Raw genomic sequence first — 115343 nt, forward strand, 5'->3', positions numbered from 1 at the left:
CAGCCAGGGTCTGGATGGTCTCCCGCTGGGGTCCTTGATGAGGATGTCCAGCTCGGTGTGGTCGACCTGCCACAGGGCATTGGGACGCTCTGCGCGGTGGCGGAAGACGAGCTCGTGGCGGTCCCGGTAGGACGCTGGCCCCTCGAGAGCGAGCGTCACCATCGCTGGATCCAATGCCTGCACGACCGACCGTACCGTCGCGTAGCTCGGCGTACTCACGCCTCTTCGTGCAGCCTCGGCTACGGCCAGGCGGTGCAGTGTCGCGATGCTCGGGCGGGGCTTGGTCAGAGCCAGGTGCTCCACGAAAGCCACTAGCTTAGGCGCAGTCCGCCGCACGCCGGCATCGGCGCGCTGCGCCCGCTCAAGAGCCGAGATACCACCTGTCCGGTAGAGGCTGTGCCAGCGCGAGAGCGTTCGCTCTCCCACTCCGGTCTCCCGTGCGAGACTCGCCAGCGAGATGCCGTCTTCGACGTGGAGCCGCAGAATCTTCCACTTCTGCGACCCGTCCATGTCACGCCTGCGCGATGCTCTCGCGAGCAGCCGCGTCCCGCTGGTGGCGGTAGAGCGTCGCCCGTGACCACCCCACCAGGCGCGCCGCCTCCTCAGCGGTGCGTCCCTTGGCTCTCTCTTCGGCAGCGATCGCCAGCTTGCGATCCACGACCTCCGGGTTCACGGGCGGCCGGCCGAACTTCGTACCCTGGGACCGGGCTGCTGCGATTCCAGCGTTGACGCGCTCGGTGATCAGTTCCCGTTCGTACTCCGCCAGCGTTGCCAGCATCCCGAGCATGAGCCGGCCCGACGAAGTGTCTGGGTCGATCCCGTCGGAGACCGACTGGATCTTCACGCCGCGGTCCCGCAGCAGGTTCACGGTGTTGAGTACGTCGATGAGCGACCGGCCGAGCCGGTCGATCCGCCAGACCACCACCGTGTCCTCAGGTTCCGCGTAGGCCAGGAGCTTCTTCATGCCCGGACGCTCCGCCGCGCTCTTCGCCCCGGACGTCACGTCCGAGAACACGTCCCGCTTCTGCACCCCCGCCGCATGGAGAGCGTCGAGCTGCAGCGCCGGGTCCTGCCCCGCCGTCGACACCCGCGTGTACCCCAGAAGCCTCATCGCCACATGATGCCTCACAAAGTACCCGACCCGGAAGATCTGAGACGGAACGCAGTGCGACGACTTCACGAGACACTCCTTGCCGCTAACGGCCCAGCTCGAGACGGCTCTTCCGCCGCTCGGCCGCGTGTCTCGTAAAGCTGTAGCTTGTCGAGACCCAAGTTGGCGCCCTACCAGCAGCTCCTTCACCCCAACACGGCGTGGCTGCAAGCTGACTACCGCGTTCGACGTCCAGCCGCGAGTGCAGTGCTACTTTTCATCAGTATGAGCCAGATTCAGAGTCCGATTCGAGTGCTTGGCATTCCGGCCCATAGTTCTCTAGTGGTCAAGTGGCTGGATTGGTTCACGCCACCCTTGCAACCGTTCCCTACGGAGAGCCTTTCCGCGAGTTTGACCGAAGACCTACCGGAGCGGACCGTAGAGCCGTCCCCGGAACATCGAGACACCTTCTTCCTGTATAGCGGCTCTTGGCGATGGCTCTATGAGCACGAGTTCAAAAGCCTGCCGCGACGGGCTCAGCTCACGTTGATGAGTGCACGTAGCCGAGCGACGAGCCCGAAACCGCCAGTGCCTTGGCCCTCGGCTGCCGATGGCGAGAGCCTTCCCCAGCTAGTCACCTGGATCGAGAAAGGCTGCTACCCAAGTCGTCACGAAGAGGTCGGCGATTCGACATGGGAGCTCTGCGCGCGCTACTTACCGCAAGTCCGAAGGATGGCTGGCACGTTCATAGAACGGGGTTCTGGCCCGAACTGCTTTGGCACGGTCATGGCCGCTGCCGGTGTCGTAGGAGCGGAAGAACGGTGGGTGCAAACCGACGAATTCTCCTCCTGGCTCTGTAGCCACACGGGATCCGTGCGCGGACGCTCCAGAGACGAGGACCCCGGGACCGTCCTGCTTTGGACAGAGCGCGGGGTCGTGGCGCATGCCGCCATCACCATTGGTGGCGGGTGGGCCCTTAGTAAGCCCTCGCAGTCTTGGTCGAGCCCCCGGCTGGTCTGGAGCGTACGGGACACGATTCTCCGGTGGCGTCTTCCCAGGACGAAGCTCTCGCGCCACGTCCTGCAGTAGTGACGGGTCCGATGGGCGATCCCGAGGCTTCATAGGCCGGGTAAGCGAGGATGAGCGCTGCAGGCGGGGCGGAAATCGATAGGCTCAGCATGAATCGGTCCTCGATGCGTCAACCGGTCGGGATCGCCACCGTTTTCGGCATAGCGCGGATCGCGGACCGAGCAGCGGGTTACTCGTAGTCCCGCCCCCGGGGCTGCCCTGGCGCGAGGACAGCGACTCGGCACGGCGGCCGCCAATGAGCGAGCATAGAAAGCCGCCATCTACCGATCACATCCACAGACTTCACCGTCGAACGAGGTCCATCCCCAACTCATCAAACACATTCGTAGGAGGGTCTAGATGTCATCGAACACCACGGGTCAGGTGGTCGGCTACGTGCGTGTGAGCGCCGCCGACCAGAACGAGGCCCGGCAGCTCGAAGCGGTCGGCGAGGTCGACCGGCTGTTCTCCGAGAAGGTCTCGGGCAAGAACACCACCGACCGCGAGCAGCTCCAGGAGATGCTCGCGTACGTGCGTGAGGGCGACAAGGTGCGGGTGAAGTCGCCGGACCGGCTCGCCCGCTCGACGACCGATCTGCTCTCGATCGTCCGGGGCCTCGCCGCGAAGGGCGTCGCCGTCGAGTTCGTCGACAACCCGGCGCTGAACACGGACACGCCTCAGGGCGAGTTCATGCTGACGATCCTCGCGGCCGTCGCCGAGCTGGAGCGGGCCACTATCCGCGAGCGGCAGGCCGAGGGCATCGCGATCGCCAAGCGCAAGGGCGTGTACGCGCGGGGGCCGAAGTTGTCGGCTGAGCAGACCGCCTCCGCTCGTGAGCGGATCCGGGGCGGGGTCGCGAAGTCGGTCGTCGCCCGCGACCTGGGTGTGAGCCGGTCGACGCTCTACGCGGCGCTGGGCGGCACGGGTCGATACGCGGAGAGGGGGTGATGCCGATGCATAAGTGCGAGTGGTGCAGCTCCAGGGCCACGTGGGAGCTGATCACCCAGTGGTTCAGCTCGTTCGTGTGCGACGAGCACGAGGAGCAGATGAGCCACAACCTGATCGCCCAGGGGATCTCGATCCGGTCGTATGACCGGGTCGGCAGCTAGTAGACGAAGAGAGGAACGATTATGAGCAACGATCAGAAGAAGCCCGACCAGGAGCTGGTCAAGTCCATGCGCCAGGAGCTGGCGAAGGGCGGGGACAAGGCAGTGGAGCGCCGCTACGGTCCCGAGGCGAAGGGCAGCGCCGAGTACGCCGAGGCGCAGCGTCAGCGTAGGCAGGCGCAGGCGCGCGCCCGGTCGCAGCACCAGCGGGCGGCGGAGCAGCAGCGCGGTCCGGCTCAGGGCCAGCAGGCAAAGGCTCAGGCCGAGAAGGACGCCCGCGGCAAGCAGCAGCGGCAGTCCGAGCGCGAGCGGGTGATCGAGGCCCGTAAGCAGCAGGAGCGCGACTCGTCCCTGAGTCGCTGATCCCGCGCAAGAGAAGACCCCCGGAAGCCTCGGCTCCGGGGGTCTTCGTATGCGGTCAAGCCGCCTTGGGGCGAGCCTTGAACCTGAGCTGGGAGATGTCGACGAGGTTCACCAGCAAACCAGCGTCGGAGAAGGTGCCCGCGGCCGCGCCGGGGCGCTTGCCGCGCAGGAGCCGTCCCTCGTCCATTGACTTCGGCAGCAGGTCGGTGGCGTGCAGGGTGTCGGCCTTCTCGGACTGTTGGGACTGTCGCCCGAGGTGGTCGGTCGTGGTCTTGTGGCGTTCGCTCTGCCCGTACCACCACGCTGCTCGTTCGAGCATGTCCTTCTCGGGTGCGCCGACGAGACAGAGGACTGCGGGGAACACTTCGCGCAACTCGTCCATGCCTTCCTTGCCGTAGCGCTTGGCGAACTGCGAAGTGGCCTGCACTGCGCAGAGCAGGTGAATGCCCATCGCGCGGGACTCGGTGACGACGGTCGGCAGCTTCGGCCACGGCATCGTGTTGCACAGCTCGTCGACGACCATGAGCAGTCTCGGCAACCTGGTCTTCTCGGTCTGGTTGGCGCGCCACCGCTTCGAGATGAAGTCGACCGCCGAGACGGCGGCACCGGCCGCGACGCCGGTCGCCGGGGCGACCATGAACAGCGTGGCCTTCGGGTGGGCCAGCATCTCCGGGGTGAAGGCCCGCCGCGTACCGTCGCCGGCCACGGTGGAGCGCAGCCACGGGGCGACGGCGGACTTCATCGTCACCATGATCGAGTCGCGCATCTTCGTATCGAGCAGAGCCGCACTCTTCAGCTCGGATTCGAGCATCGGCGACAGCTCCTCCAGGATGCCGATGGCGTTGATCCAGCTCGGCTGCTCGGTGTCGTCCTCGTCGTCGGGGCTCAGGCGGCCGACGGCGGCCCGGGTCCAGGTGATGCCGCGCTGACCGGTCGCGCGCAGCAACGCCGCCAGCGGAGCGAGGGAGACGTTCTCCCAGAACGGATCACCGCTGCCGCCGCCCTTGTTGCCGCCACCGGCTCCGGCGGCACCGGACTGCATGAGGATGCTCGCGAGGTCCATCGCGTCATCGTCGGTACGGATGAGCGCGGTCGGGTCGACGACGACCTTCTCGACACCGGGCGGCAGGGCGTCGTCGGGCACCTCACCCGAGAGGTCCAGGACGTAAGTGTGTCGACCACCGGCCCACTCGTGCCGCTGCTCCAAGCAGAGGTCGATGAGGTCGGGCTTCGAGGAGACGGCGACGACCGGTCCCTGCCACATGAGGATGCCCGGGCCGAGGACACGCCTGGACTTGCCGACGCCGGAGGGCCCGCTCACAAGCAGGTGTGGCGCGGTCTCGGCGGGCTTGGCGTCGATGAAGCCTCCGAACGGGGTCGGGGGCGGGGTGTACGTGGTGCTGCTGAAGAGAGCCACGGCTACTCTTTCTGGTGCGGTTCATCCTTGTTGTGCCACCGGTTGGCTGTAGCGGTCTTGCCGCCCTTGGATCTGCTCTCGCGGAAGCTCGCGGTCTCCTGCTCGATGACGGCTTCCAGCTCCTCGTTGCCGAGCTTGCCCAGGCCGTAGACCAGCAGTGCTCTGCCAAGCACGCCGTGCGGGATGTTCGCCTCCGCAGCCGCGACTCGCAGCCGCTGAACTTGGTCGTCGGTCAGGGAGATGGCGAGCCTCGTCGCTGTCATGTCGTGGACCTCCTGGTAGCTCAATAGCACTAGATCGGGTGCTATGCCCAAGCGTACTTCCACGACCCTTCCCTCCTTTCCTAGCTCTGTAGCACATGCTATCATGCTAGGCAGAGCTTCGATCGAAGGAGGACCTCATGGGTAAGTACGTTCTTGGCCTGATCGCTGTCCTGGTGCTGCTTGGCGGCACCTTCTTCCTCGGCTACACGGCAGGTATCAGCTCCGACGGTGGACGCGTCTGTCAGATGGACCCTCAGACCGGTCAGGCCACGGACAAGAGCGTGTGCATCGTCGACGGCGTGCGCTACGTCCCCGAGGACAGCCACACCGATGAGTGAGCACCGCTGGGAGCGGGAACGGGCGGCCTGGGTTCTCGCCCGCGCCGGGCACCGCCCGGGTGCTCGTCGTCGTGGCGAGAAGCTCGCCGTCGTTGCCCGGCGCAACGACCGCTACGAGGCAGGTGCCGGTGACGCCGGATTCGCCGAGGTCACGACCAGACCACTCCTGTACCGGGCGATCTTCCGCGAGGAGGGCGCAGCGAACACGGCGGGCTGGGCGTTGCTGGCCCTCATCGGCGTCATGGTCGTCGCGGTGCTCGCGGGACCAGCGCTGATCATCAGCCGGGCTGCGTACGGCACCTGGTGGCTGATGGTCCGCAAGTGGGGCCGCATGATGCCCAGTCCGTACCTGCTCATCGCTGCCGTGCTCGGCGCAGTGGCGTGGCTCGTGTTGTCGACGACGGGATTGGAGGGCGGTGCCCTCCTCGCGGCGCGATACGTCGCGTTCCAGGTGGTCGGAGGCGTCGCATGGGCGGCATGGCTGGTCCGCGCGAACGGCTGGGCGGCCGTGGCACGCAAGCAGAAGCAGTCGAAGCAGCGCATCGCTCCGATCGTCGTCGAGACCGAGGCACCGGCCGTGCCCGTCGAGGTCGACAACCCATCGCACCAGGAGCGCGACGACGAGCCGGTGGGCATTGCGCCGATCGTCATCGAAGTGGAGACCGAGGTCGGGCACGAGCCCGAGCACAAGGAAGGAGCCTGATCATGGCGAAGGGCAAGAGCAAGGGCGGCCAGGTCGTCGTCAACATCGAGCAGAACAACCGCATCTACCAGATCGTCGCGACGCTGCTGCTGTGTGGCGCGATCGGCATGGTGGCGTACGCGCTGGCCAAGAACGGCTGGCTTGAGATCGCCGCGACCATGCTCACGATGTTCCTCGTGCAGCTGACCACGCTGCTGTTCAAGAACGGCATCATCGGGCTCCCCGAGAAGCAGGACGACTCGGCGTTCAAGGGCACGAAGGGTCTGCTGCGCACGATGGCCGCGGACTTCCGCGAGTGGCAGGCACGGTCACCGATCTGGCGGCTTGCGGCCCTGGCGACTGGCTACACGCTCGCGTTCATGCTCGCCCGCTCGGGCATCAGCTGGGCGCTGACGGTCTTCACCAACGTGTGGATCGCAGGCGCAGCGGCGGCGTTCCTCGCCTCCCTGATCATCTTCCCCTCGCTGATCGGAAACGCGACGAAGTTCCTCGCGAGCAGGGCGACCGAGGGCAAGAAGCGCGAGCAGAGCATCGAAGACGAGGAGAAGGAGGTCATCACGAAGACCTTCGACCTGGACCAGGAGTAACCCCGGTCAGTTGCCGCGAAGGCGACCTACCGACGGAAGACCGGCACCGCCGGGTGGAGAGAGGAGACCAGCATGGCGAAGCAGACGAAGACGCAGCGGATCGAGGCGAAGATCGCAAGCGGCCTGTCGCACATCGAGGCGGAGATCGAGGTCGAGCAGGAGGACGCCGCTGCTCGTATCGCTCGGCTGCGGCAGCGGCAGGAGAAGGAGGACGCGAAGGTCCGCGAGATCGTCGTCGACCTCCTGGAGGAGGAGCACTCGGAGGTCTTCGAGCGCCTCCAGGCCAAGGCACGGGAGCAGCTGGCCGATGAGGCGCAGCGCCGTCGGGAGCGCGCGAAGCGGGCGACCCGTTCGTCCGAATCCACGGCAGCCGTTGACGACTATGCCGAGCGCTCGACGTTCTCCGCCGAGGCATGAGGTCGGTGGTCAGGAGGGGCGAGGGGAGGGCGCAGCCCTCCCCCGCAAGCGCCTTTGAGGAAGACGAGCGCCAGCGATGTCTGACGAAAAGGTTGCTTGCACCTCATGTGTCTGGGTGACCAGGCAGGGCAGGCATTTGAAGCACGACGACGAAGGAGGAGGGATTCACATGGCAAGCAACAACCCAGACACGCGGCCGCCGAGTAAGGGTGAGCGACTCACCGTGCGGTTCGACGAAGGAGAACTCGCACGCGTGAGGCGGCGAGCCCTTGCGATGGGGGTTGCTCCGTCGGCACTGGTGCGCGCCTCCGTCCTTGACGTCGTCGAGGGCGGGGTCGTGCCGACGGCGATCGCGGCAGCAATCGCGGACCCCGAAGGGGTCACTGCGGACTCTCCTGCTCTGCGAGAGCTGCGCGTCGAAGTGAACCGCATCGGCGTGAACTTCAACCAGCTGGTGCGCAAGGCGCACAGCGACGGCGCTACCATGCTCGGCAGCCCGACGGCGCTGGCAGTGCTCGCTCAGCTGACGGACGTGCTGCGCCGCGTCGAGGACGAGCTGGGCGGGACGAGGCGGGCGGCATGAGCGTCACCAACTCCAAGCGCATCGCCAAGACCCGGCCCAAGGTCGAGTACGAGCTGTACGGGGCGAAGGGCACCGAAAAGCACCGGCGCAACAAGACCGAGGGCACCGACCGAGTGGCTGCACTGCGTGTCGACGCCGAGAGCCCCGAGGAGTTCGTCGAGCGCGCCGAGGCACTCGCGACGGCGCATGGCCGCCGGATCGAGGCACGCTCCTTGATCCAGAGCTTCGAGAGCAGCGAGTTCGACCCGAACGACCCCGAGGCCGTGCAGACGGTCAACGACCTGGGCTACGAGTTCGCGAAGAAGCTGCACCCCAACAGTGACGTGCTGGTGATCACGCACGTCGACGGTGCGGGTGGTCACCCGCACAACCACATCACGGTCATCAACCACGACAACGTCACGGGCCGTGCGCTCCAGGGCAACAACATGCACTGGCACGTGGCGAAGCAGAACGACGAGCTGATGCGCGACTACGGGCTCCGCGTGGCCGAGCGCGGTGCACGCAACGTGGACCAGCGCTCGCTGTGGGAGCACCGCCGCGAGGGCGAGGCCGTCTCGGAGTTCGACCGCCAGCTCGGCGACCAGATCGAGGAGTCGCTGGCTGACCGTCGGTCAGTCGACCTCCCCAGCTACCGGCGGGTGCTCGCGGAGAAGGGCATCGAGCTGGACGAGAAGGTTCACACGATCAAGGCCAGCGCCGATGGCTCGACCCAGGACCACGAGTCGGTCGGGTGGACCTACAGGGCCCTCGACGACACCGGCGAGAAGCCGAGGAAGCGGCGCAGGAAGGCCTCGTCGCTGTCAGAGGAGTTCACCCACGAGGGTGCACAGGAGATCTTCAAGTACAACCACGAAAGGACGGTGCGTCATGAGCGCCTGGGACAGGATCGAACAGCAGGAGTTGGAGGAAGCACGACGCAGTCAAGACCAGTCGTCGACAGCAGGGAGGACGATCGAGTCGCCGACCAGCATCCCATCAAACACGAGCCAGGACTCGACGGCGATGTCTCCAAGCGCGGGGGCACGCGCGACCGACGAGCAGCTTCCTCTGAGCAGGCAAGAAGTGATGAGCATGATCAACATGGCTCGCATCAGCGCTCAGCCCGCGCAGCAGCCCGACGCAGGCTCATTGACGCCATTCGAGAAGGAGATGCTCGCTCTGTTGGAGGAGAACGCGACGCAGAACGAGGCCTTTCGCTCTGAGGTGCGCTCGGAGCTGAAGGCCCTCTCGGAAACTGTCCACGCCAACGGACGGGTGAGGCTTGACCCGGACAAGCTTGCCGTGAGTATCGCGCGGGCACTCGCGCCCCGATTGGTGGACAAGCTCGGCGCACAGATCGCCGCCAGTGAGAAGCGCATGACCGAAACGCTGTCATCGCTTGAGCGTCGGGTGGTCACCGTTGGCGACAACATGGTAGCCAAGGTGGAAGAGGTGTTCCAGAAGGCCACTTCGTGGTTTGAGAAGCTCGAGAAGATCGCCGCTCGGCTCAAGGGTGCACTGACCTGGGCGGGTATCGGGATGGTCTCCGTAACGTTGTTGCCGTATGTGTTTGCTGTGATGGTCGGGGGGATGCTCCTGGGCCTCGTCGGGCAGATGTTCGGCATCCCCGAGATCTTCGGCTGGGCCTGGGCGTCGTTCGCAGCGGCTGAGGCGTGGTGGTTGAAGCTGATCATCGCCGTCGCCACGGTCGGTAGCGCTCTCGGCGTGTGCTGGGTCGTCTACTGGTTCGGAAACAAGGCCGCAAGGGGTCTGTCGCGGATGGTGACCTGAGTCTTCGGAGGAAAAGAACAACCCCGCAGCCGGATGGCTGCGGGGTTGTTGCTCTCGTGGGGCGCCGGATCAGTCCTTGATCCATTTCCCAGAGCTGTCACGCGTCCAGTCGCCGGTGTCCGTCGAGGCGACCGAGACACTGCCGTCGGTCATGACGGCGAGATTCGCCTTCACGAAGTCCTTGTAGACCTCGTACGAGTCCCCCAGGGAGTTGCGGGTCCCGGGGTAGCTGAAGCCGAGCGTGATGTCAGCGTCGTCGTCCTGCGGTGAGGACGCGCAGTCGGCGACCTGGACAATCTGCGAACCGTCGTCGGCGGCGTAGATCCCTTCCTCGGGGTTCGTCTCATCGAGTTCGTCGAGCGTGGCGATCTCGCCCCGGTACAGCGTGGCGTGGGCGATCTTCTGCCCGTCGGTGAGGTCGCTCAGGTTCTCCACCTTGTTGTAGGAGTTCAGGAGCCCTTTCTTCGCGTCGTCGGAGACGAACTCGACGCTGATGTCCACGGCGCAGTACTCGGCGGTTTGCAACTTGTGGGACGAGACGGTGAAGCTCTCGACCACGACGCTGCTGGCTTCCTTGCCTGCCGCCTGCTTGAGGTCGTCAGGAAGGACCACGGTGAGCTGCTCACCCTTGCCCACGGGCTCCATGCCGTTGAGCGGGAAGTCGTAGACCGTGGCCGACTGCGCCTGCGAGGGCTTGCCCTCGTTCGAGCCGGAACCGTTAGCGCCCTCTCCCGTGGGCGAGGACGAGCAGCCGGCCAGCATCAGCGCCGTGACGGCCGCTGCTGTGGTGAGGGCGGTGGGCAGGGTCTTGCGGCGTGGCATACGGGCTCTCTTTCTCGTCTCTGGTCTGGTGTTCCCCTCGAACGGGCACAGGTCTACCGGGTATCAGAATACCCTGGTATAGGGCAGGAATCAGGCTGACTGTTGAAAGAGTGCCTAAGGATGAACGCCCCGATGCGGAGCGAGTCGACCTCCCAGTCCTCGCCCGCCCCCTCCAGGAGTACGTGGGACGCAACCTGCGCGCCTACCGCAATCACAAGGGCATGACGCAAGAGACGGCAGCCGAGCTGCTCGGCTTCGACGTCCGCTATCTCAGGCGCATCGAGACCGGTCAGATGAACCTCCAGCTCCAGACGATCGACCACATCGCCCGGACGCTGGAGGTCGACCCGCTGGAGTTCCTCACCGGCGGCCCCTGGGACGAGGACCCCGTCACGGGTCAGAGCTGATCCCCAGCTCCTCGTCGCTGTCGTAGTACCTGAGCAGGTCGCGCTGTTCGCGGATCAACTCGACCGTCGCCCGGTGCAGCGCCAGCAGGTCGTGCAGGCGCGCCTCCTCGTCAGAAAGCTCAGAGCAGCCGCGCCACCAGCTGAACGCCAGGGCATGGCTGCTCGCGTTGGACTCTGCACTCATGCTTCTCCCCTCCGTCGGGCTCGGATAGCGCGCATATCGACCACGACCGCGATCGACAACGGTCCGTGCTCCGGGCAGTAGTAGACCCGGCTCACGCTCATGTCCTCGGCCATGACGAGCACGCGGTTGGCGATGCTCGGCATGTCGCACTGCACGCACACGCGCAGGTCCCACTGGTCATCAGTCATCGGTGCATCTCCTTTCAGTCACAGGTTGCGGAAGACGAACACGCCGCCTCCCGGCGCGTCCTCGACGGTGTAGTCGAACGCGAGGTCACGGGTCCACGCCGACCAGTCGAAGTACCGAGCCACATCGTCCGGAACGCCCGACAACAGGCCCGTGCCGTCGGCCAGCTCCTCCGCGTACTCACGGAACGACTCCCACTCGCCGCAGTAGCGGTCTTCGAAATCAGGGATGCTCGGCAGGTCACCAGTGCCCTCAGCCACGTAGTCACCGCTCCTCACCCACGCGCACAACGCCTCACGCTGGTGCTCCGGGACTGATGCCAGCGAGCCGCCCCACTCAGCAGCCTCGTGCGGGCTCATCTCGCCGCGTACGGGCAGGTTCTCGTGGTCGAAGCACCACAGCTCCTCGCAACCGCCGCGGGCACCGCCCGCGCCCCGGTGCACGTCAGTCAGGGTGACCTCGTCCGCATCGACGGCGTCGAACCACTCACCGACGAGGCGTCCGGCGTTGTAGCAGTGCAGGCAGCCGACCCAGACTCGCGGCGTACTGTCCAAGGTGTTCGTAGCCATGGATCTCCTCCTCAGGTCGAGGAGAGCGGCGAACGCGACAGGCAGCCAGGCTCTGATGAAATGACGCGCTTACGCCGCGTCAACCGCTCTCACACCGGCCCCCGGGCGCCGCTCTGCGGCGCGCCCGACTCCTGGAGGCCCTCAGATGTCCGTGGTGCTCGGTATCCTGAGATGGAGCTGAACAATCGCAGATAGAGGCGCGTTTCTCGCGCGAAGGAGTACGAACTATGGCGAGACGGGCCGCGAAGGCGAAGCCAGCGAAAACGCTCGAACAGACACTGTGGGATGCCGCTGACAAGCTCAGGGGCAACCAGGAGCCCAGCGAGTACAAGCACGTCGTGCTGGGCCTGGTGTTCCTCAAGTACGTCTCCGACCGGTTCGAGGAGCGTCGCGAGCAGCTCAAGGAAGAGCTGGCCGCTGAGGGCATCAAGCCCGAGCGGATCGAGTCGTTCCTGGAGGATCGGGACGAGTACGCGAGCCAGAACGTCTTCTGGGTGCCGTCTCTCGCACGGTGGGGCTACGTGCAGTCGGTGGCCAAGCAGCCTGAGATCGGCCAGCAGATCGACCAGGCGATGGACTTCATCGAGAAGGAGAACCCCTCCCTGCGTGGTGTCCTCCCACGCAACTACGGCCGGGACGGGCTCGACAAACGCCGCCTCGGTGAGCTGGTCGATCTCATCGGATCGATCGGCTTCACCGAGACCGACGATCACGGCGCAGACGACGTGCTCGGTCGCGTGTACGAGTACTTCCTTGGCCGGTTCGCAGGTAAAGAGACCGGCAAGGACGCCGGGGCCTTCTACACGCCTCGCTCCGTAGTCAAGACACTCGTCGAGATGTTGGAGCCCTACAAGGGCCGCGTCTACGACCCCGCCGCGGGCTCGGGCGGCATGTTCGTGCAGTCAGCTGAGTTCGTGAAGGCCCACGGCGGCAAGCACACCGACATCTCTGTATATGGGCAGGAGTTCACCGACACGACGTGGAAGCTCGCGAAGATGAACCTCGCACTGCGAGGCATCGAGGCTGACATGGGCTCGCACTCGGCAGACTCGTTCACCGAGGATCTCCACCAGGATCTCCGCGCCGACTTCGTCATCGCGAACCCGCCGTTCAACGTCTCCGACTGGTGGGACGCAAAGCTCAGCGACGACCCCCGCTGGAAGTACGGCACACCGCCGCCGGGGAACGCGAACTTCGCGTGGGTGCAGCATTTCATCCACCACCTCGCGCCCAACGGCACAGCGGGCTTCGTGCTCGCCAACGGGTCACTGTCTTCCAAGAGCAGTGGCGAGGGTGAGATCCGTCAGCAGCTCGTCGAGGCTGGCCTGGTCGACTGCATCGTCGCGATGCCGGACAAGCTGTTCTTCAACACTGGTATCCCGGTCGCCCTCTGGTTCGTATCGAAGGGGCGTGCGGGTAATGGACACCGCGAGCGGCGTGACGAGGTGCTGTTCATTGACGCGCGCAAGCTCGGCCGGATGGAATCTCGCAAGCTCCGGGTGCTCGACGATGACGACGTTGAGAAGATCGCGGGCACATACCATGCGTGGCGCAACCACGGCGACGAGTACGAGGACGTAGCTGGTTTCGCGAAGGCCGCGCAGATCGATGAGATCGAGAAGCATGACTTCGTTCTTACACCGGGCCGATACGTGGGCGCCGCGGAGGCAGAGGTCGACGACGAGCCAATCGACGAGAAGATCGAACGCCTCACGAACGAGCTGTTCGCGGAGTTCGAGCAAGGGCGCGAGCTTGAGGCTGAAGTTCGGCGGCGGTTGGGAGGTCTGATTTGAACTCGCGCCGAATGCCGCTCGGTCAAGCGCTCGAAGCTCTGATTGATCACCGCGGGAAGACACCGAAAAAACTAGGTGGCGACTGGTCTGCAGACGGCCACCGAGTTGTGTCCGCCCTCAACATCAAGAACAATACAGTCGACGGGAACGAACACCACTTCATATCAGAAGAGCTGTACGAGAAGTGGATGAAGGTCAAACTTAGAGCCGGGGACGTCCTGCTGACTTCAGAAGCGCCAACCGGTGAAGCCGCGTATTTAGCAGAAGATTATAACTGGGCGTTAGGACAGCGTGTCTTTGGACTTCGAGGCAAAAAAGGCCTGCTTGACGGACGATTCCTCTTCTACGCCTTACGCGGCGGGGCCCTCCGACATGATCTGATGTCGCGCACAACCGGCACGACCGTGCAGGGAATCCGGCAAAGCGAACTAGTCAAAGTCGAAATCGATCTACCCGAACTAGACGAGCAACGCGCGATTGCCGCGACGCTCGGCGCGCTCGACGACAAGATCGAGTCGAATCGGCGACTTGCTGAACGAGCGTCGGCGCTGATCGATGCATCTGCCTCGCAGCTCCTGGCGCGCACATCAACGGAGGTTCTTCCTCTCGCCGACCTTGTGGAGTTCAATCGACTGAGCGTGAACCCGCACTCGACCGATGCCTTGCGCTACATCGACATCGCGTCAGTATCACCGGGGCAGATCGACTCGGTTCAGGAGCTGACCTGGAATGAAGCGCCGAGTCGGGCACGACGTGGTGTGAGCGATGGTGACGTAATTTACTCGACCGTGCGCCCTGGCAACCGCGCCTTTGCTCTGATTGTTGACCCGACTCCCGGCAGCGTCGCCTCGACCGGTTTTGCCGTCATGAGCCCGAGCGTTCGACTCGGCTCATCGATGTTAACGAGCGTGGTGGGCGCGCTCGAGTTCGCTGAGTACCTCGAATCGGTCGCCCACGGTAGTGCGTATCCCGCCGTCGGTATTCAGGCCATGGGCAACTATTCGGTTGTTGTGCCGAAGGAAGCCGTTGTCGCTGAGCAGTTCGAGGCAGACACGATGCCACTGCGGCGCCGTGTCGCTCAGGCTCGGGCTGAGTCGGAACGTCTTGCTGCGCTGCGCGACACCCTCCTACCCGAACTCCTCTCGGGTCGCATGCGCGTCCCTGTTGAAGAAGCCGCGGCATGACCGGGCTCAACGTTGAGTGGGCTCTTGGGGAGCTGGACAAGTTCATTTCGCAGACCGTGCTCACCAACAACAGCGGCAGCCGGAACGGCGTCACTTACATCACCCACGCGTCGAGCACTGCGGTATCGGACGCGGAAGTCACCAAGCAGGCGCAGGTAATCGAGAAGATCCTCGATCGGGTTGTCTCCAACTGGCGCACCGAGATCGAGCTGCGTAGGAGCAATCGTTGGACGCGGCATCGCGAGGCGGCTATTCGTGCCAAGGCGGAGCTGGAGCGCCAGGAGGAGATCCGCAAGAATCTTGGCGATGAAGCCCCGGAGCTGTCGGCTGCGGAGCTGCATCCGTGGGTCTGGGGCGGCGCTTCGTCGTTGTGGCACTCGGGGCACTTCCGTGAGGCCGTCGAAGGCGCGATTCGCAAGTTGAACGCCGAGACTCAGAACAAGCTCGGCCGTCGTGATGTGAGTGAGACGGATCTCTTCAACCAGGCGTTCAGTGAGCAGCCTGCTGTTGCGCAAAGCCCGCGTCTGCACCGTACGCTGGATGACGGCAGCAAGACCTTCAAGTCGGTGCAGCGTGGGGCTCGCATGTTTGCCGAGGGTGTGTTCGCTGGTATCCGTAATCCGCTTGCTCATGAGGTGGGCCAGGAGATGCCAGAGCAAGAAGCGCTGGAATACCTGGCGGCGCTAAGTGTGCTGGCGCGCTGGGTGGATGAGTCGACGTTGGAGGTTGCATCGTGAGCGCGTTCAACGAGAACGTCGTCGAACTGGCCGCTCTGGATTACTTCGCCGAGCTGGGCTACCGACGTGTGCACGGCCCTGAGGTCGCTCCGGGAGAGTCTGGCGCTGAGCGGGAGTCGTACGAGGACGTCATGTTGTGGGGTCGGCTGCGTGACGCGCTTCGGCGGATTAATCCTGGTGCGGACGCCGCGCTTGTCGCAGAGGCTGTGAAGACGGTTCGGCGTGCCGAGTCACAGAGCCCTATCGACGAAAACGCTCGCCTGCATAAGCTCATCACGGAGGGCGTACCGGTCGAGCATCGCGGCGACGATGGTCTGCTGCGCACAACGCGCTTGTGGCTCGTGGACTTCGACGAGCCGGAGAACAACGACTGGGTGGCTGTCAACCAGTTCACGATCGTCGAGAACGGCAAGAACCGCCGCCCTGACGTGCTCGTCATGGTCAACGGTCTCCCGTTGGCTCTGCTGGAGCTGAAGAACCCCGCTGCGGAGCACGCGACACTGAAGTCAGCGTGGAACCAGGTGCAGACCTACCGGCATGACATTCCCTCGGTGTTCGTGCCCAACGCTGTCACGGTGATCTCTGACGGCACATCTGCTGCGATGAGCAGCTACTCGGGCGCGTTCGAACACTACGCGCCGTGGAAGACGATCGAGGGGCGCGAGGTTGTCAGCAGCCTTCCGGCGCTTGAAGTGCTCATTAAGGGGGTCTTCGAGCCGAAGCGGTTCCTGGACCTGCTGAAGAACTTCGTCGTGTTCAGTGACGAGACAGTCACCGACAAGTCGACAGGACAGCCGACGCGGGCGCTCGTGAAGCGTGTGGCGAAGTACCACCAGTATTGGGCGGTCAACGCTGCCGTCGAGTCCACGGTGCAAGCGTCAAGCCCTGATGGAGACCGTCGCGGCGGCGTAGTGTGGCATACCCAGGGCTCCGGCAAGAGCTTCGAGATGGTGTTCTACGCCGCGAAGATCATGCGTGACCCGCGCATGGCGAACCCGACGCTGGTGTTCATCACCGATCGCAACGACTTGGACGATCAGCTGTTCGGCGAGACGTTCGCCCCCGCCCGCATTCTTCCTGAAACGCCAGTTCAGGCGGCAACGCGCTCGGATCTGCGAGCGAAGCTGAAGCGCGCTTCCGGGGGGATCGTGTTCACCACCTTGCAGAAGTTCGCGCCGGGCGAGGACGGGGATACCAACCCCGTGCTCACTGACCGTCGGAATGTCATCGTGATCGCCGACGAGGCGCACAGGAGTCAGTACGGATTCAGCGAGACGCTCGACAGGCAGGGCCGCCTCAAGTCCGGTCTCGCTAAGCATATGCGCGATGCGCTCCCTGGCGCGACGTACCTCGGATTCACCGGCACCCCGATCGAGTCGAACGACAAATCCACAAGGGCTGTGTTCGGCGATTACGTTGACGTGTACGACCTCACAAGGGCGGTGGAGGATGGCGCGACTGTCCGGATCTTCTACGAGTCCAGGTTGGCAAAGATCGAGCTGTCGGAAGCTGACTTGGGAGCCCTCGACGACCTCGCCGACGAGATCACCGAGTCCGTCGAGGAAGACACGGCAACAGCTGCGAAGTCACGTTGGTCGCGGCTGGAGGCGGTCGTCGGAGCGGAGGCACGACTTGACCTCGTCGCCCGCGACATCGTGGAGCACTGGGAGAAGCGGCGAGAGTCGCTGTTCGGCAAGGGCATGATCGTGACCATGAGCCGCCGCATCGCGGTGCGGCTCTACGAGAAGATCGTGGCCCTGCGGCCGGATTGGCACTCAGATGATCCTGCCGAGGGCAAGATCAAGGTCGTCATGACCGGGTCCGCGTCTGATCCTGCTGAGTTCCAGCCACACATCCACTCGAAGGACGTGCGCAAGGACCTCAAGCTGCGGGCGAAGAACGCGGACGACCCGCTGGAACTGGTCATCGTCCGTGACATGTGGCTGACCGGTTTCGATGCCCCGTCGATGCACACGATGTACGTCGACAAGACCATGCAGGGCGCGGGGCTCATGCAGGCCATCGCTCGGGTCAACAGGACGTTCCGCGACAAGCCTGGCGGGCTTATCGTCGACTACATCGGAGTGTTCGCGAACCTCCAGAACGCGTTGAGCGAGTACTCGCCGTCCGACCGCGATCAGGCTGGCGTGCCCATCGACGAGATGGTCCAGGTGATGCTGGAGAAGCACGACATCGTGCGCGGACTCCTACACGGAGTCCAATTCGACTCTTCCCCGGAGCTGACAGCCTCCCAGCGGTTGAACGAGTACGCGAAGGTCCTCGACTTCGTCATGGCGGACCCAGACCGGACTTCGCGATTCAATGACCAGGTGCTGGCTCTGGCGAAGGCGTTTGCGCTGGCGGGCGCGCGCGACGAGGCAGCCGCGATCCGGAACGATGTCCGACTGTTCACGGACGTCCGAGCAGCGATTCTGAAGATCCAGAACCCCGGCTCCGGCCGAGGCGGTTCGGGCGCGGTCGAGATCGACACCGCGCTCGGTCAACTTCTCAATGAGGCGGTCACTGCTGATCAGGTCGTGGACGTGTACAAGCTCGCCGGGATCGAGACGCCTGAGATCTCGATCCTCAGCGATGAGTTCCTCGATTCTCTTGCGGAGAAGGACAAGCCAAACCTCCAGATGGGGCTGCTTCGGCGTCTCCTGAACGACCAGATCCGCACTGTGCACCGCACGAACGTCGTCCAGGGGCGCAAGTACTCGGAGATGCTCGACGAGGCCGTGAACCGCTATACGAACCGGTCGTTGACGACCGCTGAGATCATCGCCGAGCTGGTCAAGCTCGCGAAGCAGATGCGCGACGCTCAGAAGCGGCATGAGGAGCTCGGGCTGCGCGAAGACGAGGTCGCGTTCTACGACGCCGTCGTTCAGAACGACGCTGCGGTCTTGGAGCTCGGCGACGAGACGCTCAAGCAGATCGCGCAGGAGCTGGTGAAGTCGGTCCGTCAGTCGGCAACCATCGACTGGAACCTCAAGGAGTCCGTGCTGGCCGCGATGCGATCAAAGGTGCGACGCATCCTCGCCAAGTACGACTACCCGCCTGATGCGGAGGCTAAGGCAATCGAGCTGGTGCTGGAGCAAGCGGAATTGTTCGCTGGAGGAGTGTCAGGGTAGGAGGTGTGCTGATGTCGATCAAAGTGATGCTGGGCTATTCAGCGCGCAACGGTGGTGCTGGGGGCGTGTTTTGCGTTCTTCCCTCACTCACGTCATCGAGGAGGAATCTATGGGCCGTCGCGTCCTAACCGTGTCGGAGCTGACGTTCCACCAGAAGCGGAAGCACAACGCGGCCAGCTTCGCGCCCGCCAACCTCGGTGGTGAAGATCTTCTGGACCTCTTCGCGACCTGGACGAAGGGCTTGAGTACGTCCGACACGCACGATGAGAGGCGACAGACCTGGGTCAGCGTTGCGGAGGTGACGCGTTACGCGCCTCGGGTGGTTCTGCTCGATCTGCGGGTTGGTGCGTATGGAGAGCCTGGGGAAGTTGTGGACACCGATACCGGCGACCCTGTCGGAGAGATCGAGAACCACCAGGCACCCACGGGGCAGAACCGGGCGATGCTGTTCGTTCCTGCCGAAGGAGAGAGAGCTTATTTCCTCTCCGAAGAGTCGTCGCGCGGCTCCGCGGGAGGCCGGATACTCCGCCTGTTCAAGTCCCACTTCAGCCAGTACACCGATCAGATCACCATGGTCACTGCCCCGGTCACCGAGGGCGAGGCGTGGCGAGAGGCAGCCAAGCTCACAGAGGTCGAGGTGCGCGTTACTGGCAAAAGCGCGGACGTCGCCGACGGCCTGACCGTCAAGGTTGGGCGGGTGTCGCACGTCGCGCGGCCGGAGAGGCGTGGCGTCTTTCCCGGCAAGCTCCTCGGGGAACTGCACCGCACCAGCGTGGCAGCTGAAGTAGTTGCCGTCGACGAGTTGCCCGAGGATCACGACGTCTTCGTGACGATGGTGCGCGACGGGCGGACGAAGAAGTTCCAGCTGGGCTCGGAAGGAGCCCCACCGATTCGCGAGGTGCTCAATGACTCCAACGACGAGGCTCTCGACGTCGACAAGCTTGTGGAGACGTGCACGGAGAAGGTACGCGACCTGCTAGCACGGACCGGCGGCGAGTGGGACGCGGCATGGAGCAGACCGACGCAGCAAGGAGCGTGACGTGATGGGCAAAGCGTCTCTGTGGAGCGTGCCCGCCGATCACTTCCGCACGCTCTACGACAACCGCACAGGTCGCCCGGACTGGTGGGCGATCGCCTGGCAGGCGATCCTGCCTCTGGGCGCTGGCGTGGCCGTCTGGAAGCTCGGGGCCAAGATGGCCGAGGTCGGTGCTGCCGTGTCGGGCATCTCGATCGTGTCCGGACTACTCTTCGCTATGGCCGTCTTCCTGTTCCAGCTGCGCATCACTCTGGGCTCGGACAAAAGGCTCGGTGAGGACGATTACGTGCTCGTGGACGAGTGCATGGCGAACACCCTGTGGGCCATTCTCTGGGGTCTCGCCCTGGCGCTCTTCCTCATCGTCGGTGGGGCCGGGAAGTGGATTGGGGACGATCAAATAGGGCCGGTCCTGACGGGTATAGCCGTCGCCGCGACGGTGCACTTCCTCCTCGTCATCGGTATGTGCCTCAAGCGGCTGCGCCGAGCATACGAGCGCATCGCGATGCGTCGAAACTGACGCACCGCGCTCCGCCATGCGTGGCCGTCTCCTGCGCTGGCAGGCGCACACCGTTTCTAGAGTTCTCCGCGCGTAATCCGCACTCTGTACGCCCTCGACATGAAGGGCCCAACGAGGACCTCTCCGACGATCTCGATGACGCCTGCCTGGTCGATGGAGCCGTTCATCGTGAAGTGCGGATAGTGCACGGTCACGCTCTCGTTGATGGTCTTCCAAGTCATGGCGGTACCTCCAGGTTGTTCTGAGCTTTCAGCTCGACTCCCGGGTCGCCACAGGCGGCCACCGACCAGCAACTACCTCAAGTCCTCGAACGGGTCGATGACGGTGTGCACACCGTGGGTGGGACAGCTGAAGGCGATGCGCATGCCTGCATCGGTCGGCATGGGTTCCGGCTCGCAGTCACCACCGCAGTCGGCGCACGTACGGTACGCCTCGTTCTCGTGCCCGAACGTTTCATCCACTCCTGCACTCTCCTCTCACACCTCGCGCCTGTGGAGTGTCTCGGCCCGGGCGGTTGCGCACGAACCAGTTCTCATCTCACACGATCGGCTCTTAATCCGAGGCTACGCAAGCACCGGGGCGCTGCCTAGGATGACGCACCTCTCTTTGTAGTAGTCTCACCAGACACCGCTGTGAGGTGCGTCAGTCCGGTGGTCCGCATGTCCTCGGTCAGCGACGGTGGGATCTGCGACGTATCTCCCACCGTCATCCCGGGCACCAGCCCCGCCGCGGCCGCTCCGTGGGAGAGACTCAGCCGGGCCAGGTCGGCACGAGCTCTCTCCAGCAGGCCCGGCTCCTGTTCCGTCTCGTTCTGGACTGTCTCCACCACGGGCGCCGACGACGCTCGTGCCGTCAGCTTGGCGGCGCTCGCGGTATCCGTGAGTGTCACCGTGGCGGTCACCTTGTCTCCGTCATCGAGTTCTCGCCAAGCAGGGTGGGTGGCGAAGACGGTGACCTCGGTGGTCTCCAGATCGTTGCCGACCCGTTCCGTGCGTAATGAGACGGCCGTCCCCTCTCCCTCCTCACCCCGACCTGCGAACGACTGGCTCGAGTACGCCATGGGCTTGTCGTTCACCGTGGCGCTCACCCGTACGGTCGACCCGGGCGGATGATCGCTCAGTGCGGCGCGTGCGGGTTGGGTCGTGTTCCACGCTGTCAACACGGCAGCGGCGGCGCAGAGGGCCACGACGGCGAGCGCCTCCGTGACCTCGGTCAGACGCCCGGGTGGGTGGCGGGGGTACGGATGGCCGCCGCGGCGTCGTCGACGGTGCCGAAGACGGCGCACTAGGAACAACATCGCACCGGTGACGCCCACACACACCAGACCGGTCCACGTGGCCGGTGTAACCCCGCCGGTCAGGAACACCATGGAGCACAACCAGGCCGTGACGGCCGACGGGACCAGGCGGAGGTCCCACCGACGATTCATACCGTAACCAGTGGCAACAGGGCGTCGAGCATGGCTGGGCCGATTCCACTCACATCATCGAGTTGCTCGGGGGCGGTGAAGGGGCCCTGTTCGGTTCTGAAATCGATAATGCGTTGGGCGAGGACCGGTCCGACCCGAGGTAGTTCTTCGAGGTCGGCAGCGGTCGCGGTGTTGAGGTTGATCATCCCGCCCGACGCCGCCCCACTCTTCCCAGCGCCGCCATCAGGTACTTTTCCGGCACCCTCACTCCCCGATGTCTTTGCAGGGTCGTCCCCCGCCGGTGGCCCGGGCGCGGAACCTGCCGGTTGTCCGGGGGCTTGCACGTCCGCCGCAGTTTGCTTGTTGGGGATCAGTACCTGTTGTCCGTCGGTAACGGGCTGAGCCAGATTGATGCGCTCGGTGATGGCGGCATCTGTGAGCCCTCCGGCGGCTTCCACGGCGTCGATCACGCGAGCACCCGGGGACAACTGCACCACCGCGGGTTTTTTCACCTCACCGACCACGTGCACGGTCAGCGCGGATGAGGGCGCCCCGGCTGGAGTCGCAGAATGCGGGGCGCCGGGACTGGGGGCCGGGCCTGGTGGGCTGGCTGGTGATCCAGCGCCCGATGCCTGCCCCGAATCCTCTGGGGACCCAGAAGCGTCCGCTTCCGCCACCACGGAGGCTTCCGGGTCCGAGCCGCCCGGCAGCAAGGACAGCGCGGAGACCCCGCACACCACGAGCAGCACAGCGATCAGCACCACGACGGCGGGGCGAGCAAAGAACGCCCGCACGGCCACCGGCTCTCGGTGTTGAGGCCCGCCCACTTCGACGGCAGGATCGCGAGCGGACTCGAAGCCCTCTGCATCCAACGCCGCATCCACCGGTCCGTCCGCGCGCTCCGCCACCCCCTCAAGGAGAGCGGATAACCGCTCCGTGGCCTGTTGATCCCGCAGCCGTGCTCGTCCCCGATAATTGACCCCGCTCATGTCCACCAGCCAACCGGCCGGGACGGGACGAACCAATGCTCAAGCCACGGTCAGGGGATCACCGTGGCGGAAAAAGAGTCAGGACTCCGCCGGTGCAGCCCGGTTGCCGTGCGCGATGGGTCGACTCGTCGGGCCCTCCACGATCGCGGCCTTGGTCCCCAACCCCACGTGTGCGCTCAACACCGCGGGCAACTCGCTCAGGATCAGCTGGGCATCCGGGCGGTACCGGTCCACCAGGGTTTCCCCGATCTCCCGAGCGCCATGGGGATCGGACACGTGGTGAATACACAGCACGGGAGTCGACGCCTCGGAGTGGGCCAGCGCATCCCCCACGAGCGTCATAAAGCGGCCGCGCGCCTTGATCGCAGACACCGGCCGCTCCACGGTCACGATCTTGCCCTCGTGCAGGGACAGCAGCGGCTTGATCTGCAGCATGGTCCCCAGCATCGCCGAGGTCGGGTTGATCCGCCCACCCCGGCGCAGCGTCTCCAGCGAGTTCACCTGGATCAGCACTTGAGCGTCGGAGGCCGCCGCGGAGGCGGCCGCAGCGACGTCGTCGATCCCCTGCCCCGCCAAGGCCGCCTGGACCGCCGCGCGCACGCCCAGGCCCTGCCCGAGTGCGGCGCTGTGGGTGTCCACGAGACGAACGGGGATGCCGATGTCCTGGCGCGCAATGCGTGCCGCACCCAGCGTCCCGGACAGCTCCGCCGACAGATGCACCGAGACGATCGCTTCGAAACCCGCGGCCTGGAACGCCTCGTAGATCTTGCGCAGTTGCCCTGGGGCCGGCCTGGAGGTCGTCACCGACCGACCTTCCGCGAGCGCGATGACCAGGGACGAGAGCATGTCCGCCTCGTCCTCGGTGTAGAGCTGACCGCCGATCAACACGGGCAACTCGACGCTCGCGAAGACCCCGGAGGCCTCGAACTCTGCCTGCCAGGCGGAAGGAAGCGCGGCCGCGTTGTCCGTCACCACCGCGACCTTGGCCCCGGGAACGGGACAGCGCCCGTCCCCCGGCGGAGTTCCGGGTGACGGGCGCTGTTCGCTGGCGGAGTTCATCACACCACGATATTCACGAGCTTGGGCGCGCGCACAATGACCTTCCGGACCGTGGCGTCACCGATGTGGCGCTGGACGGTCCCCGAGGCCAGTGCTGCGGCCTCGAGGTCGGCCTCGGAAATGTCCGCGGCGACTTCCAGGCGATCGCGGACCTTGCCCTTGATCTGGACCACCGCGGTGACCGTGTCGTCCACGAGCAGAGCCTCGTCCACCTCGGGCCACGGTGCGAGCACCACGGAATCCTCGTGACCGAGCGCGTGCCACATGTCCTCGGCGGTGTAGGGCGCCACCAGGGAGAGCAGGATGGCCACGGCCTCCACGGCCTCGCGCACGGCGGGATCATTGGCACCGGGGCCACTGTCGATGGCCTTGCGCACGGCGTTGACCAGCTCCATGGTGCGGGCGATGACCACGTTGAACTTGCCGGAATCCAGCAGCTGCGTGGCGTCGGCAATGGTCCGGTGGGTCACGCTGCGCAACGCCTTGTCACCGGCGGAGAAGTCCGCATCCGGGCCGGCGGTGCTGTCCTGGGCCAGACGCCACGCGCGGGCCAGGAACTTCTGCGAACCCTGCGGGGACACGTCCGCCCAGTCCACGTCGTCCTCGGGCGGGGAGGCGAACACCATGGTCAGGCGCACGGCATCCACACCGAAGGCGTCCAGCTGTTCGCCCAGGTCCACACCGTTGCCCAGCGACTTGGACATTGCCTTGCCACCGTTGAGCACCTGGCCCTGGTTGAGCAGCGCCTTGAACGGCTCCTGGAAACCAATCAGGCCAAAGTCGTAGAGGGCCTTGGTGAAGAACCGGCTGTACAGCAGGTGCAGGATCGCGTGCTCCACACCGCCCACGTACTGATCCACGGGCAGCCAACGGTCCACCTCGTCACGATCGAACGGGGCGTTCTCGTCATTGGGCGAGGCGAAACGCAGGTAGTACCAGGACGAATCCACGAACGTGTCCATGGTGTCGGTATCGCGCTTAGCGGGCCCGCCGCACTCGGGGCAGGTCACATTCACCCAGTCCGACGCCGCCGCGAGCGGGGACTGTCCCTTGGGCGAGAGTTCCTCGCCGCGCAGGTTTTCGGGCAGTTTCACGGGCAGCTGGTCCTCGGGGACCGGCACCTCGCCGCACGCCTCGCAGTGAATGATGGGGATGGGTGCGCCCCAGAAGCGCTGACGGGACAGCAGCCAGTCACGCAGCCGGTAGTTGATGAAGCGCTCGCCGGTACCGGCCTCGCGCACGATGTCGATGGCCTGGGTGATGGCCTCAGCCTTGGGCAGACCGTCCAGCGGACCGGAGTTGACCAACTGGCCGTCACCGGTGGTGGCCACGCCGGAGACGGCGGGGTCTTCTTCACCGGTGTCCACGACCACGCGCACGGGCAGATCGAATTCGCGGGCGAAGTCCAGGTCACGCTGATCGTGGGCGGGCACGGCCATGATCACGCCGGTGCCGTAGTCGGCCAGCACGTAGTCCGCGGCCCACACCGGCAGCTTCTCGCCATTGAGGGGGTTGACCGCGTAGCGGCCCAGGAACACGCCGGTCTTGGTGCGGTCGGTGGCCTGACGGTCGATGTCCGAGAGCGCTTTGATGTTCTCCTGGTATTCCTCCAGGGACGCCCGGTGCTCGTCGTCGACGATCTCACCGGCAATTGCGGCATCCGCGGCGACCACGCAGAACGTGGCGCCGTAGAGGGTGTCCGGTCGGGTGGTGAACACAGTGACGGTGCGACCGGAGGCGTCGGAGGCATCCGCACCCTCGGCCGGGGCGCCCTCGATCACGAAGTTCACGTGCGCGCCCTCGGAACGGCCGATCCAGTTGCGCTGCATGGCCAGCACGCGCTCGGGCCAGTGGCCCCCCAACTCCTTCATGTCGTCCAGGAGCCGGTCCGCGTAATCGGTGATCTTGAAGTACCACTGGTTCAGGGATTTCTTGGTCACCGGCGTATGGCAACGCTCGCACAGTCCGTTGACGACCTGTTCGTTGGCCAGCACGGTCTGGTCCGTGGGGCACCAGTTGACCGGCGAGTCCTTTCGGTAGGCCAGGTTGTGCTTGTAGAACTGCAGGAACAGCCACTGGGTCCAGCGGTAGTACTCGGGATCCGAGGTGTGGATCTCCCGCGTCCAGTCCGCACTGATCGCGTAGCGCTGGAAGGACTTCTTCTGCGTGTCGATGTTGCGGTAGGTCCACTCCGCCGGGTGGGTGTTCCGCTTGATCGCGGCGTTCTCCGCAGGCAGACCGAAGGAGTCCCAGCCAATGGGGTGCATCACGTCATAGCCGCGGTGCTTCCAGTAACGGGCCACCACGTCGCCCATGGCGAAGGCTTCCGCGTGACCCATGTGCAGGTCACCGGAGGGGTAGGGGAACATGTCCAGCACGTAGCGCCGGGGCTTGGAACCGTCGTCGAGGGGCTTGTACACCTGCTGTTCGTCCCAGAACTGGGGCCAGGCGGCCTCAATTCGCTGGACGTCGTACTCGGTTCCCGTCTCCGGGGTGTTCTGCGCGCTCACGTGCCTCGCCTTCACATCACATTGTTGAGTCATTCACGCGCCGCCCTGACCGGCGGCAACCGCTGGCATGGTGATTCCACGCGGAATGACATGGGGATCTCTCGCCAGTTTAGACCAGCACCGCAACTGCGGCGTGCTCCCGGGCCGGACGGTTACCATGGACCCGCTGCTCGCCCATGACTTGGAGGTCACCGTGGATAATCCGTACGCCGAACGTCGCAGCGTTCAACTGGACGGATACAAGGTCAGGTACTGGTTCTACGACGCCGACAAACAGCACAAACCGCTCATCGTCATGTTTCACGGTTTCCGCGGGGACCACCACGGTCTGCAACTGATCGCCACCGAGCTGCGTGATAAGTACCACGTGGTCGTGCCCGATCTGCCGGGTTTCGGTCGCTCGGAACCCTTCCCGGCGCGTGAACACAACATCCCGAACTACGTGGACTTCGCACGGGACTTCATCACGGCTCTGACCGATGGTGCGGTGTCCCCGGACAGCGGCAGCGGCATCGTTGTGGTCGGCCATTCCTTCGGCTCCATCATTGCCTCGCACTTCGCTGTCGATTACCCGTCCATGGTGCAGCGGCTCGTGCTCATCAACCCGATTTCAGAGCCGGCCCTGGACGGCCAGCACAAGGGGCTGACCAAACTCACCGAGTTCTACTACAGTGTGGGCAAGAAGCTGCCCCGCGCGTTGGGCTCCAAGCTGCTGTCCTCCGGGTCCGTGGTGAAGCTCATGACGGATGTGATGGTCAAGTCCCAGGACCCCGAGGTCAAGAAGTACGCACTGCGCCAGCACGAGTCCTACTTCTCGACCTTCGCCAACCGCGATGTCCTCCACGAGGCGTACCAGGCGTCCGTTTCCGGCACCGTGGCCGAGGTCGCCATGCAGCTGACCATGCCCACCCTGCTGATCGTGGGTGCCGAGGACGATCTGGGTTCCGTGCAGTCCCAGGAGACCATGGCCTCCTGGATCCGCAGCCACCGCCTGGAAATCATTCCGGAGACCGGCCACCTGATCCACTACGAGGCCCCGGTCCTCGCGGCCGAGTACATTAATGATTTCCTTTCCTCTCCCGCTCCGGAGCCCCTGGACGTTCACGACCAGCTACCGCTCGCGGACACCACCGAGTCCACGCCCGACCAACTCACCGGCATGACCCCGATCATTCGCCAGGACCAGCTCGCCCGCGAACAAGCCGCACAGCAGGCCTTCCGCGAGCGCCGCGACCGTGACGACCGCAGTGCCGGTGATGAGCACCCGTGAAGTTCCTTTTCGACGCCCGCTACATCCGCACCGACCACCACGACGGCATCAGCCGCTACAGCGCCGAGCTCCTCACTGCGCTGGCCGAACTGACCCGTGACGATCCCCGAGTCCGCTTGGCCGCGCTGATCAGCGACCCCGCCCAGCTGGAGCATGTCCCTGAACTCCCCCACCTCACCGGGCCGTCGGTGACCTCACCCGCCGAAGTTCTCACCTCGCTTGAGCTCAATCGTTACCGCCCGGACGTGGTCTTCTCCCCCATGCAGACCATGGGTTCGCTGGGCCGCCGGTACAAGTTGATCCTGACCCTTCACGACCTGATCTACTACGAACATCCCCAGCCGCCCTCGGATCTGCCGCTGCCCATTCAATGGGGGTGGCGGGCCTATCACAAGGCGTGGTGGCCGCAGCGGGTCGCGCTCAACCGAGCCGACGCCGTGGTCACGGTTTCCGAGACTTCTCGCGAGCAGATCCTGGCCCACCGCCTGACCAAACGGGACGTGCGCGTGGTGCCCAATGCGGCGTCGTCGGCGGCGGTGTCCGACGGCGAGGCGCTCGCCAGGCTCGCAACGCGCGGCACGGACCTGCTCTACATGGGTTCGTTCCTGCCGTACAAGAACGTGGAGACCCTGCTGCGCGCGGCCGGGCAGCTGCCCGACCACACGCTGCACGTGCTGTCCCGGATTTCGCCGGCGCGGGAAAAAGCACTGCGTGCGCTCGTGGGCCCCGCCGACAACGTGGTCTTCCACCGCGGTGTGACCGACGCCGAGTACCAAGACCTGCTGTCCTCGTGCGCCGCCCTGCTGACGGCCTCGCGCGCCGAAGGCTACGGCTTACCGCTCATCGAAGCGTTCGCAGCCGGGGCTCCCGTAGTCTGTTCGGACACACCGATTTTTCGGGAGGTGGCCGGCCGCGCCGCAGGGTACGCACCCGCCGACGACGCCGCCGCGTTCGCCACCCGGGTGCGCGAGCTCGCCGATCCGCAGCTCGCACAAGAACGGGTCCTGGGGGGACTGGAACGGGTACGCGCCCATACGTGGGCGGATTCCGCGCGACGGCTCCTGGAGCTCGCGATCGAACTGCATCAGCGCGGTTGAACCGGGCGTCAGTTCCGGGGAAGGAGCACCATGAGTTACTTGGATTCCTACACGCCACAGTCGGGCACGTCCGAGGTGCGCGTCACGCACTACGACCTGGATCTCGACTACGACATCCTGCCCAACACACTGCGAGCGCGAGCCGTGTTGGACGCCCGGGTCCTGGAGGACTGTTCGGCGCTGTCCCTGGACCTTGAGGGGCTGACAGTGGAGCGGGTGCTGGTCAACGGTCAGCCCAGTTCGTTCAAACAGGCGAAGACCAAACTGGTGGTGGACGCTCGCGAGCGATTTTCCGTGGACGAGGCGCTCACGCTCGAGATCCACTACGGGGGAACGCCGTCTCCGGCCTCTGGCGCGTGGGGCGACATCGGGTGGGAGGAGCTTTCCGACGGCGTTCTGGTCGCCGGGCAGCCGGTCGGTGCCGACACGTGGTTCCCGTGCAACGACCATCCGAGTCAGAAGGCGACGTTCCGGGTCACGGTGCTGGTGGACTCCGACTACACGGCGATTTCGAACGGCGAGCTGGTCTCGGTGGATTCTCGCGGTCCGCGCACGGCGTGGACCTGGGAATCCCGCGAACCGGTGGCGACCTACTTGGCCACCGTGCAAATGGGTCAGTACCGGCGCGGGTCCGTGGAACCCGGGTCCTATCCCCCGGCGCGCGTTCCGCTGACGCTGGCCTGCGGTAAACACCTGTGGTCACAGGCTCAGCACGTGTTGGCGAAACAGCACGCGATGATGTCCGTGTTCGAACAACGGTTCGGGGCGTACCCGTTCGGCTACTACGGCGTGGTCGTGACCGACGATGAACTGGAAATTCCGCTCGAATCGCAACCGCTGTCGATTTTCGGCCCCAATCATATGACCGAGTCGTGGGAGTCCGAACGGCTCATTGCCCACGAAATGGCCCACCAGTGGTTCGGCAATTCGCTGACCCCAGCCTCCTGGTCCGACATTTGGCTCAACGAGGGCTTCGCCCACTACGCGGAGTGGGTGTGGTCCGAGGCCTCCGGTCGCCGCTCGGCCCACGAAGAAGCGCTGTCTGCCCATGCGGAGCTGTCCGGGTCGAAGCAGAAAGTGGTGATCGGGGACCCCGGGCCGAAAAAAATGTTCGACGACCGCGTCTACGTGCGCGGCGCACTCACACTGAACGCGCTGCGGATGGCCGTGGGCGATCAGACCTTCTTCACGATCCTGCAGCGGTGGACCGGCCAGAACCGGTGCTCGAACGTCACCACGACCGATTTCTTGGCGCTGGCCTCCGAGGTCAGTGGACGCCCCGTGGAGCCCCTGCTGCATGACTGGCTGTTCGAGAAGAAGCTGCCGGCGCTGCCTGAGACGAGTTAACGCTTCCCTGAGCGGTAGTTTGTCTCAGCGAGGCCCAATCGGGGTGAATGTTCCAGCGTGTGCCTCGATGACGGTGGCTGCGTCAAGAAGTGTGTCCTCGTCGAATCGCCTGCCCAAAAGTTGTACCCCGGTTGGCAACCCATCGACCACACCCGTGGGCACGGACATCGCGGGAAAACCCAAAACGGGAATCGCCATCATGGAGGCCTGAGCGCCCATCAGCCGGCGCATGCTCTCGACGCTGGCGATGTCCGCGTCCTGCTCGAAGGCTTGCTCCGATGAGACCGGCAGGAGAATTAGCGGGTGGGACTCGAGGATCCCGCCGAGTTGACGAATCAGTGTGCCCCGGCGCGCGTAACCAGCAATGAACTGGTCAAGACTGGGTTTGTTCCCCCACCATTCCTGGGCGACTGCATAGTAATGCTCGGCGGCCTTTTTCATGCCGTCATCACCGACCTCATTGACCAGAGGCATCGCCAACCGGAACTCCTCCATACAGAGCAAGTACCACAATCGGTAGGCCTCAGCCAGAACGGGCAACTCGATCTCTTCGACGACATACCCCGCGCTGCGGAGATAGTCTGCGGCCGACTCCAACGATGTATTGACCGCAGAAGAAGGAGTACCAATGCCGAAGTCTCGGACGAGCCCGACACGCGGACGATGCCCGCGGAGTTTGGCAACTCGTGCACCGGGAACGAATGCCGGATCTCGATGACTGAAATCTTCGAGGGCCTTCATCGCGAGACGAACATCTTCAACACTGCGCGCAAGTGGACCTTGAACGGCCATGATTTGCACGGACAATGATGAATCAACTTCACCCGACTGGTATGTCTGCGCCACGCGACCAACGGTGGGCCTCAGACCAACCACACCGCAGGCGTATGCGGGATACCGTACCGACCCTCCGATATCGTTACCCCCTGCGATCGGCACCATTCCCGAAGCGACGGCAGAGGCCGCCCCGCCACTTGAGCCGCCCGGAGTCCGCGAGGAGTCCCACGGATTGAGCGTCCTGCCGTACAGATCATTGTTGGTGAACCAGCGGTAGGCGAAGGCCGGAGAGTTACTACGGCCCAAAAGCACGGCACCAGCTCGCCGCAAACTCGCGACGTGAGGACTGTCTTGTTTCGCTACGGAGTCCTTCAACGCCGGAATACCGTCCGTAGTCGCATAGCCCGCTACGTCCGAATTCACTTTGGTGGCAACCGGAACACCATGGAGGGGTCCCAGCTCTGCACCGGACGAACGCTGACGATCAGCGGCGTCGGCCAGAGACAGCGCCTCCTCTGGTCGCACCTCAACCAACGCGTTGAGCTGTGGGTTGACGTCTTCGATGCGGCCCAGACAGCTCTCGATCACTTCTCTACTGGAGATGAGCCCTGCGGCGATTGCTCGAGCCAACTCGCTCGCATTCCACTGCCATAGCTGCTCACCCGGATCCGTAGGTACCGTCGGTGAATCGTTGGAAGTCGGGTTGTCTGTCGTCATCGTCAGTCTCCTTCGTATGGTGAACCACATTCTGTCTCATAACAGTTGCCGGTGAGATCATGACGTCATGAGCAATCACCAGAACCCCACGCATTCCATCGAACTAACTCGTGAAGCCACCAACCGCTACGTCGCCCGCAATGCGGCCGGTGTCGAAGTCACTTTCGGCCGTGGCGAGGACCTGATGTCCCCGGTGGAACTGCTCCTGGCCGCCATCGCGGGGTGCTCGTCCATCGACGTGGATACCGTTACCTCGCGCAGTTCCGAGCCCGCGGAATTCAAGGTCGAGGCCAGCGGTAACAAAATCGCGGAGGACAGCGGCGGGAGCCGCTTGGAGGACCTGAACCTCTCCTTCAACCTGTCGTTCCCAGATGACGAGGGCGGGCGCAAGGCCGCCGGTCTGGTCGACCGACTGGTGAAGCTCTCGCACGACAAGTACTGCACCGTCTCACGCACGGTAGAACACGGAACCCCCGTGGCGTTCGAGACCGACGTCAACCTGGGTGGCGGCCCAACTACAACAGGTCAGTGATATCGCAGCGCACATTAACCACCGCGTGCTCCCGCAGCGCGGAGGCACGGGCCTTCTCGGCCCGCAATGCCGCAGTGATGCGCGGAGCGATCCCGAAACCGAAGAACAATAGCGCCCGGTACTGCGGCTCATCCTCGGTCGCGAGGCCGGCCAGGGTCCCCGGATCGCCCTCGTCGGACCAGCCACCCACCTGATCTTTCATGGGCGCGGGGCCTACCACGTTGACCTGCGACGGCAGGTCGAGGTCGCGCAGGGTTGCGGTCAGCGCGTCCCGCGGGCCGGTGAGGGCTGCGGTCCGTACTGCTGGTGGTAGGCCCAGCTCGTGACGTTCCTGCAGTTGACGATAGGCGTGGCCCGACGGGTCCCAGCGAACCAGGGCACCCACCGCCTGATCATGGTCAGCGGTCACGACCACGGTCCCACCCTTCGATGAAGACCGCACGAGTGCCGCCGCATTGAACCAGCGCCGCAGGGTCTGTTCCTCGGCGCGCAGCCACGGCCGCGCCAGCATCTCGTTGCCGTCCAACAGCAGGGCCGCCGCGTAGCCACCCTCGGCGACCGGTTCCGCGCCGGGGGTCGCCACGACCAGCGCGGGCTCGGAGCCCACATTTGCTCGGACATGTTCGGCACTCGAAGAAATGACGGGAACCTGCGGGAACGCGCGCCCCAGCTCCTCGGCTGTGCGCAGCGCCCCGACCTTGCTCAGCCGCAGGCGTTGAAAACCGCATTCCTGACACTGCCAGCCGTGGGCGTTGCGACCACACCACGTACACACGGGAGCCTCGCGCCCCGAACGCAGCGACAGCGATCCCCCGCAGCCGCGGCAGCGGGCGGGTGTCCGGCAGCGCTCGCAGGCCACGAATGGCGCATAGCCGCGACGAGCAACTTGAACTAACACCGGTCCACGAGTCAGTGCCTGCTGAGCCACCCGGAACGCCTCGTGCGGCAGCCTCGCTCGCGCGGCCATGGGATCGCGCGACAGATTGAACGAGTCCGATGTCGCCTCGACCCTCGGTGAGTGCGTGCGCAGGGTCGCACGCTCGGAACGCAGGTGGGCCGCCCAGCCCGTGGTGATGAGACGCTGCGCTTCCGGACTCACGCTGTAACCCGTGAACAACGCCGCCGTGTCTTCCTGCTGGGCGCGCAACAACAACACGTCTCGCGTGTGCTGATACGGCGCGCGTTGTTCCACATAGCTTGTGTCGCCGTCGTCGTGACAACACACCAGGCGCAGGTCCTCAACGGGTGCGTAGGCGGCGGAACGCGTGCCGATCGCCAAGCGTTTGTAGCCCAGGCACAGCTCCATGTAGCCCCGGTATCGCGGCGTTGGGCCGTCGTCGGCGTGCAGTCGCACGACACGGTCAGATCCCACTAGCGATTCGAGAGCCGCTGCCAGGCGCTCGAGCGACTTGTAGTCGGGCACCACGGCCAACGCTCCGTGCCCGGCCTCATAGGTGGCCGCCATGGCGGATGCCGTCAACAGGGCCCAGTCGTGGTCCTCCGGGGACGGCAACACCTCGATCACAGCACGGGCCGGAGCTCCCTCCGTGGCCGCGGTGAGCCACTCGGGGCCGCCGTCGTAGTGACGCCAGAGTTCACGAGGCACGGTGACCGGCGCGTCGGCCTGCTCCCCCGCCGACGTCGCTGGGTCGGGTTTCTCCGCGTCGGTCGCCTCGGTAGTTTCGGCCGCATTGTCGACGTCGCCCGAAGGCTTCACGTCTTCGGCATCCGACGGCCCGAGCTCGCCGGCTTGGGGATCGCCGTGCGCCACGTTGGCGGCGTCGGCGTCGTGTGTGGTCGTATCGCCCGTTGCCGGTATCGCCTCGGATTCTTCGGCCGCAGCCGCCTTCCGGCGCGCCAGCATTTCCTTGTCGATACGGGCCACTCGCGGTGGTACGGCTACCCGCAGGACGTCCGACACGGTTCCGGCAGAACGGGCGGCCACGGCCTGAGCCAGCTCCACGATCCCCGGCTTGAGCACGGGCAACGGAGAAAGGACCTTGCGGATGCTCAAGAGACGACCGGTCACGTCGGACTCGGCAACGCGGTCCACGATCCATCCGGTCATCAGGCGGCCGGAGAAAGGAACGGAGACCTTGGCACCCACCACGGCGTCCGGGTCGAGACCGGCGCTCACGCGGTAGTCGAAGAGCCGATCAAGGTGGGGAACATAGGCGTCCAACAACACCTTGGCAATGGGGTTTTCGGGTGCCGGGCCTTCAGCCCCCACCGGAAGGTCAGATTTCTTGGGTGCGGGTGAAGGTTCGGGCAACCCGTCCAGGGAGAGTTGCTCCGGGGCGGCGTCCGGGTCGGGAACTGCCCCCGGCCCGGAACGCTCGCTCACAGTCCCGCGGCGGAACGCAACGCTTCGACGCGGTCGGTGCGCTCCCAGGTGAAATCGGGGTCAGTGCGGCCGAAGTGACCGTGCGCCGCGGTCTTGGCGTAAATGGGGCGCTTGAGGTTCAGGTCCTCGATGATGGCCAACGGTCGCAGGTCGAAGACCTCCAGGATGGCCTTCTCGATGCGCTGGGGGTCCACGGTCTCGGTGCCGAAGGTCTCCACGTACAGACCCACCGGGTGCGCCTGACCAATCGCGTACGCGACCTGCACCTCGGCTCGGCGCGCCAGACCCGCTGCCACCACGTTCTTGGCGACCCAGCGCATGGCATACGCGGCGGAACGATCCACCTTGGACGGGTCCTTACCGGAGAACGCACCGCCGCCGTGGCGGGCCATACCGCCGTAGGTGTCCACGATGATCTTGCGGCCGGTCAGACCTGCGTCACCCACGGGGCCACCGCGGACAAAATTGCCCGCGGGGTTCACGATGATCTTGGTGTTGGACAGGTCCAGGCCGGAATCGGCGAGCACCGGGTCGATCACGGACTGAGAGATGTCGGTGGCCAGCTGATTCAGGTCATATCCCTCGGCGTGTTGCGAGGACACGACCACGGTTTCCACGGACACGGGAGTGTGCCCGTCGTAGCCCAGGGTCACCTGGGTCTTACCGTCCGGGCGGAGGTTCGGCAGCACGGCCGTCTTGCGCACGCGGGTGAGCTGCTCGGACAACCGGTGGGCAACGGAGATCGGTGCGGGCATGAGCACATCGGTCTCGTCCGACGCGTAGCCGAACATCAGGCCCTGGTCCCCTGCGCCCTGAATGTCACGCGGATCCTTGGCCACACCGGAACGGCTCTCCAGGGAGTTGTACACGCCGTCGTGGATTTCACTGGACTGCTCGCCAACGCTGATCGACACGCCGCAGAACTCGCCGTCGAAGCCGTGCACGGACGAGTTGTAGCCGATGTCCAGGAGGCACTTGCGCACGATGTGCGGGATCTCCACGTACGCCTTGGTTTTGACTTCACCGGCCACGTGAACCAGTCCGGTGGTCACCATGGTCTCCACGGCCACCGAGGACTCGGGATCCTCGGTGAGCAGGGCGTCCAGGATGGAATCCGAGATCTGGTCACAGATTTTGTCCGGGTGTCCCTCCGTCACTGATTCGGAGGTGAAAATTCTCAGGTGGGGGCTAGATTCGGTCACCGTCCAAGACTACCCGTCCACTCAGACTCCCAGTTCGAGGCCCACACGATCCACGATGAATTGCGCCACCTCGGCCTTGGAGCCGGCGGCGTGAGCGTCCTCGGTGCCGTGCGCAGACAGCACCGTGACCTCGGTCGCGTCCTGGCCGAACACCTTGGACGTACCCACTTCGTTCACGACCAGCAGGTCACAGCCCTTGCGCTGCAGTTTGGCCCGGCCGAAGTCCAGTACGGAGTGCTCGCCGTCACCGGTTTCCGCCGCGAATCCCACGATCAGCTGCTCGCGGCCCGTGTTCTTGCGATCGTCCACGAGGGCGCGCAGGATGTCCGGATTGCGGGTGAGCTCGATGACGGGGTCCGTGCCGTCCTCGGACTTCTTCATCTTGTGCTCCCCAACCGACACGGGTCGATAATCCGCCACGGCAGCCGCCATGATCACCACGTCCGCGTTCTCAGCGGCAGCTCGGGTCGCGTCGTGAAGCTCCAGCGCGGAGGACACGTTCGAGATTTCGACGCCGCTCGGCAGCTCGGTCTCCACATGTCCCGCGATCAGGTGCACGGTGGCGCCCGCGTCCCGGGCGGCCTGGGCCAGGGCGATCCCCTGCTTACCCGAGGAGCGATTGCCCAAGAACCGCACGGGGTCCAGCGCCTCGCGGGTTCCTCCCGCCGTGATCAGGACTCGACGCCCGGCCAGCGGGCCCGACGACGCCGCTTCGGTGCCGTGCGCGAGAACGGCCAGAGCGGCGTCGTAAATTCGCTGGGGCTCGGGAAGCCTGCCCGGCCCGCTGTCCTTACCCGTCAACCGGCCCGAATCCGGATCGATGACCGTGTGCCCGTGTTCGCGCAGCAGCGCCACGTTGCGTTGGGTTGCGGGGTTGAGCCACATCTCCGTGTGCATGGCCGGGGCCAGCACGACGGGCGCCCGGGAGGCCAGGACCGTAGTCGTCAAAAGGTCGTCCGCCAGGCCGTGGGCGATCTTGGCCATCAGGTCCGCGGTGGCCGGTGCGATGACCACCAGGTCCGCTTGCTGCCCCTGGGAGACGTGATTGACGGTGTCCACGCGATCGAACACGGACGTGGAGACCGACTCCCCCGTGAGCGCCTCCCACGTGGGTGCCCCCACGAATTCAAGCGCGGCCGCGGTGGGCATGGGCACCACGTGATGGCCGGCCTCGGTGAACAAGCGCGTCAGCAGTGCAGCCTTATATGCGGCGATACCCCCGCCCACGCCCAGGACCACGCGCAACGGCGCGGTCGATTGGGAGTGAACGGGGGTACCCGAAGCGTGCGGAACCGTCACTTGTCGGTGGGTTCCTCGGTCTCAACGACCTCCTCGACCTCAACGACTTCTTCCGGGGCCACCTCGGCGCTGTCGGAGAACATGGGCGCGGAGGCCTCGTCGGTGCCCTGAGCGAAGAAGTCGCCGCCGAAGACGTCAGCGGACGCTGCTTCCTCGGTCACGAGCTGGCCGTTGGCGGAGAAGCCCGCGTGATCGACCTCGGTGGTCTCGATCAGGTCCTCGTCGATCTCGCGGAACGCGATGGACAGCGGCTTCTCGTTGAGCTGGGTGTCCACGAGCGGACCCACGTACTCGAACAGGCCCTCGTGCAACTGCGAGTAGTACGCGTTGATCTGACGGGCACGCCGAGCACCGAAGATGACCAGCCCGTACTTGGAATCGGTCTTGCCGAGCAACCGGTCGATGGGCGGGTTGACGATGCCTTCGTAATTCGTGCTCACGAGTGAATGACTCCTGTCATGGACTTCTTGGTAATGGGTAGGCTCCTGGCCGTGTGGGCTGGGTGCGTGGTGATCAGCGGTCAGTCCCGCGTCTGGGCGGGCAACCCCATGAGCTCTACAAGTTCAGCGGCGGCGCGTTCCACGCGGTCATTGATCACCGTGTGATCGAATTCTGGTTGCGCCGCAAGCTCTACTTTAGCTGTTTCCAGCCGTCGCTGCTGCTGCTCCGGTGTTTCGGTCCCACGACCGACCAATCGCGCCAGCATTTCTTCCCAGCTGGGCGGGGCCAAGAACACGAACTGAGCGGACGGCAGGGTGCGCTTGATTTCACGCGCGCCCTGCAGGTCGATCTCCAACAACACGCTTCTGCCCTGGGCCAACGCTTGGTCCACCTTTTGCCGAGGTGTGCCGTAGCGGTGCGAATTGTGCACCACGGCCCACTCCAACAAATCGTTGTTGGCCACCATGGAATCGAACTCTTCGTCCGAGACGAAGAAGTAGTGCACACCGTCCACCTCACCGGGACGAGCCGCACGCGTGGTGGCCGAAACCGACAACCACACTTGCGGGTAGTGATCGCGGATGTAGGTGGACACGGTGCCCTTGCCGACCGCCGTGGGTCCAGCCAGCACGGTGACGGTGGGTTTGACGGGCACGTGGACCTCCGGAAAAAGAAGTGGCGGAACAGGTGAAAACCTGTTCCGCCACTGTACCAACGGGTCAATCAATGGGATCAAACAGCTGCGTTCACAACAATGTGCCGCTGCTCACCGAATGCTCCGCCGGTGTGGATCTCGACTCACCGGTCAAGGTAGTCGATCAATGCACGTCGCTGGTGCTGCCCCAAACCACGCACCCGACGGGTTCGTGCGATACCGATCTGGTCCATGATGGCCGCCGATCGGACCTTTCCGATTCCGGGGGTGGCTTCGAGCAGATCCGTGACCTTCAGTCGGCTCACGGCTTCATCGCTGTCGCCGCGTTGCAGAACCTCGGCCACGGTCATGGTGCCCTCACGCAGTGCTTTCTTCACCTCCGCCCGCACTGTTCGCGCTGCAGTCGCCTTCTCACGTGCCCGCGCTCTCTCTTCATCTGTCAATGGACGTAATGCCATATGGATCTCTCTCCTCTGGTTGCTCTGCGTGCGCTCCCACGCGCCTGCAGTAGCGGATCTGGGGGTAGCCGCTATCGGAAAAGTACCCGACATCAATAAAGCCGTAAACACCACGAATAGCCCCTGATCAGGGTTTTCTGTGGTGTTTCAGCCTCTTTCAGAGAAACGATTCATCCATAAAGGGCAGCGCTAAGTTCATCACCGGCTCGCTGCATTGCTGAACGCAATGCGGAAACGTCCGGACCATGGCGTAAGACACCCCGGGATGAATTAGCAAGAACATTCCCGCTGACCTGGCCAAACACCTCGGCCACCGCGTGTGCATCGGCCCCCTGGGCCCCATAACCCGGGGAAAGGATCGGGCCGTTGAAGCCCTGGAGGTTTATCTGCAGTTGTGAGAGGGCATCCGAGACGGTGGCACCAATAACCACTCCGCAACATCCCAGAGTATTATTTTTACCATTTATAACGATTTGGTCACGATTTACCAGTGATGTCCGTTCGGCACGGTTCTCTGTGACGCCCGACACGCTATTTACCGAGGTAGCAGCGGTATTCCGAAGATTTTCGTGCTGTACAGCTTTCAGGATTGTCTTCGCCACCGATTCAGCACCTCCCACGTGCTGAACGCTCGCGCCCTCGGGATTTGATGTCAACGCAAGGACAAAGGTTCCGCGGCCCGTTTCGCGGGCGAGATCCAGGGCCGGCCGCAAAGATTCGAACCCGAGGTACGGACTCAGCGTCACGGAGTCCGCCGCGAGCGGCGAATCATCGGAAAGCCACGCCGTCGCATAGGCGGCCATGGTCGACCCGATGTCACCGCGCTTGGCATCGGCAATGCTCAGGACCCCGGCCTCGCGGGATTCCTTCAGCACACGTTCGAGCACCGCCATGCCGGCCGATCCGAACGCCTCGTACAGCGCCACCTGAGGTTTCAGGGTGGCCGCGTGGCCCTCGGCCGCCTCGACCACGGTCAAGGAGAATTTCTCCAGGCCCGCGACCGAGTACGGCAGTCCCCAAGCGTCCAGCAACGCCGGGTGGGGGTCGATGCCCACGCACAGCGGACCGTGCCTGAGCATGGCCTCGCGCAGTCGTGTCCCGAAAGGCGCACGGGCCGCGGTCGATGCCTCGGGCGACCCGAGCGCGGGTGACGACGCCGCGGCGTCGTCACCCGCTCGATGTGTTCCCTGCTCAGCCACGCGCTTCCCCGGCGAGGACGGCGTCGCGCAGGTTCTTCTCGTGCACCTGCAGGCTGTTGACCGACCACGAGTACTGCCGCTGCGCCGTGATGGCCTGCAGCGCGGCACCGAGCTCGGACACCGTGGTCATGATCGGCACACCGATGGACGTGGCCGCCGCGCGGATCTGGTAGCCGTCGCTGCGTGCCTTCTGCCCGCCGGAAGGCGTGTTGAAGATCAGGTCGATCTTGCCGTCGGTGATCCAGTCCGCCACGGAATCCTCCCCCTCGGGGGCGTCCGTGATCTTGGAGACCACGGTGGATTCGATGCCGTTGCGGCGCAGCACATCGGCGGTGCCGCCCGTGGAGACGATCTCGAAACCGAGGTTCGAGAACATCTTCACGTAGATGACCGCGGAGCGCTTGTCTTTGTTGGCCACCGAGACGAACAGGCGCCCGGAGGTCGGCAACGGCCCGCCCACGGCGGCCTGGGCCTTGGCGAACGCGGTGTCGAAGTACTTGTCGATGCCCATGACCTCACCGGTCGAGCGCATCTCCGGACCCAGCAGCGAATCCACCACGGAACCCTCGGCGGTACGGAAGCGGGCGAAGGGCAGCACGGCCTCCTTCACGGCGACCGGGGTGTTCACCGGGAGGTCCGCGCCGTCGTACTTGGACGGCAGCACGTGCTCGTCCCGCAGCTGGGCGATGGAACGGCCCGTGCCCATGAGTGCGGCGGCCTTGGCCAACTGCACGCCCGTTGCCTTGGAGACGAACGGCACGGTGCGCGAGGCGCGCGGGTTGGCCTCGATCACGTAGAGGATGTTCGATGCCAGGGCGAACTGGATGTTGATCAGTCCGTTGACCCCCACACCGCGGGCGATATCGGCGGTGGCCTCTCGGACACGCTGCACGACCTCGGGACCGAGCGTGACCGGCGGGAGCACGCACGCGGAGTCACCGGAGTGAATACCGGCCTCCTCGATGTGCTCCATCACGCCGCCCACGTACACTTCCTTGCCGTCGAAGAGCGCGTCCACGTCGATCTCGATGGCATCTTCCAGGAACTTGTCGATCAGCGCGGGGCGGTTGGCGCTCACCTCGGTCGCGTTCTCGAGATAACGGCGCAGTGAGTCCTCGTCGTAGACGATTTCCATGCCGCGGCCGCCGAGCACGTACGAGGGACGCACGAGCACCGGGTATCCGATGTCGTTGGCGATCGCACTCGCCTCCTCGAAGGTGGAGGCGGTGCCGTTCTTGGGCTGGCGCAGACCGGCTTGGTGGAGCACGCGGGCGAATTCGCCGCGGTCCTCCGCCAGATCGATGGCCTCGGGGGTGGTCCCCAGAATGGGCACACCCGCGGCCTTCAGATCGGCGGCCAACTTGAGCGGGGTCTGGCCGCCCAACTGCACGAACACACCCATGAGGCCACCGCTGCGGCGTTCGGCCTCCACGATCTCCATGACGTCCTCGAACGTGAGCGGTTCGAAGTACAGGCGAGTGGAGATGTCGTAGTCGGTGGAAACCGTCTCCGGGTTGCAGTTGACCATGACGGTCTCGTACCCGGCCTCACGCAGCACCATGGAGGCGTGCACACACGAGTAGTCGAACTCGATGCCCTGACCGATGCGGTTGGGTCCCGAACCGAGGATCATGATCGACGGCTTCTCGTGCGGGGCGATCTCGTTATCTTCGTCGTAGCTCGAGTAGTGGTACGGCGTGAACGCCTCGAACTCGGCCGCACACGTGTCCACGGTCTTGAACACCGGACGGATGTCCAGGGCGTGGCGGATACCGCGCACCACGGCCTCGTCCAGGTGCACGAGTTCACCGATCTGCGCGTCGGAGAAGCCGTGGCGCTTGGCCTCGCGCAGCGTCTCGGGGCGCAGATCGCGGTCCTCTCGGATCAGCTCGGCGGTTTCGTTGAGTAGCTGGAGCTGGTCCAAGAACCACGGGTCGATCGCTGTCGCGTCGAAAACCTGCTCCACCGTGGCACCGGCCAACAGTGCCTGCTGCACGTTGCGTAAGCGCTCCATGGTGGTCTCCTTGGTGCGTTCCACCAGCCGGGCCACGGTGTTGGGGCCGGCCTCCACCGCGGGCTTGGTGAAGTCGAAGGACGATCCCTTCTGCTCGAGGGAGCGCAATGCCTTCTGCAGCGCCTCGGTGAAGTTACGACCGATGGCCATGGCCTCGCCCACCGACTTCATGGTGGTGGTCAGTGTCGGATCCGCGGCCGGGAACTTCTCGAACGCGAAGCGCGGAACCTTGACGACCACGTAGTCCAGCGTCGGCTCGAAGCTCGCCGGGGTCTTCTGCGTGATGTCGTTGGGGATCTCGTCCAGTGTGTAGCCCAGCGAGAGCTTGGTCGCGATCTTGGCGATCGGGAAGCCCGTGGCCTTGGAGGCCAGTGCGGAGGAACGGGAGACACGCGGGTTCATTTCGATGACCACGATGCGACCGGTGTCCGGCTCCACGGCGAACTGGATGTTACAGCCGCCGGTGTCCACGCCCACCTCGCGGATCACGGCGATCGCGATGTCGCGCATCCGCTGGTATTCCACGTCGGTCAGGGTCAACGCGGGGGCCACGGTGATCGAGTCACCGGTGTGCACGCCCACGGGGTCCACGTTCTCGATCGAGCACACGACCACCACGTTGTCGTTGGCGTCGCGCATCATCTCCAGCTCGTATTCCTTCCATCCGAGGATGGATTCTTCGAGCAGCACCTCGGAGGTGGGCGAGTACTGGATGCCGGCGCCGGCGATACGGTGCAGGTCGGCCTCGTTGTAGGCCATGCCGGAGCCCAGTCCACCCATGGTGAAGGACGGGCGGACCACCATGGGGTAGCCGAGGGTTTCGGCGGCGGCCAGGGCCTCGTCCATGGAGTGGACGATCACCGAGCGGGCGGATTCCGCGCCGCAGCGCTCCACCACGCCCTTGAACGCCTCGCGGTCCTCGCCCAGGTTGATGGCCTCGACGTCCGCGCCGATCAGTTCGACGTCGTACTTGTCCAGCACACCGTTCGCATCCAGTGCCAGCGCGGTATTGAGCGCGGTCTGGCCACCCAGGGTGGGCAGAACGGCGTCGGGACGTTCCTTCTCGATGATCTTCTCGACCACCTCGGGGGTGATCGGTTCCACGTAGGTGGCGTCAGCGAACTCGGGGTCCGTCATGATGGTCGCGGGGTTCGAGTTCACGAGGATCACGCGAATGCCCTCGTCCTTGAGCACGCGCAACGCCTGGGTACCGGAATAGTCGAACTCCGCGGCCTGGCCGATCACGATGGGGCCGGAGCCGATCACCAAAACACTGTTCAAATCTTGCCTGCGGGGCATTAGCGCTGTCCTGCTTCCTGAGTCGCGGTGCCCTGAGCGGCCCGGTCCATCACGTCGATAAAGCGGTCGAAAAGGTAGGCGGCGTCGTGCGGACCCGCGGCGGCCTCGGGGTGGTACTGCACCGAGAAGGCCGGCAGATCCAGGCAACGGATGCCCTCCACCACGTTGTCGTTGAGCCCCACGTGGGATACCTCGGTACGGCCGAAGCGGGATTCGGGTGCGGTCACCGTCTCCCCCACCGGCGCGTCCACGGCGAACCCGTGGTTCTGAGAGGTGATTTCCACCTTGCCCGTGGTCAGGTCCATGACGGGCTGGTTGATGCCGCGGTGGCCGAAGGGCAGCTTGTACGTGCCGAAGCCCAGGGCGCGGCCCAACAGCTGATTGCCGAAACAGATTCCGAAGAACGGGATCTTGGCGTCCAGGACCGCGCGCAGCAGCGCCACCTGGTGATCCGCGGTCGCCGGGTCGCCCGGACCGTTGGAGAAGAACACACCGTCCACGTTGCGGTTCGTGATGTCCTCGAACGTGGTGGTCGCGGGCAGCACGTGCACGCGCACACCGCGCTCCGCGAAACGCTGCGGGGTCATGCCCTTGATGCCCAGGTCTACGGCGGCCAGGTCGTGCTTGACCGGGCCATCCCAGCCGTGATCGGCCGGTTCCACCACGTAGGCCTCGTCGATGCTGACCGACTCGGCCAAGCTCTGACCCTCCATGGTGGGCTGGTCCTTGACGAGCTGGACCAGCTCGGACACGGGCCGAGCGGCGTCGTCGCCGGCGAAAATGCCGGCACGCATTGCGCCCTTGTCGCGCAGGTGACGCGTGAGAGCGCGGGTGTCCACACCCTGCAGACCCACGATGTCCTGGGCGGCGAGCTCGTCGTCCAGGCTGCGCTCGGAGCGCCAGTTGGATGCGCGGCGCGCCGGGTCGCGCACCACGAAACCGTTGACCCAGATCTTGCGGGACTCGGCGTCCTGCTCGTTGACGCCGGTGTTGCCGATGTGCGGCGCGGTCTGGATGACGATCTGGCCCGCGTAGGAGGGGTCCGTCAGCGTTTCCTGGTAGCCGGTCATTCCGGTGGCGAACACGGCCTCACCAAAGGTGTTGCCGGGAGCGCCCCAGGAACGGCCGCGGAACACGCGGCCGTCCTCGAGCACCAGGACGGACGGTTGAAGGGGGTGTGAGTTCACGAAGAACTCCTTTCCTTTTCATGAAAAACTACATGCGCTGGGCGCAACGGAAGCTGATTCAGTGGGCGTTCACGAGGGCCGACGCCGCGTTCTCGAGTTCGCGGGATTCCTCGCCGTTGCGTGCGCGGAAGCCGGTGTCGACCACGGTCTCGCCGAGTTCCCACGTGAACACGACCAGGCCGTCACGTTCAACGAACTTGCCGACCATTCCGGAGGCGGTGGCCACCGAGCGCAGTTGCTCGCGGGGGATGTAGACGTCCTGAGCGCCCTGACGGTTGATCAGCACGCCGTCCTCGGCGACGATCGCCTCAGCGTTGGAGCGCACTCCGAGGCCGTGAATCGCGATCCGCTCGAGCGGCTGGGCCGTGTAGGTGGTCACCACGTACATGCCGTCCGCTCGGGTCACGAGCCGATCCAGCAGGTCAACGGGTGCCTGCGGCAACTGGGGCACGTCCGACTGGCGTCGAATGCGGCCACGCCACCCCCACCACACCAGGGCGAAGAGCACCACCACGATCAGGATCGCGAGGAGCGTGGGGAGAAGCTTGTCAGACATGGACGGGGTTGCCTTTCGTGATACGGGTCGGAGCGGGTCTCAGGAGGACAGCGGCGAGTTGAGCTCTCCGTCCAGGACCACGGGGTGGCCCCGGTAGAAGGTTGCGCTCACGCTGCCCGGAAGCGGCATGCCCTTGTAGGGGCTGTTGCGACCCTTGGACACGTGCGTTTCCGGATTGACCGGGGTCTCCCCCGCCGGATTCCACAGCGTGATGTTGGCGGGAGCGCCGGCCTCGAGTGCGCCACCCTGATCCCGCAGACGCAAGATCTCGGACGGGCGGCGCGAGGTGATCCTGGCCACCGTCGACCAGTCGATCATTCCGGTGTCCACCAGGGTCTTCTGCACAACGGACAGTGCGGTCTCCAGACCGGTCATGCCCATCGCGGCGCAGCTCCACTCGGATTCTTTGTCCTCAATGGTGTGCGGAGCGTGGTCGGTGCCGATCACGTCGATCGTGCCGTCCACCACTGCCTCGCGCAGCGCGATGACGTCCTCATCGGTGCGCAGCGGGGGGTTGACCTTGTAGACCGGGTCGAAGGTGCGCACCAGTTCTTCGGTGAGCAGCAGGTGGTGCGGGGTGACCTCCGCGGTCACGTTGATGCCGCGTTCCTTGGCCCAGCGCACGATCTCCACCGAGCCCTTGGTCGAGAGGTGGCAGATGTGCAACCGGGAGTTCACGTGCTGGGCCAGCAGGACGTCGCGGGCGATGATGGCTTCCTCCGCCACGGCAGGCCAACCGGTCAGCCCGAGCTCCGCCGAGACGACACCCTCGTTCATCTGCGCGCCCTCGGTCAGGCGCGGTTCCTGGGCGTGCTGGGCGACCAGTCCGTCGAAGGACTTCACGTATTCCAGGGCGCGGCGCATGAGTACGGGGTCGTGGACGCACTTGCCGTCATCCGAGAACATTCGCACCTGAGCGCGGGATTCGGCCATGGCACGAATCTCGGACAGCTGTTGGCCCTCCAACCCAACGGTTACGGCGCCCACGGGGTGCACGTCCGCCCAACCGGCGTCCTGACCGAGCTGCCAGACCTGCTCCACCACACCGGCGGTGTCCGCCACGGGCTTGGAGTTTGCCATCGCGAAGACCGCCGTGTAACCGCCCTTGGCCGCGGCGCGGGTTCCGGTGTCGACCGTTTCGGCATCCTCGTGGCCGGGCTGGCGCAAGTGGGTGTGCATGTCCACCAGGCCGGGCAAGGCAATGAGTCCGGCGCCGTCCACCACGGTGACATCGTCCGGGGTCTCCAGGGAGCCGGGCTCGCCCACGGCCTGGATCACGCCGTCCACGATCAGAAGGTCAACGGGGTCCGAGCCCTCGGGGCTCACAGTGCTGATGAGAAAGGAACTCACGATGTCACCTTCAGTTGTCGGAGAGGGACGGTGTGCTCTCGTCTCCCGAGAGCAACAGGAACAACACGGCCATGCGCACGGACACACCGTTGGCCACCTGGGCCAGCACGGTGGACCGGGGTGAATCGGCCGCTTCGGACGAGATTTCCAGGCCGCGGTTCATGGGTCCGGGGTGCATGATCACGGTGGGCGCATCCATGGCGTCCAGTGCGGCGACACGTTCCGGGGTCAATCCCCACGCACGCGTGTACTCCTGCTCGCTCGGGAAGAACGCGGCGTTCATGCGTTCGCTCTGCAACCGGAGCATCATCACCGCGTCAGGACGTTGCGCGAGTACCTCGTCCAGGTCGTAGGAGACCTCGCACGGCCAGTGGTCCATGCCCACGGGCAACAGCGTGGGGGGTGCCACGAAGGTCACGCGCGCTCCCAGGGTGTTGAGCAGCCACACGTTGGAGCGGGCCACGCGGGAGTGCAGCACGTCCCCCACGATCACCACGTGCATGCCTTCCAGGTCCATGCCCGTGCTCGGCCGGCCCTCACGCTGCGCGCGCACCCGCCGGAGGGTCATCGCGTCCAGTAGTGCCTGGGTGGGGTGCTCGTGCTTGCCGTCACCGGCGTTGACCACGGCGGCGTCGATCCAGCCCGACGACGCGAGCTGCTGTGGCGCGCCAGAGGCACCGTGGCGAATGACCACGGCGTCCGCGCTCATGGCCATCAGGGTCTGGGCGGTGTCCTTGAGGGACTCGCCCTTGGAGACCGAGGACCCCTTGGCGGAGAAGTTGATCACGTCCGCCGAGAGCCGCTTGGCGGCCGTCTCGAAGGAAATGCGGGTGCGGGTCGAGTCCTCGAAGAACAGGTTGACCACGGTGCGGCCACGCAACGCCGGAAGCTTCTTCACGGAACGTGAGGACACGGAGGCCATTTGATCGGCGGTGTCCAGAATGCTGAGGGCGTCGGCGTAGCTCAGGTCGGCGGTGGTCAGCAGGTGCTTCACGAGGTGACCCCTTTCTCCGCGCGCGCCACGTCAGGATCGGAGGCGACGAGGGCGTCGATGACCACGCAGTCCTCGTGGTTCTCCGCGCGTTCTTCGAGATCCGATTCGCGCAGCAGTACCCGGACCTTCTCCTGCGAAGACGTCGGCAAGTTCTTGCCCACGTGATCGGCGCGGATGGGTAGTTCGCGGTGACCGCGGTCGACCAGAACGGCCAGGCGAACGACCTTGGGGCGACCCACATCCACCAGGGCGTCCAGGGCCGCGCGGATAGTGCGGCCCGAGAACAGGACGTCGTCCACGAGCACCACGGTGCGGCCGTCGATGCCACTGTCCGGGATGATGGTGGGTTGCGGGGTCCGCGCGGGATTCTTGCGCAGATCATCGCGGTACATGGTGATGTCCAACTGTCCGGTGGACGAACGGGCATCGAACGACTCGTCGGTCTGTTCGAGCTTGGCGGCCAAACGCTGGGCCAGTGGATAACCGCGGCGGGCGATGCCCAAAATCACGAGACCTGCGGTGCCCTTGTTGGACTCCAGGATCTCGTGGGCTATCCGGGTCAAGGCCCGGTCTATGTCGGCAGTCGAGAGAATCACGCGCGACGTGGTCGCGGGCAATGATTCGCCGTGTTCGGGCACGCTCACGTGCCGCCTCCTTCCCCGCCTCACTGGACGGACTTAAAGGTTGCGATCTTGATGTGACGCTATCACAGGAGAAAGGCCCCGGATCGCTCTGTACGAGCGGTCCGGGGCCCACGCCGTCAATCCAGCAGAGACGGCTTAACTTTCTGCAACCGACCCAGAAGTCCGTTGACGAACCGGGGTGAATCATCGGTCGACAATTCCCGGGCCACCGCCACGGCTTCGGACACCGCCACGGCATCCGGGATCTCGTCGTTGTAGAGCAATTCCCACGCGCCCACGCGCAGGACATTGCGGTCCACAGCGGGCATGCGGTCCAGGGTCCAACCCTGCGAATAAGTTTCCAGGAACTCGTCGATGTCCTCGGCGCGATCATAGAAACCCTCGAGGATGTCCACCGTGTAGGGGTTGATTTTGGAGGTGCTGTTGTCACGACGGCGGTTCAGCGCGTCCTGGATGGACTCGTCACGCTGTTCGGCCTCGAACAGAATTTCTACCGCGCGGACGCGGGCTTTACTGCGTGCGCTGCTCACTCGTTGACGCGTCCCAGGTAGTCGCCGTTGCGGGTGTCGACCTTGACCTTGGTGCCCTGTTCCAGGAACAGCGGAACCTGGATCTGGTAGCCGGTCTCCACGGTGGCGGGCTTGGTGCCACCGGTGGAGCGGTCGCCCTGCAGACCGGGCTCGGTGTAGGTGATCTCCAAGACGACCGACGGCGGCATCTCGATGTACAGCGGAGCGCCCTCGTACATCGCCACGGTCACGTTCTGGTTCTCGAGCATGAAGTTGGCGGCATCCCCCACGACAGCGGTGGGAACCGTGATCTGGTCGTAGGTGGAGTTGTCCATGAACACGTAGTCTTCGCCATCCTGGTACAGGTACTGGTATTCGCTACGGTCCACCGTGGCGGTCTCGATCTTGGCACCGGCGTTGAAGGTCTTGTCGACCACCTTGCCGCTGGTCACGTTGCGCAGCTTGGTGCGCACGAACGCGCCACCCTTGCCCGGCTTGACGTGCTGGAACTCGATGGTCTGCCACAGGTTCCCGTCGAGCTTGAGGATGGTGCCGTTCTTGATGTCGTTGCTGGTTGCCACGGATTCACTTTCTCGTCGGAAACATCACTGCAAAGATTTTGGGGGCGTTAAGCCGAACCAGTGTACCGCGCCCGGTGCGGTACACCGTTCGTGCGCGCTATTCGGCGATCTCCTGGTAGCACGCGAAGAGGATCGCGGGGTCCGGAACCTCCATGATGCGCGGTGAACCGGCCTTGTCGAGGACTACGAAGCGCAACAGGTTGCCGCGGGTCTTCTTGTCCCGCTTCATGACCTCGAGCAGACGCGGCCATTGGTCCGCGCGGTACGTCACGGGCAGCCCCAACGACTCGAGGATGCTGCGGTGGCGGTCCACGACGTCGTCGGCGAGCGTACCGGCCGCACGCGCCAGTTCCGCGGCGAACACCAGGCCCACGGAGACCGCGGCGCCGTGTCGCCACTGGTAGCGCTCGTTGTGCTCGATCGCGTGACCGAGTGTGTGGCCGTAGTTGAGGAACTCGCGCCGCCCGGATTCCTTGAGGTCGGAGGAGACCACCTCGGCCTTGACCCGGATCGCGCGCTCGATCAGTTCACGCACCACGGGCGACTGCGAATCGCGCACCTCTTGCGGGTGTTCCTCGATCAAATCCAGGATCACGGGATCGGCGATGAAACCGCACTTGACGACCTCGGCCATGCCGGTCAGGTACTCGTTCTCCGGAAGGGTCTTGAGCGAGTCGAGATCGCACACGACCGCGGCCGGCGGGTGGAAGGATCCCACGAGGTTCTTACCCTCCGCGGTGTTGATCCCGGTCTTACCGCCCACGGCGGCGTCGACCATGCCCAGCAGGGTGGTCGGCAGGTGGATCACGCGCACGCCGCGCAACCACGTGGCGGCCACGAAGCCACCCAGGTCACTCACGGCACCGCCGCCCACGGTCACCACGGCGTCCGTGCGGGTGAAGTCCGAGGTGCCCATGATCTGCCAGCAGAACGCGGCGACCTCAACACGCTTGCCCTCTTCGGCGTCCGGGATCTCGGCCACGAAGCTCTGGATGCCGGCGTTCTTGAGGTCCTCCTGGACCAGGTCACCGGTCGCGCGCAGGGCGCGGGGGTGGATGATCAGGACCTTCTTGACGCGTTCCCCGAGCAGCTCGGGGACCTTGCCGAGCAGCCCGTTGCCCACGAGCACGTCGTACCGGTTGTCGGGGGTGTCTCCCTGGACGGGAATGGTGGTCACCGAATCAGTCATGCTGTGGCGTCCCTTCGTAGTTCTTTCAAAGCTCTGTGCAGTTGCTGGACCAGCGAACCGATGCGCCGGTGGCCGGTGCCGTCCAAGCGGATCGTGGCGAGCCGTTCATACGTGTCACGCCGTTCGTCCAAAATCTCCCGCCAGCGCCGTTCCGGGTCCGGCTGCAGCATGGGGCGGGTCTTGTTCCCAGTGATCCGCGGGCGAACCGTGGCCTCATCGACTTCAAGGTAGATCACCGTGTGACCGGCCAGCAGATCTTGTACGGCCGGGGTCATGGGTGCTCCCCCGCCGAGTGAAATCACCGCGTTGCGGTAACGGTGGTCTGCCAGTAGGTCTGCGACCACTTCGGCTTCGATCGCGCGGAAGTGCTGCTGCCCGTGAGCGGTGAACAGCGCCGGGATCGGACCGTGGTGCGCCTCGATCACGTGATCGGCATCCACGAAATCCAGACCGTAGCGCTTGGCGAAGTGATGACCCAGGTGTGACTTTCCCGCCGCCATGGGCCCGATGAGCACCAACGGCGTGGGCAGTGAACTCACGAAAGGTCCCCGCGCACCTCATCGAGGGCCGCTAGCTCCGAGGGGTCGGCCAGCTCCGGCGAGGTCCGGAGGTTCTCGGGAATAGCCGCCAGGTAGGCGTCCTTGTTGCGGACGGTCTCCGCAATCGAGTCGCCGCCGAACTTCTCGAGTGCTGCTTGGGCCAGCACAAGTGCGACCATGGCTTCTGCAACGACACCGGCCGCCGGTACGGCACATACGTCCGAGCGCTGGTGGTGGGCGCGGGCGGCCTCGCCCGAGGAAATGTCCACGGTGTGCAGGGCACGGGGAACGGTGGCGATCGGCTTCATGGCTGCTCTCACACGCAGCAGGTCACCGATGGACATGCCGCCCTCGATACCACCGGCGCGGTTGGTCACACGGTGCACGGTGCTGTCCGAACCGGGCAGGGTTTCGTCGTGGGCGCGAGTGCCGGGACGTGCCGCGGTGCGGAAACCGTCACCCACTTCCACGCCCTTGATGGCCTGGATGCCCATGAGTACTCCGGCCAGGCGTGCATCGAGACGGCGATCCCAGTGCACGTAGGAGCCCAGTCCCGGGGGCAGGCCCTCGGCGAGCACCTCGACCACGCCGCCCAGGGTCTCCCCCGCCTTGTGGGCGTCGTCGATGGTCGCGACCATGGCGTCCGAGGTGGCCTTGTCGAAGCAACGCAACGGATCGGCGTCGAGCGCTTCCACGTCACTGGCGGTGGGCAGGGCGGCGTCCTCGGGAACCGAAACCTCCGCGATCGCGGTCGTGTGGGATACCAGACGCACGTCCAGGGCCGCCAGAATCTGGGAGGCGACCACACCCAGGGCCACGCGCGTAGCGGTCTCGCGGGCCGACGCGCGCTCCAAGACCGGACGTGCCTCGACGAAACCGTACTTCTGCATACCGGTGAGGTCCGCGTGACCGGGGCGAGGGCGAGTCAGCGGAGCATTACGGGCACGACCCTCGAGCTTGGCCGCGTCCACGGGATCGGAACTCATGACGTCCTGCCATTTGGGCCATTCGGTGTTGGCGATCTCGATTGCCACGGGACCACCCTGGGTCAGGCCGTGCCGCACACCTCCCAGAATGCGGACCTTGTCCTGTTCGAACTTCATGCGTGCACCGCGACCGTAACCAAGACGGCGGCGTGCCAGTGCCCGTTGAATCATCTCGGTGGTGAGTTCCACCCCGGCGGGAACACCTTCAATGATTCCCACGAGGGCCTCGCCGTGAGATTCTCCGGCCGTGAGCCAACGCAACATGTTCTACTCCAGTACTCGATCGTGGGAGCCGGTCAGGCTCCCGGAAACGGACGGTGATCCGGTCAACGGTTCAGACGTGCTTCGCGAACCCGCTGCGGGATCGCGCGCTCGGGGCGATTAACGGCCCGACACATGGCGGCCGTGAGCTCGGCTTCGCGGGGAACGGGTCGATCCGCGCGACCCAGGGTGAACCAGCGCACTTGATCGACCGCTTGAAAGATCAGCATATCTATTCCGGGCGCAATCGCTCCGTCCGCGTCCTGCCATGACCGAGCTATGGCCGAGGGCCAGGGGTCATACGCCGCGTCGAGGAGTACGCCACTCACCGACGCGTTCAGGGTTGCGAACTCCGCCGCCAGTTCATCGGCCCCGCGGGGAGGCAGCGTGCAGATCACGGCATCGTAGTCAGCCAACGACGCCGCTGCCTCGCCCCACGCGCGCGCGGTGACGGTCGCGCCGAGTCTCGCCGCGGCGTCGGTGACCTTCCCGGCACGATCCAGGGAGCGCACGAACACGTCGATTGACGGGGCGCCCAGCCCGTGCAGGGCGGCGACCGCAGCCGTGGCCGTGCCACCACCACCGAGAATTGCGCAGCGAGGCTCCGAAGGGATCTCGCGCGCGGCGATTACGGCGGCCATGATGCCTGTGACGTCCGTGTTGTCCGCGATGGTTGAACCGTCCGCACGGAACACCAGCGTGTTTGCCACTCCGAGGGCCTCGACCAATGCCGTACGCTCATCGGCCTGGGCGGCAGCCAAGGACTTGAGCGGCATGGTCACGGAGAAACCTCGCCAGAAACCTTCGGCCACGCGCTCACGCCAGAACCCGTTCCAGTCCTCGGCGGGTACGTCCCACCGTGTGTAGTCCCACTCGGCGCCCATCACGCGATAGGCGGCCGAGTGCAGAACGGGTGACAGGGAGTGCGCCACGGGGTGACCCAGCACCGCTGCGGCGTTTCGCTCCATGTCTGCTCCCCCGTGAATCAGCTACACCGGCCTTCGTTGTCCGCGCACCATTGCTGGTACTCGTCAACGTTGCGGTTGTGTTCTTCGAAGTTCTCGGCGAACTTGGTCTCGCCGGTGTCGAGGTTCACGGTCACCCAGTAGTAGTAATCGTTCTCGTCCGGGTTGGCGGCGGCCTTGATCGACTCGTCGCCGGGTGAACCGATCGGCCCCACGGGCAGACCCGGGTGGGCGAACGTGTTGTAGGGGTTGGACTTGTCGCGCTTCTCCTCATCGGAGACGTGGTAGGAGCGCTTACCCAGGCCGTAGGTCACGGACGCATCCGACTGGATCAAGCCGTTGGTCTCATCGTCCGGACGGTCGATGCGGTTGTAGATGGCGCCGGCGACCTCGGGATAAATGTCCGGTACACCCTCGAACTCCACGAGCGATGCCACGGTGATCACGCGGAACCACTGATCCTCGGGGACCTCGTTGTTGTTCAACGTGCCCTTGGTGCGGTCCACCATTTCCTGGATGATCTGCTCCGCACTGGCGTCCAACGGGAAGCGGTACTCACCGGGGTGCAGCCAGCCTTCGAGGGTGGGGAATTCTTCCGGAACACCAAAGCGATCGGTGTCTTCCCTGAACGCTTCGAACTCGGACGTGTCGATGCCCGTGGACTCGCTCAGGGTTTGGAAGGTGTCGTCGATGCGCTGAGTCTGCGGCACGGCGGCGTAGTGCGTGGCCTCGTCGCGCTCCATCATCACGTCGATGGCCGCGTCCGAGCTCATCTGGGTCTTGAGTTGGTAATCACCGGGCTGGATGAAGTCTTCGGGATAGCGTTCCTGGAACGTCTCGATGAAGTATCCAGCATTCGCCACGATGTCCTCGGACTCCAGGGAATTGGCGATCTGACCGGTTGATTGACCGTCGCCCACGGTGAAGTTGACGTCCTGGTCGCCTTCGCCGTTGTAATCCTTGCGTTCGAACAGGCCGAAAGCGGAACCGAGTACGGCCACCACGATCAACAGGGCCGCGATGAACAGCGCAATGGCCGTGGCCAGGGACGCGTGCGAACGGCGCTTCTGGCGGGCCGCCATCTCCGGGGAGACATCATGGTGCTCGAAGGCACCGGAGAGACCAGGGCGGCGGCTTTTATCGTCGGCTTCCAGAGTGCTCAGAAGGCCGCCGGACGTGGCAGAGTCTTTTGCGCCACCCTGTTCAGGGCCGCGGTTGGCCTTGTTATCTCGTGGCTGATCGCTCACGAATGATCTCCGTCCGCCGTTGTCCGTGGTCTTCGGATACTTTCGGCGCGCTGCCGAAGAATATCGTCCATTATCCGCGATCTAACTGTCGATGGGGAAACCGGGTTCGGTTCCCGTTGCCTTGCCCTGATCGATGGCCGCCTGCAAGAACGTCACAGCTGCCATCTGATCAACCTTGTCCATGTGGTGCTTCCGAGATACCCCCGCGTCCAGAAGCGATTGGTGCGCCGCAACCGTGGACAAGCGTTCATCCACGAGCCGCACGATTGTTTCGCACTCACGTGAGCTTAACCGATTCTGCAGGGCTGCCGCGTACTCTCGGGCCATGTCAGTGGATCGATTCTCCTGACCGTTCAAGCTACGCGGCAATCCAACGTACACCGCGGCCACTCCGAATTCCTCGCACATGCTTGTGATGATTTTCACATCGAAGCGTTTCTTGCGATTCTTGTCCCGGGTGACCGTCTGATGCGGCGTGGCCAACACGCAGTCAGGATCGGTCAGGGCTATTCCCACCCTGACCGATCCCACGTCCACGCCCATGCGGACGCCTCTCACGAAGGTGTTGCTCACGCGCCCACTACGGAGCGGATCTGCTCGCGCACGGCCTCGAGTGCGTCGTCGATCTTGGAAGCGTCGGAACCGCCGCCCTGGGCGACATCCGGCTTGCCACCGCCACCGCCGCCGAGCACCCCGGCGGCGGTGCGAACGAGCTGGCCCGCGGCCAGACCGGCGTCGCGAGCGGCGTCGTTGGCGGCCACCACGATCAGCGGGCGGTCGTTGGCGACACCCGTGACGGCGGCGACGGCGGGCTCGGAACCCAGGCGCGTGCGCAGATCGAGTGCCAGGGAACGCAGGGCGTCCGCGGACGCGACCTCACCGGCGTTGTGCAGGACCGCGTTGACCGTGCCCAGCCGCTGCGCGTCGTTGACGAGCTGACCGGCCTGAGCCTGCAACTGCTGCTGACGCAGCACTGTCAGCTGACGCTCGGTCTCCTTGAGTTTGTCCAAGGTTGCCGAAATCTTCTCGGGCAGCTCGGCGGTCGACTGGACCTTGAGCATGCCGGTGAGCTGATTGACCAGGGTGCGCTCGGCGGCCAGGTGGTTGAACGAGTTCAGACCCACCAGCGCCTCCACGCGGCGGTTACCCGAGCCCACGGACTGTTCCGAGACCAAGGACAACGAACCCAGCTGGGCCGTGGAGCCCACGTGGGTACCACCGCACAGCTCACGCGACCACGGACCGTTCATCTCGACCACGCGCACGTTCTCGCCGTACTTCTCGCCGAACAGGGACATGGCACCCAGCTTCTTGGCCTCGGCCAAGGGCATCTCCTGCGTCACGACCTCGAAGTCGTCACGGATGGCCGTGTTGGAGATCTGCTCGATCTCCTGCATCTGGGACGCGCTCAGGGCCGCACCGTGGGAGAAGTCAAAGCGCAGGTAACCCTCCTTGTTGAAGGAACCGCGCTGCACGGCGTCCGGGCCGAGCACCTCGTGCAGGGCAGCGTGCACCACGTGGGTACCCGAGTGGGCGGCCTCGCCGTCGTGGCGGCGGCGCGAGTTCACGCGTGCGGTGACCGCAGCACCCTGGGTGACTTCACCCGAGGTGACCTTGACACGGTGCACGGACAGACCCTTGACGGGCTGCTGGACGTCAAGGACCTCCAGGGAGAAGTCAGGGCCCTCGATGACTCCCACGTCAGCGGCCTGGCCACCGGCCTCGGCGTAGAACGGAGTTTCTTCCAGGACGATCTCCACCTGCTCACCGGCGCTGGCTGCGGGGACGGTCACGCCCTCGGACAGCACGGCGCGCACCGAGGTCTGAGTGACCAGCTCGGTGTAACCGGTGAACACGGAACCGTGGTCGTCGAGCAGGCGGCGCAGCTCGGACAGGTCCGCCATCGCGCCCTTCTTGGCGCGGGCATCCGCCTGAGCACGCTCGCGCTGCTCGGTCATCAGTCCGCGGAAGGCCTTCTCATCCACGGAGACGCCGGCCTCAGCGGCCATTTCCAGGGTCAGGTCGATCGGGAAGCCGAAGGTGTCGTGCAGGGCGAACGCATCCGCACCGCTGACCACGCGCTTCTCGGACTTGGCCTGGGTCACGGCGTGCTCGAGGCGTGCGGTGCCGGACTCGATGGTCTTCAGGAACGCCTTCTCCTCTGCGTACGCAATGCGGGAGATCCGCTCGAAATCATTGGACACAACCGGGTACACGCCCTTCATGGCGTCACGCGAGGCCGGTAGCAGCACGGGCAGGCACGGTTCGGTGACACCCAGCAGACGCATGGAACGCACGGCACGGCGCAGCAGACGGCGCAGGATGTAGCCGCGTCCCTCATTGGCAGGGGTCACGCCGTCCGCGATGAGCATGAGCGAAGATCGGATGTGGTCGGCGACCACACGCATGCGCACGTCGTCCTCGTAGCCCTCCTGCTCCGCGTTCTCGGTACCGCGGTAGGTACGACCGGACAGCTCGGCGGCGGCGTCGAGCACGGGACGGACCTGATCGGTCTCGTAGAAGTTCTCCACGCCCTGCAGCAACATGGCCAGACGTTCCACGCCCAAACCGGTGTCGATGTTCTTCTTGGGCAGGTCACCGAGGATTTCGTAGTTCTTTCCCTGTCCCTCGCCGCGCTGGTACTGCATGAACACGAGGTTCCAGATCTCGATGTAACGGTCGTCATCGACCGCCGGGCCGCCCTCCTTGCCGTAGCGGGCGCCGCGGTCGTAGAAGATCTCGGAGTCGGGGCCGGCGGGGCCGGGTTGACCGGTGTCCCAGTAGTTCTCGTCACGGCCCATGCGCTGGATCCGCTCCTCGGGGATACCCACGGTGTCGCGCCACAGGTCGTAGGACTCCTGGTCGCCCTCGTACACGGTGACCCACAGGCGGTCGGGATCCAACCCGAAGCCACCCTTGTCGAGCGGGGTGGTCAGCAACTCCCAGGCCATGGGGATGGCCTTCTCCTTGAAGTAGTCGCCGAAGGAGAAGTTGCCGGCCATCTGGAAGAACGTGCCGTGGCGCGCGGTCTTACCGACCTCTTCGATGTCCAGGGTGCGGATGCACTTCTGGATCGAGGTGGCACGCGGGAACGGCGCGGTTTCCTGCCCCAGGAAGTACGGGATGAACGGCACCATGCCGGCAATGGTGAACATCGCACCCGGCTGGTTGGACACCAGAGAGGCGGACGGCACGACTTTGTGACCCTGGCTTTCGAAATAGCTCAGCCAGCGTTGGGTGATCTCGTGTGAGAGCATTACCGGTTATTTCCTTCTGACGATTGACCGCGATTGATAATCTCGGTGGATTCTACGTTGTCTTGGGGTCCCACCACGGTGTGCGGGCCGCCCGCCCCGGGGTGATTGGCGGTGTGATCGACCGGGGTGCGCACGCCGAATTGCTCGCGCAATTCCGTTTCGCGTTCGTTCATCCCGGACTTCACGCGCGCCGCGAAATCCTGCAGGTAGCCGCTCACGGCCTGCATCCGCTGTACGGCCGAGCCGGAGCGCAGCTGCACTTCGGTACTACGACGCCGCTCCAGTTGCCCCGCGATCGCCTCTCGCGTCTTCGGGTTGTTGGCCACGCGGGTGGCTACGCTCCCCGCGATGGCTCCGGCGGCGATGAGCGCCAGTTTGGACCACATTCCCATGGTGTGTCCCTTCGGGTCCGACTCGATAATTACGTGGCTCGGGCACGTTCACGGCCCGAAGAAACTCAGATCTGGTCGCGCACCGTGCCGGGCCCCTCCGAGGTGGGGCGTTCCGAGGCGGGGTGTTCCGTAGCGGGTGCCGCGGTGGGCGCCGTCGCGCGGGTCGAGCCCGCCGCGCCGTCGGCGGTGCTGTGGTTCGCGGAAGGCGAGGCCCCCGGCTGCGGCGAGCTGGGACCCTGTTGCGGTGTGAAGGCGCGACGCAGACCGTGCGAGAACGAGGCAACCTTGATGAGCGGCTGACCCACCGTGGACGCCACGAGCGAGGACAGCGCCGACACATTGGCGGAGGCATCCGAGACGTTGGAGGTGATGCCGTCCACCTTTTCCAACTGGGTGTTGGTGGTGGACACCGTGCGGGTGACCTCGTCGATCAAGGGTGTGGTGCCATCGTTGAGCGAACGGATGGTCAGGCGCAGTTCGTCGAACACGCGCCCGAGCTTGATGATCGGAAGTGCCAACAATCCCACGAGCACCGCAAACACGCCCGCGGAAATGAGTCCCGCGATATCTCCACCGTCCATAGGGCGATCCGTACCTCTCGTCTGTTGAGCTGATGATGTGCCGTGCCACGAACCGGTGCCACGGCCGACCGAAGGGAAACTTTACCCAACCTTGCTGGAGGCTGCCGGTTCATCCGCCCCCGAAAACACACACAGCCCGCGGCCGGAAGCCACGGGCTGTGTGCACCACTCACCCGAAACCGGGAGAGCGTGGGAAAAGCATTACGCCATACGGGCGTAGTACTCGACCACGAGCTGCTCTTCACAGGTCACGGGGACCTCGGAGCGCTCGGGCTTACGAGTCAGCGTTGCCTGCAGACGGTCGATCGCAACGTCCAGGTAACCCGGGGTGTCGGGCAGGACGTCCTGGTGTGCGCCGGTGGCGGCCACCTGGAACGGAACCATCTTCTCGGAACGCGGAACCACGTGGATCATCTGACCCGGGCGCACGCGGAACGACGGGCGATCCACGCGCTGGCCGTCCACCATGATGTGGCGGTGGACGACGGCCTGGCGGGCCTGAGCCATGGTGCGAGCGAAACCAGCGCGCAGCACCAAAGCGTCCAAGCGAGTCTCGAGCAGAGCGATGAGGTTTTCACCGGTCTGGCCGTCCTGACGCTTGGCCTCCACGTAGGCACGGTGCATCTGCTTCTCGCGGATGTCGTACTGAGCGCGCAGACGCTGCTTCTCGGTCAGACGAACCTTGTAGTCCGAGTCGGACTTGCGGCGGGCACGACCGTGCTCACCGGGAGCGTACGGGCGACGCTCGAAGTACTTCTCGGCCTTCGGGGTCAGTGCGATACCGAGGGCGCGGGACTTTCGCACCTGACGGCGCGCACGCAATGCGTTGTTAGCCATGTTGCCTTTCATGCGGTCGACGGTGCACGCACGGTGGTGCGTGAACCGATCTGTGTGGTTCTGGCCTCCTGCGCGCGGGAATCGGTCCCGGCGGGAGAGGTGCGGATCAGCCGCAATCCGTCATACCTACAGTTGGCTCAGATGATCTCGGCCGTGAGGGTGACACGGTGATGAGGTCATGATTGAGCGCAGCTTGCCAGCCAGCGATCAACTATAGCCGATTCAGTCGACGTCCTGGTCCACCCAGTCCAACGACTTGGTCACAGCCTTGCCCCAGTTGCGGAACAGCTTGTCGTTGTCCTCGGTCTTGCCGTTGGGCTTCCACCGCTTGTCCTCGGCCCAGTTCTCGGTGATCTCGTCCAGATCGGTCCAGAAACCGACCGCCAGACCCGCCGCGTATGCCGCACCCAGGGCGGTGGTTTCGGTGATCTTGGGCCGGATGACCGGCACGTCCAGCTGATCGGCCTGGAACTGCATGAGTAGTTCGTTGGCCGTCATGCCGCCGTCCACGCGCAGTTCCACGAGGTCCTGGCCGGAGTCCTTGTTCATGGCCTCGACCACTTCGCGCGACTGGTAGGCGGTGGCCTCCAGCACGGCGCGGGCAATGTGTTCCTTGCGCACGTAGCGGGTCAGCCCCACCAGGGCACCGCGGGCGTCCGGGCGCCAGTGGGGTGCGAAGAGTCCGGAAAACGCCGGTACGAAGTACGCTCCGCCGTTGTCCTCCACGTCCTTGGCGAGCGTCTCGATCTCCTTGGCGTCCTTGATGAGGCCCAGATTGTCGCGCACCCATTGCACCAACGAACCGGTCACGGCGATGGAACCCTCGAGAGCGTAGACGGGCTTCTGACCCTCGATCTGATAGGAGACCGTGGTGATCAGACCGTTCTCGGACTGCACCGGCTCCTCGCCCACGTTCATGAGCAAGAAGTTGCCCGTGCCGTAGGTGTTCTTGCCCATGCCGGGCTTGAAGCAGGTCTGACCGAACATGGCAGCCTGCTGGTCACCCAGGATGCCGGCGATCGGAACGCCACTCACGAAGCCCCGTGAGCGGCCCTTGCCGTAGACCTCACTGCTGGAACGGATCTCGGGGAGCATGGACATCGGAACGTCCATGGCGTCTGCCAGGTCCTTGTTCCAATTGAGGGTCTCGATGTTCATGAGCAGCGTGCGGGACGCGTTGGTGACGTCCGTGACGTGCACACCGCCGTTGGTACCGCCGGTCATGTTCCACACGAGCCAGCTGTCGGTCGTGCCGAACATCAGGTCGCCGGCCTCCGCCTTCTTGCGAGCGCCGTCCACGTTGTCCAGGATCCACTTGATCTTGGGGCCCGCGAAGTAGCTGGCCAGGGGCAGACCGGTGCGCTTGCGGAAGCGGTCCACTCCCCCGTTCTTCGCGAACTCGTCGACGATCGCCTGGGTGCGGGTGTCCTGCCACACGATGGCGTTGTACACCGGCTTGCCGGTGGTGCGGTCCCACACGACCGTGGTTTCACGCTGGTTGGTGATACCCACCGCGGCAATGTCGTCCTTGGTGAGTTCCGTCTCCGCCAAGGCATCGGCGACGACCCGGCGCACGTTGCGCCAGATCTCTGTGGCGTCGTGTTCGACCCACCCGGCGCGCGGGAAGATCTGCTTGTGCTCCTGCTGCCCGACGCTGACGATATTGCCGGAGTGGTCGAAGATGATGGCCCGGGTACTCGTGGTCCCCTGGTCGATGGCCATCACGTACTGGGCCTCGTTGGAATTCTTACCGTTTGCGGCTGTGGTGCCGGATCGCTTGGTCATGGTGGTAACTCCTCACATCGTTGTGGTGGGTAGTTCGTGGATCAGAAATTGGCGGACGGGTAGATCTGGAAGATGCCACCGGCGATCAGGGCGCCCAGGATGGGACCCACGATGGGGACCCAAGCGTAGCCCCAGTCGCTGCCGCCCTTGCCTCGGATCGGGAGGATCGCGTGAGCAATACGGGGACCGAGGTCACGCGCCGGGTTGATCGCGTAACCGGTGGGTCCGCCCAAGCTGGCGCCGATACCGACCACCAGCAGTGCCACGGCCAAAGGGCCCAGTTCGGACGGTGTTCCGCCGAACATGAGGATCACGAACACCAGCACGAAGGTCGCAATCGTCTCGGTGACGATGTTCCACGGGTAGGAGCGGATTTCCGGCCCGGTGGCAAAGGTGCCGAGTTTCGCGGCGGGTTCCAGGGGCTCGTCGTAGTGCTGTTTGTGGGCGATCCACGCGACCACGGCGCCCAGGAAACCACCGAGGAATTCAGCCGCGAAGTACACCAGGGTCGAGGCCACGGTCACGGCCACCCCGGGGGCATACTCTTCCGCACCGGAGGCCAAGAGGCCCACAGTCACGGCAGGATTCAGGTGGGCGCCGGACTGCCATGCCACGTAGACACCGGCAAACACGCCCAGGCCCCAGCCGAAGTTGATCAGCAACCAACCACCGGCATTGCCCTTCGTCTTTCCCAACAGGTGGTTGGCGACCACGCCCACGCCCAGCAGGGTCAGCATGGCCGTACCCAGCACTTCGGACCAGAACACCGTGCCCAGGGGCACCACTTCCGCTGCTGTCTCCATCGGCAGCAGCGCCGTCAATGCAGTCATTGGATGACTCCTTCAGTCTTGTTTTCTCTCTCGGTGGTCCGTGTGGACCGGTGGTTCATGCGGTTTCTGGGACGTTGGTTGCCCATCTCGTTGTGCGGTATCGCCCCGTCTTCAGAGGGTGTTCAACGACGGCGCCGCGGCCCGTGCCGCTGCGGCGGCCGTGTCGTCGGTGGTTTCGGCGGCGGCGTCCTCGGCGGCGGAAAGCTCTCGGTAGGCCTGAACCTCTTGCGCCCTGCGGTCGGCGTCCCAGCCGAGTTCGGCGGCCAGCAGGTCGGCGACCTCGTCGACCACGGCCAGTCCGTGATCGGGTTGGTCGTAACTCATGCGCGTGCGGGTCTGGAAGGCATCACTCAGGTGCAGCACGCCTTCGTTGCGGGCCGCTTGGACAATTTCGGCACGCACGTAATCGGGTGCGTCCTTGAGCGGTTCGGCGAGGTCCGCTCGTTCATCCACGATGGCTTCGATCTCGGCAATGGCCGAGCCGTAGCGATTGAGCAGGTGCTCGACCATGTCCGGTGTCCATCCGTATCGATCGCTGATCTGCTCGACCTGGCGAGTCAGGGGAACGTAGCCGTCGGCGCCGTGCAACAAAGTCCGTTCGGTCACCGAAGGCAGTTGTTTTGCGCGCTCCTTACCGAGCGCGAAATCCACGGCGTCCTGCGCCATGATGCGGTAGGTCGTCAGTTTTCCGCCGGCAATGGAAATCAGCCCCGGAACCACTTCGGCCACGGTGTGCTCGCGGGAGACCTTGGTGGACGCGGTCTCCGTACCGTCCTTGACCCCCGGCTGCAGCAGTGGGCGCAGTCCGGCGAAACTCCCGATGACGTCCTCGCGGGTCAACGGCTCATCCAGGACGACATTCGCGTGTTCTATGACGTAATCGATATCCGCAGAGGTGGCCACGGGTGCGGAAATATCCTGCTCGTAAGGCGTGTCCGTGGTACCGATGATCCAGTAGTGCTCCCACGGGATCACGAACAACACTGATTTCTCGGTCTGCAGAATCAGACCCACCTCGCCCTTGATGCGTTCGCGGGGTACGACAATGTGGATGCCCTTGGACGCCAGGACCTTGAGTCCGCCGTCCGTGTCGGCCAAGTCCTGCGTCTCCTCGGTCCACACACCCGTTGCCGCGATGACCTTACGCGCCCGGATCTCGAAGACGTCCCCCGTCTCGAGGTCCGTGACCCGCGCGCCGACCACGGCGGCGTCGTCGTTCTTGAGCAAACCCGTGACCTTGGTGCGCGAGGCCGCCAAGGCGCCGTAACCCGCTGCGGTACGGATCAGGGTCAAGACGAGGCGAGCGTCATCGACGCGCCCGTCCCAGTACTTGACCGCGCCGACCATGGCGCCCGGTTTGATGCTGGGGAACGCTTTCTGAACACCGCGCTCGGAGAGGTGACGGTGGAACGGCATGGAGGCGACCTTGGAGCCGACGTGCGCCAGCGTGTCGTAGAGCCCGATGCCAGCCGTCACGTACGGACGCTCCCACACCCTGTGGAGGATCGGGTAGAGGAACGGAACCGGTTTCACCAGGTGGGGTGCCAGCGTGTAGAGCAACCGCTCGCGTTCGTGAAGAGCCTCCGTGACGAGCTTAAAGTCCAACTGCTGGAGATAACGCAACCCACCGTGAACCAGCTTGGACGACCACCGGGACGTGCCACCGGCCCAGTCCTGAGCCTCAACGATCCCGGTGCGCAGACCACGCGTGACAGCGTCCAGTGCTACGCCCGCACCCGTGACACCACCGCCGATCACCAGGACGTCCAGTTCCGGGCCGTTGGCCATCTCGCGAAGCGCGGCTTGGCGGGATTCGGGATTCAAGACTGTGGTTCTCACGGGATCTACCTCATTCAACCTGTGCGTACGGGTGTGCTGCGTGGATTCTTAGAAACCCACGCTACGGCGGGACATGTGATCTACGTCCCATTGCGTAGTTATGCGCACCACCATGCCTCCTCAATGCACGTATGCTCAACCCAATTGCACATACGTGCAGCCGGAAGGAAGTGTCATGCACGACGATTCATTCCTCTATCAAGTCGCGGAGCTCTACTTCGTTCAGGACATGACCATGGGTGCGGTGGCGGAACGGTTCGGGATCTCCCGCTCCACGGTGTCGCGGATGCTGTCCGAGGCCAAGAGCCGAGGCATCGTCAGAATTTCCCTGAGGCCACCTGATCATCCTCCGGATCGACTGTCGCGCCGGTTCCACGAGACTTTCGGTGTCACCGCCCACATTGCGAGTACGCAACGGTCGTCCCACAGTGGGCAGCGGCTGGAGGCCGTGTCGCGGTACGCGGCGAACCTGCTCGTCGATTGGGTCGAGGACGGTTCGATCCTCGGAGTGGCGTGGGGCACCACCACGTCCACGATCGCAGCCCATTTGGGGCCCACGAATGCCCAAGACGTCACGGTCGTGCAACTCAACGGGGCCGCGGGCCCGCGGACCACGGGCGCTGGAACCTCGACTCCCCTGCTCTCCACCATGGCGCGCGCCTTCAATGCCGAGCTCTATCCGTTCCCCACTCCAGCGTTCTTCGATCTGGAGGAGACCCGGGCGCTGCTGTGGAAGGAGTCCTCCGTTCGGCGGATTCTCGCCGTCCGATCCGCCGTGGACCTTGCAGTGTTCAGTGTGGGTGCGTTCCAAGGACCGGTGCTGTCCCAGGTGTACACGGAAGGCCACTTCACCCAGGCGGCCCTGCGCAGCCTCAACGAGAACCGTGTAGTCGGTGACATCTGCACAGTGTTCATCCGCGAGGACGGGAGCTATGCGGATATCGACGTGAACCGCCGCGCCTCAGGACCCACGCCGTCGGACCTCGCCCGGATTCCGCGCCGCATGTGCGTGGTCTCGGGCCGACACAAGGTGCGAGGGATCCTGGGAGCCCTTCGCTCCGGTGCGGTGACCGATCTGGTCATCGACGACCTCACGGCCAAAGAGGTTTTCGACCATCTGGAACCGCCCGGGCCGTCCGCCAACGTCTGATGTATCACGGGAGGCACCAATGTTGGCGACGTCATGGAACCGCGACTTCACGGTGTGTTTGCTTGAGGTGAACGGGCTCATCTAGAGTTCAACATCAGACATCTTAATGAGCCATTACATGCGGAAACGGTTTTCTCGGATCGTCAGGGGTTGAGTCCGCAGGTGTGGCGGTATCCGATCGGGGGAGAACGGTGAGCCAAGCCTCAAGGAGCGAAACTCGTCCGGTGGTTGCCGATCAGGTCCAAGAACTGATCATTTCGCAAGGACTCCGCCCGGGCGATCCCATGCCGACGGAAGTCGAACTGGGCGAGGCCCTCAGTGTGTCCCGTTCGTCCATCCGCGAAGCCATTCGGGTCCTGGCTTCACTCGACATCGTGGACGTACGACACGGCCACGGTACGTTCGTGGGACAGATGTCACTGGCGCCCTTGATCTCTGGATTGATGTTTCGGGCACGCATGAACCTCCACAACGACCTGCGCACCTTAAGGGAAGTGGTGCAGGTGCGCATCGCGCTGGATCTGTTCATCACTGATGATTTGATCAAGGCTCACCGCACGGTGGATCACACCGAGCTTGAAGCCATTGTTCAGCGCATGGAACGGCGCGCCCACGCGGGAGAGTCCTTCGCGGAGGACGATTCAGCATTCCACTCGGCCCTGCTGACTCCGTTGGGCAACGAGTTGATTCATCAGTTGGTCCTGGCTTTCTGGGAGGTGCACACCGCAGCCTTGCCCGAACTAGGGATCCGACCCGCTCGAGACATTCTGGACACGGTGCGCGCGCACCAGGCCATGCTCGACGCGCTCAAGGCGGCCGACGCCAATGCCTACCGGGAGGCGGTCCGAGAGCATTACCGGCCTCTCCAGCGGGCATTGGCCGAACACGATTCCTAGCCGTCAGGGCAGGGGGATCTCCTGCAAGTACATGGCCTGCAGACCATCGGCCCACGATTGTGTCCTAGACGATTCGAAGAGCACCAGAAGACGTCCGTCCTGCAGCTGATCCACGGACGAGTAGGCAAAGAGTGTCGTGGGATCGGTGATTTCCACGCGGCTGATCCATTCAACCCGTGTTCGTGGGTCTCCACCGGCGGCCGTGTGCACTACTCCCAGATGGGCCACTCCATTCTTGCGCGCTCGGTCTATGGGGGTAATGACCACAATGGCCGGCAGTCGCTCTCCGGTCTCCTTGGAGACGAGACGTTGCCGCAAGGACAACGCGGAAACCTGGCATGAGACGCCCGCACCCAGATCACCGAAGGCAGACTGGGGTTTCGACCACGTCATTCCACCATCCGGACTCTCGGCGCTGAGCACTTTTCCTCCGGTGCTCGCCGCATGTCGGTGGAAACTCCGCAGAACACCCGGTGCTGCCTCGATGATCGCCGTCTCGTGCATGGCGACGTCGCTTGGAACGGGTTCGCCTCGTGTCCACCTCGCGCCGCCGTCGTCGCTCACCACCGCAACGGCCTCGATCCCGGTCGCCATCTGCGTGTAGGTCGGTACCACCAGTCGGCCCGCATGCGCGCCCTGCTCAATCTGGATACATCGACCGGGTGCCAGCAGGCTGTAGCGCGAGTCGGGTGAACGGAATTCGTGCGTGACCAGTCGCCCCATCTGCCAGGTCTGTCCGTCATCATCCGAAAAGACCTGCGCAATATGACTGGTGTTATAGACCTGCAGAACCGACTTCTTGTAAAAAACCCTCATCGGAACGGCAACGGATGTCCCCACTTGGGGCACGGTCAACGCTTGGCCGTGGCGATGCACCACGAAATCATTGTCCAGGGTGAACCCAGTGGGCTCACCAAGACTCAAATTCGAATCGTCAACGCCCGCTTCACCATACGGCCGTGGCTTTCCCACAAGATTGAAGACCCTCACCCGACCGTCGGCATCTCGCGGACCATCCAGATCGGCAACCACTGCGAACTTGGAGCGGTCGGTGTTCAGGTTGATGTTTCCGGTCTTGCCGTCGGCATCACCGGTGACATTCTGCGTCGACAGCAGGAGCATTGGTCTACCCGAGACGTTGGCAAAACCGTCGCCCAGCGGAAAGGACCGAGTGCGCCCACCGCGGACACTCCTGTCCGCAAGAACGTTGAGATGTTCGAACACCCCGCCATTCCAGGCGAACAGGTCCATTAACAGCAGGATGCGTCCGGTGCTCCGGTCCTGAACGATCGCCCCGTCGATGACCGAGGCACTTTCTTGCGCATACTCCGAATTCGACGCGAAGTCCTTCATGTCGATGGGAGCAAGAATGTGAGGGATTGACCACCCTTCCGCTAAATTCCCCTCGCTGGCCCGGGATTTGACGCGGATCACTGCATCTATGTTGTCGGCCGAATCCCCTGTGGTTGACCGGTTGGCATCAGCTCCGACGATGAGCCCGCCGGACTGGGTTGCCAGCAAGAACGGGATGCGGAAGAAACGGGAATCCACGATGCCACGGTGTAGGACAGCCATGGCGTGGGAACTCGGGACCGCGACCGCGGGGCTCAACAGTCGATCCCCTCCGACCAGGCCCAAACTCGCCAGGGCGCCCAATGATCCGAGAAAAGTTCGGCGTTCAATTCTATTGTTCATGATGTGTGCCTCGTCCGTTGCGAAGGTCGAGAATCAGACCGGACCACCGGCCACGTGATTCTCCCCGACAAGATGGTCTGCTCAGGCCTGATCGACTATTTCGTCATTGCCGTCTTCGGGGCGGACCGCGTCGCGATTCACCAGGCTCTGAAGTCGACGAGGCACGTTCAAGCCGATGGACAAGATCACGATGAGGGCAAATCCGACGGACAGAACCGCCAACGCCATTCCCAGCCCGTAGGTATTGGCCAAATTTGCCCCGAGGAATGGACCTACCGCACCACCGAGCGCACCGACGTTGTAACAGAATCCCAACCCGGCAGCGCGTCTTTCCACCGGGAAATAGCTCGCGACCCACTTGGGGAGTAGACCGGAGACTCCCTGACCGAACATCTGGTTGAAGAAGAGAAGAGCCGAGACGAAGATCACGAATTCACTGCCCTGAATGAACAGCGGGAAAACGAGGGTCTGCGAAATGAACAAACTGATGACGTACCAGCGCCGCATACCAATCGCATCGCCCGCGAATCCCGCAACGATGTACCCGATGGCGTTGCCCAGACCCGCGAAAGTCACAATGTTATTGACAGCTCCGGGGTCGTAACCCACACCCTCGAGGTAGGTCGGGAGCAGTCCCTGAATCGGCCAGGTGTACATGAACGACGCGAAGATCGTCACCATGATCGCGACGCCGATAATCCATCGCTTGGGGTCGAACTGGGCAATGAAAATAATGAAGATCGCAGCCAGCATCACGGCAAGAACAGCAATCGCCCACCCCGGCACCAGGTCCGTGGCAAAAATGAACATCAGCGCCACGGACGCGACCACCGCGCCCAAGATGTTCAGGATCCGGCGCTTGCCCGAAAACAAGACGTGGAACGCATCCGGCTCCCGGTCGCGTGTCCGTTCTCGTTTCGCTTGTTCCCATTCATCCGCTTCCGGCAGATTTCTGCGCATGTACAAGGCCACGAAGATCGGAGCAATGCCCGTGAGGAACAAGGCTCGCCAGCCCCACCCCGGATGCCAGGCCTCGACGGCCGGAGTCAAGTACTTGTCCACCTGAGCGGCCAGGATCACACCGAAGGCAAAACCGGACAGCAGGAAGCCGGAGGCCTTGTTGCGCATGTGCTTGGGCCATGACTCGATCACATAGGTGGCCGATGTCGAGTACTCCCCTGCCATGGCGAAACCGACAATGAGACGGAAGAGGAAGAACAAAGCGTAGCTCGGGGCGAAGGCCATGGCCACGGACGCGACCGCGAAGAGCCCCATCGATACGATCATGGCCGGCCTCCGTCCGAACCGATCCCCGAAGGCGCCCAACATCAAGCCACCGATCCAGCGAGAAATGAAGGCGGCGGACACGAGTGATGCGCCCTGCACAAGGGTCAGGTCGAAGGTTCGAATGATCTCTGCCAGGGCGAAGGAAATCAGGACGTAGTCGTAACCGTCCAGCACCACTCCGAGCCACGCGGCAAAGAATGCCTTCCACTTGGTTCTGTCGAGTTGCCGCCACCACGGCACCTGCGTCGTTGTCTTCGGCTGCGCCGTCATCTGGACCTCCAGTGATCTGTTGGGGCGGCGGACAGGAAATAGGACGTCTGATGTCCTCAGCATCGAGACGGTACACGAGGTTGACTAACCCCGCTAGACCCTCAGCTAAATCCGTAGATAGCTGCGGATTTCACCGACACGCGGCCCTTTATGTGATGTACATTACTTGAGAACATCAGACATCCTACGGCTGATCTCGATGGAAAAGCCCGCGAAGTTCGATCGGTCGAACCACACTGACAGCGGGACGCACGAACTATGAAGGGTTGCCCTTGATGCGCTACGAAGACACAACTCCGCCCGTCCGCTTGGATATCAAGCGAGGAACCGCAGACATCGCAGGTTCCCTGGAGAAATGCAGGTCAATGGTCGGATCCGACGTGGAGGGGACGGTTCACATCGACTTCAGCACCACCATTGACGGGCCGCTTCTCGATGCCCGGGGTAAGCGGGGACGGATCACCCTGGAAGTCACCGGCGGAAGGATGAACGGCTGGATTCGATGTAACGATGAAACACGGCAACTGGATGCGGAAGACTCCATCGGCATTGACGACGGGCAGCCCCACAGCCTCGCCCTCACCGTCGACGAGACAGGAACGCATCTCTTTGTTGATGGTTACGAGGCCTTCTCCGCCACCGTTCACGCGTGGTTCAGCGACATCGAAGTTTCTTCGCTCATGGTAGATCCCCGCAGAATCATGCAGGTTTCCAGGGTCACTTTCTGGGGCGCGCCCCTTTCCAACACTGCGGTCGTGGCCGAATCCCTGACCGTTTCTCCCCTGATCCAGTTCGCTGCGGCCGAGCTCGCACCGCGGGACGCCAAACGATGCGGCTCCCTGAACGGTGGGGCAATTCGCGCACGGTACCGCACCCGCGGTGAAGGACAGGGCGGAGCCATCGTCGAGGCAGAGGGATCGAACGGACGGTTGTCTCTTGCCATCGAAGACGGAGATATCACCTACACAGTGACGTCCGGAGACGACGTGGTGGCCGACATCCGCGCTCGCGGCCGATGGGATGACGGTGACTGGCACGATGTGGTGCTGGTCAGTGGACGAGGCGCGCTCGAGCTTTTCGTCGATGGTTTTCAGACACTGCATTCCACCGGCACCGCCTTCTTCCGTGATATCGGAGACGTTCAGCGAGTTGTGGTGGGTGCCGATTTGGAAGGCACCCGACTCTTCGGCGAGGCACAGTCCGCCATGATCTACGACTCCGTACTTTCCGATCATCAGGTCAAACGATTGGCATCGGTGGAGCCGATCCACACTCAAGCTCTCTTCGACACCGGGATGGATGGATCGCGCAGCTATCGAATTCCGGCCCTGTTGACCCTTGAGTCGGGGCTGGTCCTCGCGGGTGCCGATCAGCGGGTCAGCATCGCCAATGACAGCCCCAATGACATCAACTTCGTCATGCGTCGCAGTACGGACGGCGGAGCCACCTGGGAGGAAGCGAAGGTACTTCTCGAATACCCCGGAAGCGGACGAACGGCGGCGTCCGTCATTGACTCGGTGATCGTGCAGGACAAGAACACGGGGCGAGTTTTTGTCCTGATCGATCAATTCCCCGGTGGCTACGGGCAACCCAATGTGGAACCCGGCACCGGATATGACGAACAAGGCCGCATGGTTTTAACCGACCGACACGATCATCGCTATCTGCTCGGAACCGACGGAACAGTGATTTCCGAGGACGGCACCGCCACCGATTACCACGTGGCCCGGGACGGAAACGTCACCAAGAACTCGCAACCGGCCGGCAACATTCATTTGGCCACCGGGGAAGATCCGCACGAGTCCCTGCTGAGCGCCCGAACCTCATACGTGCTACTGATCCATAGCGACGACGACGGGGAAACCTGGAGCGATCCGGAAGACATCACACCGCAGGTCAAGGAGGAGTGGATGCGATTCTTCGGGACCTCCCCCGGTAATGGAATTCAACTAACTCGCGGCAAACACCAGGGTCGACTGATCTTCCCTGTCTACTACAACCACGAAGAAGGGAGAACCTTCTCATGCGCCGTCATCTTCAGCGACGACGCTGGTTCCACCTGGACGCGAGGATCGTCTCCGAATGACGGTCGACAACTCGATGACGTCGAACTCAGCTCCCGACGGCTCGAGGATGATCGGGGCTCCTTGCACGAATCGGCTCTCGTCGAGGGACGTGACGGATCAGTCCACGTGTACATGCGCAATCAACACCCGTCGGGGCGCGTCGCACACGCTGTGAGCACGGATGGCGGACAGAGCTGGGGCGAGGTGGATTACGTCGCTCAAATAGCCGAAATTTTTTCGCAACCGAATGCGATCCGGGTCTCATACGACGGCCGGGAGGCAATCGTCTTCGCCAATGCGTCCCAGATGCTGCCGTTTCGGGGCCGCGGAGTCCTCAGAATGTCCTTCGATGACGGCACAACGTGGGTGCACAACCGGGTGCTGAATCCCCGCCACCATGTGTATCAGTCAATGGCCCAGCTTCCCGACGGCCGATTGGCCGTCTTGTGGGAGCGGGAGTGGCAGGGGCTCTTTCTGAGTGTGCTTCCGTTGACGTGGCTCACGAGCTCACGCAGTACGGACGGCTGACACGCACTGGACTCCCGTTTCGCGGTGGCCCACCGGTCAAGACTCCAGTAAACGAGTCACGTTCCGGATCATGTCCACACGACGCTGGATCGAGCTGCCGGTTGGCACTTGCACTTTTGCCCCCGTATAGGTGCACGCGCCACCGGCAGCTTCCAGACATTGCTCGACCGCCGTCTCATCCATGAGAGACGTGGGTTCGTCACCCGTGAGGGGTAAATGCGCATCGGCCCACGGGGCCCCGTAACCATTACTCTCTCGACCCGCACCGGAGAACATCAATCCCTCAAGAATTCCTTCCGATACCAATTGTCGGACATGTTCCAGCGGACGATCAGAATTTTGAGCTTCAACCGCAGATCGTCCCCAGTTAATTGTCACGCCCATCCCCAATGACGCGGCAACGGGAATTTCATCGCCCAGGGAAAGAAACCGCTTTTCACCTTTCATTGTTGGATCATAGGCGTCACAGTGTTCCAAAACCAGTCGAGTCGGCCATTCGTAACTGTTGGGCTGCTCCGATAAGAGCATCTCAAGTGATCGCCCAAGTTGCGCTGGATCCGCTTTCATGGACGGAGCTGAATGGACGTGGATGACCTCCACTGACTCCTCACCCGTCAGCTGATTGAGTTCCTCGGCGCATTGCCGGGCCGCACGGGTGTAGTCCATTGCGGCGCGGCGCGCATTTTCGTCGGGAGATGCTAGGCCGAAAACACCACTGGCGCCTACCCTCTTCATGGTGCCGGGTATGAGCGTGATGACTGATCGGGTGAAGCGCCTTTTCATCTGCCGGGCCAACCATTCAATTGGGTCCACAAATCCGTCCCGGAACGGAATCTCTAGTGCCGTGGCCTTTCCATGTCGTGCGAGCAGGTCATAAAACATTTCCTGGTTCTTCTGATCCGATGGAATGGCCGCGTAAGCACCCACCACAATGGGGCGAAGGATCTCTTGATTCATGCGAGTCATAAATTAATTGTGCATATAAAATCGACAATTACCAGCCTTTTAAGCTGGGCCTTCAAGTGCCTACCGCTTCTTCCCTGTGCTCAAGGATTCTCTGTATTCATCTGAAGTTGAAAGCTATTCATCACGGACCATGCCGCGCAGGATCTCTACTCGGTGTGCAAGTTGTTTCTCGTGACCGTACGGCGTGGGCCGGTAGTAGTCTCGGCCCACCAGCTCGTCCGGCGGGTACTGCTGCGAGGCCACGGCATTGGGCTGGTCGTGGGCGTACAGGTAGCCGTCCCCGTGTCCCAGGGTGGCCGCACCCTTGTAGTGGCCGTCCCTGAGATGCATCGGAACCGGCCCGGCCTTGCCCGCGCGAACATCCGCGATGGCCTCATTGATGGCCATGTATGAGGCATTGGACTTGGGCGATGTAGCCAAATGCGTGACCGCCTGAGCCAGCGGGATACGCCCTTCGGGCATGCCGATCAGCTGCACCGCTTGTGCCGCTGCGACCGCGGTTTGCAGCGCTGTCGGGTCCGCCATGCCGATGTCCTCGGAAGCAGAAATGATCAGTCGCCGGGCGATGAATCGTGGGTCCTCCCCCGCTTCGATCATGCGCGCCAGGTAGTGCATGGCAGCATCCACATCTGAGCCACGGATGGATTTGATGAACGCGCTGATCACGTCATAGTGCTGATCGCCCTGCTTGTCGTACCGCACGGCAGCGCGATTGAGCGCTTCCTCCGCGTGCTCCAGGGTGATGGTCACGGGGCCGACGGCGCTCGGTCCCGAGTCTTCGTTGGTCACCGCGCCTTCCTTGGCGTCCCCGCTGTCGAGGGGCGCTGCACCGCCATCGGACTCCCCTTCGGCAGCTGCGGCATTTCGGGTGTGAGAGAAGGCCACTCCCGCGGAGGCGTCCAACGATGTCAGTGCCTTGCGAGCGTCACCGCCGGCCATGTCGAGCAGGTGGTTCCTGGCGTCGTCGTCGAGTGTGACCTCACCGTTGAGGCCGCGCCGGTCGGTCACGGCGCGATCGAGCAGTTCGTGGATGTCGGAGCGTTCAAGTGGCTGCAAGGTGAGCATCAACGAGCGGGACAACAGCGGTGAGATCACCGAGAAGGACGGATTCTCCGTAGTCGCGGCCACCAGAATGACCCAGCCGTTCTCGACTCCGGGAAGCAACGCGTCCTGCTGGGCCTTGGTGAAACGATGGATCTCGTCCAGGAACAGCACGGTGCTGCGCCCGTGCAGATCGCGGTCGGTGAGCGCTTCGTCCATGACTCGGCGGACGTCCTTGACGCCTGCTGTGATCGCCGACAGTTCCACGAACTTGGTCCCGTGGCCGCGCGCAATGACGTGCGCGATGGTGGTTTTTCCGGTTCCCGGCGGTCCCCACAAGATGATGGAGTTCGGACCGGCCGGACCCGCATCAGTTCCGGCCAATACGCGCAACGGTGATCCGGCACGCAAAAGATGTTTCTGTCCAACCACTTCGTCCAGCGTGCGCGGGCGCATCCGCACGGCCAAAGGCGCTCGACCACGGCCACGGGTTGGCGCAGGATCGTCTTCCCGGTCGGGCTCGTCCGGGTCGGGCAGGTCAAACAGCGGATTGCTCACAGCACCGACCCTAACGGGAGGTTCCGACATGCATCCGTACGGAAGGTAGAAGTGTCATGTGAGGAAACTGCAGCGGTACGGCCTGGGGTGAGGAACGTGCACATCCGCGGCTACTTTTACGCTTTTCCCTCCCCTGGGGCCGCCAAGCATCATTTTCCTCACCTGAGACTGCGCCGCCCGTCCGCTTTCTCAAAGGCACGCGTGAAGGCTCAGGGTTCACTGCCTCCGCGGGCGGTCCAGCTCGTCGGAGTCCACGATGATGGTGACGGGCCCGTCATTGATCAGCTCGACCTGCATATGAGCGCCGAAGACACCGGTGCCAACGTCCAAACCGGCCCCGCGCAAGGATTCCACGAACTGATCGAAGATCGGCTCGCTGACGTCCCCGGGCGCCGCCGCTGACCACGAAGGCCGCCGTCCCTTCCGCACATCCGCGTACAGGGTGAACTGGCTGACGGCCAGCACGGGTGCGGACAGGTCCACACACGACTTCTCCCCCGGAAGAATCCGGAGCGTCGCGATTTTCTCAGCGAGTTTCTTCGCGGTCTCCGGGGTGTCGTCGTGGGTGACGCCCACCAGAGCCAGCAGTCCTGGCCCGCTGATCTCCCCGGTCACCGAACCCTCAACCGTGACGGACGCCTTGGACACCGTTTGCAACACAATCCTCATGGGCTCAGTTCATCACACCCGGTAGACCAGCATGGATGCGGAGTCGTGCCACATCCTGGCATCAGTAGGACCCCTCTCGCGAGAGCGCGGCGCGACACGCGAGAGCGATGTCCTCGGCCTCAATCTGCACCCTGCGCCGTTGCCGCGTGACCGAGCTCGTCGTGACCGATCTGACGCCGCGGCCGGCCCAAGCCCAGGTCGAGCAGCTCGAAGGCATCACCCGGACCAGCGTGCAGCGCCCAACCCGGTGAGATCATCGCCCATTGAGCATCGTCCGTCATGCGTTCACTGGCCACCACGGTGACCGTATTGATCGTGGGATCCAGACCGGCCACGGCCCAGTACCTTGAGGTGAAACGTACTGGTGACTGACCCGTCGGCGCCGGGTGTGAACCCGTTCCGGCGGGCCCGCTGAGGTATCACAGCGGATTCGTGTCCGGGTAACGTACCGCCCACACCTCCTGCGGTGTCGCCAGGACACAATTCAGGCAGTACAGCGACACGTTCTGCGCCAACCACGTCAGACATGCACGGAGCGCCTGAACAACATCGCCCGAGAATTCCCGTAGATATGAGGTCAGCAGCGCGAAGTAGCGCTCGCTGTCGGTGGTGCCAAGAACCAAAGAGGTCGCGTCACGCCGGTCCAGCTCCCGATCCAGCACATTGAGAGACCGAATCACCCCGTTGTGCGCGAACATGCGCCCTTCCTGTTCGAACGGGTGCGTGTTGGCTACGCTCAGCTCGCCCTCGGTCGCAAATCTCACGTGGGCCACAAAGCTCGTGCCGGTCAGGGCCTGCGCGGCTATCGCAAATTCGGGATCGAGATAGGCGGCGAGTGCTGATCTGACGAGATGCGGCTTGCCGTTCGGATCGAAGGTGCCGATCCCGGCGCCGTCGGGCTGCCGTCGACTCTGCTCGGACAGTGAATCGGAGGCGTTCAACAGCCAGAACGAGCAGGTTTGCGGCTGCGCTCCGGTGTGGAGCCCGAACAGTCTGCACACGGCAACCTCCCCGGAGGTGATTCGCGCGGTGAGCGTGTTCTCGAGCCTACTCCTGCACCGTGCGGTCGGTCGCCACGCCATCCTCCAGAAAACGACGGCGCCCGGTCAGCAGCACACCCGCGGTCAAGGCAATCAGCATGAGCCACAGGTAACCGAACGAGGTCCACCATGAGCCACCCCATGTGAACAGCAGACCGAAGATCAGCGGTCCCACGCACCCGGCCAGGTATCCCACGCCCTGGCCGAATCCCGACAGTGCACCCGCCCCGGCCGTGCTGCGCGTGTGCGCGTTGATGAGCGTCAGGGCCAGCGGGAAGGAGGCCTGCGCCAGTCCGAAGATCGTGATCCACACCCACACGGCATCCAGCGGCCCCCATTGCGTGGTCGGCCACAACAACAGCCCCAGGTAGCCCAGCGCGTACAGAGCCACGGCCGTGAGCCCCAGACCGGTGGTCCGGGAAAGGCGACGCACCAACAGCGGCACCACCAGGCTCACTGGAATCCCCAAAATTGCGTAATAGGCGAGCATGAGCCCAGCCTGATGCTCGGAGAATCCGTAGCTCGTGATCACGCGCGGCAACCAGGTGAACATTGAAAACGTGTTGGACGAGGTTCCCACGAACAGCAGCACCAGCCCCCAGCCGATCGGCGATCGCCACGGCCTCACCGTGGCCTGTGCCGGATCCGGCGCGACCGACGACGCCGCTCGCGCACCCTCCCGACGCACGCTCACCCACATGAGCAACCACGGGATCAAAGCTGCCAGCGAGAAAACCGCCCAGGACCCGACCGAGAAACGCCACCCGGCGGCGTCGGCGAGGGGCACCGCGAAGAACGGGGCGGCCGCGGTGGACAGCCCCAGGAGCATCGAATAGATCGCGGTGAGCGGGGCAATGTGCTCGCGGAAGTACTTCTTGATGATGGGTGGCAGGGTCACGTTGCCGATGCCCAGCCCAATCATAATCAACAGTGAGAAGGCCAGAAAGGGACCGGACGAGGAACTGGCCGCGCGGGCAATCAGCCCCGCGGCCGCGAGTGCGCTGGCAATCGCCAATAACGCCTCCAAGCTGATCCGACGCATGGCGGCCGCAGTCAAGAAACCTGTGAGAGCGAAGCCGAGGGTCGGCAGCATGGCCAGCAGACCGGTGGAGGCCGCGTCCAAGGCAACGTCCTCGCGCACTCGATCCAGCACGGGTGACACCCCTGACACGGCGAGCCGTAAGGAGAAGGCGGACAGCACAATGCCGGCCAGGGCAATCAAACCCCGGCCGGCAAAGTTACTGTGACGCGTGCGTGCTACTTGGAATCGTCCTTTACGCCGGCCTGAGCCTGATCGGTCTCGGCCTTGTCCGCAGCCTTATCGGCCTTCTGGCCCTTGGGCTCGGGCTTGGCGTCCACGCCGGCTTCCTTGCGCTGCTGCGCGGTGATGGGCGCGGGAGCGGCGGTCAGCGGGTCGTAGCCGTTACCGGTCTTGGGGAACGCAATGACGTCGCGAATGGAATCGGTGCCGGCCAGCAGGGCCACCACGCGGTCCCAGCCGAAAGCGATTCCACCGTGCGGGGGCGCGCCGAACTGGAAGGCGTCCAGCAGGAAGCCGAACTTCTCCTGGGCCTCTTCCTGCGACAAACCCATCACGCGGAACACGCGGTCCTGCACGTCGCGGCGGTGGATACGGATGGAACCGCCACCGATCTCGTTGCCGTTGCACACGATGTCGTACGCGTAGGCCAGGGCGTCACCGGGGTTGGTGTCGAAGGTATCGAGGAACTCGGGCTTGGGCGAGGTGAACGCGTGGTGCACCGCGGTCCAGGCGCCGGAGCCCACGGCCACGTCACCGGATTCCACGGCGTCAGCGGCGGGTTCGAACAGCGGGGCGTCCACGATCCAGACGAAGGCCCAGGCCTCGTCGTCGATCAGGCCGGTGCGGTGACCGATCTCGACACGCGCGGCACCGAGCAGTGCGCGGGAGGGCTTGGCCTCGCCGGCGGCGAAGAAGACGCAGTCGCCTTCCTTGGCACCCACGGCCTCGGCCAGTCCGGCCTTCTCCTCGTCGGAGATGTTCTTGGCCACGGGACCGGTGATCTCGCCATCTTCCTTGAACAGCATGTGCGCCAGGCCCCGTGCGCCGCGCTGCTTGGCCCATTCCTGCCAGGCATCGAGCTGGCGGCGCGGCTGGGAGGCACCACCGGGCATGACCACGGCACCCACGTAGGGAGCCTGGAAGACGCGGAACGGGGTGTCCTTGAAGTACTCGGTCAGGTCGGTGAGCTTGAGATCGAAGCGCAGGTCCGGCTTGTCCGTGCCGTAGTCGGCCATGGCCTGCGCGTAGGTCATGCGCTGGATGGGCGTGGGGATGTCCACGTCGATTAGCGACCACAGGGCCTTCACGATCGACTCACCCAGGGCGATGATGTCGTCCTCTTCCACGAAGGAAGCCTCGACGTCCAGCTGGGTGAACTCGGGCTGGCGGTCCGCGCGGAAGTCCTCGTCGCGGTAGCAGCGGGCGATCTGGAAGTATTTTTCGATGCCGCCCACCTGCAGCAGCTGCTTGAACAACTGCGGGGACTGCGGCAGCGCGTACCACGAGCCCGGCGAGAGACGGGCCGGAACCACGAAGTCACGGGCACCCTCGGGGGTGGAACGGGTCAGCGTGGGGGTCTCGACCTCCAGGAAACCCTGGTCGTGAAGCAGGTTGCGGGCCACGCGGTTGACCTCGGAGCGCAAGCGCATGATGCGGGCGGGCTCGGGGCGGCGCAGGTCCAGGTAGCGGTACTTGAGGCGCGCTTCCTCACCGACCTCCACGTGCTCGTCGATCTGGAAGGGCAGCGCGGCGGAGGTGTTGAGCACGGTCAGTTCGTCGACCATGACCTCGACCTCACCGGAAGGCAGGTTGGGGTTCTCGTTGCCCTCGGGGCGGCGCTCGACCTTGCCGGTGACCTGTAGGACGAATTCGTTGCGGAGCTGGTGGAACTCTGCTTCGTCGCGCACCACGATCTGTGCCACACCGGAAGCGTCGCGCAGATCCACGAACGCCACGCCACCGTGGTCACGACGGCGGTCGACCCAACCGGCCAGCGTGACCGTTTCGCCGATGTTCTGGGCGCTCAATGATCCGAGTTCGTGCGTTCGCAGCAAGAAATATCCACCTTTTCATGTCTGGGGTGTTGGCTCGACCGGTGCGTTCGCCAGCCGGTGGGCTGGGCGCGGCTCGGTGGCCAGGTCAGTCTGGTTGAAAGTCTACAAGTCTCAGGCGGTCTCGGGCGCCTCGACCGTAGGGTGCAGGTCCTCGTGCGGGGGCTGCCAAGCCGTGGGATCCGCGGTGACCTGCTCGCCGGAGCGGATGTCCTTGACCTCGTGGGTCACGGTGCCGTCCTCCTGAACGGTCGAGAACCACACGAACGGAATGCCGCGGCGTTCGGCGTAGCGGATCTGCTTGCCGAACTTCTGGGGCGACGCCGCCACTTCGGTCGCGATGCCACGGGCACGCAGTTGCCCAGCCACGTCCTGGGCGGCGGACCAGGACTCGTCGTCGTTGAGGGCCACGAGCACGGCGGAGGGCACGGCGCGCGAGGCCTTGGCCATGTTCTGGGACAGAATGCGGGTGACCAGGCGGGTCACGCCGATGGAGAGACCCACACCCGGGAAGTTCTTCTTGCCCGTGGTCGCCAGAGATTCGTAGCGCCCGCCCGAGCACACCGAGCCCAGTTGTTCGTGGCCCACGAGCACGGTTTCGTACACGGTGCCGGTGTAGTAATCGAGGCCTCGGGCGATGGAGAGGTCCGCGTTGACCTTGCCGGGAGCGCGACGGGCGGCCTCGCCCACGACCTCCGCGAGCTCGGTCAAGCCCTCCTCGAGCAGGTCGTTGCTCTCGCCCAGTGCGCGCACCTGCTTCACGAAGGACGTGTCCTCGGTGCGGATGCTCGCAAGATCCAGGGCCGACGCCGCCTGCTCGGCGGTTGCTCCCACGTTCGCCTGCAGATTGGCGATCACGGCGTCACGGCCGATCTTCTCGAGCTTGTCGATCTCGCGCAGCACGGCGGGGGCGTCGTCCAGGCCGATGCCGCGGTAGAACCCCTCGGCGAGCTTGCGGTTGTTCACGCGCAGCACGAACGGCGGGATGGGCAGCCGTGACAGTGCTTCGATCATGACCAGGGCCAGTTCCACGTCGTAGCGGAAGGCCAGGGTGCCGTCACCCACCACGTCGATATCGGCCTGGGTGAACTCGCGGGCGCGACCCTCCTGCGGACGCTCACCGCGCCACACCTTCTGGATCTGGTAACGGCGGAACGGGAACGTCAGGTAGCCGTTGTTCTCCACCACGTAGCGGGCGAACGGAACCGTGAGGTCGAAGTGCAGTGCGAGCGCGCCCTCCTTGGGCGACTTCTCGTCCTCGTCCTGCTGCAGCCGGGACACGCCGTAGACCTCTTTGTCGATCTCGCCCTTGCGCAGCAATTGTTCGACCGTCTCTACGGCACGGGTCTCGATGGACGAGAAGCCGTGGAGCTCAAAGGTGCGCCGCAGTTCGTCCAGGACGTGTTGCTCCACGATCCGCTCTTCCGGAAGCCATTCGGGGAAACCGGACAGGGAGGTGGTGCGGGCCATGGGTGAGTTCTCCTTGGTGCGAATGCGGGGTCCCGGCGCGCGATCCTGGACCTGGTCATAGAAAGGCCCCGAGCGGCGTCGTGGTGTGTGCTGCCATTCTAGGACGCCGCGGTCGATAGGATGGCCGTATCGATGACCGATTCCTCGCGTCGTGTGACGAATGCCCGCTTTTGTGGGGCTCGTAGCGCGGTCGTGGACGTGGAGAGAGAGTTATAGCGGTGACAGAACGTCCTGAATCCGACGACCGGCCCCAGACCCCCGAGTCGGCCCCCGTGCCAACTCCCCCGGCGAAACCTGCCAAGCCTGCTGCCCCGGCCGCAGCACCCACGCCGACGCCGCCCGCTGCAGCGCCGTCGAAACCCGCCACCCCTGCAACGCCCGCGAACGTCGTCCTCCAGGCCACCGAGGGTGCCGTGCCCGCGCCTGCCGGCCCGGCGCCGTCGGCACCCGTGGTCGCTCCCGCTCAGCCGGCCCAGTCAGCGCCGACCCAGACCGCGCCGGCCCAGGAAGCGGCCAAGCCCGCCCTGGCCACTCCGGAATCCGTGGCGCGTGCCAAGCAGCACGGCCGCGCGGACGAGAACGGCACCGTGTACGTGACCGTGGACAGTGAGGAACACGTGTGCGGCCAGTTCCCGAACGCGACCGAGGACGAGGCGATCGCCTACTTCGCGCGCAAGTTCGACGATGCCGAGGCCCAGGTTGACCTGCTCGAGCAGCGTCTCGCGGCCAAGGCTCCGACCACGGACATGCGCAAAACGGTGGAACACGTGCGTGAGCAGGTCGCCGCCCGCGGAATGGTGGGCGATCTGGCCGGACTTTCCACGCGACTCGATGCCCTAGATGTCGCCATTGGCGGGGCCGAGACCCGTGAAAAGGAAGAGCAGCAGAAGGCCAAGGCCGAGCAGCTGGCTCACCGCACGGCCATCGTGGAGGCCGCGGAAAAGGTTGCCGGTCAGGACCCTGAGAAGACCCAGTGGAAGCACTCGTCGGAGCGCATGGGCGAACTCTTCGATCAGTGGAAGGCGCACCAGCGTTCGGGCGTGCGGCTGTCCAAGTCTGATGAGGAATCCCTGTGGAAGCGCTTCCGCAAGGCCCGCACAACGTTCGACCGGCACCGCAAGGCGTTCTTCTCCAAGCTGGACGAGACCAACGCCAAGGCCAAGCGAGCCAAGGAAGCGCTGATCGCTGAGGCCGAGTCCCTGTCGAATTCGACAGATTGGGGCCCCACCGCCTCCAAGTACCGCGACCTCATGGATCGTTGGAAGGCCTCGCCCCGGGCGTCCCGCAAGGACGACGACGCCCTGTGGTCGCGGTTCCGCGCGGCCCAGGATGTGTTCTTCGACGCCCGCAAGGCCGCCAATGAACAGATCGATCAGGAGTTCGAGGCGAACCTGGTGGTCAAGGAGGAGCTGCTCGCAGAGGCCAAGAAGATCCTTCCCATCAAGAATTTGGATCAGGCGAAGAAAGAGCTCGCAGCCGTACAGGCTCGTTGGGAGGAAGCCGGTAAGGTCCCGCGTGCCCACATGCGTCGCGTGGAGAACGAACTGCGCGCCGTCGAGGACGCCGTCAAGAAGGCCGAGGACGACCAGTGGCGCCGCACGGATCCCGAGACCAAGGCACGCTCCAACTCCATGTTGACCCAGCTCGAGAACAAGATTGCGGATCAGAAGACCGCCATAGAGGCCGCCCGTGCCTCCGGCAACGAGAAGAAGGCCGCCACCCTCGAGAAGGATCTGGCCACGAGCGAGCAGTGGTTGGCCACGCTGCAGGCTTCGGCTTCAGAGTTGAACTGATGTGAGCTGAGCGCACTGCACAGCGAACGGGGACCGTTCCGGTTGTCCACAACCGGGGCGGTCCCCGTTTTCTTTCCCGCCGGCATCGGTTCAGATGGGGTCATGACACCGCCGCAGCCGCAACCCACCGACTCCGTTCACTCGCTACCGCCCCGAAGCGGTGCGAAGCTGACACCGGTCTTGCGACCCGGGCACCCGTTCAGCGGTCCTGAGCTCTCCGCGATGGTTTCGGACGGGATTCTCAACCGAATCCTGCTCGACGCCCACGTACCCGTGGGAACTCCGCTCACTCGAGTCAGCAAGTTGCATGTCCTACGCGCGGTGATTCCCGCCCATTTGCAACGTCGCGGGGTGCTCGGACGGCTCGGCGCCGCATGGTTCTACGATTGCGCGGAAGTACCTGAACCCCTGCCCATCCTCGTCGCCAAGGACGCGCGAACCACCACGACACTCCCCCGCGGGTTCAGCCTGCATCAGACCGCGTTCAATCCCTTCGACCGGGTCGTTCACGAGGATCTGGCGGTGACCAGTCCGCTGCGCACCGCGGTTGATGTGGCGCTTCACGTGCCCGGTTCCGAGGGCACCGGGGCCCTGCACTGGCTCATGGCCTCCCCGCACCTGCACTGCCCACCCGAATTGGTCCTGGCCGCACTCGAGGCCGTCGGCAAGAAACCGGGCCGCCGCCAGGCTCTGGCCAGGGTGCGGAAAGTGGGCCGAGCCGTGGAACGCGGTTACGAAGCCACCGGACGTTGACCCGAGGTGCGGTAGACGTCGTACACGCCATCGATCCGGCGGACCTGGTTAAGCACGTGGTCCAGGTAGCGGGTGTCTCCCATTTCGAAGGCGAAACGGGAGATCGCCAATCGTGACCGCGAGGTGTGCACCTGCGCGGACAGGATATTCACGTGGTTCTCGGACAGTACGCGGGTCACATCGAGCAACAGGGAGTGTCGGTCGAGGGCCTCCACCTGGATCTCCACGAGGAACAGCGAGGACTGCGTGGGCGCCCAACTGACTTCCTTGACCCGCGGATCATCTGAGGACAGCAGGGACTTCATGTTGTTGCAGTCCTTGCGGTGCACGGAAATGCCGGCACCACGGGTCACGAAGCCCACGATCTCGTCCGGCGGAACCGGGGTGCAGCAACGTGCCAGTTTCACGTACACGTCCGACATGCCCTGGACCACCACACCCGAATCGGACACCGTGGCCCGGGCCGGAGCGGTGACCTTGGTGGTCTCGGCGAAGTCCTCCTCGGTGCCCTCCGCGCCACCGTGGTGCTCGATGAGCTTCTCGACGACCTGCTGAGCGTTGACCGCGTCGTTTCCGAGCGCCTCGTACAGCGCGGCGACGTCAGACCGGTTGAAGTCCTGTGCGACCGATACGAGAGACTCGTGCGTCACCGTGCGCTGCAGCGGCAAGTGGTGCTTGCGCAGCGCCTTGGTGAGCAGGTCCTTCCCGCGCTCAATGGCTTCCTCGCGGCGTTCCTTCGAATGCCACTGGCGGATCTTGGTGCGCGCCCGCGGCGAACCCACGAACTTGAGCCAGTCCTGCGACGGCGATGCCGACTCGGACTTGGACGTCAGGATCTCCACACGATCACCGTGCTGGAGTTTGGAGGACAGCGGCACCAATTTGCCGTTGACCCGGGCGCCGATCGTGTGGTTACCCACCTCAGTGTGCACGGCGTAGGCGAAGTCCACCGGGGTGGACCCGGTGGGCAGCGCCATGACCTCACCCTTGGGCGTAAAGACGTACACCTCGGCCGTGTTGATCTGGTACCGCAACGAATCCAAGAAGTCCGAGGAGTCCTTGGCTTCTTCCTGCCACGAGACCAACGAGCTGAGCCAGTTGAGCTCGCCTTCCTTGGCCTTGGGTGTGGCGGAATTGGCCTGGTTGACCTGGTTCTTGTACTTCCAGTGAGCGGCCACACCGTACTCGGCACGGTGGTGCATCTCGTGGGTGCGGATCTGGATCTCCACCGGCCGCCCGTTGGGACCGATCACCGTGGTGTGCAGCGACTGGTACATGTTGAACTTGGGCATCGCGATGTAGTCCTTGAAGCGGCCCGGCAACGGGCTCCACTTCGCGTGCAGCACACCGAGGGCGGCATAGCACTCACGCACCGAGTTCACGAGCACGCGCGCGGCTTGCAGATCATGGATCTCGTCGAAATCCTTACCCCGCACGATCATCTTCTGGTAAATCGAGTAATAGTGCTTGGGCCGACCGGTGATCGTGGCGTCGATGCCGGACTTGTCCAGCTCCGCCGCGATCAGACCGCGGATCGTGGCTAGGTTGCGTTCGCGCTCCGGCGTGCGCTCCCCCACCATGCGAACGATCTCGTCGTAGACCTTGGGGTACAGCGCGGAGAAGGAGAGATCCTCGAGTTCCCATTTGATGGTGTTCATACCCAGTCGGTGGGCCAACGGGGCGAAAATCTCAAGGGTTTCGCGGGCCTTCTTGGACGACGACGAGGATGAGACGAACCGCCACGTGCGTGCGTTGTGCAGCCGGTCGGCCAACTTGATGACCAGCACGCGAATGTCCTTGGCCATGGCCACGATCATCTTGCGAACCGTCTCTGCCTGGGCGTTCTCGCCGTAGTGGATCTTGTCGAGTTTGGTCACTCCGTCCACGAGCGTGGCGACCTCTTCACCGAAGTCCTTAGTGAGCTGTTCGAGCGAGTAGTCGGTGTCCTCCACGGTGTCGTGCAGGAGCCCAGCGACAAGGGTGGCGCCGGTCATGCCCAGCTCCGCGAGAATCGTGGTCACGGCCACCGGGTGGGTGATGTAGGGGTCACCGGACTTGCGCTTCTGCCCTTCGTGGTACGAGTCCGCTACGGCAAAAGCGCGTTGCAGGACGTCCAGATCTTCGTCAGGGTGCGTCGCACTCACCGTGCGTAACAGTGGCACCAGAACGGGCGATCGGGGCACCGATTCACCGGAGAGCACGGACAGTGTCGAGCGGGTGCGTTCGCTGCGACCGGGGAACACCGCGCGTCCGAAGACCGGACGGGAGGCGGGCAACACAAAATGGGTTCCCGCGGTCTCGATTCTCGAATTGGCAGGCAGCGCCGGGGGGTCCTGTGGGTTGGGCGGCACGGAATTCTTTGCACTCTGAGCGTCTGACTCTGTCGTCATGGGTCCACAGCCTCCTCACGGATCACCGCTGGCCGGGACGGGATCTCTGCGCCCGGTGCGCTAAGTAGCCAAGTCTAATAGCACGCCCCCGCACCTTACGGTACGGGGGCGAGTGTAACGGAGGTGCGGCGCGTTATTCGCGCGGCCCGGCCTGGACCGGATCCGCGGTCACCGGAGTGCCGTCGGTCTGGCGGGCGTCCAGAACCTTGCGTTCCTGGTCACGCACGGCCGGTTCGAGTCCGCGCAGCCAGGAGTACAGGGGCGCGGCCACGAACATGGTGGCGATCGTACCCACGATGATGCCTACGAACAGCGACAACGACAGGTCCTTCAGCGTTCCCGCGCCGAGCAGATAGGCACCGATGAACAGAATGGCACCCACGGGCAGGATTCCCACGATGGAGGTGTTGATCGAACGGACCAAGGTCTGGTTGACCGCCAGGTTGATCTGTTCCGAGAACGTCCGTTTGGCCCGCTCTTCCGGTGCCGCGCCGCTCAACAACCCCTTGGTGTTCTCACGCACCTTGTCGAAGACCACCACGGAGTCGTACAGCGAGTAGGACAGCACGGTCAGGAAGCCGATCACGGCGGACGGGGTGACCTCGAAATCAACCAGCGAATACACGCCGGCGGTGATCACGATCGTGGCCATCATCGCGGCAACCGCCGACACGGACATTTTCCACGTGCGGAAGTAGAGCGCCATGAGCACCGTGGCCAGCAGGACGAAGATCAACAGCCCCCACAGGGCCTGTTGGGTCACTCCCTGCCCCCATGTGGGGCCCACGAAGTTCGAGGTCACCTGGTCGTCCGAGGCGCCGTACGCCTCTTGCAGGGAGTCCTTGACGGCCAGAGTCTGGTCGTCGTCGAGCTGTTCGGTCTGCACGCGCACCGTGCCGGGCGCAATGTTGGTCACGGTCACGCCGCTGGCGTCAGAGGATTCCGCCACGGCCTGCTCGCCGGTCTGGACATCCGTGTTCTCGATACCGGACACCGTGAATTCCGAGCCGCCCGTGAAATCAATGCCCAGATTGAAGCCGCCCTTGACCACCGGGATCAGCAGGGACAGCACTACGAGTGCCACGGTCAGAGAGAGCCACAACCGGCGCTTCTCAACGAACGGGTAGGACTTACGACCGCTGTGCAGGTCGTTACCGAAGCGTGCGAGTCGGTTGCTCATCGGGTGCTCCCCTCGGTCTGTTCGGTCTGGTCCACCGCGCTGGAACCGCCGGATACGTCGGCTCCGTCCGCGGCGCCGTCGCCCGGGGTTTCGGCGGCCTTCTGACGACGACGCCGCTCGGCGATCGTGAGTCCGTCGCTGTCCTCGGGGCTACGAACGCGTCCCGCGCCGCGGTAGAACGGCACGGCGTCGAGCGCTTCGGGATCGAGACCCGAGTTCTTGGCGCCCCCGCCGAAGTACTTGGTGCGAGTCAGCAGCACCATGACCGGGTGGGTGAACAGGAAGACCACGAGCAAGTCGGCGATGGCGGTCAGGCCCAGGGTGAATGCGAATCCTCGCACGTTGCCCACGGCCACGAAGTACAGCACGACTGCCGCAAGGAGGTTCACGGCCTTGGCGGCGAGCACAGTTTGCCGCGCGCGTTTCCAGCCGTGATCCACCGCGGCGGGGATGCTTCTGCCCGCGCGGATCTCGTCCCTGATGCGTTCGAAGTACACGATGAACGAGTCGGCGGTCTGGCCGATGGCCACGATCAGACCGGCCACACCGGCCAGTGACAGGCGATAGTTGGCGCTCCACCCCAGCAGGGTGATGGCGAAGTAGGTGATCAGGCCCGCCACCAACAGGGACGAGATGGTCACCAGACCCAGCCAGCGGTACTGGAACATCGAGTACACACACACCAGCGCCAGCCCCACCAGGCCCGCGATGATGCCCATGCGCAGCTGGTTGCTACCGAGAGTCGCAGAGATCTGCTGCTCGGACTCGATGCTGAAGCTCACGGGAAGGGCACCGTACTTGAGCTGCTCGGAGAGGAAGCGCGCGTCCTCCTCCGTGAAGGAACCGGTGATCTGGGCGCTGCCGTCGTTGATCACGGCGTTCATGGAGGGCGCCGAAATCACGGTGCCATCCAGGAGGATGGCGAACTGGGACCGGGGGTCGCCCTGCTGTGCCTGACCGATCTGGTACAGGCGCTCGGAGAGTTCCTTGAACGTCTCGGTTCCCTCGGAGTTGAACTGCAGGTTCACGGCGTATTGCCCCGTGGACATGCCCTGCTGATTGTTCGCCATTCCGTAGGAGGCGTCGTCGATGTCCGTTCCGGGGATCTCGAGCGGGCCCAGGATGTACTTGGCGTTGTTGGCCGGGTCGCAGGCCACGACGGCCTTCTCGGGGTCCTGTGCCTTGCGCTCTTCCTGGGGTCGCTGCGCGGCGCAGTCCAGGGACTCGAACTCCTTGACGAGTTCCGGGGTGACCCAGTTTGGATCCGAGGAGTCAGTGGGCTCTGCATCCGGTTCCGGAATTTCTTCGACCGGGGTGCGTTGTTCCTCGGGCGTGGGTGTGCCCTCAGCGGTGGTGATCACGGGGCGGAACGCCATCTGCGCCGAAGTCTGAATCAGATCGCGAGTCTCGGAGGAAGGAACACCGGGCATGGACACCACGATGTTCGAACCCGACTGGGTGCTGATCTCGGCCTCCGAGACACCGGTACCGTCCACGCGCTGGCGGATGATCTCCACGGCCTGGTCCAGCTGTTCCTGCGTGATCTCCTGACCGTCCTGGGCCTCCTGGAGCTCCGGGGACAGCACCATTTGCGTGCCGCCCTCAAGATCCAGGGCCAGCTTGGGATCCCACCCGGTCCGATCGGTGGTGACACCGTAAATCAGGATGCCCGCCAGGGCGATGGTCAGCACGGCGAGTGCCACGAGTCCGCGCTTGGCCGTGCTCACGGCCGCCTGGGATCCCGAGCGCACCGTACGAGGCGCACGGGACGCCGCTTTCGAGGGGGATGTTTTCGACTCATCGGCGCCCGAACGGCCCGAGGTGTCCTTGTCTGATGCCATGTCTGTCCTTCAACAACGCACGGTGAGCGCGGCCAGCCAACTCGCCGCACCGGGTCCGGTCATGAGAAACGGGCCGATGCTCTCGGCCCGTGTCTCATGCACTTCTTTAGTTGGTGTCGTTATCGCGGCGGTTGTCACGCCAGGTTCCGCGCGAGGAATCATCACCCGACAGGTTCTCACCGGTTGCCGTGTCACCGGGGACATTGTCACCGGGCAGATCGTGCTCGCGGTCACCGATGGATTCCCGTGCACCACCTGCAGCCGTGGAGCCCTCTCCGTCCACTGCACCGTCTTGAGCAATAGTCGCATTCTGGGCGGCGTTCTCGGTGGTGGGTTCATCGAGGATGGTCGTCACGGTCTGAGTGTGCACGGTGACCGAAGTTCCCGGAGCCACTTCCAGCACGGCCTTGTTCTCATCACGGTCGATCGACAGGACGGTTCCGTAGAGACCGAAGCTCGTCATGACGCGGGTACCGGGCTCCATGGTCGCCTGCTTGGCTTTGATCTGAGCCTGGGCCTTCTTCTGGCGGCGCATGGGCAGCCACAGCAGCAACACCATGACCACGAGCATGACGGGCAAGAACCATGCGGTTCCGCCGCCGCCTGACTGCTGGGCCTGTGCAAGAAGTTGGGCGGAGAGAATCACGGAGTTCCGTTCTGTAGACGATGCTGACGGCTGCGGTGACCAGCGCGGCCACGAGTGCACGCGGGAGTCATCACAGGGATCCGCTCAAGTGTAGGGGATGTAGCTGGCCACGCGCTGAACAGCGACGCCGGGGCCATAACGGCACCGTGGCGTACGTCTGATTGACTTGGCCGTTCCTGGCCGGGCACGGCCGGGGACCCCTGTGGCCTTGCTCCCCGGGGCACCCGCTCAAAATGCCGTGGGCTGCTCTTCTTCGGGCGGATCCGTGGCCAACGCGGTCCGCAGTGCGGGGTCCTTGAAGGCCGCGTGATCGGGCACGTTGAGCCCCAGGTGCTCCCACGCCGCGGCCATGGCAATGCGACCGCGAGGGGTGCGTCCCAACAATCCCTCGCGCACGAGGAATGGTTCGGCGACCGTCTCGACCGTCTCGGTTTCCTCGCCCACGGCAATGGCCAAGGTGGAAAGCCCAACCGGGCCCCCGTTGAACTTGGTGACCAGGGCGGAGAGGACATTGCGGTCCAGTCGGTCCAGTCCCCTGACGTCCACTTCGTACATGTCCAGCGCAGCGCCGGCGGTGCGGGCATCGATCCTGTGCACCCCGTGCACCAGGGCCCAGTCCCGGACGCGTCGCAACAGTCGGTTGGCAATTCGTGGAGTACCGCGCGAACGTGAGGCCACTTCGTAGAACCCCTCAGAGGTCATGTTCAGGTCCAACAGACCTGCCGATCGGCGCAGGACGAGTTCGAGCTCGGGAACCGAGTAGAACTCCAGGTGGCCGGTGAAGCCGAAGCGATCACGCAGCGGTCCGGGCAACAGGCCCGCGCGCGTGGTGGCACCCACCAGGGTGAAGGGAGGTAGGTCCAGCGGGATGGACGTGGCACCGGCACCCTTGCCGACCACGATGTCCACGCGGAAGTCCTCCATGGCCATGTAGAGCATTTCCTCGGCCGGGCGGGACATGCGGTGGATCTCGTCCAGGAACAGCACTTCACCATGGGTCAACGAGGACAGAATGGCCGCCAGGTCACCGGCGTGTTGAATCGCAGGACCGGACGAGATCCGCAGGGGTACGTCAAGTTCCTGGGCAATGATCATGGCCAGCGTGGTCTTACCCAGGCCGGGAGGGCCCGAAAGCAGCACGTGGTCCGCGGTGCGTCCGCGCAGTTTGGAGGCTTCCAGGACGAGTGAGAGCTGAGCACGCACCCGCTTCTGCCCCACGAAATCGTCGAGGGTACCCGGGCGCAGACTCGCTTCGAGCTGCTGATCGTCCAGATCGCCCTCGGCGCCGACCAGTCGTTGCTCCCCCTGCACAGAACCGCGTTCTTCGAATGCCATCAGGACCGTCCTCGGCTACGCGCGTGACTCGTGCCCTTGGCCGTACCCAGCCAGGACAACACGGCGCGCAGGACCTCTGCCACGTTGCCGGAATCCGCAAGCTCCGGTTGAGTCTCCAGGGCGTCGTCGATGCCACGGGTGGCGTCCTTTTCGCTCCATCCCAGACCCGTGAGCGCGTCCATGACCTGTTCGCGCCACACCTGCATCTGCGGCTGCGCGGCCGGACTCTCCTTGGGTTCCGGAAGCACGAGCTTGTCGGCCAGTTCCAGCACGATGCGACGGGCGGATTTGGGGCCGATTCCCGGCACGGCGGTGAAGGCCTTGTCGTCTCCGGTGGCAATGGCGCGCCGGGTCTCGTCCGGTCCGAGCACGGAGACCGCGGCCAAAGCGGTGCGCGGTCCCACGCCGGAGACACCGAGCATCACGGTGAAGACTTCCTTCTCGTCCGCCCCTGCGAAGCCGAACAGCAAGGGGGCCTCGTCCTTGCGGGCAATGTAGGCAGTGTGAAGGTGCACCGTGGATCCCGTGCGCAGACCCGCCAGGGTATGCGGGCTGGCCTGGACCTCGATCCCGAATCCCGAGACTTCGACCACCGCCTGGGTGGCACCCACGAAGCGCACCTCACCGGTCACCGATGCAATCACTGGGCGGCTCCCGTCACGCGGGGTGACCCCGCCATAGATTCGAACACGTATACGAACTGCAACACGGCATCACTCTAACAACTCCCCCGGACATGCACAGCGCGCACCCTCCCATGGACGGCGCGCAGCGGTCGACCGGGCGGTGTCACTGGCCGAACGGGCCGTGTCATCACTCAAACGCTCTGCGCCAACCGTGGAACCGCCAGGTTCAACGGCGCGGCAGTCGGACGGCCCTGGGAGCCTTCGGTTGACGAGAGGCCGCTTCGGCTTGTTTCCACGCCTGCTGCGCGGGAGTGAGCCCGGAGGCTCGCACGGATGAGGGCTGAGAACCAGAGTGTGTAGAGGTCTTGGCCGCCGCGTTCATGCCCGACATGCCGCCGCGCCAGCCGTGGCACACGGCCAAGGCGAGGGCGTCGGCGGCGTCGGCGGGGCGCGGTGGTGCGTCCAGCCGCAGGATCCGGACCACCATGCGGTTGACGGACTCCTTGTCCGCGCCACCGTCTCCCGTGACCGCGGCCTTGACCTCGGACGGGGTGTGCCACGCGACCGGGATCTGCCGCCGTGCGGCCGCCGCAATGACCACGCCGGTCGCTTGGGCGGTTCCCACCACAGTGGGCGCATTGTTCTGGGCGAACACGCGCTCTACCGCCACGACGTCCGGTGAGAACCGGTCCATGAGTGTCTCGGCCGCGTCCATGATGGCCAGCACACGGTGTTCGAGGGCCTCGTGTGCCTTGGTGCCGTTGACCTCCACGTGCACGAACATTCCGGTGCGATTGGCAGCCATGTCCACGACCGCGAAGCCACAACGGGTCAGCCCCGGGTCCACCGCAAGAATGCGCTGTCCCGGGGCCGGTCCGCCGTCAGAACTGTGTGCCACGGAGTGCTCAGTCCTCGTCCTCGAGTTCCGCCAGCACGGATTCGGGGATGTTCGCGTTCGAGTAGACGTTCTGTACGTCGTCGAGTTCTTCGACGGCGTCCGCAAGCTTGAGGAACTTCTTGGCGCCTTCGGCATCCAGGTCCACCTTCATGGTGGGGCGGAACTGGGGATCGTCGTTGTTGTAGTCCAGTCCGGACTCCTCCAACGCCTTACGAATCTCGGGAAGGTCGGTGGCCTCACTGACGACCTCGAAGACCTCGGACTCCTCGATGACCTCGTCCGCACCGGCATCGAGTACGGCCATCAGCACGTCATCCTCGGTCAGACCATCGGTCTTGGTCACCTCGGCCACGCCCTTGCGCTCGAAGAGGTAGGCCACGGAACCGGAGTCCGCCATGGTGCCGCCGTGGCGGGTCACGGCCACACGCACCTCGGAGGCCGCGCGGTTCTTGTTGTCCGTCAGACATTCGATGTACAGCGCGGTGCCCTGGGGGCCGCGGGCTTCGTAGAGGATCTCCGAGTAATCGATGGTTTCGCCGGTCAGGCCGGCGCCACGCTTGATCGCGCGATCGATGTTGTCATTGGGCACGGAGTTCTTCTTGGCCTTGGACACGGCCAGGTCCAGTGCCGGGTTACCGGCGGTGTCCGCGCCACCCATGCGGGCGGCAACCTCAATGCCCTTGATGTACTTGGCGAAAGCTTTGGCGCGCTTGGCGTCGATCGCGGCCTTCTTGTGCTTGGTCGTGGCCCATTTGGAGTGACCTGACATCGAGTTCCTCCTAGAAAGTCTGTGCGCCCGGCCTCACAGCGCCGGGTCTACGATTTGTCAATTATTTTAGCGATTCGTCAGGGCGCCTCGAAGGCTGCCCCGCGTCGCTAACGGGGTCTCGTCTGGGCGACGCCGCGCGCGTGTTCCGCATACGTGTCGTCCAGAGACGCCTCCGGGAAGCGGTCCCCGCGCGTTTCCACCGCGGTCCGCAACAGGAAATCGGCCACGGCAGGGTTCTTGGGCAGCAACGATCCGTGCAGGTAACTGCCCAGCACGTTGTGCGTGCGCGCGCCCTCGGTACCGTCCTCCCCGTTGTTACCGGCCCCGCTGACCACGGTTGCCATCGCTGCCTGGTCCGGTCCCAGCGTGGTCAGTCCGGAGTGGTTCTCGTAGCCGATGATCGTGCCGAATTCCGGGGACTCCGTCACGATATTGCCGATCAAACGCTCCGGTCCACCGACCGTTTCCAGATCGAACATCTCAATGCCCCTCAGGGTCTCTCCCCCGCCGGTTCGGAACTCCCGGCCGAACAACTGGTAGAGCCCGCAGATGACCAACATGGGCGTACCCGCCGACGCAGCCTCGTGCAGTTTGGGAGCCACGCGAGCGAGATCCTCGGCCACTCGGAACTGGCCCGAGTCCTGACCACCGCCACCCACGAAGAGGTCCGCGTAGTCGGGCCACGGGTCACCCGGGTTGTAGTCGTGCACCCGTACCTCGTAGCCGTAGCGCTCGGCCCTGCGTTTGAGGGTCAGCGTGTTGCCCCAGTCCCCGTAGATGTTCATGTCCCGCGGATACAGCTGGACGATGTCCAGGGAACCCACTTTTTCCTGATTCATGATCGGCTCCTCAGATCGTGTCCACGTGGGTCATGCCGCCCAGGATCTTCCGCAGCGACAGCATGGCGGTGTAGGTGCAGAAGATGCGCATGGGCCGGTCCCCCGCCCCTGCAATGAATTGCTTCAGTGCGGACTCGAGGTCCGTGTCCACGGATCCGACCTCCACCAGGTCGTAGTCCAGCCGTAGCGCCATGTCCCACGCCCGCACACCCGAGACAATGTCCACGCCTCCGGCACGCAGACTGTCGAAATCGACGTCCCACAACCACGACACGTCCCGACCGTCCGCGTAGGCGTCGTTGATCGCGATCATGGTCGCGTAGTCGTCGGCCGAGGCCGACGCCAGCGACAACCGGAATCCGGCGGGGTTCTTCACGAGCAACAACTGGAGGGGCTTGCCCTCCACCGTCACGGTTTCGCCTCGACCGAAGGCAGGTGTTACACGGGACAGTTCGTCCACCAGCGACGCCACGTCCGCACTGTCGCCGAGCACTTGCAAGGCCAAGGCGAGGGCCGCCGCGGCGTTGTACTGGTTGTACACACCGTAGAGATCGATCGTGGCCGTGTGCTCCTGGCCGTGCACGTCCAGATCCACACTGTTGGCTTTGACGGCGTTGAGCACCACGTCAGCGGCCGGTCGGGCCACGGATGGTTGCGCCGAATCCAGCTCGACGTTCTCGGTCTGGCGCAGCACGTCACGCATGTCGTCGTCGGAGGGGAACATGGGCCGCAGCGCGTCCGACAGGCCGAACCACTCAACGGTGGCGTCAGCGGCGACGTCGTCCGCGAGACTGGCGATGCGCGGGTCCTCGCGGTTGAGGACCACGGTACCGGTGGTCGCCTTGGCGACCTGGCTGAGCATGCGGCGAGTCGTGTCGATCTCACCGAAACGGTCGAGCTGATCGCGCATCACGTTGAGTAGCAGCGCGTAGCGGGGCTTGACCTGCTTGACGAAGTGCACGGCGTGCGCCTCATCGAGTTCCAGCACCGCGACGTCCGCGTCGAGGCGGCCGAACGCATTCATCTCGGCCAACAACGACGCCGCCACGCCCCGGACGAAATTCGAGCCCGTCCGGTTCGTGAATACACGCAGTCCCTGTGAACGCAGCAACTGGACGGCCATCTTGGTGGTTGTGGTCTTGCCGTTGGTGCCGCTGATGACCACCACGCCGTGGGGCAGCTTGGCGAGTTCTTCCGCGACGAAGGCCGGGTGCAGTTTCTCCATGACCAGGCCGGGGAAGGCGGACCCGCCCCCACGCAGGCTCGAGGCCCAGCGAACTCCCTGGCCGAGTAGACGTACGAGTGGTCGAGACATGGATTCCATCCTAGTGACAGGTGTACCGCCGCACGCGGCCACTCGAAAGCGACGCTCGCGCGCGGGGAGGTTCAGGAACGGGGCCAGGCAGCGGCGATGTCGTCGCGGTTGGCACCCAGGGTCTGAATGAGGGGCTTGGTCTGGGCAATCACCGGCATGAAATTGGCGTCCCCGTCCCAGCGCGGCACCACGTGCTGGTGCAGGTGCGCGGACAATGAGCCGCCCGCGGCCGAACCCAGATTCAGTCCCACGTTGAACGCGGCCGGCTGAGCCACCTCACGAATGGTGGCGACCGCCGTGCGGGTCAACACGTTCAGCTCCCACAACTCGTCGTCCGTGAGTTCGGTGATGTCCGCGACGTGACGATACGGACACACGAGCAAGTGACCGGGATTGTACGGGAACAGGTTGAGCACCACGAAACAGTGCTCACCGCGGTGCACGATCAATGCGTCATCGTCCGTACGGTCCGGACCGGTGCAGAACGGGCAACCCGGAGTTTCCTTGATCGAGGGGTCCTCACCGCGCACGTACGCGAGCCGGTGGGGTGTCCACAATCGTTGGAAACTATCCGGTACACCGGGCAGCTCGAACTCGTCCTGAGCCACCCAGTGTTGATTCTCGTTCTTGGTCTCCGCGTTGTCGTCCGTCACGACTGCTCCGCAACGATTTCCGTGACCTCCACGTTCGACGGCGCCGAAGGGTCCTCGTTCACGCGGTCGCGCACGTGCCGCACGATCATCTCCACGGCATCGTCCACGGGCACCGCGTTGTACTGCGATCCGTCGCGGTAGCGGAAGGAGACGGCACCGGCGTCGGCGTCGTCGCCGCCGGCGATGACCACGAACGGGATCTTGTCCTTGGAGGCCGTGCGAATCTTCTTGGGGAAGCGGTCCGAAGACGTATCCACCTCCACCCGAATGCCCTGGACCCGCAGCTTGGCCGCGAATTCGTCCAGGTAGTCGTTGAACGCCTCGGCCACCGGAATGGCGCGCACCTGGACCGGGGCCAGCCATGCCGGGAACGCTCCGGCGTAGTGCTCGGTCAGTACGCCCATGAAGCGTTCCACGGAACCGAACAGGGCGCGGTGGATCATCACGGGACGCTGACGCGTGCCGTCCGCGGCCTGGTATTCGAGATCGAAGCGCTCGGGCAGGTTGAAGTCCAACTGGATCGTGGACATCTGCCACGTACGCCCGATCGCGTCCTTGGCCTGCACGGAAATCTTGGGGCCGTAGAAGGCTGCTCCCCCGGGATCAGGGACCAGCTGCAGACCGGAATCCTCGGCCACCTCCTGCAGCGTGCGGGTGGCCTCGTCCCAGATCTCGTCCGAGCCCACGAACTTCTCGGGGTCCTTGGTGGAGAGTTCCAAGTAGAAGTCGTCCAGGCCGTAGTCCTTGAGCAGGGACAACACGAAGTTCAGGGTGGCCGTCAGCTCATCCTTCATCTGCTCGCGAGTGCAGTAAATGTGTGCGTCGTCCTGGGTCATGCCTCGCACACGGGTCAGACCGTGGATCACGCCGGACTTCTCATACCGGTATACCGCGCCGAACTCGAACAACCGCAGGGGCAGCTCACGGTATGAGCGGCCGCGTGAGCGGTAAATCAAGTTGTGCATGGGGCAGTTCATGGGCTTGAGGTAGTAGTCCTGGCCCGGCTTGGTGAGCTCACCCGTTTCCGGGTTGCGCTCCTCGTCCACGTGCATGGGAGGGAACATGCCGTCCCGGTACCAGTCCAGGTGGCCGGAGACCTCGTACAGGTGGCCCTTGGTGATGTGCGGGGAGTAGACGAACTCGTAGCCGGCCTCGGTGTGGCGCTGGCGCGAGTAGTCCTCCATCTCCTTGCGGATGATGCCGCCCTTGGGGTGGAACACCGGCAGACCGGAACCCAGCTCGTCCGGGAAGGAGAACAGGTCCAGTTCGGAACCCAGCTTGCGGTGATCGCGACGTTCGGCCTCAGCCAAACGCTCCTTGTAGGCCTTGAGCTCGTCCTTCGAGGGCCAAGCCGTTCCGTAGATGCGCTGCAACTGCTTGTTCTTCTCGTTACCGCGCCAGTAGGCAGCCGCCGAACGCATCAGGGCAAACCCGTTGCCGATCAGCTTGGTGTTGGGTACATGGGGACCGCGGCACAGGTCCCGCCACACGATCTCGTGACTCTGTCGGTCCACGTTGTCGTAAATGGTGATCTCCCCGGCGCCCACTTCAACGGAAGCGCCTTCCGCGGATTCTTCCATGGAACCTGAACCCGGGCCGTTGGCCAGGTCGATGAGTTCGAGCTTGTAGGGCTCGTCCGCCATCTCCTGGCGGGCCTCGTCCTCGTCGACCGCGCGCCGCTGGAACAGCTGCGACTTGTTCACGATCTTGAGCATGGACTTCTCGATCTTCTTCAGATCCTCCGGCGTGAACGGCTCGTCGACGTCGAAATCGAAGTAGAAACCGTCCGTGATGTACGGGCCGATGCCCAACTTGGCGTCCGGGCGCAACTGCTGCACGGCCTGGGCCATGACGTGGGCCGTGGAGTGACGCAGCACCTCCAGGCCTTCGGGGTCACTCACGAGCACGCGCTCCACGACATCACCGTCGGAGAGCTCGGTGCTCAGATCCTTGAGCTCACCGTTGATGTGGGCCACCACCACCTCACGCTGATCCGCGTACAGATCAGCCGCCGTGGTTCCTTGGATCTCGGTGCGCGGGGCGCTGTCCACGGTCAGCTGTAATTGAGCGGCATCAGACATGAGTTACTCCTTGAATGTTCGTGTGACGCGCGTCCATACCGGGGACGCGCGGGACCCGCGGACCTTTCGGTGCAACGGGGACGCAGATGATGCTACCGCTCCGACCGGGAGCGGACACAGTTGACGGGCCGGGAAGCGGCCCGAAATCAGCTGCACCCCGGGCCCAAAGGCCCGGGGTGCAGCGATTACCGATTCAACGCCTCAGCGTTGCGGATCAGTTTCAGCGACGGGGAGCGTTGCCGCCCAGGCCGTCACGGCCGTCCAGATCGCGGTCACGGCCATCAAGGTCGCGGTCACGATCGGTCAGGTTGCGATCATTGCCGGTCTCGACATCGACCTGTTCCTTGCGAACATCGGCTTCGACGCGCTGGGTGTCGCGGACGGTCTCCTTGTTCAGGCCGACCTCCTCGACAGCCACGGCTTCCTTCTCGACCACGGGGCGCTCTTCGTGGAGGGAAACCTCGACCTCTTCCTCACCGATGGTGCCGGTGCGGGCCTGGCCATCGCGGATCGGGGTGCGCTCGACGGAGACCTCTTCGCGCTCGACGGGAACGTCAACGGTCTCGTGATCGGTGACCACGTACTTGCGCAGACGTGCACGGCCGGTCTCGCGCTCCTGGGTGCCAACCTTGAGCTGCTCCTCGTGGCGAACCACGGATGCGTCGTCGCGGTCAGTCAGGTCGCGGTCGCGGTCAGCGACGTCGCGGCGGTCCTGGTCCACCAGGCCGCGGTCACGGTCGGTGAGGTCGCGATCACGGTCGCCATCGCGGCCTGCGGCTGCACCTGCAACACCGGCGGTGCCAGCGGTACCGGCAGCAGCGTTACGGTCGCGATCGTTCAAGTCGCGGTCACGGTCGGTGAGGTCGCGATCACGATCTGCGCCACGACCGTTGTCGTAGTTCAGCTCGTAGTAGCGGTAGAGCTCTTCCTCTTCCTGAGGGGAAAGGTGCTGGTCTGCATCGACCTTCGGAGCATCCTTGATGACATCCTTCTGGTAAGGCAGCACAACGCGGTCGCCGTCCTGGCGAGCGTCCTTCACCGGAACGAAGCTCTCCTTCGCTCCGAAGAGACCGGTGTTCACGGTGAGGAACGTGGGCTCACCCGAGTTGTCATCGAGGAAAACCTGCTCCACCTTGCCGACCTTGTCGCCGTCAGCATCGTAGGCAGTGCTGGAGAGAATCGCATTCACATCGAAAGTGGTCATCGCAAGAACTCCTTCAAGTTTATTGCGTTCGTCAAAGCACGGTTTGTGCCCTGCGAGCCATCACTCTGCACGATGGCATTGTGATCTAGCTTGCCGCCCAGCTTACTGATGTTCAGTTGCCTGACAATAGATTTTCTCTCTCGGGTGAAATGACCGTGGGACACTTCCCCGGCCAAGGTTTATCCATTAGCGACCCGCTAGTACCGAGCGTGGGGCCCGCCTAGGAATGGGCCATTCCGGCCTCGAGGCGTGGGGTAGGGCACAATGGGAAGGGAGCCGACAGGTGGCGGGCTGCGCATCCTGCGGAGGCGGCCACTTCCGACACTTCAATCATGTCTGGAGCCTCACGTGTGGGACGCACTGGTCAATAACCCCTGGATCATTTGGCTGATCATCATGTTGATCTTGGCCGGAATCGAGATGCTCACCCTGGATTTCTTGTTCCTTATGATGTCCGTGGCCGCGCTGTGCGCCGGGGTGGTGAGTTTCTTTACCCATAGCATCCCCTTACAAGTGGTCACATTTGCGGTAGTAGCTGTACTTCTCATTTTCCTCTTGCGGCCGGTGGCCCTCAATCGGATCAACAGGTCCACTCCGAGCACGCGTTCCAACGCCGAACGACTGGTGGGACTGTCCTGCACCGTGCTGGAACCCGTCAGTGAGAACACCGGCCTGGTCCGTCTCGAAGGCGATATCTGGACCGCGCGATCTGCCGAACACGGCACGCTCGAGGTCGGGACCAAGGCCTATGTCTACCGGATCGACGGTGCCACGGCCGTGGTGTCCGGTACCGCCCCGGCAACCACCGACTTCTCCGACTCCCCCGCTTCCCAACCCGGGTACTAGAACATCAGTAGGGCCGTCCGGCCCGCACTCCACCCATGTGAGAGGACCCCATGGAAATCGTCATCACAGTACTGCTCGTAGTGGTGGTGCTGGCAGCGGCAATCGCCTTGATCAAGGCCGTTCGCATCATTCCGCAGTCGCGCGCCGGCATCGTGGAACGACTTGGCAAGTACCAATCCACCCTGAACCCCGGCCTGCACTTTCTGATCCCCTTCGTGGATCGACTTCTCCCCCTCATCGACCTGCGTGAGCAAGTGGTGCCGTTCCCGGCCCAGTCCGTGATCACCGAGGACAACCTGGTGGTTGGCATCGACACCGTGGTCTATTTCCAGGTCACCGACCCCCGCGCCGCGACCTACGAAATCACCAACTACATCCAGGCCGTGGATGAGCTCACGAGTGCGACCCTGCGTAACGTGGTGGGTGGTTTGAATCTTGAAGAGACGCTGACCTCGCGCGACAAGATCAACGCCGAATTGCGCGGTGTCCTGGACTCCACCACCGGACGCTGGGGCATTCGCATTTCCCGCGTGGACATCAAGGAGATCACGCCCCCGCCGTCTATTCAGGACTCCATGGAGAAGCAGATGCGCGCCGAGCGAGACCGTCGTGCAACCATCCTCACGGCTGAGGGTGAGAAGCAGTCCCAGATTCTGACCGCCGAGGGTGAACGGCAGGCCGCCGTGCTCTCCGCGGAAGGTGACGCCAAGGCTGCAATCCTGCGTGCCGACGGTGAGGCCCAAGCCATTGCCAAGGTCTTCGATTCGATTCACCGCGCCAAGCCCACCCAGAAGCTGCTGGCCTACCAGTACATCCAGACCCTACCCAAGGTGGCAGAGGGTTCCGCCAACAAGGTGTGGATGATCCCCGCTGAGCTCAGCACCGCACTGCGCGGAGTCGGCAATTTCCTCGCGACTCCGGGTGGCGGGGGCGAAGGCCCCCACGACTCGTCCTGGGATGATCCGGAAGAAGAGCCCGCGACCACCGGTTACTCGGAACCGATCGTGGAATCGGAGACCGTCAAGGTCACCGAGAAGGATCTCGAGCCGGATTTGACGCTCACCGACCCCAATGATTTCGAGATGCCGGAGCCTCCCTTTGCCGATCCGGCTGCCGGGGACCACGGTTCCAGCAGCGCCGGGAATGAATCGCGCTAGTTCGTGGTTGTACCCGGTTGATGCGGATCTCTGGGTCTCGAACATCCAGTTCAGGCCCCGGGATATCGCCCTTTGTACCAGTAGGACTTCAGGAAGGACCGTCCAGTGAGCGATCGCAGCCTGCGTGGAATGCGCTTGGGTTCCCAGTCGATGGAAACCGAGACCGGTGTTGAGCCGGCACCGCGCCAACGCGTGGAGTACCGCACCAAAGATGGTGAGTCGGTGAGCGTGATGTTTGCGGCGGAGGCGGAGATTCCCCCGGTGTGGACCACCAAGACCGGTCACGAGGCCATCCTGGTCAACGGTGAGAAGCCCGAGAACCCCAATGAGAAGCACGTGCGTACCCACTGGGACATGCTCATGGAGCGTCGCAGCTCGGAAGAGCTCGAAGAGATCCTGCAGCAGCGCCTCGACTTCTACAAGGAGCGCCACGCGCTCTGAGTCCCGCCATTCCCGGCCGCGCGCCCGCGGTCGCGCGGCCGGTGAGTGACCACGGACGAACGCCGACGCCGCGTACCAAGTCTGGTACGCGGCGTCGGCGTTTAAGTAGTGGTCGGGGTTCGCCCCGGAAGGTCTACTTGCGCAGGCCCAGCTTTCCGGCCAGAGTCTGAGCGCGTGCGGTCAGCCCCCACTTCGCCACGTTGGTCGCGGCCTCCACGGTGACATCCTTGCTCATCTTCGACACGCCCTCTTCGCGTTCCACGAAGGTGATGGGAACTTCCGTGATCTTCAGGCCCAGGCGTTCGGTACGCCATGCGAGGTCGATCTGGAAGCAGTAACCGCGCGAGCGCACGGAGGCCAGATCAATGGCCTCGAGAGTGCCGCGCTTGAAGGCGCGGTACCCGCCGGTGATGTCGTGAACGGCGGTGCCCAGCAGAACACGCGAATAAAGATTGCCACCGCGGGAGATCAGCTGGCGGTCCAGGGGCCAGTTCTCCGTGCGGCCACCCGGTACATAGCGGGAGCCGATGGCCAGATCCGCGCCGTTCTCAATGGCGTCCAGGAGCAAGGGCAGCTGCTCGGGCTGGTGGGAGCAATCCGCGTCCATCTCGACCAGCACGTCGTAGCCGTTGTCGAGGCCCCAGCGGAAACCGGCAATGTAGGCCGGGCCGAGACCCTCCTTCTTGGCGCGGTGGAGCACGTGGATGTGATCATCCGCGGCGGACATCTCGTCGGCCATGCGGCCGGTGCCGTCCGGGCTGTTATCGTCCGTGATCAGCACGTGCGCATCGGGAACGGCCGCCCGCAACCGGGTCACCACCGTGGGCAGCGATTCGCGTTCGTTATAGGTGGGGATGATCGTGAGAACTCGCACCGGGCGTCCTTTCAAGCCACTGGGGACGGGGAAAAACGCCCCGAACACACCACAGGGCAGGCCCACCCGCCTTCGGACCAGGCGCGAATTGCTCCGCAGCACTGTTTTCTAAGGACGGATGAACCCACCCGGCAGTAAGAATTCAGTCTAACCGGCAATTCTGGTCAGCACCAAGATGGCCGATTGTCAATCACTCGAAGATCACGTTTCCGCCCACCACAGTGCGTTCGCACACGGGCAGCCGCGGGTCGTCGAGGGCGGGAAGGGCTGGCGTGCGGGCGCGGGGATCCGTGCTCCAGGATGCTCCGGTGCCCTGCGCCTGCTGCACCATGAGCGACTCAGCATCCCACATCGTCAGGCTGGCCTCTGCTCCGGGGGCGAGTTGGCCGGCCAGCGGCTGAGCGTCACGCTGGGCCCGCCACACGCCACGGGTCAGGGCCAGGAACGCCGCACGAGCCGAGGTCCGATGACTCGGTTCCTTCGCCTCAAGGGCGTCCTTGACGGCCTGCCACGGGTTCTCCGCGTCGGTCGTGAGAGTCACGGGCACACCCGCGCGCGCCAGCGCCGTCAGCGGTGCGGCGCCGGGACGCGACGTCACGGACAGAGCGTGGCGGGCGAGCGATTCACTTTGTTCCTCGCTGAGTTCGCCCACGCCCACGAGCCGGTGCCCGCGCGACCTGAACGCACGCTCCCCCACCGTGTCGGTGGCCTGCTGCGCGGCCTCGAGAATCACGTCGATAACGGCCGACGGCGCTCCCTCCACGGTGGCCTCGGGGCGGGCCTCGCACACGACCACGGCCTGGTAGCGGGCCTCGGAGCACGCCACCAAGTGGGAGGTTACGTCCTCCAGCAGAGCGGCGGGGTCCTGGGCGGGGTCGATCTCGATACCGAGGCACGGCCGCGGTGCACCGGCGGAGGCGATGGCCGAGGCCTCCGTCACGGGATGGATCAGGATGGGTAACGGCACGAGACCCGCGTCCGTGGCACGGGTCGCGGCGTCGTTCAAGGTCCGGGCGTTGTCGGAAAGCAACTCCACGGCACCATAGCCCTGAGCTGCCGAGACGATCTGTGTGCCGTGGGTGACACGCTGGTGCGCCACGAAGGACGGAGTAATCACCGCGCCGTGCACGTCCACCACCGTGGACTGTTCGCCCGCCATGGCGTGAGCTGCGCTGTCGGAACCCAACCACGCGACCGTTGGCCCATCCACCAGGATGGCCGTGGCGAACGGATCCACCGGCGAATACACCGAGGCGTTCATATACATCACGGTGGTTTTGGTCTGTGGGCTCACTCTGTCCTCCGGTAAGTCATGCTGCTGGTCACTGTTCAAAGACGCTGTACTCCACCACACCGCGGCGCACAGCCTGGATGGCGTCGAGGGCGACATCGCGGATGGCCGGGTCCAGGTGCTCGACCCCGGCCAATTGGTCCAGCAGATCAATGGTCTGCTTGGCCCAGCGGACGAAATCCCCGGCCGCCAGATCAGTACCCGACAGGGTCTTGGTCAGGCTGGCGCCTCGGGCCCAGCGATACATGGCGTCCACCAGACCCAGCTCAGGTTGTGCCGTTTGCGGCAACCGGTGCTGGGACTCCACATCGGTCAGCACCGACCAGTTGTGGATCAATGTCTGCACTGCGGCCTCCATATGGGCCGTGGGCATCTTAGGGCGGGAGCCCTGGTCTTCCCGGCGAGGTTGATACACCAACGCGGTCACGACGCCCGCCAGGCCGGCCACGTCCAGGCCGTCCAGGAATCCGTCGCGCAGGGTCAGTGCGAGGAGAAGGTCTCGTTCGCCGTAGATCCGACGCAGTTGTTCGCCCGCGGGAGTGGGTTTGAGATTCCCTGATTCGTCCGCGCGCAGGTAGTCGAAGTGCGTGAGCACGGCGCAGACCCTGTCGAACGTTGCGGCGATGCTGCCCGTACGGCCGGCGATCTGCTTGCGCAGACCCTCGGTTTCCTTCTCGAGCTTCCAGGCACGCTCGGCCCACCGTGCGTGGTGCTCGCGGTCGGAACAGCCGTGACACGGGTGCGACCGAAGGGCGCGTCGCAGATCCTCGATCTTGCGATCCCTCGCGGACGTGCCCCGATCGAAACGGATGGTGTGCCCACCGCTGCGTTCACGTGCGGGCCGGTGCTCGCGCAGGGCCGCACGCACGGTGGATGCCAGGTCTTTGCGTTCCTGCGGGGAACGTCCCGAATAGCGTTTGGGGATCTTGACCTTGGACTCCGGTTCGAGTGAGCCATCCAAGTCGTTCACACCCACGCGGCGCAGTTTGCCGTCCAGGGTGAGGATGTGAGGCCGCGGATCGAAGGGATGTTCATCGGCCTTCACGACCACCGCGTAACCCGCGTTACGCCCCTGGGGGATGTCGATGACATCGCCGGGCAGCAGATCCTGGAGCGACACCGCGGCGTCGTTGCGTTGCCGGGCGGAGCGGGACTTGGTCGCGGACTTCTCGAGTCCGTTGAGCTCTCTGCGCAGACGCGCGTACTCGGTGAAGTCGCCCAGGTGGCAGGCCATGGCCTCCCGATACGCTTCGAGGGTCTTCTCCTGCGACCGCACCCGTTTGGCGATCCCCACTACGGAACGGTCCGCTTGGAACTGGGCGAATGAGGTCTCGAGAATGGACCGTGACCGCTTGGCACCGTAGCGGGCGATCAGGTTCGTGGACATGTTGTACGTGGGGCTGAAACTGGAGTTCAGCGGGTACGTCCGTTTGGAGGCCAGACCGGCCACGGTCTGCGGATTCATCCCATCGCGCCACAGCACCACGGCGTGGCCTTCGACGTCGATCCCGCGTCGGCCGGCACGACCCGTGAGCTGCGTGTACTCACCGGGGGTGATATCAACCCTGGATTCACCGTTGAACTTGTCGAGCCGTTCGAGTACGACGGATCGGGCTGGCATGTTGATACCCAGTGCAAGGGTTTCGGTGGCGAACACGGCTTTCACGAGCCCCTGGGCGAAGAGCTGCTCCACAACTTCCTTGAAGACGGGGAGCATGCCCGCGTGGTGGGCGGAAATGCCGCGCACCAGTCCGTCGTACCAGTCGTGATAATTCAACGCGGCCAGATCCGCGGTGGTCATGTGGGAGGTTGCCTCGGCCACGTAGGCGCGAATGGTCTTCTGTTCCTCCGGAGTGGTCAGCCAGAGATCGGCGGCCACGCACTGTGCAACGGCGGCGTCGCAACCGGCGCGGGAGAAGATGAAGGTGATGGCCGGAAGCAAAGCTTCCGCGTCCAGCCGGCGCAGCAAGTGAGGCCGGGAAATCCTGTCCTGGCGCGCCACGTGCGGCTCGGGACGGTGCGGCCCGCGGCGGCGTCGGCCGCGGTGGTTGGGACCGCGCCCGCCCCCGCGCCCACCGCGTGGGTGCTGGGCGCGGAACAGGCGGAGCAGCTCGGGATTGACCGCTGGTTCATCCGCGCCCGGTTCGGCCTGCCGTTCGGCGGCTTCCTCAACGGTGTCATCGACGAACAGGTCCAGCAGCTGCGGGCCCACCTGAACGTGCTGCCACAACGGGACCGGACGGTGCTCGGAGACCACCACGTCCGTGTGGCCACGAACCTGATGAAGCCACGCACCGAATTCCTCGGCATTGGACACCGTGGCGGACAGGGACGCGAGCTGCACGTGTTCCGGCAAATGGATGATGACTTCTTCCCAGACCGCCCCGCGAAAACGATCCGCGAGGTAGTGCACCTCGTCCATGACCACGAACCCCAGATTGGTCAGCGTGGACGAATCGGCGTAGAGCATGTTGCGCAAGACCTCGGTGGTCATGACCACGATGTCCGCCTCCGAATTGACCGAGGTGTCACCGGTCAGCAGACCCACACGATGGCTCCCCCAACGGCGGGAGAACTCGTGGAACTTCTGGTTGCTCAGCGCCTTGATGGGGGTCGTGTAGAAGGCCTTGCGACCCTGGGAGAGTGCCAGGTGGATCGCGAACTCCCCCACGACCGTTTTACCAGCACCCGTGGGGGCGGCGACCAGAACGCCGTGCCCTTGTTCGAGTGCCCTGCAGCCCTCGATCTGGAAAGGATCGAGTTCGAAATCCAGCAGCTGTTCAAACGCCGCGAGTTCGGTGTTCGCGTGGGCCGCACGGGCCTTGGCGGCCATGAAACGATCGGCGTGAGAAGACATGGCACCAGCCTACGGCGTAGCGCGGACACCGATTAAATCAGTGCGGTGTGGTTCCGCTGCTAGCCCATCTTGCGGAGGTCCTCCGCGGAGGTCGCGCTGTCCGCGGTGACTCCGGTTGCTGCTTCACGCTTGGCAGCCTTCTTGGCGCGGCGGCGGTCCAGGACGAGACACAGTCCCACGGCGACGAAGAACAGCACCAACAGCGGAATGGCCAGGTACAGCATGGTCACCGGGTCCGGCCCGGGAGCAGCCATGGCCGAGATGACCAGCACGATCACGACCACCACGCGCCAGGACTTCAGGATCGTGCGACCGGAAAGGAGCCCCAGCATGTTGAGTCCCACCAGGAACACCGGTATCACGCAAGAAACACCGAAGGTCAGGATCAACTGCAGGAAGAAGCGCAGGTACTGATTGGCCTCCACGAAGTTCGCGCCGCCCTCCGGGGTGAACGCGGTCAACGCGTACACTGCGGCGGGCAAAGCCGTGATGGCCAAGACGCAGCCGCCGATGAACAGCGGAATGGCCGCCGCCAGGAATCCCATGGCGTAGCGGCGCTCGTGCTTGTGCAGAGCCGGAGTGATGAACGCCCACAGCTGGTACAGCCACACGGGCGAAGCGAAGATGACACCCAGCACCAAGGCCACCTCGACCATGATGTTGAAGGAACCGCCCACCGACGAGTAGTTGATGGTGGCGGTTCGACCCGAGTCCGCCAGACGCTGCAGCGGTTCGGTGATGTACTGCATGAACGGGTTGTAGACCATGAACCCCGCCACCGCGCCGATCACGGCCGCGATGGCGGACTTGATCAATCGGTTGCGCATTTCACGCAGGTGCTCCTTCAGGGCCATCTGGGCCTGAGGGTTGTTCCTGCGCGAGGTGTTCTTCTTGCGGTTCCGACGCTCTTTACGGCGCGAAGGATCCCGCAGAGACTTGGAATCAGTGGCAGACATACGAACCTATGTGTTGAGAGGGGCTGCACCGGGGTGCTCGTCGGGCCGAACCATGAGGTCCGGCCCGATCGCTGTGTAGTGAGTGGTGCCCCGTGACCTACGCGCTGGGGCGCTGGTTGGGATCAACCTGGTTGTTCGGCTGCGCGGCGGCCTGGCCCGTTGATTGACCGGGAGCGACCGGGCCGTTGTTCACGGTGTTGGTCTGTGTGGGATTCTGCGGCTGCGAAATGGTCTGGCCGTCGGATACCGGCTGGCCGTTCACGGTGACGTTGTCGTCATCGCCGTCCTTCTTCATTTCCTTGACCTCGGACTTGAAGATCCGCATGGACTGGCCCAGGCTGCGGGCCATGCCCGGAAGCTTGGGGGCACCGAACAGCAGCAGGATCACCACGAGGATGAGGATGATGGTGAGGGGGCTGTCAAACAAGCGGCCCATGGTGGATTCCTTTCCGTTCAGCCCGGCGGAGATCGGACAGCCGTTGGGGCTGGCCCTTGGCGTCCTTGCGGTTCATGCGGCGGATGAGCCGGGCTGTATGTCGTTGATCGCGACCGCTTGAATAGGCGGCGCGGGCCGAATTCACCGGGGTGAACACGGCAGGTTCAGCGGGTGTGCGCAGTGGTTGTGTCGCTCCCTGGGCCGCGGCGTTCCACCGCACCGTGAAGTCATCGGCGAAGGCCTCGACCTCACGTAATGCGGGTAAGGCCTTCTTGGTGACCAATCCCCACACCGCGCCCACGATGAACGCGAGACTGACGAGGACCAGGACGGTCCACAGCACAATCCACATCCACCACAGCATGGACCCCAGTATAGGGCCGCGCGAATCCTCTACTGGTGCGTTGTGTCCGTGAAGAGACTGTTATTTATCCACTGTTCAACTGAGTGGACCACCTCGGGCGGTGACGCCACCGCCACGTGACCCGCGTGCCTGGTCACGAGCGAACACAGTGCCTCGACCGTGGGGAAATCCACCTCGGCGGCCACGTACTCGGGCAGCTGTTTGGGGCCCTTGGAGCTCCCCGGTCCGGCAGTCACGGTGATCGGTGGTTCGTCGCTGGCGGGTAGTTCCACCGTGGCGGCACGCTTGGCGTGGTAGTGCTCCACGATCCAACGGCCACGCCGGTCGGTCACGAGCACCGCCTGAACGGGTCGGCGTTTCTCCGGGTACAAACTCGTGCGCATTTCGGAGTCCATGCGCGGATGCGCCTGGGCCTCTCCAATGTCTTCGCAACTGAGGATGCAGTCCGCTCGGAACGTCCTGGGCCCCTTGGCGTTGAGGCACCAACCGCGCACGTACTGGTGTCCGTCCGAGGACACTATGCGCACCGGGTCCACGAGACGTTCGGTGACCTCGTCCCGTGAGGCCACCACGTAGCGGATCTTGATCCGCCGATTGTTCGCAATCGCCTCGCGCACCCGGCTGACCAGTTCGGTGTCCTCGGGGACCGGTTCGGCGGGTTGATCCGGTGCGGCCAGGGCATCCGCGAGTGGCAACGCGTCCGCGGCGGTCGCCACCTTGCGCATGGTCGAGCGCACGACGTCGCTATTGCCGCCCGGTAGCGCCTGGAGCGTTTGCAACCCCATCAGCAAGGCGCTGGCCTCGGGTACGGTCAGCCGCACGGGTTCCGAGAGTTCTTGGGCATTACCCAGGTAGATGTGGCCGTCGTCCCAGGACGCATCGATGAGCTGATCGGGCATGTGACCCGGTCGCCCGCACACGAACAGCGTCTGTAGATCCGCGATCAACTCCTGATCGGTGATTCCAAAGTGCCGAGCCGTTTCTTCCAGCTGAGCCCCCTGGTGGGAGTACACGTGGCGCACGATGTGCAAGAGCCGGGCGAGATGTTGTTCCGTACTGGCCTTCGCGGCGCCGCTGCGGCGCTGCTTGCCCCAGGCAACAGCCACGCCACCCACGCGTTCCTGGAATTTCCGAGCCTCGGACAGACGCCGTTCGACCGCCTTGGCCACGGCACGCTGAGTTCCCAGGTCGGCCCCGGCTGCCGTGGCAACCCGAGCATCGGGACCCGCTGCACACACGTGCTCGGCGGCGCCCTCGGTGTCCGGGACGGCCAGCAGCACGGCGTCGAAGCCTTCGGGCAGATGCGGATCCTCGTCCGCGATCGGCGCGGCGATCTGACGCAACAACTGCGCTGCACCCTGACGAACGTAGACGGTTACCCGCACGCGCGTGGGCGGGTACACCATGCGCGCGAGCTGCCCACCCATGGAGAAATCTTCGGGAGGTTGGAAACTGTCCCGGGTGACAGCCACCTCGGAAATGATCCTGGACAGCCGGAAGGTGCGCTCGGCCTGCCGGTCCTCGTCCCAGCCGGCCAGGTACCACGCACCGAAGCGCGAACCCACGCCCCAGGGTTGAACCGTGCGACGGCTGTAGGTACCCGTGCGATCCACGTAGTCGAAGCGCACCGTGCGGTGGCTCAGCACCGCGGACAGCAACGGTTCGAACGCTGGGTCCGCCACGGCCACGGTGGGCTGGACGTCACGGCCGGGTGCTGCCTCATGAGACAGCGCAGGTTCCAGCTTGTCGAGGGCGCGGCGCGCCAAACGATCCTGAGCGGCGTCGTTCCAGGCGTCCGCGGCAACCGCGAGGACGGCCGATTCCTCCGCACTGAACTGGACCTGGGGCAATTGGTACGAGCCGCGGGACACGCGATAACGCGGAGCCAGCTGGGCGTCGGAGGCCCACGGATCGTCGTCGGGGATTTCCTCGACCGGATAGCCGAGGGACCTCAAATGCGATTTGTCGCGCTCGAACATCCGCTCGAACGCGTCGTGGCTGCCGGCCTTGTGGTACCCGGGAACGATCTCCCGCAGCTGATCACGCGTGTAACCGCTCTCGCGATCCAGCAGCGCAATGAGCAGGTTGAGGAGCCGCTCCGCCGACGCTGCGGTGGAGCGGCCCGATACCGAACCTGAAGATGGGGGCATTTAGCGGACGTCGAGCAGATCGACCACGAAGATGAGTGCTTCGTCAGGGCCGATGGCGCCAGGAGCGCCGCGCTTGCCGTAGGCCATCTCTGAAGGGATCTCCAGACGACGGCGACCGCCCACCTTCATGCCCAGCAGACCCTGGTCCCAACCCTGGATGACCTGGCCGATGCCCACGGTGAAGTCCAGGGGCTGGTTGCGGTTCCAGGAGGCGTCGAATTCTTCGCCACCCGAGTAGGTCACGCCCACGTAGTGGCAGGAAATGCTGTCGCCGGCCTTGGCCTCGCGGCCGGTGCCCGGGATCACGTCAGTGATACGCAGTTCGGTGGGAACCGGATCCTGCGGGAAATCGATCTCCGGCTTGGAACGATCCAGGTTGCGCTGTCCAAATGACACGGTCATGGCCTTTCGTAGAAACCGTCCCCACTGGGGGACCTGTCCGATCGACTAGTTTACTTCTCCGACTCGGACGGCGCTGGCTTGGGCGCCTCGGATCCGCCGGCTTCCTCCGAGGGCTGAGGCGCAGCACTCTCCGACGGAGCTGCGGACTCACTGGGTGCGGGTTCGGGAGTGGGGACGGCACCGAGGATGTCCACCACGAACACGAGCGATCCGGACGGGTACTGCGAGTCCTTGCCGAGCTGCTTCTCGGTGCCGTAGGCCTGATCGGTCGGCACGGCGAGCAGCACGCGCGAGCCCACCTTCTGCCCCTTGAGGCCTTCCTTCCACCCCTCGATCACGTTGTCGAGCGGGAAGGATGCGGGCGCATTCTTGTCGTAGGAGGAATCGAAGACCTCGCCGTCGTCCCAGCGCACGCCCACGTAGTTGGCGACCACGGTGTCCGTGTCTGCTACTTCTTCACCGTCGCCCTCGCTGAGGACTTCGGTCTGGAGGTCCTTGGGTTCCTTACCCGAAGGCTTCTCAATGGTGGGTTTGCCCTGATCGTCCTGAGTGACGTTGGGCATCTTGTCCGAAGTGTCCTTCATGTCCTCGTTGAGAGGGGCCAGAATCTTCTTGGCCACCTGGTACACCTCGACCGACGTGGATTCGTCCCCCGCCGCGCCGCTGGTGTCCGGGGAGCTGTAGGCGATGATCGCGCCTTCCTGGGCGTCGATCAGGGCGTCGTGCATCTCCGGGATGGCTTCCTTGAGCTGGTCGTCCAGCTTGAGTACCTGACCGGCACCCTGGCTGTACGTATCGCCCAGCGATGAACCATCGGAACCCTTGAACAGCGCGGCCTGCAGGAGGATGTTGTCGCCCTCGTTGAGGTCTTCGCCGTCGCCTTCGCGCAGCACCTTGGTCTCGGCCTCGCTCACCTGGAGTGGAGTTTCGAACGAGACCGACGGCGCGGTGCCCTCGGACGGGTCCTTGGCCAATTCCACCGAATCCATTTCGGCTCCGCCGCACGCGGTCAACATCAGGGACAAGGCCAGGGCGGTGCCCGCGGCCGGAACAATCTTTCGCAAAGGAGGATTCACCTTTCAACACGAATGGGCACTGAGGGAAGTCGCCCACCAATCTATGGGACACGGTTGAGCATCAGCTGATACTTCTCGTGCCACGCCCGTGGGGGTTCCCCGTGAACTTTCAGCGGCCGGACATGGCCTGGACCTCGGCAATGAGCTCGTCCGCGTCCGGTTGGGACGTGGCGAACGGGTCCTTGCACATCACGGTGCGCTGGTTCTGGGAACCGTTGAGTTTGAGGTGCACCCAGTCCACCGTGTAGTTCTCCCCCGCGTCCAGGACGGCCTGGATGAACTTGCCGCGCAGGCTCGCCCGCGTGGCCGGAGGCTGCGTGACGGCGGCACGAGCGGCGTCGTCGGAAATGAAGGACGCCACCGCGCCCCGCCGACTGAGCATGCGGAACAGCCCGTGCGTGGGTGAGGTGTCGTGGTAGGCGAAATCCAACTGCAGCAACCGCGGGTTGGCGTAATCCATGCCGTGGGCGGCGGCGTAGGAGTCCAGTAGCTTCTTCTTGATGGCCCAGTCGAGCTCGGTGTCCACCAGGTCGAAGCGCTGCTCGGCCACGGCGCGCAAGCCGCGCTCCCACAGTTCCAGTACCCAGTCCACGCGATCGTGGTGCGCACCGTGGCGATCCACGAAGTGTGTGACGGCCTGAAGGTACTCGTGCTGCAGGTCCACGGCGGACATCTTTTCGCCCGAGGCCAGCTCCACCTGCGCCCGGCCGGTGAGGTCGTGCGAAATGATGCGCAGCGCGGCCGCGGGATCCGCGAGCGTGCGGTCCGGCAGGATCTTGCCCGCCTCGATCATCCTCAGCATGAGATCCGTGGTGCCCATCTTGAGCGCCGTGGTGGTCTGGGACATGGACGAGTCGCCGTTGATCACGTGCAGCCGGCGGTAGTGCTCGGCATCTGCGTGGGGCTCGTCGCGCGTGTTGATCATGGGCCGCGAGCGCGTGGTGGCCGAGGAGAAACCTTCCCAAATGTGGTCCGCGCGCTGCGAGAAGGAATAGCTGGGACCGTGGCTGCCGTCGCCCAGGGTGAGGCCGCCGAATTCTGCGGGGCCGTTGGGGTGCACCCGACCGGCGCCGACCAGGATCTGGCGGGTGACCAGGAACGGGATCAGCACCTGTACCAGGCGCGCGTACTCGGTGCGGCGGGAGATCATGTAGTTCTCGTGGGAGCCGTAGGAGTTCCCGGCGGAGTCCACGTTGTTCTTGAACAAGTGCACCGTGCCGCCGGTTCCGTCCTGGTCCAGTTCTTGTTGGAGCTGCTGTCGCAGATCGTCCACGATCAGCTCACCGGCTACGTCCTGCGCCACGACATCCTCGAGTGAGGCGGTCTCCGCGCTGGCGTATTCGGGGTGCGAACCCACGTCGAGGTAGAGCCGGCCGCCGTTGGGGAGGAACACGTTGGATGCTCTCCCCCACGCGAGCACGGGCGCGAACAGGCGCCGCGCCGTCTCGTCGGCACCCAGGCTGTGTCCCTGGGACACGCTGTGGGTAATGCCGAACTCGGTTTCGATGCCGTAGATTCTGCGGTCCACGAGCTTACTGGCCGCCCTTCTGGACGAAGCCCTTCACGAAGGCCTCAGCGTTGGTTTCAAGTACGCCGTCGATCTCGGCGAGCAGGTCATCGGTGCCCTGGGTGTCGCGCTGGGCCTGACCCGCGCCCTGCGACGGCGCCGGGGTGCCGTTGTCGGGCAGGTCGGTTTCTTCCTCGCGACGCGAGCCCTGGCCGAAAATGCGTTCCTGTGCCATGTGTCTCTCCTGACCTCTCAGTGGTTCAAGTCTCGGGTACTCAGTTCAGGCCGGTTCCGGTGACCGTGCCGGGGCGCTGTTCCGCTACCCGGTGTACCCACTGTTCAACGTCCGGGGCGTCGAACCATTCCCGCGTTGTCTCGCGGTTGAGATCCAGCGGTTCCGGCATGCCGATGCGCGCGCCCCTTCGGATCCCGGGGAATTCCACGTTCACGCTGTCCCAGCCCACGCTCACCATCGCGGACGGGTAGCGGCGCACGGCGGTGCCGCGGAACCACGCACGGGTGTCCTCGGGGGGCTGGTCCGCAGCGCGTTCGATGGTTTCGGAGTCGACCAGCGTGCGGATCCGCCCGGCCGAGGCCAACCGGTGGTAGAGCCCCTTTTCGGGGCGAATGTCCGCGTACTGCAGGTCGATCGCGATCAGTCGGGGGTCGTTCCACGCCATGCCATCTCGCTGCCGGTACGCGTTGAGCAGGGCGTACTTGGCAGCCCAGTCGAGTCGGTCGGCCAAGCGGGAGGGGTCGTCCGCCAGGTCGGTCAGGACTTCGTCCCAGAGGTCCAGTACCTGTCGGGTGTCCTGGTCCAGCCCGTCCGGCGCCAGTTCGCGTTCCAGCTCCAGCGCGGCGCGGTAATACTCGCGCTGGATGTCGACGGCGCTCAGCTCGCGTCCGTCGCGCAAGGGCACGGTCGCGGTCACGGACGGGTCGTGGCTGACCGTCTGCAGGGCGGCCACGGGATCGGCAAGGTCCAGGGCCGGCACCCGGTCATGTTCGATCAGGTTGAGTACGAGCGAGGTGGTGCCGAACTTCAACACCGTGGCGGTGTGGGACAGGTTGGCGTCACCGATGATCACGTGCAGCCGGCGGTATTTGGTGTCGTCCGCGTGCGGTTCGTCGCGCGTGTTGACGATGGGGCGGTGGATGGTGGTTTCCAGGCCCACGGTGCGCTCGAAGAAGTCCGCGCGCTGGCTCAGTTGGAAGCCCGGTTCGGAACCGTCCACTCCCAGGCCCACGCGGCCGGCACCGCACATGATCTGGCGGGTAGCGAAGAACGGCAGCAGTGCTGAGGTGATCCGATCGAACGGCACCGCGCGGTCCACCATGTAGTTCTCGTGGGCACCGTAAGACACTGATTTGTTATCCGTGTTGTTCTTGTACAGGTTCACGGCCGGAGTCCCGGTCTTCTCCGCGCCCCGCGCCAGTTCCGCAACGGCGCGCGCGGCCACCACGTCCCCCGCGGCATCCCAGGTCAGGGCGTCCAGCGGGGTGGTGACCTCCGGGGAGGAATATTCCGGGTGCGAGTGGTCCACGTACACGCGCGCCCCGTTGGGGATCACGGTGTTCATGATGACCTTTCGCCAGTCCATGTCCTCCGTGTACATCGCGGACTCGGTGATGGCTTCCGCCGCGATTTCTTCGGCGGTGAGCACCGGGGCCTGATCGGTCAACTGCGAGGGGTGGGCCTGTTCTCGGCTCATCGTGTACCCGCGAGCATCGGACAGTGGGGCCTCGGAACCGTAGTCCCAGCCGGTGCCCACGCTCGTTTGCCCGTCCGAACCGTTCCTTCCAGAAGATTCCCGGGACAGTTCCCGCGCTACCCGCAGCGCATAACTGGTCACCACCCGGGTGGAGAGCACGGTGGCATTCGCGTGGGGCTCCCCCACGGCCAACACCCCGAATTCGGTCTCACTGCCCATGACCCTGCGAACGCTCATGACCGCTCTCTTTCGGGGAGTGATCCGGTACCGCGGTGCATCGCCATCCGGACGTCCTGGATCGTGTTGGCCCGGCGACCGGTCAGGCGCGCCCAGTCCTCGGGGTCCGCGGTGTTGGGCAGGTCCTGCTGTTCGTAGAATTCTTCGTCCACGGCATCCACCAGGTGTTCGCGGGTCAGCCCGCGTTCGCCCGTGGTGAGCAGGGTCTTGATGGCCTGCTTCTTGGCGCGGTCCATCACGTTGCGGATCACCGCGCCCGAGGCGTAGTCGGCGAAATACAGGGTTTCCTGGCCGCCGTCGCGGTAGCTGATGGTCAGGAATTCCGTGGCGGGGGTGCGGTCGTACAGGTGCGCGATCGCGGCGTCGATCAGCTGATCGGCGGCGGCCTCCCGGGAACCCGCCGCGGCGACGTCGGCCTCGCGCAACGGCAAGTCCGGGGTGATGTAGAGCTTGAAGATTTCGCGAGCGCCGTCGCGATCCGGGCGGTCGATGCGGATCTTGACGTCCAGGCGGCCGGGGCGCAGCACGGCGGGGTCGATCATGTCCTCGCGGTTGGTCGCGCCGA

108 protein-coding genes (2 of these 108 only partly in view) are annotated in these 115343 nt (G+C 64.6%); 29 read left to right on the top strand and 79 right to left on the bottom strand.

The window, feature by feature from the left end; all coding sequences use genetic code 11:
- Both CKW39_RS10015 and CKW39_RS10020 read right to left on the bottom strand, forming a co-directional pair.
- Positions 1-510, bottom strand: partial view of a Mu transposase C-terminal domain-containing protein gene (locus CKW39_RS10015; protein ID WP_095797983.1) — the beginning only. The gene continues 876 nt to the left of window position 1, outside the view; only the first 510 of its 1386 coding nucleotides appear in the window; it begins with the start codon at positions 508-510; the stop codon falls past the left edge of the window.
- Between the two features lies 1 nt (position 511).
- Positions 512-1111, bottom strand: a complete 600-nt coding sequence (locus tag CKW39_RS10020) for a recombinase family protein (protein ID WP_095798100.1) — start codon at positions 1109-1111, stop codon at positions 512-514.
- Between the two features lie 1407 nt (positions 1112-2518).
- On the opposite strand from CKW39_RS10020, the gene CKW39_RS10030 reads away from it, so the two are divergent.
- From CKW39_RS10030 to CKW39_RS10035, 3 genes are read left to right on the top strand one after another with little or no spacing between them, the layout of a single operon-like run.
- Positions 2519-3106 (top strand): recombinase family protein, encoded by a 588-nt coding sequence (locus tag CKW39_RS10030; protein WP_095797984.1) that lies wholly within the window; start codon positions 2519-2521, stop codon positions 3104-3106.
- Positions 3106-3267, top strand: coding sequence for a hypothetical protein (locus CKW39_RS15455; protein ID WP_158222940.1), 162 nt, complete (start codon positions 3106-3108; stop codon positions 3265-3267). Before CKW39_RS10030 ends, CKW39_RS15455 begins: the two co-directional genes overlap by 1 nt.
- Before the next feature lie 21 nt (positions 3268-3288).
- Complete coding sequence (locus tag CKW39_RS10035) at positions 3289-3627, top strand: hypothetical protein (RefSeq protein WP_095797985.1); 339 nt, start codon at positions 3289-3291, stop codon at positions 3625-3627.
- Positions 3628-3682: 55 nt separating this feature from the next.
- On the opposite strand, the gene CKW39_RS10040 is transcribed toward CKW39_RS10035, so the two are convergent.
- Positions 3683-5044, bottom strand: coding sequence for a type IV secretory system conjugative DNA transfer family protein (locus tag CKW39_RS10040; protein ID WP_095797986.1), 1362 nt, complete (start codon positions 5042-5044; stop codon positions 3683-3685).
- A 2-nt stretch (positions 5045-5046) separates the two neighbouring features.
- A complete protein-coding gene (locus tag CKW39_RS10045) occupies positions 5047-5307 on the bottom strand; it encodes a hypothetical protein (RefSeq protein ID WP_143469977.1) in 261 nt (86 codons plus the stop codon).
- A gap of 137 nt (positions 5308-5444) precedes the next feature.
- Here CKW39_RS10045 and CKW39_RS10050 point away from each other — a divergent pair, with 137 nt between their 5' ends.
- From CKW39_RS10050 to CKW39_RS10080, 7 genes are all read left to right on the top strand, one after another.
- Complete coding sequence (locus tag CKW39_RS10050) at positions 5445-5645, top strand: hypothetical protein (RefSeq protein ID WP_076705667.1); 201 nt, start codon at positions 5445-5447, stop codon at positions 5643-5645.
- Positions 5638-6348 carry a hypothetical protein gene (locus CKW39_RS10055; RefSeq protein ID WP_095797988.1) on the top strand — a complete coding sequence of 237 codons (711 nt, stop codon included), beginning with the start codon at positions 5638-5640 and terminating at the stop codon, positions 6346-6348. Before CKW39_RS10050 ends, CKW39_RS10055 begins: the two co-directional genes overlap by 8 nt.
- Before the next feature lie 2 nt (positions 6349-6350).
- Complete coding sequence (locus CKW39_RS10060; RefSeq protein ID WP_095797989.1) at positions 6351-6935, top strand: hypothetical protein; 585 nt, start codon at positions 6351-6353, stop codon at positions 6933-6935.
- A 72-nt stretch (positions 6936-7007) separates the two neighbouring features.
- The gene (locus tag CKW39_RS10065) at positions 7008-7352 is read left to right on the top strand and encodes a hypothetical protein (protein ID WP_095797990.1); all 345 of its coding nucleotides are present in this window, start codon (positions 7008-7010) and stop codon (positions 7350-7352) included.
- A gap of 169 nt (positions 7353-7521) precedes the next feature.
- Positions 7522-7935: a MobC family plasmid mobilization relaxosome protein gene (locus tag CKW39_RS10070; RefSeq protein ID WP_143469978.1), complete on the top strand. Its 414-nt coding sequence runs from the start codon at positions 7522-7524 to the stop codon at positions 7933-7935.
- Positions 7932-9140, top strand: coding sequence for a relaxase/mobilization nuclease domain-containing protein (locus tag CKW39_RS10075; protein ID WP_095797992.1), 1209 nt, complete (start codon positions 7932-7934; stop codon positions 9138-9140). Before CKW39_RS10070 ends, CKW39_RS10075 begins: the two co-directional genes overlap by 4 nt.
- Positions 9100-9708 (top strand): hypothetical protein, encoded by a 609-nt coding sequence (locus CKW39_RS10080; RefSeq protein ID WP_143469979.1) that lies wholly within the window; start codon positions 9100-9102, stop codon positions 9706-9708. Before CKW39_RS10075 ends, CKW39_RS10080 begins: the two co-directional genes overlap by 41 nt.
- 69 nt (positions 9709-9777) lie before the next feature.
- On the opposite strand, the gene CKW39_RS10085 is transcribed toward CKW39_RS10080, so the two are convergent.
- Positions 9778-10530 (bottom strand): hypothetical protein, encoded by a 753-nt coding sequence (locus tag CKW39_RS10085; RefSeq protein WP_095797994.1) that lies wholly within the window; start codon positions 10528-10530, stop codon positions 9778-9780.
- A gap of 110 nt (positions 10531-10640) precedes the next feature.
- Between CKW39_RS10085 and CKW39_RS10090 the strand changes: the two genes are divergently transcribed.
- Complete coding sequence (locus CKW39_RS10090) at positions 10641-10937, top strand: helix-turn-helix domain-containing protein (RefSeq protein ID WP_076705682.1); 297 nt, start codon at positions 10641-10643, stop codon at positions 10935-10937.
- Here the strand turns inward: CKW39_RS10090 and CKW39_RS10095 are convergent.
- The 3 genes from CKW39_RS10095 to CKW39_RS10105 are packed head-to-tail and all read right to left on the bottom strand — an operon-like array spanning position 10921 to position 11876.
- Positions 10921-11121: a hypothetical protein gene (locus tag CKW39_RS10095; protein WP_094428065.1), complete on the bottom strand. Its 201-nt coding sequence runs from the start codon at positions 11119-11121 to the stop codon at positions 10921-10923. The two genes, CKW39_RS10090 and CKW39_RS10095, sit on opposite strands and share 17 nt — an antisense overlap.
- Entirely contained in the window at positions 11118-11309 is a 192-nt protein-coding gene (locus CKW39_RS10100) for a hypothetical protein (RefSeq protein ID WP_095797995.1), read from the bottom strand. Before CKW39_RS10100 ends, CKW39_RS10095 begins: the two co-directional genes overlap by 4 nt.
- An 18-nt stretch (positions 11310-11327) precedes the next feature.
- Positions 11328-11876, bottom strand: a complete 549-nt coding sequence (locus tag CKW39_RS10105) for an antirestriction protein ArdA (RefSeq protein ID WP_095797996.1) — start codon at positions 11874-11876, stop codon at positions 11328-11330.
- Positions 11877-12103: 227 nt separating this feature from the next.
- Here CKW39_RS10105 and CKW39_RS10110 point away from each other — a divergent pair, with 227 nt between their 5' ends.
- The 6 genes from CKW39_RS10110 to CKW39_RS10135 all read left to right on the top strand — a co-directional run bounded on the left by CKW39_RS10110 (position 12104) and on the right by CKW39_RS10135 (position 20274).
- Positions 12104-13669: a class I SAM-dependent DNA methyltransferase gene (locus CKW39_RS10110; protein WP_095797997.1), complete on the top strand. Its 1566-nt coding sequence runs from the start codon at positions 12104-12106 to the stop codon at positions 13667-13669.
- Positions 13670-13680: 11 nt separating this feature from the next.
- The gene (locus CKW39_RS10115) at positions 13681-14853 is read left to right on the top strand and encodes a restriction endonuclease subunit S (protein ID WP_095797998.1); all 1173 of its coding nucleotides are present in this window, start codon (positions 13681-13683) and stop codon (positions 14851-14853) included.
- Positions 14850-15590, top strand: coding sequence for a TIGR02391 family protein (locus tag CKW39_RS10120; protein WP_095797999.1), 741 nt, complete (start codon positions 14850-14852; stop codon positions 15588-15590). The genes CKW39_RS10115 and CKW39_RS10120 overlap by 4 nt, the downstream gene beginning before the upstream one ends.
- Positions 15587-18721, top strand: coding sequence for a type I restriction endonuclease subunit R (locus tag CKW39_RS10125; protein ID WP_095798000.1), 3135 nt, complete (start codon positions 15587-15589; stop codon positions 18719-18721). Before CKW39_RS10120 ends, CKW39_RS10125 begins: the two co-directional genes overlap by 4 nt.
- Positions 18722-18830: 109 nt before the next feature.
- Positions 18831-19760: a hypothetical protein gene (locus tag CKW39_RS10130; protein ID WP_095798001.1), complete on the top strand. Its 930-nt coding sequence runs from the start codon at positions 18831-18833 to the stop codon at positions 19758-19760.
- A 4-nt stretch (positions 19761-19764) separates the two neighbouring features.
- Complete coding sequence (locus CKW39_RS10135) at positions 19765-20274, top strand: hypothetical protein (protein ID WP_095798102.1); 510 nt, start codon at positions 19765-19767, stop codon at positions 20272-20274.
- 56 nt (positions 20275-20330) lie between these two features.
- Here the strand turns inward: CKW39_RS10135 and CKW39_RS15460 are convergent, their stop codons facing one another.
- The 6 genes from CKW39_RS15460 to leuS all read right to left on the bottom strand — a co-directional run bounded on the left by CKW39_RS15460 (position 20331) and on the right by leuS (position 26273).
- Positions 20331-20495 carry a hypothetical protein gene (locus CKW39_RS15460; protein WP_158222941.1) on the bottom strand — a complete coding sequence of 55 codons (165 nt, stop codon included), beginning with the start codon at positions 20493-20495 and terminating at the stop codon, positions 20331-20333.
- 72 nt (positions 20496-20567) lie between these two features.
- Positions 20568-20735, bottom strand: coding sequence for a hypothetical protein (locus tag CKW39_RS15465; protein WP_158222942.1), 168 nt, complete (start codon positions 20733-20735; stop codon positions 20568-20570).
- A gap of 125 nt (positions 20736-20860) precedes the next feature.
- Positions 20861-21703, bottom strand: coding sequence for a ComEC/Rec2 family competence protein (locus CKW39_RS10140; RefSeq protein ID WP_095798002.1), 843 nt, complete (start codon positions 21701-21703; stop codon positions 20861-20863).
- On the bottom strand, positions 21700-22671 hold the full coding sequence (locus tag CKW39_RS10145; protein WP_143469981.1) for a ComEA family DNA-binding protein: 972 nt from the start codon (positions 22669-22671) through the stop codon (positions 21700-21702). The genes CKW39_RS10140 and CKW39_RS10145 overlap by 4 nt, the downstream gene beginning before the upstream one ends.
- Positions 22672-22749: 78 nt before the next feature.
- Complete coding sequence (locus CKW39_RS10150; protein WP_254049364.1) at positions 22750-23730, bottom strand: DegV family protein; 981 nt, start codon at positions 23728-23730, stop codon at positions 22750-22752.
- Positions 23730-26273, bottom strand: a complete 2544-nt coding sequence (gene leuS / locus CKW39_RS10155; RefSeq protein ID WP_095798004.1) for a leucine--tRNA ligase — start codon at positions 26271-26273, stop codon at positions 23730-23732. The genes CKW39_RS10150 and leuS overlap by 1 nt, the downstream gene beginning before the upstream one ends.
- A gap of 124 nt (positions 26274-26397) precedes the next feature.
- Between leuS and CKW39_RS10160 the strand changes: the two genes are divergently transcribed.
- Genes CKW39_RS10160 through CKW39_RS10170 form a run of 3 tightly spaced genes read left to right on the top strand, consistent with a single transcriptional unit; the run spans position 26398 to position 29954 of the window.
- Positions 26398-27510, top strand: coding sequence for an alpha/beta fold hydrolase (locus CKW39_RS10160; RefSeq protein WP_254049365.1), 1113 nt, complete (start codon positions 26398-26400; stop codon positions 27508-27510).
- Positions 27507-28607 (top strand): glycosyltransferase family 1 protein, encoded by a 1101-nt coding sequence (locus CKW39_RS10165; protein ID WP_095798005.1) that lies wholly within the window; start codon positions 27507-27509, stop codon positions 28605-28607. Before CKW39_RS10160 ends, CKW39_RS10165 begins: the two co-directional genes overlap by 4 nt.
- 30 nt (positions 28608-28637) lie before the next feature.
- Positions 28638-29954 carry a M1 family metallopeptidase gene (locus tag CKW39_RS10170; protein ID WP_095798006.1) on the top strand — a complete coding sequence of 439 codons (1317 nt, stop codon included), beginning with the start codon at positions 28638-28640 and terminating at the stop codon, positions 29952-29954.
- A 24-nt stretch (positions 29955-29978) separates the two neighbouring features.
- Here CKW39_RS10170 and CKW39_RS10175 read toward each other — a convergent pair whose 3' ends face one another.
- On the bottom strand, positions 29979-31448 hold the full coding sequence (locus CKW39_RS10175) for an amidase family protein (RefSeq protein ID WP_095798007.1): 1470 nt from the start codon (positions 31446-31448) through the stop codon (positions 29979-29981).
- A 67-nt stretch (positions 31449-31515) separates the two neighbouring features.
- On the opposite strand from CKW39_RS10175, the gene CKW39_RS10180 reads away from it, so the two are divergent.
- Positions 31516-31980 carry an OsmC family protein gene (locus CKW39_RS10180; RefSeq protein WP_095798008.1) on the top strand — a complete coding sequence of 155 codons (465 nt, stop codon included), beginning with the start codon at positions 31516-31518 and terminating at the stop codon, positions 31978-31980.
- Here the strand turns inward: CKW39_RS10180 and CKW39_RS10185 are convergent.
- The 28 genes from CKW39_RS10185 to CKW39_RS10320 form a co-directional block, all read right to left on the bottom strand.
- On the bottom strand, positions 31964-34324 hold the full coding sequence (locus CKW39_RS10185; RefSeq protein WP_254049366.1) for a primosomal protein N': 2361 nt from the start codon (positions 34322-34324) through the stop codon (positions 31964-31966). The two genes, CKW39_RS10180 and CKW39_RS10185, sit on opposite strands and share 17 nt — an antisense overlap.
- Positions 34321-35526 (bottom strand): methionine adenosyltransferase, encoded by a 1206-nt coding sequence (metK, locus tag CKW39_RS10190; RefSeq protein ID WP_095798009.1) that lies wholly within the window; start codon positions 35524-35526, stop codon positions 34321-34323. The genes CKW39_RS10185 and metK overlap by 4 nt, the downstream gene beginning before the upstream one ends.
- A gap of 21 nt (positions 35527-35547) precedes the next feature.
- Positions 35548-36825: a bifunctional phosphopantothenoylcysteine decarboxylase/phosphopantothenate--cysteine ligase CoaBC gene (gene coaBC, locus CKW39_RS10195; RefSeq protein WP_371514714.1), complete on the bottom strand. Its 1278-nt coding sequence runs from the start codon at positions 36823-36825 to the stop codon at positions 35548-35550.
- Positions 36822-37265: a DNA-directed RNA polymerase subunit omega gene (rpoZ, locus tag CKW39_RS10200; RefSeq protein WP_095798010.1), complete on the bottom strand. Its 444-nt coding sequence runs from the start codon at positions 37263-37265 to the stop codon at positions 36822-36824. The genes coaBC and rpoZ overlap by 4 nt, the downstream gene beginning before the upstream one ends.
- Positions 37266-37345: 80 nt before the next feature.
- Positions 37346-37921 (bottom strand): guanylate kinase, encoded by a 576-nt coding sequence (gmk, locus tag CKW39_RS10205; RefSeq protein WP_095798011.1) that lies wholly within the window; start codon positions 37919-37921, stop codon positions 37346-37348.
- 143 nt (positions 37922-38064) lie between these two features.
- Entirely contained in the window at positions 38065-38379 is a 315-nt protein-coding gene (mihF, locus tag CKW39_RS10210) for an integration host factor, actinobacterial type (RefSeq protein WP_095798012.1), read from the bottom strand.
- A 170-nt stretch (positions 38380-38549) separates the two neighbouring features.
- Positions 38550-39470, bottom strand: a complete 921-nt coding sequence (gene pyrF, locus CKW39_RS10215) for an orotidine-5'-phosphate decarboxylase (protein ID WP_095798106.1) — start codon at positions 39468-39470, stop codon at positions 38550-38552.
- A gap of 100 nt (positions 39471-39570) precedes the next feature.
- Complete coding sequence (carB, locus tag CKW39_RS10220; RefSeq protein WP_095798013.1) at positions 39571-42891, bottom strand: carbamoyl-phosphate synthase large subunit; 3321 nt, start codon at positions 42889-42891, stop codon at positions 39571-39573.
- Positions 42891-44078 (bottom strand): glutamine-hydrolyzing carbamoyl-phosphate synthase small subunit, encoded by a 1188-nt coding sequence (carA, locus tag CKW39_RS10225; protein WP_095798014.1) that lies wholly within the window; start codon positions 44076-44078, stop codon positions 42891-42893. Before carA ends, carB begins: the two co-directional genes overlap by 1 nt.
- Before the next feature lie 58 nt (positions 44079-44136).
- Positions 44137-44634 (bottom strand): ABC transporter permease, encoded by a 498-nt coding sequence (locus tag CKW39_RS10230; protein ID WP_095798015.1) that lies wholly within the window; start codon positions 44632-44634, stop codon positions 44137-44139.
- Positions 44635-44673: 39 nt separating this feature from the next.
- Positions 44674-45984 (bottom strand): dihydroorotase, encoded by a 1311-nt coding sequence (locus CKW39_RS10235; RefSeq protein WP_095798016.1) that lies wholly within the window; start codon positions 45982-45984, stop codon positions 44674-44676.
- A gap of 10 nt (positions 45985-45994) precedes the next feature.
- Complete coding sequence (locus CKW39_RS10240; RefSeq protein ID WP_095798017.1) at positions 45995-46978, bottom strand: aspartate carbamoyltransferase catalytic subunit; 984 nt, start codon at positions 46976-46978, stop codon at positions 45995-45997.
- On the bottom strand, positions 46975-47622 hold the full coding sequence (gene pyrR, locus CKW39_RS10245; protein ID WP_095798018.1) for a bifunctional pyr operon transcriptional regulator/uracil phosphoribosyltransferase PyrR: 648 nt from the start codon (positions 47620-47622) through the stop codon (positions 46975-46977). The genes CKW39_RS10240 and pyrR overlap by 4 nt, the downstream gene beginning before the upstream one ends.
- 116 nt (positions 47623-47738) lie before the next feature.
- The gene (gene nusB, locus CKW39_RS10250) at positions 47739-48152 is read right to left on the bottom strand and encodes a transcription antitermination factor NusB (protein ID WP_095798019.1); all 414 of its coding nucleotides are present in this window, start codon (positions 48150-48152) and stop codon (positions 47739-47741) included.
- The gene (efp, locus tag CKW39_RS10255; protein WP_095798020.1) at positions 48149-48712 is read right to left on the bottom strand and encodes an elongation factor P; all 564 of its coding nucleotides are present in this window, start codon (positions 48710-48712) and stop codon (positions 48149-48151) included. Before efp ends, nusB begins: the two co-directional genes overlap by 4 nt.
- A 97-nt stretch (positions 48713-48809) precedes the next feature.
- Positions 48810-49901, bottom strand: coding sequence for a 3-dehydroquinate synthase (aroB, locus tag CKW39_RS10260; RefSeq protein WP_095798021.1), 1092 nt, complete (start codon positions 49899-49901; stop codon positions 48810-48812).
- Positions 49898-50440: a shikimate kinase gene (locus tag CKW39_RS10265; protein ID WP_095798022.1), complete on the bottom strand. Its 543-nt coding sequence runs from the start codon at positions 50438-50440 to the stop codon at positions 49898-49900. Before CKW39_RS10265 ends, aroB begins: the two co-directional genes overlap by 4 nt.
- Positions 50437-51690, bottom strand: coding sequence for a chorismate synthase (gene aroC, locus CKW39_RS10270; protein ID WP_095798023.1), 1254 nt, complete (start codon positions 51688-51690; stop codon positions 50437-50439). Before aroC ends, CKW39_RS10265 begins: the two co-directional genes overlap by 4 nt.
- A gap of 62 nt (positions 51691-51752) precedes the next feature.
- Positions 51753-52655, bottom strand: a complete 903-nt coding sequence (locus CKW39_RS10275) for a shikimate dehydrogenase (protein ID WP_095798024.1) — start codon at positions 52653-52655, stop codon at positions 51753-51755.
- A gap of 17 nt (positions 52656-52672) precedes the next feature.
- Entirely contained in the window at positions 52673-53899 is a 1227-nt protein-coding gene (mltG, locus tag CKW39_RS10280) for an endolytic transglycosylase MltG (RefSeq protein WP_254049367.1), read from the bottom strand.
- Between the two features lie 81 nt (positions 53900-53980).
- On the bottom strand, positions 53981-54472 hold the full coding sequence (ruvX, locus tag CKW39_RS10285) for a Holliday junction resolvase RuvX (RefSeq protein WP_095798026.1): 492 nt from the start codon (positions 54470-54472) through the stop codon (positions 53981-53983).
- Positions 54469-57156, bottom strand: a complete 2688-nt coding sequence (gene alaS, locus CKW39_RS10290; RefSeq protein WP_095798027.1) for an alanine--tRNA ligase — start codon at positions 57154-57156, stop codon at positions 54469-54471. The genes ruvX and alaS overlap by 4 nt, the downstream gene beginning before the upstream one ends.
- Positions 57156-57548, bottom strand: coding sequence for a hypothetical protein (locus CKW39_RS10295; protein WP_095798028.1), 393 nt, complete (start codon positions 57546-57548; stop codon positions 57156-57158). The genes alaS and CKW39_RS10295 overlap by 1 nt, the downstream gene beginning before the upstream one ends.
- A 65-nt stretch (positions 57549-57613) precedes the next feature.
- Complete coding sequence (locus CKW39_RS10300; RefSeq protein ID WP_095798029.1) at positions 57614-58129, bottom strand: DUF948 domain-containing protein; 516 nt, start codon at positions 58127-58129, stop codon at positions 57614-57616.
- 201 nt (positions 58130-58330) lie between these two features.
- On the bottom strand, positions 58331-58966 hold the full coding sequence (gene rpsD, locus CKW39_RS10305) for a 30S ribosomal protein S4 (RefSeq protein ID WP_095798030.1): 636 nt from the start codon (positions 58964-58966) through the stop codon (positions 58331-58333).
- A 222-nt stretch (positions 58967-59188) separates the two neighbouring features.
- Positions 59189-60751 carry a glycerol kinase GlpK gene (gene glpK, locus CKW39_RS10310; RefSeq protein WP_095798031.1) on the bottom strand — a complete coding sequence of 521 codons (1563 nt, stop codon included), beginning with the start codon at positions 60749-60751 and terminating at the stop codon, positions 59189-59191.
- Positions 60752-60792: 41 nt separating this feature from the next.
- Positions 60793-61527, bottom strand: coding sequence for an MIP/aquaporin family protein (locus CKW39_RS10315; RefSeq protein WP_095798107.1), 735 nt, complete (start codon positions 61525-61527; stop codon positions 60793-60795).
- Between the two features lie 165 nt (positions 61528-61692).
- Positions 61693-63420: a glycerol-3-phosphate dehydrogenase/oxidase gene (locus CKW39_RS10320; protein WP_371514717.1), complete on the bottom strand. Its 1728-nt coding sequence runs from the start codon at positions 63418-63420 to the stop codon at positions 61693-61695.
- Between the two features lie 175 nt (positions 63421-63595).
- Between CKW39_RS10320 and CKW39_RS10325 the strand changes: the two genes are divergently transcribed.
- On the top strand, positions 63596-64570 hold the full coding sequence (locus CKW39_RS10325) for a sugar-binding transcriptional regulator (protein ID WP_095798032.1): 975 nt from the start codon (positions 63596-63598) through the stop codon (positions 64568-64570).
- A gap of 224 nt (positions 64571-64794) precedes the next feature.
- On the top strand, positions 64795-65466 hold the full coding sequence (locus tag CKW39_RS10330) for a FadR/GntR family transcriptional regulator (RefSeq protein ID WP_095798033.1): 672 nt from the start codon (positions 64795-64797) through the stop codon (positions 65464-65466).
- Between the two features lie 3 nt (positions 65467-65469).
- Here CKW39_RS10330 and CKW39_RS10335 read toward each other — a convergent pair whose 3' ends face one another.
- Positions 65470-66987, bottom strand: a complete 1518-nt coding sequence (locus tag CKW39_RS10335; protein ID WP_095798109.1) for an exo-alpha-sialidase — start codon at positions 66985-66987, stop codon at positions 65470-65472.
- Positions 66988-67242: 255 nt separating this feature from the next.
- Entirely contained in the window at positions 67243-68718 is a 1476-nt protein-coding gene (locus tag CKW39_RS10340) for an MFS transporter (protein WP_095798034.1), read from the bottom strand.
- A 365-nt stretch (positions 68719-69083) separates the two neighbouring features.
- On the opposite strand from CKW39_RS10340, the gene CKW39_RS10345 reads away from it, so the two are divergent.
- Positions 69084-71312 (top strand): exo-alpha-sialidase, encoded by a 2229-nt coding sequence (locus CKW39_RS10345; RefSeq protein WP_254049368.1) that lies wholly within the window; start codon positions 69084-69086, stop codon positions 71310-71312.
- A 36-nt stretch (positions 71313-71348) separates the two neighbouring features.
- On the opposite strand, the gene CKW39_RS10350 is transcribed toward CKW39_RS10345, so the two are convergent.
- The 8 genes from CKW39_RS10350 to hisS form a co-directional block, all read right to left on the bottom strand.
- A complete protein-coding gene (locus tag CKW39_RS10350; RefSeq protein ID WP_254049369.1) occupies positions 71349-72278 on the bottom strand; it encodes a DUF4862 family protein in 930 nt (309 codons plus the stop codon).
- Between the two features lie 114 nt (positions 72279-72392).
- Positions 72393-73907 carry a replication-associated recombination protein A gene (locus tag CKW39_RS10355; protein WP_095798037.1) on the bottom strand — a complete coding sequence of 505 codons (1515 nt, stop codon included), beginning with the start codon at positions 73905-73907 and terminating at the stop codon, positions 72393-72395.
- A gap of 186 nt (positions 73908-74093) precedes the next feature.
- Entirely contained in the window at positions 74094-74546 is a 453-nt protein-coding gene (gene dtd, locus CKW39_RS10360) for a D-aminoacyl-tRNA deacylase (RefSeq protein ID WP_095798038.1), read from the bottom strand.
- Positions 74547-74665: 119 nt separating this feature from the next.
- Complete coding sequence (locus CKW39_RS10365) at positions 74666-74881, bottom strand: hypothetical protein (protein ID WP_095798039.1); 216 nt, start codon at positions 74879-74881, stop codon at positions 74666-74668.
- A gap of 84 nt (positions 74882-74965) precedes the next feature.
- The gene (locus CKW39_RS10370) at positions 74966-75547 is read right to left on the bottom strand and encodes a class II glutamine amidotransferase (RefSeq protein WP_158222943.1); all 582 of its coding nucleotides are present in this window, start codon (positions 75545-75547) and stop codon (positions 74966-74968) included.
- A gap of 46 nt (positions 75548-75593) precedes the next feature.
- Positions 75594-76787 carry a CynX/NimT family MFS transporter gene (locus tag CKW39_RS10375; RefSeq protein WP_256382230.1) on the bottom strand — a complete coding sequence of 398 codons (1194 nt, stop codon included), beginning with the start codon at positions 76785-76787 and terminating at the stop codon, positions 75594-75596.
- A 56-nt stretch (positions 76788-76843) separates the two neighbouring features.
- Positions 76844-78682 (bottom strand): aspartate--tRNA ligase, encoded by a 1839-nt coding sequence (gene aspS / locus CKW39_RS10380; RefSeq protein WP_095798041.1) that lies wholly within the window; start codon positions 78680-78682, stop codon positions 76844-76846.
- A gap of 111 nt (positions 78683-78793) precedes the next feature.
- Positions 78794-80149, bottom strand: coding sequence for a histidine--tRNA ligase (hisS, locus tag CKW39_RS10385; protein ID WP_095798042.1), 1356 nt, complete (start codon positions 80147-80149; stop codon positions 78794-78796).
- Between the two features lie 218 nt (positions 80150-80367).
- Between hisS and CKW39_RS10390 the strand changes: the two genes are divergently transcribed.
- The gene (locus CKW39_RS10390) at positions 80368-81942 is read left to right on the top strand and encodes a DUF349 domain-containing protein (protein ID WP_371514718.1); all 1575 of its coding nucleotides are present in this window, start codon (positions 80368-80370) and stop codon (positions 81940-81942) included.
- A gap of 102 nt (positions 81943-82044) precedes the next feature.
- Complete coding sequence (locus CKW39_RS10395; protein ID WP_095798112.1) at positions 82045-82695, top strand: hypothetical protein; 651 nt, start codon at positions 82045-82047, stop codon at positions 82693-82695.
- On the opposite strand, the gene CKW39_RS10400 is transcribed toward CKW39_RS10395, so the two are convergent.
- The 13 genes from CKW39_RS10400 to CKW39_RS10460 form a co-directional block, all read right to left on the bottom strand.
- Positions 82674-85085 (bottom strand): bifunctional (p)ppGpp synthetase/guanosine-3',5'-bis(diphosphate) 3'-pyrophosphohydrolase, encoded by a 2412-nt coding sequence (locus tag CKW39_RS10400; protein WP_095798043.1) that lies wholly within the window; start codon positions 85083-85085, stop codon positions 82674-82676. The two genes, CKW39_RS10395 and CKW39_RS10400, sit on opposite strands and share 22 nt — an antisense overlap.
- Before the next feature lie 133 nt (positions 85086-85218).
- On the bottom strand, positions 85219-86265 hold the full coding sequence (gene secF / locus CKW39_RS10405; RefSeq protein WP_095798044.1) for a protein translocase subunit SecF: 1047 nt from the start codon (positions 86263-86265) through the stop codon (positions 85219-85221).
- Complete coding sequence (gene secD / locus CKW39_RS10410; protein WP_095798045.1) at positions 86262-88106, bottom strand: protein translocase subunit SecD; 1845 nt, start codon at positions 88104-88106, stop codon at positions 86262-86264. The genes secF and secD overlap by 4 nt, the downstream gene beginning before the upstream one ends.
- A 106-nt stretch (positions 88107-88212) precedes the next feature.
- Positions 88213-88752, bottom strand: coding sequence for a preprotein translocase subunit YajC (gene yajC, locus CKW39_RS10415; RefSeq protein ID WP_254049371.1), 540 nt, complete (start codon positions 88750-88752; stop codon positions 88213-88215).
- Between the two features lie 228 nt (positions 88753-88980).
- Positions 88981-90087 carry a Holliday junction branch migration DNA helicase RuvB gene (gene ruvB, locus CKW39_RS10420; protein WP_095798046.1) on the bottom strand — a complete coding sequence of 369 codons (1107 nt, stop codon included), beginning with the start codon at positions 90085-90087 and terminating at the stop codon, positions 88981-88983.
- Positions 90087-90731 carry a Holliday junction branch migration protein RuvA gene (gene ruvA, locus CKW39_RS10425; RefSeq protein ID WP_095798047.1) on the bottom strand — a complete coding sequence of 215 codons (645 nt, stop codon included), beginning with the start codon at positions 90729-90731 and terminating at the stop codon, positions 90087-90089. Before ruvA ends, ruvB begins: the two co-directional genes overlap by 1 nt.
- 208 nt (positions 90732-90939) lie before the next feature.
- Positions 90940-91611: a crossover junction endodeoxyribonuclease RuvC gene (ruvC, locus tag CKW39_RS10430; RefSeq protein WP_095798048.1), complete on the bottom strand. Its 672-nt coding sequence runs from the start codon at positions 91609-91611 to the stop codon at positions 90940-90942.
- A 7-nt stretch (positions 91612-91618) separates the two neighbouring features.
- Positions 91619-92380, bottom strand: a complete 762-nt coding sequence (locus CKW39_RS10435) for a YebC/PmpR family DNA-binding transcriptional regulator (protein WP_095798049.1) — start codon at positions 92378-92380, stop codon at positions 91619-91621.
- Positions 92381-92487: 107 nt separating this feature from the next.
- Positions 92488-93219 carry a type 1 glutamine amidotransferase gene (locus CKW39_RS10440; protein ID WP_095798050.1) on the bottom strand — a complete coding sequence of 244 codons (732 nt, stop codon included), beginning with the start codon at positions 93217-93219 and terminating at the stop codon, positions 92488-92490.
- A gap of 10 nt (positions 93220-93229) precedes the next feature.
- Positions 93230-94543 (bottom strand): Mur ligase family protein, encoded by a 1314-nt coding sequence (locus CKW39_RS10445; protein ID WP_095798051.1) that lies wholly within the window; start codon positions 94541-94543, stop codon positions 93230-93232.
- Positions 94544-94605: 62 nt separating this feature from the next.
- Positions 94606-95187: an HIT domain-containing protein gene (locus CKW39_RS10450; RefSeq protein ID WP_238663223.1), complete on the bottom strand. Its 582-nt coding sequence runs from the start codon at positions 95185-95187 to the stop codon at positions 94606-94608.
- Positions 95184-97268: a threonine--tRNA ligase gene (thrS, locus tag CKW39_RS10455; protein WP_095798052.1), complete on the bottom strand. Its 2085-nt coding sequence runs from the start codon at positions 97266-97268 to the stop codon at positions 95184-95186. Before thrS ends, CKW39_RS10450 begins: the two co-directional genes overlap by 4 nt.
- Positions 97269-97488: 220 nt before the next feature.
- Positions 97489-98472 (bottom strand): DUF2382 domain-containing protein, encoded by a 984-nt coding sequence (locus CKW39_RS10460; RefSeq protein ID WP_095798053.1) that lies wholly within the window; start codon positions 98470-98472, stop codon positions 97489-97491.
- Positions 98473-98820: 348 nt separating this feature from the next.
- On the opposite strand from CKW39_RS10460, the gene CKW39_RS10465 reads away from it, so the two are divergent.
- From CKW39_RS10465 to CKW39_RS10475, 3 genes are all read left to right on the top strand, one after another.
- Positions 98821-99318 (top strand): NfeD family protein, encoded by a 498-nt coding sequence (locus CKW39_RS10465; RefSeq protein WP_095798054.1) that lies wholly within the window; start codon positions 98821-98823, stop codon positions 99316-99318.
- Positions 99319-99368: 50 nt separating this feature from the next.
- On the top strand, positions 99369-100475 hold the full coding sequence (locus tag CKW39_RS10470; protein WP_095798055.1) for an SPFH domain-containing protein: 1107 nt from the start codon (positions 99369-99371) through the stop codon (positions 100473-100475).
- A 105-nt stretch (positions 100476-100580) separates the two neighbouring features.
- Complete coding sequence (locus CKW39_RS10475) at positions 100581-100916, top strand: RNA polymerase-binding protein RbpA (RefSeq protein ID WP_095798056.1); 336 nt, start codon at positions 100581-100583, stop codon at positions 100914-100916.
- 133 nt (positions 100917-101049) lie between these two features.
- Here CKW39_RS10475 and CKW39_RS10480 read toward each other — a convergent pair whose 3' ends face one another.
- From CKW39_RS10480 to arc, 13 genes are all read right to left on the bottom strand, one after another.
- The gene (locus tag CKW39_RS10480) at positions 101050-101790 is read right to left on the bottom strand and encodes a polyprenol monophosphomannose synthase (RefSeq protein WP_095798057.1); all 741 of its coding nucleotides are present in this window, start codon (positions 101788-101790) and stop codon (positions 101050-101052) included.
- 190 nt (positions 101791-101980) lie between these two features.
- A complete protein-coding gene (locus CKW39_RS10485) occupies positions 101981-103084 on the bottom strand; it encodes an amidohydrolase family protein (protein WP_254049372.1) in 1104 nt (367 codons plus the stop codon).
- Positions 103085-103112: 28 nt separating this feature from the next.
- The gene (locus tag CKW39_RS10490; protein ID WP_095798058.1) at positions 103113-105938 is read right to left on the bottom strand and encodes an RNA helicase; all 2826 of its coding nucleotides are present in this window, start codon (positions 105936-105938) and stop codon (positions 103113-103115) included.
- Positions 105939-105997: 59 nt separating this feature from the next.
- Positions 105998-106792 carry a twin-arginine translocase subunit TatC gene (gene tatC / locus CKW39_RS10495; protein WP_371514732.1) on the bottom strand — a complete coding sequence of 265 codons (795 nt, stop codon included), beginning with the start codon at positions 106790-106792 and terminating at the stop codon, positions 105998-106000.
- Between the two features lie 199 nt (positions 106793-106991).
- A complete protein-coding gene (gene tatA, locus CKW39_RS10500) occupies positions 106992-107330 on the bottom strand; it encodes a Sec-independent protein translocase subunit TatA (RefSeq protein ID WP_095798060.1) in 339 nt (112 codons plus the stop codon).
- Positions 107314-107694: a hypothetical protein gene (locus CKW39_RS10505; RefSeq protein WP_095798061.1), complete on the bottom strand. Its 381-nt coding sequence runs from the start codon at positions 107692-107694 to the stop codon at positions 107314-107316. Before CKW39_RS10505 ends, tatA begins: the two co-directional genes overlap by 17 nt.
- Positions 107695-107723: 29 nt before the next feature.
- Entirely contained in the window at positions 107724-109844 is a 2121-nt protein-coding gene (locus tag CKW39_RS10510; protein ID WP_095798062.1) for a WYL domain-containing protein, read from the bottom strand.
- Positions 109845-110240 (bottom strand): FKBP-type peptidyl-prolyl cis-trans isomerase, encoded by a 396-nt coding sequence (locus tag CKW39_RS10515; RefSeq protein ID WP_095798116.1) that lies wholly within the window; start codon positions 110238-110240, stop codon positions 109845-109847. It abuts the gene before it with no gap.
- Between the two features lie 56 nt (positions 110241-110296).
- Positions 110297-111310, bottom strand: a complete 1014-nt coding sequence (locus CKW39_RS10520) for an FKBP-type peptidyl-prolyl cis-trans isomerase (RefSeq protein ID WP_095798063.1) — start codon at positions 111308-111310, stop codon at positions 110297-110299.
- A 121-nt stretch (positions 111311-111431) separates the two neighbouring features.
- Positions 111432-112850, bottom strand: a complete 1419-nt coding sequence (gene pafA / locus CKW39_RS10525; RefSeq protein ID WP_095798064.1) for a Pup--protein ligase — start codon at positions 112848-112850, stop codon at positions 111432-111434.
- A gap of 4 nt (positions 112851-112854) precedes the next feature.
- A complete protein-coding gene (locus CKW39_RS10530) occupies positions 112855-113064 on the bottom strand; it encodes a ubiquitin-like protein Pup (RefSeq protein ID WP_016996385.1) in 210 nt (69 codons plus the stop codon).
- Positions 113065-113104: 40 nt separating this feature from the next.
- Entirely contained in the window at positions 113105-114778 is a 1674-nt protein-coding gene (dop, locus tag CKW39_RS10535) for a depupylase/deamidase Dop (protein WP_173674306.1), read from the bottom strand.
- On the bottom strand, positions 114775-115343 hold the 3' portion of the coding sequence (gene arc / locus CKW39_RS10540) for a proteasome ATPase (protein ID WP_095798066.1). The gene runs 1129 nt beyond the window's last position; the window shows 569 of its 1698 coding nt (coding positions 1130-1698); its start codon lies beyond the right edge, outside the window — the gene reads right to left on this strand; the stop codon is at positions 114775-114777. Before arc ends, dop begins: the two co-directional genes overlap by 4 nt.

It is taken from the genome of Kocuria sp. WRN011 (assembly GCF_002295155.1).
Classification (GTDB): Bacteria; Actinomycetota; Actinomycetes; order Actinomycetales; family Micrococcaceae; genus Kocuria; species Kocuria carniphila.

Excerpts from the sequence above, each read along its gene's own strand:
- CKW39_RS10020 (WP_095798100.1), bottom strand. The coding sequence starts at position 1,111 with ATGAGGCTTCTGGGGTACACGCGGGTGTCGACGGCGGGGCAGGACCCG.
- CKW39_RS10030 (WP_095797984.1), top strand. The coding sequence starts at position 2,519 with ATGTCATCGAACACCACGGGTCAGGTGGTCGGCTACGTGCGTGTGAGC.
- CKW39_RS15455 (WP_158222940.1), top strand. The coding sequence starts at position 3,106 with ATGCCGATGCATAAGTGCGAGTGGTGCAGCTCCAGGGCCACGTGGGAG.
- CKW39_RS10035 (WP_095797985.1), top strand. The coding sequence starts at position 3,289 with ATGAGCAACGATCAGAAGAAGCCCGACCAGGAGCTGGTCAAGTCCATG.
- CKW39_RS10045 (WP_143469977.1), bottom strand. The coding sequence starts at position 5,307 with ATGACAGCGACGAGGCTCGCCATCTCCCTGACCGACGACCAAGTTCAG.
- CKW39_RS10050 (WP_076705667.1), top strand. The coding sequence starts at position 5,445 with ATGGGTAAGTACGTTCTTGGCCTGATCGCTGTCCTGGTGCTGCTTGGC.
- CKW39_RS10055 (WP_095797988.1), top strand. The coding sequence starts at position 5,638 with ATGAGTGAGCACCGCTGGGAGCGGGAACGGGCGGCCTGGGTTCTCGCC.
- CKW39_RS10060 (WP_095797989.1), top strand. The coding sequence starts at position 6,351 with ATGGCGAAGGGCAAGAGCAAGGGCGGCCAGGTCGTCGTCAACATCGAG.
- CKW39_RS10065 (WP_095797990.1), top strand. The coding sequence starts at position 7,008 with ATGGCGAAGCAGACGAAGACGCAGCGGATCGAGGCGAAGATCGCAAGC.
- CKW39_RS10070 (WP_143469978.1), top strand. The coding sequence starts at position 7,522 with ATGGCAAGCAACAACCCAGACACGCGGCCGCCGAGTAAGGGTGAGCGA.
- CKW39_RS10075 (WP_095797992.1), top strand. The coding sequence starts at position 7,932 with ATGAGCGTCACCAACTCCAAGCGCATCGCCAAGACCCGGCCCAAGGTC.
- CKW39_RS10085 (WP_095797994.1), bottom strand. The coding sequence starts at position 10,530 with ATGCCACGCCGCAAGACCCTGCCCACCGCCCTCACCACAGCAGCGGCC.
- CKW39_RS10095 (WP_094428065.1), bottom strand. The coding sequence starts at position 11,121 with ATGAGTGCAGAGTCCAACGCGAGCAGCCATGCCCTGGCGTTCAGCTGG.
- CKW39_RS10100 (WP_095797995.1), bottom strand. The coding sequence starts at position 11,309 with ATGACTGATGACCAGTGGGACCTGCGCGTGTGCGTGCAGTGCGACATG.
- CKW39_RS10105 (WP_095797996.1), bottom strand. The coding sequence starts at position 11,876 with ATGGCTACGAACACCTTGGACAGTACGCCGCGAGTCTGGGTCGGCTGC.
- CKW39_RS10110 (WP_095797997.1), top strand. The coding sequence starts at position 12,104 with ATGGCGAGACGGGCCGCGAAGGCGAAGCCAGCGAAAACGCTCGAACAG.
- CKW39_RS10115 (WP_095797998.1), top strand. The coding sequence starts at position 13,681 with ATGCCGCTCGGTCAAGCGCTCGAAGCTCTGATTGATCACCGCGGGAAG.
- CKW39_RS10120 (WP_095797999.1), top strand. The coding sequence starts at position 14,850 with ATGACCGGGCTCAACGTTGAGTGGGCTCTTGGGGAGCTGGACAAGTTC.
- CKW39_RS10130 (WP_095798001.1), top strand. The coding sequence starts at position 18,831 with ATGGGCCGTCGCGTCCTAACCGTGTCGGAGCTGACGTTCCACCAGAAG.
- CKW39_RS10135 (WP_095798102.1), top strand. The coding sequence starts at position 19,765 with ATGGGCAAAGCGTCTCTGTGGAGCGTGCCCGCCGATCACTTCCGCACG.
- CKW39_RS15460 (WP_158222941.1), bottom strand. The coding sequence starts at position 20,495 with ATGACTTGGAAGACCATCAACGAGAGCGTGACCGTGCACTATCCGCAC.
- CKW39_RS10140 (WP_095798002.1), bottom strand. The coding sequence starts at position 21,703 with ATGAATCGTCGGTGGGACCTCCGCCTGGTCCCGTCGGCCGTCACGGCC.
- CKW39_RS10145 (WP_143469981.1), bottom strand. The coding sequence starts at position 22,671 with ATGAGCGGGGTCAATTATCGGGGACGAGCACGGCTGCGGGATCAACAG.
- CKW39_RS10150 (WP_254049364.1), bottom strand. The coding sequence starts at position 23,730 with ATGAACTCCGCCAGCGAACAGCGCCCGTCACCCGGAACTCCGCCGGGG.
- leuS (WP_095798004.1), bottom strand. The coding sequence starts at position 26,273 with ATGACTCAACAATGTGATGTGAAGGCGAGGCACGTGAGCGCGCAGAAC.
- CKW39_RS10160 (WP_254049365.1), top strand. The coding sequence starts at position 26,398 with ATGGACCCGCTGCTCGCCCATGACTTGGAGGTCACCGTGGATAATCCG.
- CKW39_RS10170 (WP_095798006.1), top strand. The coding sequence starts at position 28,638 with ATGAGTTACTTGGATTCCTACACGCCACAGTCGGGCACGTCCGAGGTG.
- CKW39_RS10175 (WP_095798007.1), bottom strand. The coding sequence starts at position 31,448 with ATGACGACAGACAACCCGACTTCCAACGATTCACCGACGGTACCTACG.
- CKW39_RS10180 (WP_095798008.1), top strand. The coding sequence starts at position 31,516 with ATGAGCAATCACCAGAACCCCACGCATTCCATCGAACTAACTCGTGAA.
- mihF (WP_095798012.1), bottom strand. The coding sequence starts at position 38,379 with ATGGCATTACGTCCATTGACAGATGAAGAGAGAGCGCGGGCACGTGAG.
- carB (WP_095798013.1), bottom strand. The coding sequence starts at position 42,891 with ATGCCCCGCAGGCAAGATTTGAACAGTGTTTTGGTGATCGGCTCCGGC.
- CKW39_RS10230 (WP_095798015.1), bottom strand. The coding sequence starts at position 44,634 with ATGTCTGACAAGCTTCTCCCCACGCTCCTCGCGATCCTGATCGTGGTG.
- aroB (WP_095798021.1), bottom strand. The coding sequence starts at position 49,901 with ATGACTGATTCGGTGACCACCATTCCCGTCCAGGGAGACACCCCCGAC.
- aroC (WP_095798023.1), bottom strand. The coding sequence starts at position 51,690 with ATGTTGCGTTGGCTCACGGCCGGAGAATCTCACGGCGAGGCCCTCGTG.
- CKW39_RS10275 (WP_095798024.1), bottom strand. The coding sequence starts at position 52,655 with ATGGAGCGAAACGCCGCAGCGGTGCTGGGTCACCCCGTGGCGCACTCC.
- alaS (WP_095798027.1), bottom strand. The coding sequence starts at position 57,156 with ATGCTCTCACACGAGATCACCCAACGCTGGCTGAGCTATTTCGAAAGC.
- CKW39_RS10295 (WP_095798028.1), bottom strand. The coding sequence starts at position 57,548 with ATGGGAATGTGGTCCAAACTGGCGCTCATCGCCGCCGGAGCCATCGCG.
- CKW39_RS10300 (WP_095798029.1), bottom strand. The coding sequence starts at position 58,129 with ATGGACGGTGGAGATATCGCGGGACTCATTTCCGCGGGCGTGTTTGCG.
- rpsD (WP_095798030.1), bottom strand. The coding sequence starts at position 58,966 with ATGGCTAACAACGCATTGCGTGCGCGCCGTCAGGTGCGAAAGTCCCGC.
- glpK (WP_095798031.1), bottom strand. The coding sequence starts at position 60,751 with ATGACCAAGCGATCCGGCACCACAGCCGCAAACGGTAAGAATTCCAAC.
- CKW39_RS10325 (WP_095798032.1), top strand. The coding sequence starts at position 63,596 with ATGCACGACGATTCATTCCTCTATCAAGTCGCGGAGCTCTACTTCGTT.
- CKW39_RS10340 (WP_095798034.1), bottom strand. The coding sequence starts at position 68,718 with ATGACGGCGCAGCCGAAGACAACGACGCAGGTGCCGTGGTGGCGGCAA.
- CKW39_RS10345 (WP_254049368.1), top strand. The coding sequence starts at position 69,084 with ATGGTCGGATCCGACGTGGAGGGGACGGTTCACATCGACTTCAGCACC.
- CKW39_RS10350 (WP_254049369.1), bottom strand. The coding sequence starts at position 72,278 with ATGACTCGCATGAATCAAGAGATCCTTCGCCCCATTGTGGTGGGTGCT.
- CKW39_RS10355 (WP_095798037.1), bottom strand. The coding sequence starts at position 73,907 with ATGTCGGAACCTCCCGTTAGGGTCGGTGCTGTGAGCAATCCGCTGTTT.
- dtd (WP_095798038.1), bottom strand. The coding sequence starts at position 74,546 with ATGAGGATTGTGTTGCAAACGGTGTCCAAGGCGTCCGTCACGGTTGAG.
- hisS (WP_095798042.1), bottom strand. The coding sequence starts at position 80,149 with ATGGCCCGCACCACCTCCCTGTCCGGTTTCCCCGAATGGCTTCCGGAA.
- CKW39_RS10395 (WP_095798112.1), top strand. The coding sequence starts at position 82,045 with ATGACACCGCCGCAGCCGCAACCCACCGACTCCGTTCACTCGCTACCG.
- CKW39_RS10400 (WP_095798043.1), bottom strand. The coding sequence starts at position 85,085 with ATGACGACAGAGTCAGACGCTCAGAGTGCAAAGAATTCCGTGCCGCCC.
- secF (WP_095798044.1), bottom strand. The coding sequence starts at position 86,265 with ATGAGCAACCGACTCGCACGCTTCGGTAACGACCTGCACAGCGGTCGT.
- secD (WP_095798045.1), bottom strand. The coding sequence starts at position 88,106 with ATGGCATCAGACAAGGACACCTCGGGCCGTTCGGGCGCCGATGAGTCG.
- ruvB (WP_095798046.1), bottom strand. The coding sequence starts at position 90,087 with ATGGCATTCGAAGAACGCGGTTCTGTGCAGGGGGAGCAACGACTGGTC.
- CKW39_RS10435 (WP_095798049.1), bottom strand. The coding sequence starts at position 92,380 with ATGTCAGGTCACTCCAAATGGGCCACGACCAAGCACAAGAAGGCCGCG.
- CKW39_RS10440 (WP_095798050.1), bottom strand. The coding sequence starts at position 93,219 with ATGAATCAGGAAAAAGTGGGTTCCCTGGACATCGTCCAGCTGTATCCG.
- CKW39_RS10445 (WP_095798051.1), bottom strand. The coding sequence starts at position 94,543 with ATGGAATCCATGTCTCGACCACTCGTACGTCTACTCGGCCAGGGAGTT.
- thrS (WP_095798052.1), bottom strand. The coding sequence starts at position 97,268 with ATGTCTGATGCCGCTCAATTACAGCTGACCGTGGACAGCGCCCCGCGC.
- CKW39_RS10460 (WP_095798053.1), bottom strand. The coding sequence starts at position 98,472 with ATGACCACTTTCGATGTGAATGCGATTCTCTCCAGCACTGCCTACGAT.
- CKW39_RS10470 (WP_095798055.1), top strand. The coding sequence starts at position 99,369 with ATGGAAATCGTCATCACAGTACTGCTCGTAGTGGTGGTGCTGGCAGCG.
- CKW39_RS10490 (WP_095798058.1), bottom strand. The coding sequence starts at position 105,938 with ATGTCTTCTCACGCCGATCGTTTCATGGCCGCCAAGGCCCGTGCGGCC.
- tatC (WP_371514732.1), bottom strand. The coding sequence starts at position 106,792 with ATGGCCCTGAAGGAGCACCTGCGTGAAATGCGCAACCGATTGATCAAG.
- tatA (WP_095798060.1), bottom strand. The coding sequence starts at position 107,330 with ATGGGCCGCTTGTTTGACAGCCCCCTCACCATCATCCTCATCCTCGTG.
- CKW39_RS10505 (WP_095798061.1), bottom strand. The coding sequence starts at position 107,694 with ATGCTGTGGTGGATGTGGATTGTGCTGTGGACCGTCCTGGTCCTCGTC.
- CKW39_RS10510 (WP_095798062.1), bottom strand. The coding sequence starts at position 109,844 with ATGCCCCCATCTTCAGGTTCGGTATCGGGCCGCTCCACCGCAGCGTCG.
- CKW39_RS10530 (WP_016996385.1), bottom strand. The coding sequence starts at position 113,064 with ATGGCACAGGAACGCATTTTCGGCCAGGGCTCGCGTCGCGAGGAAGAA.
- dop (WP_173674306.1), bottom strand. The coding sequence starts at position 114,778 with ATGAGCGTTCGCAGGGTCATGGGCAGTGAGACCGAATTCGGGGTGTTG.